This window comes from Achromobacter sp. NPDC008082, assembly GCF_042957345.1.
Lineage (GTDB): Bacteria > Pseudomonadota > Gammaproteobacteria > Burkholderiales > Burkholderiaceae_B > Achromobacter > Achromobacter kerstersii_A.
Genome location: NZ_JBIBIB010000001.1, coordinates 624,438 through 737,510, shown reverse-complemented (window position 1 = coordinate 737,510; position 113,073 = coordinate 624,438). Strand labels below are relative to the sequence as shown.

The window sequence follows — 113,073 nt, the reverse complement described above, 5'->3', positions numbered from 1 at the left end:
TTCCATCAGGCGCTGCTTCACCGCAGGGGCCGCCAGCGCGCCACTCAATGCCGCGTTCAACTTGTTGACCACGTCAGGCGGTGTGCCGGCTGGCGCCACAACGCCGTGCCACGACACAGCCTGAAAGCCGGGCAGCCCGGATTCGGCCATCGTGGGCACATCGGGCATGGCGGGGGAACGTTCAGGTGACGTCACCGCCAGCGCGCGCAAGGCGCCCGCTTTCACATGCGGCAACACGCCGGGAATGGTCGTGAACATGAAGTCGATCTGGCCGCCGATCAAGTCGGTAATGGCAGGGCTGCCGCCTTTGTATGGCACGTGCGTGAATTGCAGCTTGGCCGCGCTCTTGAACATCTCGCCGGCCAGATGGCCCGGCGTGCCGGCGCCCGCCGACCCCATGTTCGTCTTGTCGCCCTGCCCGCGTATGTAGGTGATGAGTTCCTGCACGTTCGCGGCCTTGACGTTGGGGCCGATCACCAACACATTCGGCACCGTCGCCAGCAACGTGACCGGCGTGAAGTCTTTCACGGCGTCATACGAAATGCGCGAGTACAGCGACGGGTTGATGCCGTGCGTGCTGGCCGTGGCCAGCAGCAGCGTGTAGCCGTCCGGCGCGGACGAGGCCACTTGCTTGGCGGCAATGGTGCCGTTGGCGCCGCCCTTGTTGTCGATAACGATGGTCTGGCCCAGCGTCTTGGCGGCTTCCGCCGCCACCGTGCGCGCCAGGATGTCTGACGTGCCGCCCGCTGAGTGCGGCACCACCAAGGTGATGGGCTTGGAAGGAAAGGCTTGCGCGTACGCCGCCGGCACGGCCGGCAGCAGACAGGCGGCCAGCGCAGCGCGCGCGGGCAGTCGGATCAGGAACATGGTTGTCTCCAGGGTTGTGATAAGTGCGGCGTCTTCACAGGACGCCGTCATTGCCGCAACGGGCGGGGCCGTTCAGTCAGACCCCAGTTGCAGCTTGTTGGGCTGGCGCTTTTCAATCGACCACTTGAGCAGCGCCGCCGAGCGGTAAATACCGTGCGCGAACTTGCCGTAAGGCAGCGTCAGGAACAGCGCCATCACGACGCCCAGGTGCACCGCCAGCAACAGCGCCATTGCGCTGCCATCCCGGCCGGCCAGCAAGGCCAGGCCTGTGGCGCTGGTCAAGAACAGCAGCAGGATGAAGCCGCGGTCCATGGGCTTTTGCGCGGCGTCGCCTTGTTGCGGGTGGCGCTTGATGTTCAGCCACAGCAGGCCGGCCGGGCCAATCAACAGCCCGATGCCGCCCGCCGTACCCAGCAGTACCGGCGCGCTGAAGAACGGATACGGCGCCTGCTGGCCCAGCAGATAGTGATACGCCGTGGCCACGCAGGTGGCGGCAAAGCACAGCATGAAGCCGTAGAACGTGAAGTGATGAAAGCGCCGGCGCCACAAGGTGAACGCGTCGTCCGCGTTGTTGCAGCCCTTGCCGTGGCCGCCGTCCAGGTAGCGCAGCCGCAGCGCGTCGTGCGCCGCTTCGGCCACCGCCGCGCCGGAGGCCGCCCCCGGGCTGACGTTGCGCCAGAAGCGCGTAACGCCCACGCCCAAGGCCAGCATCGAAAAACCAAACACCACGCCGAACATCAGCGCCAGCGTGTTGTGCGGAAATACGGCGTAGAAATTGCCAGCCATGGGTGCGTGAAAAAGCCCCCCCGCCATCAGCACCGCCAGCACCAGGAACAGCGCCAGACCGCCCGCGGTGGCCAGCGACAAGGTCAAGCCGTTGCGCTGGTACAGCGTGCCCAGCGCGGCGGGCCAGGCGTAGTCGGTGTAGGTCTGCATGCGGACCTTGGCCATGGCCTGCGGCACGTTCACCGCAAACTCGTGCGGCGGCGCGTACTGGCAGGCGTGCAGACAGGCGCCGCAGTTGTGGCACAGGTTGGCCAGGTAGTTCAGGTCGGCCTTGCCAAATTCCAGGCGGCGCGTCATGGCGGGAAACACCGCACAGAAGCCTTCGCAATAGCGGCACGCGTTGCAGATTTGCATGACGCGCGCCACTTCGGTTTCATCGCCGGTCAACGCGTCCGCTTGCGGCTTGGCGTTCTTGCCCACCCATCGGACGGGTTGCTCGGTCATGGCGGGCTGGCCGCCGGATTGAGGTGGCGTGCGCCCCTGCGCATCGGCTTGGGAAAACGATTGCGCCTCGCGGGCCAGGGCTTCAAGCTGCTTCATGGGGTGCTCTTTGCAAGGGTCTGTTGGCGCGCGGCGGCGGCGGCGCGGGTGCCGGCAATGCGGCCGAACGCCGTGCCGATGGACATGCCCACGCCAGCGGTGTAGCCCTTGCCCAGCACGTTGCCGGCCATCATTTCGCCGGCCACGAACAGGTTGTCGCTAGGCACATCGTTAAAGCGCACGGCCGCGGTGTCGTCCACCTTCAGGCCCAGATAGGTAAAGGTGATGCCGGGGCGCAGCGCGTAACCGTAGAACGGCGCCGTGTCGATGGGGCGCGCCCAGTGCGTCTTGGCGGGCGTGACGCCTTCGGTGTGGCAGTCGTCGAGCGCGGTGTGGTCGAACGTGCCGACGCGACAGGACGCGTTGTAGTCGCGCAAAGTCTTCTCGAACGTGGCGGCGTCCAGGCCCAGCTTTTGCGCCAGCTCGGGCAAGGTGTCGGCCTTCACGCCCGGAAACACCGGCGGCATGAAGCGGCCGACGGCCTTGGCGTCGATGATGGAATAGGCGATCTGGCCGGGCTGCATCGCCGTCAGCCGGCCCCAGATGGCGTAGCGCTTGGGCCAAAAGTCTTCGCCTTCGTCGTAGAAGCGCACCGCGTCGCGGTTGACCACGACGCCCAGCGACACGCAATCAATGCGCGTACAGATGCCGCCGTCGTACAGCGGCGCGCGCGCGTCGATCGCCACACAGTGGGATTGCGACGGGTCGCCGATACGGTCTGCGCCCGCATCCAGCATGAATTTCAACAGCACGCCCATGTTGAAGCGCGTGCCGCGGATCAGGAAATTGTCGGCCGGCCATTCGCCGCGTTCGTTCTGGCCCCAGGCCTCGCGCAGCCATTCGCGGTTGGACTCAAAGCCCCCGGCGGCCAGCACACAGGCGCGCGCTTCGATGCGTTCGTCGCCGATGCGCGCGGCCTTGAAGCGGCCGTCTTCCAGCTCCAGCGAATCAACCGGCGCGTTGTAGCGGATCTGTACGCCCAGCGCCTCGGCGCTGCGGTAGTAGGCGTTGACCAGCGCTTTGCCGCCGCCCATGAAAAACGCATTGGTGCGCGCCACATGCAGCGCGCCCGACAGCGGCGGCTGAAAGTTCACGCCATGGCGGCGCATCCAATCGCGGCACGTTGAGGATTCGCGGATGACCAGGCGCGCCAGATGCTCATTGGTCAGCCCGCCCGTGACCTTCAGCAGATCTTGCCAATATTCTTCTTCGGGATACGCGTCGATCAACACGTCTTGCGGCGCATCGTGCATGCAGCGCAAATTGCGCGTGTGCTGCGAATTGCCGCCACGCCATTCACGCGGCGCGGCCTCCAGCAACATCACGCTGGCTCCCGCTTCGCGCGCCATCAGGGCCGCGCACAGCGCCGCATTGCCCCCTCCCACCACCAAGACGTCCACCATGCCATCGTCCCCAATTCAAGAGGCCGACTGTACCCAGCGGGCGGTGCGCGCGATATCAGGCAGGCGTCAACGGGTGTTCACGATTCGTGAAGGGCGACGACCGCCCATTTGCCCTCGCGCGCCAGCGTGCGCGACACATCGGCCAGCACCAGACGGGCGGCCAGCGCCGCGGGCGAGAGCTCGTCGTCCGACAAACTGGCCAGCAAATTGGGGCGGAACAGATGCGCGTCTTCAATGCGCGCCATGTGCAGCTGGCCGGGCGCGATGCGCGCCGTGGCCGAGCTGGGCTGGATGGTGGCGGCGTTGCCCAGCTGCACCACGTCCATCAGCAATGACAAGCCATCCACTTCAGCCACCACGCGTGGCGTCTGGCCCAGTTGCTGAAACGCGTTATTGACCAGCGCCCGCAGGCCATGGCGGCCGCTGGGCAGGACCAGCGGCAAGTGCGCGATGGCGTCCAGCCGCGTGGTGGTGCCCAATGCGGCGCCCGATGCGCCGCCCGCCGGCAGCCCCGGCATGTCGCGGTGCGCGCAGAGAAACAGGGGTTCGTCCAGCAAAGGCATCACGCTCCAACGGCGCGCGGACTCGGTGTGGAACACGATGGCCAGATCCAGCAGGCGGCCGTTGAGCATGTCGCTTAAATGGCCCGACAACGCCTCGACCAGATGCAGCCGGATGTCGGGATAGCGCGCGTTCATGGCTTGCAGGAACGGCGCTCCCAGAATGGCGGCGGTGGTGGAAGGCAGGCCCACGCTGACGTGGCCGGCCAGCCGCGCCTGTTGCGCGGCCTGCACCGCGTCATCCGCATGGCGCAGAGCCAGCTGCGCCTGGCGAAAGAACGCCAGGCCCGCATCGGTAGGCACCACGCCGCTGGCGCTGCGCTGCAACAGCCGCGTCGACAACTCGCCTTCCAGGCGGCTGATCTGCTGGCTGAGCGCGGACGTGACCATGCCAATGGACATGGCCGCCCGGCCGATGCTGCCCGCCTCAACGACGCGAACGAAGTAACGCAGTTGGCGCAGTTCCATGGCGGGCTCGGTGCTGCCGTTACGGCGCGGGCGGAATGGTCAGGCCGCGCGCGACGGCCGGGCGGGCGACAAAGGCTTCCAGCACGCGAGCCACGTTCTTGAACTGCGAGAATTCGACGAGATCCCCCGCGCCATAGAAGCCGACCAGGTTGCGCACCCACGGCAGGATGGCGATGTCGGCGATGGTGTATTCGTCGCCCATGACCCAGTCGCGGCCTTCCAGGCGCTTGTCCAGCACGCCCAGCAGGCGCTTGGATTCGGCCACGTAGCGGTCGCGCGGGCGCTTGTCTTCGTAGTCCTTGCCGGCGAACTTATGGAAGAAGCCCAGTTGGCCGAACATCGGGCCGATGCCGCCCATCTGGAACATCACCCATTGCAGCGTTTCATAGCGCCCGGCCGTGTCCGCCGGAATGAACTGGCCCCTCTTGCTGGCCAGATAGATCAGGATGGCGCCCGACTCGAACAGCGCAAAGGGCTTGCCATCGGGGCCATTGGGGTCAAGGATGGCCGGAATCTTGTTGTTCGGGCTCAGCGACAGGAACTCGGGCGAAAACTGGTCTTGCGTATCGAAACTGACCCGATGCACCTCGTAAGGCAGCCCCATTTCTTCCAGCAGGATCGACACCTTCACGCCATTGGGCGTGGGCAGCGAGTACAGCTGAAGGCGGTCGGGATGCTGGGCGGGCCACTTCTTGGTGATGTCGAACGAGGCAAGGGAGGTCATGCGGGGTTTCTCCAGGGCAGGCGGGAATTTGTGGCGTCAATCCTAGCGCAAATGCCCCACATTTCGATGAAATTCCGGGTCGGCGGGCAGGGTGAATGGGGGCCACGACGGGGTGGAGGCGCGTATCGGCGAGTTTGTTGGTCCGCGGCCAGGTTCAGCGGGCCGCAGCGGGCCTCAGCGGACAAACACGCGGCGTAATACCCACCGCGCCGCCGTCACGGCCAGGGCAATAGGCAGCACCAGACGCCATTGCGCCAGAAACAATTCGCGCGTGGCCTCGCCGGATGCCCAGGTATTGCCGAACACAACCGGCGCGGGCGGGGCCAGGTACAGGGCGAGCAGCGCCGCCAGGAACGTCAACCCCACCCGCCAGGCCGGGGTCTGGCGGGCGGCGGCGAATCGCTCGGCCACCACCAGCACCAGCAGGCCGGCCAGCCCCGCCAGCGCGGCGTCAGCGTAAAAGTCACGCGCCGTATAGATATAGGGCGCATCGGGAACCACCCAGCCGTACGTGTCCGTGGTCAGCAACGAGGTCAGGCAAGCGCCAAAGAGCGCGGCCGCGCCCGCCAGCAGCAGGAAGTCGCAAACGCGGAGCAGGAGTTTCGGCATGGAACGCATGGGATCAGGACGGGGCAAAAGCGGACGGAGAAAACGCGGACGGGCAAGCCTGCGGGCCGCGCCCGACGCCACAAGGGCCGGAGCATGCCACAGCTTGTGGCGACGCGCTGAAGGTCTGAACGGCAAGGGACGGCGCGCGTAACGATGAGCCGTGTAAAGAGGATTCCCCCGCCGGCGCACCTCGGGCTACAGTGTTCGGCGTTCCCTCGCCCCCTGCACACCATGCGCCCGCCCCGCTTACGCCACTCTCTGTTTGCCCTGGCCTTGGCCATCGCCCTGCCCGCGCTGGCCTCTGCCGCCGCGCTGACGGACCAGCGCTATGGCCCAGACGCGGCGCAGATCGCCGACGTCTATTTGCCCGACGCCCCTCGGGCGCGCCCCGCCCCCATCCTTGTCATCGTGCATGGCGGGTCATGGAAGAACGGCGACAAGGCCGCAGCCGAAGTCGTCGACAACAAGCTTGCCCATTGGCTGCCCCAGGGCTACGCCATCGTGTCGGTCAACACGCGGCTGATGCCCCAGGCGCGCCCCGACGCGCAAGCCGAAGACCTGGGACGCGCCATCGCCTGGATCACGCAACAGGCCCCAAGCTGGCAGGCCGACCCGGCCAACATGATCGTCATGGGCCATTCATCGGGCGGGCATCTGTTGACGCTGCTGGCCGCCGACGACGCCATGCGGCAACGCACTGGCGCGCCGCTCTGGCGGGCCAGCGTCATCCTGGATGGCGCGGGGTTTGATCTGCTGGACGTCATGCCCCGCCCGCACGCCCCGTTCTACGACGAGGCCTTCGGCGCCGACCCCGCGCGCTGGGCCGTGGCCTCGCCTGCGGCGCAACTGCGCGGCGTACAACCGCCCGCGCTTTTCGTATGTTCGACCTTGCGCCCCGACCCTTGCCGTCGCGCGCAACGCTACGCGGATTTGCTGACCGCGCAAGGCGGCCAGGCCGAGCTCGTTGGCGTAGCGCGCAACCACGCGCAGATCAATGCGGACGTGGGTGCGGACAACGACGAGACCCGCGCGATCAGCGCATTCATCAAGGCGCAGCTGGCGCGGTAGCGCGTTCGTGACACAATCGGGCTCGCCGAAAAACCCGGCCCCCTGGCACCGCCTTTCGCAGCTTCCATGACACCTTCGATGCAGCACCGCTTGACTCCGTTGTTCCTGGCCGCCGCCGCGCTGCTGACGCCGCTTGGCGCACACGCGGCCCCCCCCGCCGAACCGGCCGCCGAACCGCCCGCCGGTATGGCGCAATACGGCGCAGGCCCGCACGGCCAGACCCTGACGCTGACGCTGCTGAACAACCGCGACGCCGCGCCCGCCCCCAACACGCCCTACCGCCTGTTCCTGACGGGCAAGCAGGAATCCATCTCCAACACGCCCAGCCAGGACGGCATCTTGCATGGCGTCACCGATGCCGACGGCCGCACCGCCTGGGTCTGGACCGAGAACGCACACGACCCCGACGACTTCACGCTGATCCGCCGCGTAGGCGACGGCGCGTGGGGCCATTTCTTCCAGCTGCACTCCTCCAGCCGCGAGAAGGAACCCGTAGCCGCGTGGCCCTACATCCTGACCATGCATCAGCGCTGGGGCGAGCAATGGGTCGACCTGGGCTACACCACGCGCCAAGGCGCGACCGCATACTTCAGCCACGACGTGCCGGCCGTGCCGATATCGTTGTCCATTGAATCCAACGTCACAGACAACCGGAAGTGCTTCGACGAGCTGGACGCCATCAACCGCAAGTTCAGCCAGAACGATGCGAAAGGTGCGCAGCAATTAATGGACAGCATGCAGTGCGCCGAAACGCCCCAGCGCCAACTGGACGTGGCGCATCTGCTGCTGATGACCGGCCGCACCGATGAGGCGCGCGAGTGGCTGCTGCGCGCGCGAACATGGCGCTTCCCGGAATCGCTCAAACCTGTCGATACCGGCTTGTTGCGCGACCGGCTGGAACTTGAGCAGTTGCTGGGCATGCCGGACCTGGCGCTGGCCGATGCAGAAGCGCTGCAACAGCGCCAGAACAAGCGCGGACGCGCCGCCCAAGCCGACGACAACGACTGGGCCAATAACGTTGCGTACTACTTGGCGGACTTTCCTGACTATCTGCCGCAAGCCGAAGCCCAGGCGCGGCAGTCCATTCAGGTGCAGGGGCCTAACGCGTACAACCAAGGCACGCTGGGCTGGATCTTGAGCTTGCGCGGCAACGCCGACGAAGGCCTGCGGCTGCTGCACACGTCGTACCGCGACTTGTCGCGCAACGAAGAACTTGTGGCCGACTATGGCCTGGCGCTATGGCGTCACGGCCAGCGGTCACAGGCGGTGCGCTTGTGGGACGAAGCCCAGGCGCAATGCGTGTGGGGCCGGCGCCTGCACGACGCGATGCGCGACGTGCAGTACCCGCACCCCTACTTCCAATCGACGGAGTCCGACGCGGTGAAGGCGTATCGGCAGCGCTGCGACAAGCCCCGGACGAAGCGCAAGACCGTGGCGGGTGGCCCGGCGTGACGGCGGTTCAGGGGTCGCGGGTTTGAGATCCCGGCTCTGAGATCGCGGGTCTGAGATCGGGGGTCTGAGATCCCGGCTCTAAGATCGCGGCTCCGGGATGACGGTTCCCGGAGCGCGGGTCCGCCATCGCTTTGCCAAAGCCGTGATTACTTCTCGTCCTTCATCTTCACTTCGCTGGCCGTGTCCGCCTTCAGGCCGCTGGTGTTGATCTTGCCCGGCGGCGGCGCGTCGATCTCGTCCAGGTTGGCGGCGGCCGGCGCGGGCGCCGCCACATCGTCCAGATTTACGGCATCCGCCACGGGAGCGGCGGGCTTGGCCTTGGGCGGCGCTTTGGGACGCGGCTTGGCCGGCGCGCGCGGCTTGGTGACTTCCAGCGGACGCGTGTACAGATTGCCGTCTTGATAAACCAGCATGTAGGGCGTGCCGACGGCGGGCTTCACGGATTGACGCGCGGTCCACTGGCCATTGGCCACGTTGAACGACAGCGGGCCTTCGCAGCTGCGATAGCTGTTTTGCCACTTCGACGATTGCGTGCCGGACACGCGGTACACGTGATAGACGTGGTTGCAGCCCAGCTCCGGCACGTCCAGCGTGATCAGCGTCGCGCCCGGCACTTCGGACACATTGGCCACCATCATGGCCGCACCCTTGACCTCAAGCTCCATGACCTTTTTCTGGCCATACAACTTGATGTCGTAGGAATCGTTGTAGTACTTGCGCAGCGCCGCGCGCTCGCCATTCACGGTGAACACCTGCTGCTCTTTGGCCAGCACTTCACCGAAATCCAGGCCCATCTTGCCCGAGCCGGTGCTGACGCAGCCCGTCAACGCCAACACGGCTGTTACAGAAACTATTGCGCCAAATGAACGGCTGACATCGGACCTGCTTGCCAATTTTGCTGAAACCCATCCGACGAATGCTGAAGCCATTCACTAACCCCTTGATTTAGCGCGATATTTACCCGAATAGGAACATTCCTGACGGACGTATCATTTATTTCCAAATGATTCGCAATGTTATACTGTAAACCAATCCGTACAGGGCGAGGCTCGAAGCATGAAGAAGGTCTGCGTGGCCGCGGCAATCGCCGCCAGTGTTGGCAGCCTGCCAGCGCACGCCGAGGCGTATCGCCTGGCATATTCCAAAGCCGAAAACATCGAAATATTCATCGACCACGCCACGGGCTCGCCCTGGTGCGGTCCGCACCTTGACCTGCGCGCCGTGTACGGCGCCGCCCCCGACGCCGCCGCACTGGGCCGTTTGCTGCCCAAGATCGGCGTGCTGCTCGGCAAGCAATGCCCCCAAGCCGTCGACCTGCGCTGGACCAGCGTCAACAATGCCGGCGCCCGCGTCGCGGACGGCACCAGCACGAAGGCCAATGGCTGGGCGATGCAGGTGGCGGCAGCTGCGGTGGCTCCCGTGGCGGCGGCGCCGGTGGCCCCGGCTCCCGTTGCATCTGCTCCCGTTGCATCTGCTCCCGTTGCACCTGCTCCCGTTGCACCTGCTCCCGCCCCCGCCTCGTCAACCGCCCCCGCGATTGCCGCTCCGGCAGTGACCGCCCCTGAAGCAGCGCCCGCGATTGCCCCCACGGCGATGTCGCCGCAAGCGCCGGCTACCGTCGCTGCTGCGCCTGTGGCCGCACCGCCCGTGCAGGCGGAAGCGCCCGCGCCCATGGCATCCGCCCCCGCCCCCGCTCCCGCCAGCGTCGCGCCGATCGCGCAAGCGCCGGTGGCGCCGGCACCCGCTCCTGAATGGCAAGCTGCCGCAGCGCCTGCTCCGGCGCCTGCCGCGGCGGAACCTGCCGCACCGGCCCCCGCCCTGGCTCCGGCTCCGGCTCCGGCTCCGGCTCCGGCTCCGGCTCAAGCTCAAGCTCAAGCTCAAGCTCAAGCTCCAGTTCCAGTTCCTGCGGCCGCCCCCGCCCCGGCTCCGGCCCCCGCCGTCCAAACCGCCTTCGCGGTCAATGGCTGGACGCCGCCGTCGCCCGCCGCTGCGCTGGCCGGCACTCAGATGCTGAAGACCATGCCGGATCAGAACGGGTGCAAGGTCGTGTCGACCTTCCGCCTGGGTGAAGGCGCGCAATACATCACGCTGAAGTCCGACGGCTTGACCTGCGGCCCCGACGGCTACGCCACGGGCAAGGGCCGTCTGCGGCTGGAACGTTCGGACGGCGCCCGCATCGGGCAGACCAATGACGTGTGGGTCGTGTCCGGCATTCCGTTCACCTCGCCCGTCGCCGCCGCGCGCCTGGCCTATGTCAACGACAACGGCACGTTGTGGTTCCACATGGACAGCGACCCCGCCAGCCGCTCGCACTATCTGATGCGCGGCGACCGCCTGTCGTATGGCACCGGCCTGGACGTATGGCGCGTCAGCCGCATCGACGTCGTCACCGAAAGCGCGGACGTGTTCCGCAACGCCACCGACATCAAGGTCGCCGTGGATAGCGCGCTGCGCGTGCTGGAACGTACCGCCATGCCCGACGCCGGCAACGCGCGCATCGTGTTCTCGGACAACTTCCAGCAGGGCGCCATCGACGACCAGATGGAGCACCTGCTCTACATGATCACCGCCGACCGCCCCACCGACTGGCGCACCGGCAAGCCGCGCGGCGAATGGCGCTACAACCTGCAATACGCACAGAACTACCTGTTCAAGCGCGACGAAATGCTGGCCCGCAAAAAGCGCGAAGAACTGATGCGCCTGGCCAACCAGGAACGCGATCACCTGCGTCAATACCAAAACCTGGTGGAGCAGGCCAAGAGCGATCCCAAGGGCATCCTGGGACGCATGCAGCGCGACGTGCACTACGACTTGCTGACGGGCGGCGACTACCGTTCGCTGATGGCCGGCCGCAGGGCGGCGGTGCGTATGGTCGTCCACGTGGACGATCACAAGGACAACGACGCCATCGCCGACTGGCCCTACGAAATGCGCCTGCCCGGACAGAAGGCCATGAAGGAAGGCTGGTATCTGGTGCCGGGTGACATCACGCTGGACGCCAAGCGCCAGGACGACAAGGGCCTGCCGCTGACCCTGCTGACGCTGGGCCAGGCCGCGCCCGTCGCGTGCCAAAAGGAAGGCTGCGCCGACCTGAACGACCCGCTGGTGGGCGCCCGCATGATGCTGGGCCTGCCGGACTGGACGCCTGAAAAGGCCCAGGCCGTGATCGACCAAGCGACCCAACCCTAACCGCCAGACGAGCAACGCAATGATCAAACAAAAGAATGGCCTGATCGCAGGCGGTGTCGTGGTGGTGCTGGCTGCCGCCTGGTGGGGCATGGGCGCGTATGCGTCCGGCAAGGCGGAAGACGAAATCGTGGCGCTGCTGGACAAGACCGGCCAGCGCGACATGGTGCACTGGCAAAGCATTTCAGCGTCCCCATTTGGGTCCGCCAAACTGAAGCAGGTCACGATCGGCCCGATGGCGTCGCCCATCGCGCTGATCGACACCGTGAAGATCAGCGGCCTGCGCAATACCGCCGACCGCCGCAGCGGCGACGTCACGATCGAAGGCGCCGCGCTGCCCAACGGCTATAGCGTGCTGAGCCAGACCGATCTGGCCCGCCAGGGCGGCAAGCTGGACCTGCCGCCCGCCAACCTGCGCGTGCGCTGGGACTACGACCGCGACGACGACGACGCCGAGATTCATCTGAACCTGGAACAGCCCGAGGCGCTAAGCGCTGAACTGTCGCTGAACCTGGACCGCGTCAACGCCGCGGTCGCCATGGCCGAAGACGGCTCGGCGCTGGCCGCCGCAGGCATGATGGGTTTGATGGGCATGGGCCGCCTTGACCGCACGCTGGCCCCGCTGGCCGAAATGCGCATCAAGACGGGCAGCCTGTCGGTGAAGGACGACGGCCACGTCAAACGCAGCATCGAACTCTACAAGCGCTACAACCTGACGGCCACGCCCGGCGACGGCAACCCCGACAAGCAGCGCGCCAAGCAATTCGACAAGCTCGTCAGCGACAGCAAGAAGCGCTGCTACGACCAAAAGTCGTTCTCCGGCTTCAAAGACAACGACGACGCCTGCAAGGCCGCCGCCAACTTTGCAAGCGGCGACAAGCGTTCGATCACGCTGACACTGAACCCGCGCAATGGCGTGTCGATGGCGGAACTGCTGTCCAACGCGAACAACCAGGCCAAGGCCTTTGCGCTGCTGGCGCCCGCGCTTGAGAACTGAGCCGCGCCTATAATCTCCTGCATACGCTGCGCACGACGCGCCTGCTGAGGGGCAGCCGCAGGAGACCTCCATGACATCCACGTTGAAGCATTTGCTAGCCCTGCTTGCCACCGCTGTGTTGCTCAGCGGCTGCGCGCCCGGTAACGGCGGCCCGCCCCACCCCGGCGCGGTCAATCCTTACAGCAGCGGCGGCTTTCACGACGCCGGCCCAGACTACCCGGATACCGGCCGCTGACCTCACCGCGCCCCGCCTGCCAAGTGCAGCCGGGGCGCGGCACGCATAACAGCTTTGCGCGCCACGCGCATCCCGCCTCGCCTTTGAAATCCTAGACTACCTGTACATCACAGGCGTCAAGGAGAAGGCTTTGCAGCCGCTGTTATCAAACGTGAAAGTGCTGGACCTGAGCCGGATTCTGGCCGGCCCCTGGGCCAGCCAGATCCTGGCCGATCTGGGCGCAGACGTCATCAAGGTCGAGCGGCCAGGCCTGGGCGACGACACCCGGTCATGGGGCCCGCCGTTCCTGAAAGACGAACAGGGCCAGGACACCACCGACGGTGCCTATTTCATCGCCACCAATCGTGGCAAACGTTCCATCACGCTGGACTTGCAGACGCCCGAAGGCCAGGCGCTGGTCAAGGAGCTGTGCCGTGACGCGGACGTCGTGCTTGAGAACTACAAAGTCGGCACGCTGGCCCGCATGGGCCTGGACTACGAATCGCTGTCCAAAATCAACCCGCGCCTGGTGTATTGCTCGGTCACGGGGTTTGGCCAGACCGGCCCGCGCGCAGCGGAACCCGCCTACGACTTTCTGATCCAGGCCATGGGCGGCCTGATGAGCGTCACGGGAGAACGCGACGACAAGCCGGGCGGCGGGCCGCAAAAGGTGGGCGTGCCGATTGTGGACCTGACCACAGGCGTCTACGCCGCGCTGGGTATCGTCGCCGCGCTGCTGCGCCGGTCGCAAACGGGCCAGGGCGAACACATCGATGTGGCCATGCTGGACGTGCAGGTCGGCCTGCTGGCCAACCAGGCGATGAACTTTCTGTTGGGCAATCGCGTGCCGCGCCGCACGGGCACCGCGCATCCCAACATTCAGCCTCAACGCACCTTCGCCTGCGCCGATGGCGACATTGTGATCGTCGTGGGTAACGACGCGCAGTTCGCCACGCTGTGCCGCCTGCTGGGCCAGGATGCGCTGGCGCAAGACCCGCGCTATGTCACCAACAGCCAACGCGTGAAGAACCAGGCCACGCTGGACCCCATCCTGGACGCCATCTTCGCCGCGCAACCCCGCGCGCATTGGCTGGCGGCCTTGAAGCAGGCGGGCGTGCCGGCGGGGTCGATCAATACGGTGCCGGAAGTGTTTGAAGACCCGCAGGTCGTGCACCGCGCCATGCTGCGCCGGCTGCCGCATCCCGCTGCCGGCTCGGTGCCGCAAGTGATGAACCCCTTGCGCTTCGCGACATCGGATTTGCGCGTGGATCGCGCGCCGCCGCTGTTGGGCGAGCACACAGAACAAGTGCTGGAGGAACTGGGCATGAGCGCCAAGCAGATCCAGGATTTCCGCGACCGCAAGATCATATAAATCAAACGGAGACTGCTTCATGACCTACCCGGAAAATCTCGCCGGCCCCTACACCGCGCTTGACGTCTCGATAGACGGCGGCGTCGCCATCATCCTGCTTGCCAACCCGCCGGTGAACGCGTTGAGCACCGAGATGATGAACGAACTGTCGTGGGTGCTGGACCGCATCTCTGAAACCCCCGAGGTCCGCGCTGTGGTGCTGTCCGGGCAAGGCAAAACGTTCTGCGCCGGCGCCGACTTGAAGACCCGTGCCGCCACGATCAAAGGGCCGGGAGATCTTCCGCAGCATTCGCGCCGCACCCGCGAGTGCTTTCACGCCATCCGCGAATGCGCCAAGCCCGTCATCGGCGCCATCAATGGCGCGGCGCTGGGCGCGGGCCTGGCCATCGTGGCGTCGTGCGACATCTTGCTGGCCGCCAATACCGCGGTGGTGGGCCTGCCGGAAATCAATGTCGGCCTGCTGGGCGGCGGCCGCCACGGCATGCGGCTGTTCAGCCATTCGCGCCTGCGCAGAATGATGCTGACCGGCTTGCGGGTTGATGGCGATGAGCTCTACCGGCTGGGCATTGTTGAAGCCTCGGTTCCCGCCGACGCCTTGATGGACCGCGCCATGGAGCTGGCGCGCGAACTGGCGTCCAAGAGCCCGCTGGCAAGCGTGCTGGCCAAGCAGACGCTGAACGCCATCGAAGACATGAGCCTGCGCGACGGCTACCGGTACGAGCAGGACATGACGGCCGCCATCGCCAAAACCGAAGACGCCCAGGAAGCGCGCCGTGCGTTTCTGGAAAAGCGCGCGCCGGTCTTCCAAGGCCGCTAAGGAGACAAGATGACCCGTGCGCTAGAAGGCGTAAAAGTCCTGGACTTGAGCCGCGTGTTCTCCGGCCCCTGGGCCGCGCAAATGTTGGCGGACTTTGGCGCCGACGTGATCAAGGTGGAACGCCCGGGGCGCGGTGACGACGTCCGGCACCAAGGCTATCCGATGCCCGGCCGCAACGGCGAAGCCAGCCCGCAAACCTCGTCGTTCGTGGCGATGAACCGCGGCAAGAAATCATTGACGATCGATATCTCGCGGCCGGAAGGCCAGGCGCTGGTGCGCCGGCTGGCGCAAACCGCCGACATCGTGATCGAGAATTTCAAAGCGGGCGACCTGCGCCGCTATGGGCTGGACTACGCCGCGCTGTCGGCGATAAATCCCCGGCTGGTGTATTGCTCGATCACCGGCTTCGGCCAGACAGGGCCGTACAGCCACCTGCCCGGCTACGACCCGATCTTCCAATCCATGAGCGGCCTAATGAGCGTCACAGGCGTGCCCGATGGCGAGCCGGGCGCGGGGCCGGTGAAGGCGGGCTATTCCGTGTCGGACTTGACCGCGGGCTTCTACGCGGTGGCCGCCATCCTCGCGGCCTTGCATCACAGGAACCAGATTTCGGGGGTGGGCCAGCATATCGATCTGGCGCTGCTGGACGCGCAGATTGCCGCAATTTCGCATATCGGCATGAACTATCTGGCCAGCGGAAAATTGCCTGCGCGCATGGGTTCGGCGTCGCAGATCACCGCCCCTTTTCGCGCGTTCGCTTGCAGCGATGGCCATCTAATGGTGGCGGTGGGCAATGACTCGCAATTCCGCAGCTTCTGCAAGGTTATCGGGCTGCCCGAGCTGGCTGACGATACGCGCTTTTTGACCAACCCCTTGCGCGCCGCGGCGCAAGCCGAGCTGTCACGCCTGATCGAACCGGCGATGCGCCTGCGCACCGCCCAAGCGTGGAACGACGCGCTGGCCGCCGCCAACGTGCCTTGCGGCCCCATCTATACGATGGACCAGGTGTTTGAAGACCCGCAGGTGCGGCATCGCAAGGTGCTGGGCAGCGTTAACCACCCCGAGCTTGGCGCCATGCCGGTTATCAACAACCCCATTCATTTTTCCGAAACGCCCATCACATCCGGCCTGCCCCCGCCGCTGCTGGGCGAACACACCGCGCAGGTGCTGCGCGCGGAACTGGGGTTGTCCGACGACGAGATCGCCCGCCTGCACGCGGAGGGCATCGTATGAACGCCGTTGACCACGACCTCATCGAAGCCATTCGCGACAGCGCACGCGACCTGCTCTCCAGGCGCGATCAGCGCCAAAGAAAGCGGGCCGCGCGCGCCGCAGACCGGGACTACTGGCAAGAGATCGCCGCGGCCGGCTGGGTCGGCATGAGCGTGCCGGAAGCGCTTGGCGGCCTGGGCTTGGGCTGGCACGCGATGGCGGCCGTGATGGAAGAAGCGGGACGCGCGCAATTGCCCGAGCCGCTGGTGGGCGCAGGCGTGCTCACCAGCGCGCTGCTGACGCGCATTGATCCGGCGCCGGGTTCCACGCTGCGCGATCAGCTGCTGCAAGATGTATGCGCCGGCACGCGCATCATCGGTGTGGCATGGCAAGAGACAGAAGGCCAGCTGGAAGCCGGCGAAGCGGCAGGCGCATTTGGAGTCAGCGTCACGGCGCGCGAAGGCGCTTACGTGCTGAACGGAGAAAAGCGCCACGTCATTCCCGGCGAAGGTGTGGACGGCTGGCTGGTGACGGCCGACGGCGAACACGGCACCGCGCTGTTCTATGTGGAAGCCGGCGCCCCCGGCATCACGGCGCACCTGCACACGCGCGCCGACGGCACGCCGGCCTGCCACCTGAGCATTGAGTCCGCGACGGTGTCCGCAGACGCGCTTGTGGCGCGCCATGACGTGATGGACGCCGTTGACCACGCGCTGGACTACGGCCGGTTGATGCAGTCCGCAGAACTGATCGGCGTGGCCCGGCAGGTGCTCGCCGACACCGTCGCCTACCTGAACACGCGCCAGCAATTCGGCAAACCCTTGTCGTCGTTTCAAGCGTTGCAACACCGCGTGGTAGACGCCGCAACGCAAATTGAACTGGCGGCAAGCAGTTTGCAAGACGCGCTGAACGCGTTGGCCGAGACGCCCCAGGCCATCATTGCGCGTCAGGCCGCGGCCAGCCGCGTCAAGGCACGCGCGGCGCGCGCCGGGCTGGAAGCCTCACGCTTGGCCATCCAGCTACACGGGGCCATCGGCTACACGGAAGAATGCGATGTGAGCCTGCACTTCCGCAGCGCCCTGCACCTGTCCGCCTGGCTGGGCAACGCCACCGCCCACCGCCAGCGCTACGGCGCATTGGCGGACGACCCCGCCCCGCTGGCGGATAACGCCGGCGAACCGGACGACACCGCCGCGCCCTTTCCCCAGGATGCCGATTGGAATGGCATGCCTGAGGCCGAATTCCGCGCGCTGCTGCGCCGCTTCTTCCGCGCGCACTATCCGGCGCACCTGCGTCACGTTCCGTGGCGGCTGCATTGGGACGAGATCAAGGCGTGGTACTTCACGCTGTCGCGCCAGGGCTGGATTGCCCCGTCCTGGCCGCGCGAACACGGCGGCATGGCGTTATCGCCCGCCCGCCAGATTGCGTTCATCGAAGAAGCCGAACGCTATGGCGTGGCGCGCGCTCCCGATCAAGGCCTGGTGATGCTGGGCCCGATTCTGATCCGTTACGGCACCGACGAACAGCGCGCCCGCTTTCTGCCGGGCATTCTGTCGGGCGAGGCCGTGTGGGCGCAGGGGTATTCCGAACCCAACGCCGGTTCCGATCTGGCGTCGTTGCGCTGCGAAGCGGTGGCGGACGGCGACGACCTCATCGTGACCGGGCAAAAGACCTGGTCAACGTTGGCGCAAGACGCCACCCACATGTTCATGCTGGTCCGCACCGACAAGAGCGTGAAGAAGCAGGCGGGCATCAGCTTTCTGCTGGTGGATCTGAACCTGCCCGGCATCAGCCGCCGCCCGATTCGAACCTTGTCCGGGCATGAAGAATTCTGCGAAGTCTTCTTTGATCAGGTCCGCGTGCCGCGTGCGAACGTGGTGGGCGAACTGAATGCGGGATGGACCATCGCGAAGGCGCTGCTGGGGTTTGAACGGCTGTTTAGCGGCAGCCCCAAGCATGCCAGCCATGCGTTGCAGCAACTCTTCAGCATTGCGCGGCAACGCGGCCTGCTGGCCGACCCGGCATTCACAGACAGGCTCGCCGAGCTGCGGCTGGATAGCGCCGACCTGACCGCCATGTACCGCGTGTTCGCCGACCTGGCCCGTGCCGGGCGGCCGCTGCCGCCGGAGCTGTCGCTATTGAAAATCTGGGCCACCGAAACCCACGAACGCCTGGGTGCGCTGCTGATCCAGATTGCCGACGAATATGGCGGCGCCGACATGCGGCTGGGCTATGGCAACAGCGGCGTCCAACCGCTGGCGCCGTACATCAACGCACTGGCCGCCACCATCTTCAGCGGCACCAACGAGATTCAACGCAACATCTACGCCAAACAGGTCTTGGGCCTGGACGGCGCATAACAACATGGCGCCGGCACGACCCGGCGCGACCTGGAGAGAGACCATGCACAAAGCACCCGCACTGACGGTGGCGGCAATACTATTGGGCGCCGCCCTGCTGCCCGCGGCGCACGCCGCCCAACCCTGGCCCAGCCAGCCCATCCGCATGATCGTGCCGTATCCGCCCGGCGGCTCGGTGGACAACCTGGCCCGCCTGCTGGCCCCCGCATTGGGCAAACGGCTGGGCCAGACCATCGTGATTGAAAACAAGGCCGGCGCCAGCGGCACCATTGGCGTGGACGCCACCGTGCGCGCCACCCCCGACGGCAACACGTTCGGCTTTGGCGTGCCGGGCGCCATTACTGGTTTGCCGCACGTCATGAAGGTGCCGTACGACGTGGGCAGCATCCAGTATGTGTCGCTGGTTGCCCGCATTCCGCAGGTGATCATGGTCAACCCGGCGCTGCCCGACACGACGCTGGCCGCCTTCGTCAATGACGCCAAGCAGCATCCTGGCAAGATCAACTACGGCTCCGCCGGCAACGTCACCACGCCGCATCTGGGCGGCGAATTGCTGAAGCAGCAAACCGGCATCGACATCATGCATGTGCCGTACAAGGGCGCAGCGCCGGCCGTGACGGCGCTGCTGTCCAACGAGGTGCAGATGTTCCCCGGCGATGCGTCGGCCGCGCTGGGCTTTATCAAAGCGGGCAAGCTGCGCGCCTTGGCCGTGGCCAGCCCCGAACGCTTCGAAGGCCTGCCTGATGTGCCGACCACGCGCGAAGCCGGCTTTCCCGGCGTGATCGTGGAATCGAACTACGGCATCATCGCGCCCACCGGCACGCCCAAAGACATCGTGGACAAAATGGCCGACGCCATCGCCCAATCCCTGGCGGACCCGGCGTTGCGCCAGAAGATGATCGACCAGGGGGCCATCCCCGCGGCCACCACGCCCGACCAGTACCGCACGCTGATGGAAACGGAATCAAAGAAATGGGGCGAGGTCATCCGGCGCGGCAAGCTGGGGCTGGAATGACCCATTGCCGTGCGCTTTGCCGTACGCTTATGCCGTTGCTTGCGCCCCTAACCGTGAACTGCCGAACATGCCTTCTGCCAAAGCCACTGGCCTGAGCCTGGACCTGACCGCCGATCTGCACAAGTGGAGGGCGTTCCTGGCCATTGCGGAACTCGGCAGCATCACACGCGCCGCGCTCTACCTGGACCAGGATCAATCGGTGCTTAGCCGCCGCATCAACGCATTGGAGCGTGAATGCAATGCGCGGCTATTCAACCGGACGGGGCGCGGCGTGCATTTATCCGAAGTGGGAGAGCGCCTGTTTCCGCTGGTGCAGACGCTGCTCAATGACGCCGAGCGGCTGGAGCTGGAGCTCAATGGGCAGGCGCGCGAACCGGCGGGGGAAGTGACGCTGGGGCTGCTGCCGTCGACCGCGCATCCGCTCATCCGCCGCCTGTTTTCGCGGCTGCGCAAAGAATTCCCAAAGGTGCACCTGAAGATTCTGGAGGGTTCCAGCGGCCAGATCGAAGAGTGGCTGACCGACAGCCGCGTGGACATCGCCATCCTGTACCGGTATGGCGACAAATGCCCGCCCGGCGAACAGGCATTGGCCTACGTGGATTCCTACCTGGTGGGCGCGGCGGGCGACGCGCGCACGCAATCCGGCGAGGTCACGTTCGACCAGCTCAATGGCTTGCCCTTCATCTTGCCGGGCGCCCCCAACGGCCTGCGCAATGCGCTGGATGGGCTGGCGCGGGCGCGCAAGATCACCATTGCGCCGCTGATCGAGGCGGACTCGCTGCCGTTGATGAAGTCCATCGTCGAGCACGAAAAGATGTACACCGTGCTGCCCCTGCACGCCGTCTGGCAAGAGGTGCAGGAAGGCCGGCTCAGCATTGCCGCGCTGCGCGATCCCACCATGGGCCGCATTATCTCGATGGCGTTTTCGCGTTCGAAAGGGCCGGGGCGCACCGTTATGGAAGTGGCGGCGCAGATTGAAACGCTGGTGCGTGAGATCGGCGGCGAAGGCGTGTGGCACGCCAGCCCGTGATGGCTGGCGCGGGAAGCCTAGGCAAAACCGTATAGCCGCGCCGGGTTGTCCACCCATACTTTTCTGCGCAAGCTGTCGCTGCCCAGCCATGCATGCGCCACATCCACCAAGGCGTCCGCCGACGGCGCGGATGCGCCCATCCGAACGAACGGCCAATCCGATCCCCACAACACCTGATCCGGGTTCGCAGCGGTGAATGCGTCGTGTATGTAGCGTGCGTTCTCATAGCCGGGCGCAGCGCCCACCCGGCACAAGGTCAGCTTCATCCAGATGCGGCCCTCGGCCAGCAGGCGGTGCAACAGCTGAAAAGCCGGGTCCTGCTCCCCGCGCGCCGGCACCACACTGCCCAGGTGATCAATAACGATGGGCACGTCCAGCGCCGCCAGCGCGGGCAGATGCCGCACATAGGCATCGCAAGGGGCCCATAGCTGCGCGTGCAGGCCAAACTGCTTCATGCGCGGCGCCAGCGCCGCCAGCTGCGCAAAGCCCACGCTGCCGGGAAACAGATTGCCGGCCGGATCGCGCGCTTCCAGAAACCGCAAGCCGCGCACGCCGCCGTCCACCATCGCCTGCAACTGCGCATCCGTCACCGATGGATCGGCCACCGCAATGCCGCGCAGCCGGTCACCGCCCTGCGCCAGCGCATCCAATAGCGCCGACGGGTTCACCCCATACGGGGCCGGCTGCACCAGCACGCCGCGCGCCGCCCCTAGCGTGTCCAGCATGCGCAGGTAACGATCCACCGGCGCGTCCGGCGCGGCGTAAGACGAGGGATGCTGCAAGGGAAACCGGTCATACGGCCCGAACACATGGCAGTGCGTGTCGCAGGCCAGGGCAGGCAAAGCGTGTTGCGGCGCCACCGGCATGCGCGGCATTTCCGCGTTCATCACCGCTTCTTGCGCGCTCATGATGGCTCCTTGCGCGCCAGCGGCGGCATGGCGCTCAATGCCGGCTGACCGTTTTCGCGCGGCGTGTCCAGCGGCGCGGGCGCGTCGTCCGGCATGGGAATCTCGTGCGCGTTCAAGGTCATGGACACCATCGTGTAGTAGCCGATCACGGCCGTCAGTTCAACGACGCCCACCGCCGCCCAGCGCTCAACGGCTTGCGCGTAAAGAACAGGCTCCACCTGCCCCGTCTCTTGCAGCTGGCGCGCAAACTCATACACCACCTCGTCATCGCGCGTATCGAACACGGGCTGCGTGCGCGCCTGAATGGCATTGATCACGGCATCCGAAATACCCGCGGCGCGCGCCGCCTGCGCATGGATATACCATTCGATCTGGCTGTTCCAGCGGCGCGCCGTGACCACGATGGCCAGTTCGCTGACGCGCGGCGGCAGGCTGGTGCCAAAGCGCAGCAACGCGCCCAGCGCCTGCCAGCGCTCGGCCAGCTCTGGGTTGTGCAATGCCGCACGCAAGGGGCCGACCAGGCGGCCACGCGGCCCCGAGACGATCTTCTCGTACACGCGCTTCTGGTCGTCGGTCATGCTGTCAGGAGAAGGCAGCGGGATACGGCTCATCATCGTCCTTGGTTAAGGGGTTTCGTCGGGTTGGCTACGCACGACCGACGGGCGTTCGGAGAAATTCCGATGCCATGCCGCCAGCGCGTCATGCCCATCGCGCCAGGCGATGTCAGGAAAACGATAGTCCATGTACGACAGCGCGCAGCCGATCGCGATCAGGCCCAGATCAAAGGGCGTGGACGCCAACGCAGACGCCTCGGCGTCCAAGGCCGCCAGCACCGAGCGCACCTTCAGCGCGAACGCATCCAGCCAGGCCGCCGTCTGCTTTTCCACAGGCTTGTTGCGCTCTTGCCGATACAGCAGCAAGGCATCCAGAAAGCCATCGCCCAGCGCCTGCCGGCGTTCCGCCACCAACCGCGCGTGCGGCTCGCGGGGCAGCAAGCGTCCGCCCGCCAGACCGTCCAGATAGGCGCAGATCACACGCGAGTCATACACCGGCGTGCCATCGTCCAGCACCAGCGTCGGCAACTTGATCAAGGGGTTGTCCGGAATCAGATCCAGATTGGGCTTGTCCATGGCCACCGGCGTACGCACCGGCGTCACACGGTCTTCCATGCCCGTTTCGTACAACACAATCATCACCTTGCGCACAAAGGGCGACCGTGGCGACCAATGCAGTTTCATCGTTCAGCTCCTGATTCGTTGAGTCTAATCCTGACGGGTTCAATGCCCCTGCGCGGGCCGCACGGCGGGGTCGTTCGCCGCGTCCGGCGCCAGCATCTGGAACAGATCGCTGGTGTGCGCATACCAGCCCGCGCCATGCATGCGGCCCAGCAAGCGCAAGGCGGGCGTGTCCACGTAGAAGCGGTCGCGGTTCAACAGCGCGTCATCGCGCAGGTACATGCCCACCACGCGCGCCAGCACAATCACCCGCTGCGGCGCGGCCTCGATCACTTGCCAGACCTTGCATTCCAGCGCGGCGGGACTTTGCGCGATGCGCGGCGGCGCCACCGTTTGCGACGGCTCGGTCGCAAGACCGGCACGCACCAATTCGTTGACGTCGGCGTGATAGTCCAGGCTGGTGCGGTTCATCTGTTCGGCAAGCTCGGCGGATACCAGGTTGATCACGAACTCACGCGTGTCCACAATGTTGCGCGACGTGTCCTTTAACTGTCCGCCCCGGGGGCCGATGCCCAGCGCCACAATCGGCGGATCGCTGCTGACCACATTGAAGAACGAGAAAGGTGCGGCGTTGATGTCGCCGGTTGCCGACTGGCTGACCACCCACGCGATGGGGCGCGGCACAACCACGCTGGACAGCAGCTTGAACGCATCGGACGAGGCCAGCTGGCTGAAGTCAAAGTTCATCGTGGCATCGCCTTGCGCGCGGGGGCTGGAAAGATCTGCGTCATTTTGCCAGCAGCCCCAAGGAGCCCAGCAACTGCTGCATGTCGGCGCGGTCGCGGCGCACATAGGCGTCGGCATCCGCCGGGGACAGCGCCATCAGCTCGATGGCTTGTTCCTGCATGACGCGGCGGTAGTCGGGGTCGCTGTTCACGGCTTTGACCGCATCGCTCAGGCGCTGCACAACGTCGGGCGGCGTACCTGCCGGGGCCGCCAGGCTGTACCACGTGGCCGCCTGCGCGCCCGGGATGCCGGCTTCTTCCAGCGTAGGCACGTCCGGCAACAAGGCCGAACGCTTGTCGGCCGCATAAGCCAGCGCCTTCAACCGGCCCTGGCGGATGAACGGCAAGCTGGCCGACAGGTTCAGCATGGCCAGATCGATCTGGCCGCCCACCGCATCATTGATGGCGGGCGACGCGCCCGCGTAGGGAATGTGGTTCAGCTGGATGTGCGCCTTTTGCTGGAACAGTTCAGCGCCCAGATGCGTGGCGCCGCCCACCCCGGCCGAACCGTAGCTGAGCTTGCCGGGCTCGGCGCGGGCGCGTTCGACCAGCGCCGCCACGCTGTCGATGCCGCGCGACGGATTCACGACCAACATGATCGGCTGCACCGCCACTACCGAACAAAACGCAAACCCGTCCACGCCGTCATAAGGCGTCTTTTGCATCAAGGGCGTGACGACATGGCCAGCGGAGGTGCCAAGCAACAGCGTGTAGCCATCCGGCTTGGCGCGCGCCACAAAACCCGTGCCGATGGACGCGCCGCCGCCCGGCTTGTTTTCCACCACCACCGGCTGGCCCAGCCGCTTCTCCAGCGCGCGCCCTAAGCTGCGCGCCACCACATCGGCCGGGCCGCCCGCGGCATAGGGGTTGATCAGCGTCAGCGGATGGTCAGGGTAAGCCGCCGCCTGGGCCAGGGGCGTGAACGCGCACGTGGCCAGGGCCGCCACAAGCAGGGATCGGATCATCGAAGTCATTGGATTTCCCGTGGAAGTCGTCGCGCGAAGCGCATGGCAAACGTCGCGCCGGCAGCGCCGCATTCAATCCGCGCGCGCCCCGGACTGCTTGATCACCTGCGCCCACTTCGCCGTGTCGGTCTGGATTTGCGCGGCGAACGCTTCAGGCATGCTGTGTGTGGTCTGGATGCCGTAAGCGGCCATGCGTTCGACCATCTGCGGCGATGTCATGACCGCCTTGATGTCCTGATTCAGCTTGTCGATGACGGCGCGAGGGGTGCCGGCGGGCGCCAGCACGCCTGACCATAAGCTGACTTCGTAGGATTCAAAGCCGGGCGATTCTGAAATCGACGGCACGTCGGGCAACGCCGGCAACCGCTTCCGGCTGGTCACGCCCAGCGCATGCACCTTGCCCTGCTTGACCTGTTCGATAAAGTTGGACGACGTATCGATCATCATCGAGATACGCCCAGCCAGAAAATCATTGATGGCGCCCGACGTGCCCTTGTACGGGATGTGGCGGATATCGACGCCTGCCGTCGACTTGAACATTTCGCCCGCCAGATGGCTGGTGGTGCCATTGCCCGACGAACTGAACGTAAGTTCACCCGGCCGTTGCTTGGCCAGCGCCGCCAATTCCGCCACGGAGTTGACCTTCAATTCCGGGTTCACCACCAGCAGATTCGACGTCAGATTCGTCATCGAAATCGGCGCAAAGCTTTTCTGCGGGTCGTAGCGCAGCTTGGCGTACAGCGACGGGTTGATCGTCAACACGCCCATCGTGGAATACAGCAAGGTGTAGCCATCGGGCGCCGCACTGGCCACGGCCTCGGCGCCGATCGACCCGCCCGCGCCGCCCCGGTTTTCCACGACGACGGCCTGCCCAAGCTTTTCTCCCAAGCCCTGCGCGAGCGCGCGGGCCATCAGGTCGGTGGCGCCCCCTGCGGGGAAGGGCACGATCATCCGGACCGGATGGTCGGGGTAGGTGCCGGCCATGGCCGGCGTCAACGGGGTCAGCCCTAAGCCCAGACCCAAACCCAGGCCAACCCACACCAGCGCACTTGCGATCTTCATGCTGTCTCCGAACATTGTTTCTTGTGTTTGGAGCATGGTAGGCGCGGCGCCTGGGCGGCGCTATGCGCTGAATCGCATATCTGTTTTGTCGGGCGGCGTACGCGGCCAGTTGGCCCCCACCAACGGATGGCGGGTAGCGCCAAACTCTCGCGCAACGGTCAGCGCAGCTCGTGGGGCATCAGCCGTCCGACCACACGCCCGACCTCAACAGCGGTTCCAGAATACCGGCCGTGTACACCCGCGCCACGTTTTGCAGGAACGCGGTGAAGTCGGTCTTTGCGGCATGGTCGGCGCGGTCGGAAATAACGCGCATCACGGCGAAGGGGATGCCGAATTCATAGCAGATCTGCGCCATCGCCGCGCCTTCCATTTCCACGCACAACGCATCGGGCAAGCGCTTGCGCAGCGCCTGCGCATCGTCGTTATGGCTGACGAATACATCGCCGGTGGCGATCAGGCCTTGGTGGACGCGGGGCTTGGCAAGGGTTGCGCCGGGCGGTACGACGGGCATGTCGCGCTGGCTTGCAAAGCGTGCCGCGCTGTCATACAGCTGCTGGCTCAAGGCCGCATCCGCGTCAAACTGCACGCGCCCCAGCAAGGGGATCTCGTGTTGATCGAACAACGGCCGCGCGTCCATGTCATGCTGCATCAAGGTGCTGGCCACCACCACGTCGCCCACGTCCACGTCCGCATGCAAGCCCCCCGCAAGCCCCGTGAAGATCACGCGCGACACCTGGAATTCCCGGATGACGATCGTTGCCGTTGCCGCCGCCGCCACCTTGCCGATGCGGCTGAGCGCGATCACGCAGGGCGTGCCCCACAACGTGCCCACGTGAAAATCGCGCATGGCGATGCGGTGTACGGCCGCGCCCGGGTCCATCGCGGCGAGCAGGTCGGCGATTTCTTCGTGCAAGGCGCCCAGAATGGCAAGACGTTCCATGATGTCCTTCGATGCGGATTGGCGTAGCGGCGCGACGTCGAACCCGCCCGCCGCGCCCAGCGCGCAACATACTCCAAAAGCCGGTGCGCCGCGCGGCGGCCTCGCTACCCCGTGTACCCCAGCGCAGCGCTTGCCGCCGCCGCTTCTTTTTTCACCGCCGCCACCACCTTTCCGCCCGGCGACACGTCGAAGCCGCCGGTCGCGCCCAGCGCCGTCAGCACCGCGCAGGGCCGGCCGGTGTGGTCATACAGGGGCGCGGACACTGCGCTGATCCCGCGCAGATTCGTGTCCTTCACCGTCGCACAACCCGCCGCGCGCACGTCACGCCGCAATACGCCGATGGGATCGTCATGGTCCAGCAACGCGCGCAATTCCTGCGGTGCGTCCGCCAGTTCCGCCAGCGCCATCTGCTGCACCGGCGCTTCGTCCAGCGCACCCAAAAACGCGCGCCCCGTCGCCGACCACAGCATCGACAGCACCGACCCCACGCGCACGTTCACGGTAATCGGCAGGCCCGGTTCCTCGAAGCGAACGATGGTCGGCCCCTTGTTGCCCATCACCGCGATGAAGCACGTGACGGCCAGGCTTTCGCGCAGCCGGATCAGCGCGGGTTCGCTGATTCGTAAGGGATCGGCCTGACGCATGGCGGCCACGCCCACGAACAGCGCTTCCAGGCCCAGGTGGTATTGCTGCGTGGCGACCTCCTGGTCCACCAGCCCCTCGGCGATCAGGCTCATCAGGTAGCGGTGCACCTTGGCGGGGCTTTCGCCAACGTGGGCCGCCAGCGCTGTCAGGCTTGCGCGGCCGCCCATGCGGGCCAGGCCCTTCAATACCACCATGCCGGTCTCGGCGGCCTGGACCCGCTGACGGCGTGCGCGCGGGCTGGCGGCCGATTCCTGATCGGAATCGGTGGCAGACGATTCGGGCGGCGGGACGGCTTGACTCATATCGGGGTGCGGCTCCAGGTAAACAGGTTCGCTGGCAGCGCGGAACACGCTGTCCAAGGACGGAGCCAAGGTTAACCCTTCTTGAAAAATTACGCATTGCGTATATGATTTACGCAAAAGAAGGGATGCCAACAGGCTATCCCAATAAGGAGACAGCCTATGCGCACCTTGAAGCACCCCATCCTGACCGCCCTCTTGGCCTTGCCCCTGCTGGCCTGTACCGGCGCGTCGGCCCAGCAAACCCCGGCCGCCTATCCGTCCAAGCCCGTGCGCTGGATCGTGCCTTACGCTGCGGGCGGTGGTTCTGATTTCCTGGCGCGCAGCATCGGCCAGGGCTTGACGGGCCGCCTGAACCAGCCGGTCGTGATCGAGAACAAGCCGGGCGGCAACACCGCCATCGCCGCCTCCGAAACCGCCCGCGCGCCCGCCGACGGCTACACCATGCTGTCTGCCGACAACGGCACCCTGGTGTTCAACCCGGCGCTGTACAAGAAGCTGTCATACGACCCCGCGAAAGACCTGGCCCCCGTCACGCTGATGGGCCGCTTCCCGATGATTCTTGTCGTCGGACCCGCGATGAAGGTCAACACGGTGCAAGAGTTTCTGGCTGAAGCCAAGTCGCGCAAAGACGGCCTGGACTACGGTTCGGCCGGCGCCGGCAGCCCGCACCACCTGGCGATGGAACTGCTGAAAGTAGAAAGCGGCCTGACCATGACGCACGTGCCGTACCGCGGCGCATCGCCCGCGCTGGCGGACGTGGCCGGCGGCCAGATCCCCGCGATGATGGTGGACCTGGCCGCGGGCGCAGGCTTCATCAACGGCGGCAAGGTCCGCGCCCTGGCCGTGGCCAACCCGACCCGGCTCGCGCAATTGCCCGACGTGCCCACCTTCGCCGAAATCGGCCTGAAGAACGTGGAAGCCGCCGCGCAAGTGGGCGTGGTCGTGCCAGCTGGCACGCCGCAAGCGGTGATCGACACGCTGAACAAGCAGGTCGTCGCCACCATCAATGACCCCGCCACGCGACAACGCCTGGTCGAGTTCGGCATCGAGCCGGTCGGCAACACGCCCGCGCAATATGCGGAACTACTGACGGGCGAACGCGCTCGCTGGCAAAAGCTGATCAGCGACCTGCACATCACGCTGGACTAAGCGTTTTCGGCCTGCCTCGCCCGCGGGGCAGGCCCGCTGCAACACGAATACACGGAAGGATTCCATGAGCCAATCGCCCTCCTCCTCGCGCCCGTCGGGCTGTCCCATCGACCACGCGGCGCTTGCCGCGATGCAAAGCCCCACCGGCTGTCCGGTCAGCGCGCGCGCGGCCGAGTTCGACCCCTTTGGCGACGGCTATCAGCAAGATCCGCCCGAGTACGTGCGCTGGGCGCGCGACCAGGAACCCGTGTTCTACAGCCCCAAGCTGGGCTATTGGGTGGTCACGCGGTACGAAGACATCAAGGCCATCTTTCGCGACAACCTCACCTTCAGCCCGTCCATCGCGCTGGAAAAAATCACCCCCACCGGCCCCGAAGCCAACGCCGTGCTGGCGTCCTATGGCTACGCCATGAACCGCACGTTGGTGAACGAAGACGAACCCGCCCACATGCCGCGCCGCCGTGTGCTGATGGACCCGTTCACCCCCGACGAACTGAAGCATCACGAACCCATGGTGCGTCGCCTGACCCGCGAATACGTCGACCGCTTCATCAACGATGGCCGCGCCGATCTGGTCGACCAGATGCTGTGGGAAGTGCCGCTGACCGTGGCGCTGCATTTCCTCGGCGTGCCGGAAGAAGACATGGACCTGCTGCGCCAATATTCCATCGCGCACACGGTCAACACCTGGGGCCGTCCAAAGCCCGAAGAACAAGTTGCGGTGGCGCACGCCGTCGGCAACTTCTGGCAGTTGGCCGGCAAGATCCTGGACAAGATGCGCCAGGACCCGTCCGGCCCCGGCTGGATGCAATACGGCTTGCGCAAGCAACAGACGCACCCGGATGTCGTCACCGATTCTTATCTGCATTCCATGATGATGGCCGGCATCGTCGCCGCCCACGAAACCACCGCCAACGCGTCGGCCAACGCCATCAAGCTGCTGCTGCAACACCCCGACGCCTGGCGCGAAATCTGCGAAGACCCCGACCTGATCCCCAACGCCGTCGAAGAATGCCTGCGCCACAACGGCTCGGTGGCCGCCTGGCGCCGCCTGGCTACGCGCGACGTCGAGATCGCCGGCGTGCCGATTCCGGCGGGATCAAAACTGCTGATCGTCACGTCATCGGCCAACCACGACGAAGGCCAATTCGCCGACGCCGACCTCTTCGACATCCGCCGCGAAAACGCCAGCGACCAGCTCACCTTTGGCTACGGCTCGCACCAATGCATGGGCAAGAACCTGGCCCGCATGGAAATGCAGATCTTCCTGGAAGAGCTCACGCGCCGGCTGCCGCACATGAAGCTGTCGGAACAAGCCTTTACGTATGTGCCGAACACCTCGTTTCGCGGGCCGGAACATTTGTGGGTGGAATGGGACGCCACGCAAAACCCTGAATTGGCGTCGCCCGAACTGCTGAACGATCAACACCCGGTACGCATCGGCGAGCCCTCATCGCACGCCATCACACGGCCGGTCATCGTGCAAAGCGCGGTCGAAGCCGCTGACGGCATCGTGCGCTTGCGCTTGGTCTCGCCCGACGGAAAGCCCCTGCCCCGCTGGACGCCGGGTTCGCATATTGATGTGGAATGCGGCGATACCGGTTTGTCGCGCCAGTACTCGCTGTGCGGCGACCCTGCGGACGCGGGCGTCTTTGAGATTGCGGTACTGAAGGAAACCGAAGGCCGGGGCGGCTCTGCGTGGATGCACGCCAACGCCGTTGCCGGTGCGCGCCTGCGCATCCGGGGTCCGCGTAATCATTTTCGGATGAACGAAGCGGCGGGCAAGCTGATCCTGATTGCCGGGGGAATTGGCATCACCCCCATCAGCGCCATGGCGCGGCGCGCAAAGGCGCTGGGCTTGGATTATCAACTGCACTACAGCGGCCGGTCGCGCGCGTGCATGGCGATGCTGGACGAGTTAACGGCCCTGCACGGCGACCGCATGCATGCCCACGTGAAAGACGAAGGCACCCGCGCCGACTACGCGGCGCTGCTGTCCCAGCCCGACGCCAGCACGCAAATCTATGCATGCGGGCCGCAAGGCTTGCTGGATGCATTGGCGGGCTGCTGCGCATCGTGGCCAGAGGATGCGTTGCGAGTCGAGCACTTCCATTCCACCCTAGGCACGTTGGACCCGTCGAAGGAACAGGCGTTTGAAGTGGTGCTGAAGGATTCCGGCATCGTTTTGAACGTGTCCGCGGATCAGACATTACTGACGGCGCTGCGCGGCGCAAATATCGATGTGCAAAGCGATTGCGAAGAAGGCCTTTGCGGATCGTGCGAAGTGCGGGTGCTGGAAGGAAAGATTGATCATCGGGACGTCGTGCTGACCCGCGCAGAGCGGGATGCGAATAACAAGATGATGGCGTGCTGTTCGCGTGCGTGCGGGGGTGGGAAAGTGGTGTTGGAGCTTTGATTTTTTCGGTGTCAGACTGCAATTCCGCCCGATCAACATTGCAGTCTGACACCGAATCCCCGCTCAATACCCAGCTTGCAATCAGCCGCCATCCGACCCTTCTGGGATACCATCCATCCAAAATCGGATGGCGACGTTTTATCTAGTTCTACTACCTCACCCACTAGTTATCCCCACGCCCATGGCGCAGCGCCAGCCGCGCTTACACCGCCTTCCGACTAGTACAAAAAGCGGTGTACATCCCTTCAGCAGGGAAACCACTTGGACGGCAAACGCACGAGCACCGTGATAGCGTGCCTCACGCGGGCATCATCCCAGCCAGCAGCAGATGTATCGCAAGACTCGATCTGTGGGGAGCTGAACATGGTGAAGAATCTGGCCATCTTCTTTGATGGCACGTGGAACGAACCCAACGACCGCACGAACGCCTACGAGCTTTACAAAGCCGCGCCCGAAACCAGCACGCAGGAAACCCTATACATCGAAGGCGTCGGCACACAAGGCCACGGCCTGTGGACCGCCGTCGACAAGTTCTTGGGCGGCGCATTCGGCGCAGGGCTATCCGCCAACATCCGCCACGGTTATCAATGGCTGTGCCAACGCCAGGAACCCGGCGACCACATTTTTCTATTCGGTTTCAGCCGCGGCGCGTACTCCGCTCGCAGCCTGGCGGGCATGGTGCGCAAATGCGGCCTGCTCAAAAACCCCACTGAAGACAACGTCGCCGAAGCCTACGCGCTATACCGCGACGACTGCCTGCCCTCATCCATCGACGCCCTCTCGTTTCGCGCGCAATTCTCGCGCGAGACCGACCTGCACTTTGTCGGCGTCTGGGACACCGTGGGCAGCTTAGGCATTCCCGTCGGCGGGATTTCGTTTCCCGGATTCTCGAAGTTCTATAACTTTCACGACACCGAGCTGAGTAATCACGTGCATCACGCCTATCACGCGATTGCTACGAACGAGTATCGCGAACCGTACTTTCCGACGTTGTGGACAAGGCTTGCCACGTCGGAACCGCGCCCGGCGGACAGGCCCGTTGAGCAGCGCTGGTTTATTGGCGCGCATTCGGATATCGGTGGCGGATATCGGGACGGGAGCTTGCAGACATTGCCTGCGGCATGGTTGCAGGAAAAGGCGCGGCAGGTGGGGTTAGAGGCGGGGGTTGTGCAGCGGATATCTACGGACTACGACCAATGCGAACCGCACGATTCGTACAAGGAGTTCACGGAGAAGGTGCTGATTCATGTGAAGAAGCGGCCAAGGGTGTGGGATGGGGAGACGGTGTTGAATTTGACGGTGGATGAACGGATGGTGAAGCGGGCGGAGAACAGCCCGGAATATCTGAAGGAGTTTCCGGATTTCAAGGAAGCGCTAGCGGCGCTGCCGTTGGGACGCTCGTAGCCTAAAACTCACACCTCGCCTACGCCAAAAAAAAACCCGGCGATCGCTCGCCGGGGAGTCCCTGCACACACAAAACCGCTTGCTCAGTTCGCGTACACCTTGATCTGGTCGCTCTTCAGCACATCGGGCGTCAAGCTCTTGTCGATCCACTCCATCGACGTGTCCGCCACGCCCGGGGTGACCAGTTCCGCCGGCACGATGGTGATGTCGGCCAGCACCTTGAACGGGTACTTGTCGCTCTTTTTCGTCACGCCGAACAGTTGCGCTTCCAGGCCTTGGCCGTCGGCGCGGTGCATTTTGACGTCGCGGCCATAGCCTTTGAAGGTCACGTCATGCATGGCGGCGGCCACTTGTTCCGGGGTGGGCCAAGCGCCGTTGTTGTCTTTGATGGCTTTCTCGTAGCCGGCTTTCAGGCCTTGGATGGCTTGCACCATGTGGTAGACGGAATAGATCGGATAGGCGCCCGTCTTGTCGTGGAATTTCTTCACGAACGCCTGGTGCTGCGGATCGTCCTTGGTTTCCGGGTGCAGGAAGTAGTGGTCGCCGCGCGCGCCGACGTAAACGCCTTCGGGTAAGGCATTGCCCAAGCGCTCCAGCGAGCTTTCGGCCAGCGACAGTACGAACGTGGAGTTCTTGAACAGGTTGCGTTGCGAGGCCTGGCGCACGAAGTTGTCCAGGTCGCCGCCCCACGACGTGGATACGATGACGTCCGGGCGCAGCGCTTGCAGGCGGCTGATTTCGGTGGAGAAGTCGGCGGCGCCGAACTTGGGGAACATCTCGGCCACGACCTTGACGTCGGGCTTGAACTTCTTCAGCGCGGCCAGGAAGATGTCGCGCGAATCGCGGCCCCAGGCGTAGTCCTGGTTGACGATGGCAATCGTCTTGAAGTCGGGCTTGACCTTCATCAGGTACAGCACCTGCGCGACCATTTCGGTGGTGGCGTTGGCTTGCGTGCGGACCACGTACTTGTACTTCTTGCCTTCCAGGGCTTTCTCCGTGCCGCAGTCCCACAGCACGTTCAGCACCTTCAGGTCTTCGGCGACGGGGGCCACGATGTTGCAGTGGCCGCTGGAGATCGCCGACAGCATCACGCGCGTGCCGCCTTCGGCCAGGCGGCGGTATTCGGACAGCAGCTTTTCACCGCCGCCGCCTTCGTCGATGTAGCTGGGCACGAGCTTGACGCCATCGATGCCGCCTGCCGCGTTGATGTCTTGAATCAGGATCTCGGCCGCGTCGCGGGCGGGCACGCCGAACACCGAGGCCGAGCCCGACAGGAAGGTCGAGATGCCGATGTTCAGTTCCTTGGGCTTGTCGGCGGCGCTGGCCAGCGCCGTGAAGCCTGACAGCAGGGTGGCGCCTAACAGGGCAGCCAGTCTTGAAGTTTTCATGGTCTTGTCTCCAGTGTTGTAGTCGGGTCTATGCCCTTAGAAAACGATGGCGTCGCGCAGGCTGCCGCCGGTGGCGAGGTGATCGAACCCCTCGTTGATCTGGTCCAGCGAAAACGATTTGCCCATCATCTTGTCCACCGGCAGCTGGCCGGCTTTGTACAGGTCGATGTAGCGGGTGATGTCGATGGCCGGCACGCCCGAGCCCAGGTAGCTGCCGCGGATGTCGCGCTCTTCGCCCACCATTTGCGACAGCGACAACGGGAAGCTCAACTTCGGGTTGGGCAAGCCCGACGTGACGGTGGCGCCGCCGCGGCGGGTGAGTTTGTAGGCGGTCTCAAACGCGGGCACGGCGCCCGCCATGTCAAAGCCGTAGTCCACGCGGCCGCCGGCCAGATCGAAAAGGTCGTCGTCGGATTTGATCTGCTTGGGATTCACGACGTGGGTGGCGCCCAGTTCGCGGGCCAACGCCAGCTTCTCGTCGCTAAGATCCACCGCAACGACGCGGCGCGCGCCGGCCGCCACGGCGGCCAGCAAGGCGGACAAGCCCACGCCGCCCAGCCCGACGATGGCGGCGGTGTCGCCTGCCTTGATGCGCGCGCGGTTCAGCACTGCACCCGCACCGGTCAGCACGGCGCAGCCGAACAATGCGGCTTCACGGTGGCTCAATTCAACATTGACCTTCACGCACGACCGGCGCGACACCACTGCGTATTCCGCGAAGCAGGACACGCCGGTGTGGTGGTTGATGTATTCGTCGCCGATGTGCAGACGGCGGTCGCCGCCCAGCAGCGTGCCTTGCGTGTTGGCGGCGGCGCCTGGCTCGCACAGCGCGGGCCGGCCTTCCATGCAGGGGTTGCAGCAGCCGCAGCTGGGCACGAACACCATCGCCACATGGTCACCGGGTTTCAGGTCGGTGACCCCAGGGCCAGTCTCTACGACTTCGCCTGACGACTCATGCCCCAGCACAATCGGCACGCCGCGCGGGCGGTCGCCGTTGATGACCGACAAGTCCGAATGGCACAAGCCAGCGGCCTTGATCCGCACCAGCACCTCGCCCGTACCGGGCGGGTCGAGTTCGATCTCGGTGATGGTCAATGGCCGGGTCTGGGCGTAGGGGCCTTCCACCCCTACGTTGCGCAACAACGCCGCTTTGATTTTCATGCGCCTGACATCCTGGTAGGTCAAAGACGGCCGGCGCGCGCCGGCCGATCCGAATCAATCAGACGGTACGACCGCCATCCACCGGGAACTCAACGCCGGTGATGAATTCCGCCGCATCGCTCGCCAGGAACAATGCGGCCGCCGCCACGTCCGACGGCTGGCAGAAGCGGCCCAGCGGAATCGTGGAGACGAACTTGGCGCGGTTCTCCGGCGTGTCCGGCAAGCCCATGAACAGCTCGAACATGCCGGTAATGCCCATCACGGGGCAGATGGCGTTCACGCGGATGCCGTCCGGGCCCAGTTCGACGGCCATGGATTTCGACAGCACGTTCACCGCGCCTTTGGACGCGTTGTACCAGCTGAGGCCGGGGCGCGGACGGATGCCGGCGGTGGACCCGATGTTCAGAATCACGCCGTGCTTTTGCTTGCGCATGACCGGCACCACGGCTTGCGCCATGTGATAGATCGACTTCACGTTGATGTCGAACATGCGGTCGAACATGGCTTCATCCACATCCAGCATCGGCTGGTTCTTGTGGGTGATGGCGGCGTTGTTGACGACGATGTCGACCGAGCCGAACGTGTCCTGGCACACGCGCACGACGTTGTCGATATCCGCGCGGCTGGACACGTCGGCCTTCACGGCCACGGCCGCAGCGCCCACTTCGGCCGCCACGCGGTCGGCGGCTTCTTTGTTGATGTCGGCGATGACGACCTTCGCGCCTTCCTTGGCGTACAGCTTGACGATGCCCTCGCCGAAACCGCTGCCCCCGCCCGTGACGATGGCGACCTTACCTTGCAACTGACTCATGACTAGACTCCGAAGATTGCGCGGCGATCACTCGCCATAGAATTGGATCAACGTTTTGGTCGTGCTCATTTCTTCCAGGGCGATGAAGCCCTTCTCGCGCCCGTGGCCGCTTTTCTTCACGCCGCCAAACGGCAGTTCCACGCCACCGCCCGCGCCAAAACCGTTGATGTAGACCTGCCCGCATTTGATGCCGCGCGCAACCCGCTGCTGGCGTCCGCCGTTCTCGGTCCAGACTGCGCCCAGCAGGCCGTAGTCGGTGGCGTTGGCCAGCCGGATGGCGTCGGCTTCGGTATCAAACGGCAGCGCCACCAGCACCGGCCCGAAGATCTCTTCGGTCAGCAAGGTGCTGTCATGCGAAGGCGCGGCAAACAACGTCGGCTTGACGAAGTAACCGCCCGCCGGCACGCCATCGGCAATCGTGCCTTCGGCCGCTACCTTCAGCCCATCGGCCAGGCCCTTGGCGATGTAGCGGTTGACGCGGTCGAACTGCGCCTTGTTGACGACGGGGCCGCAGGTCAGGTCCATGTCCGGCGTGCCCGCGCGCACCTTCGAAAATTCCTCGGCCAGCGCGTTCATGAATTCGGCGTAGATGCCCTTTTGCACCAGCAGGCGGCTGCCCGCGGTGCAGGTCTGGCCGGCGTTGTGCACGATGCCTTTGACGATGGCGGGAATGGCCAGCTTGAACTTGGCATCGTCGAACACGATGTGCGCCGACTTGCCGCCCAGCTCCAGCACGCATTTCACCGCGTTGACGGCGGCCGCTTGCTGGATCAGCACGCCCACTTCGTTCGACCCCGTGAAGGTGATGAAGTTGATATCCGAATGGCGCGACAGGCTGGCGCCCGCCTCTTCGCCCAGGCCCGTCACGATGTTCAATGCCCCGGCGGGAAAGCCCACTTCCAGCGCCAGTTCCGCCACGCGGATGATCGACAGGCACGCGTCTTCGGCGGGCTTGACGACGCTGGCGTTGCCCATGGCCAAAGCCGGGGCCACGCTGCGGCCAAACATCTGCGCCGGGTAGTTCCAGGGAATGATGTGGGCGGTGACGCCCAGCGGTTCGCGTATCAGCTGAACCGAATAGTCTTTCTGGAACGGGATGGTCTGGCCATGCACCTTGTCGGCCGCGCCGCCGTAGAACTCGAAGTAGCGCGCCAGCACGGTGATGTCGGCGCGTGCGGTGGACATCGGCTTGCCGGTGTCGCGCGATTCCAGTTGCGCCAGCTCTTCGTGGTGCGCCAGCACGGATTCGCCCAGACGCAGCAGCAGGCGGCCGCGGTCCAGCGCCGTCATGCGGCCCCAGTCGCCGTCCAACGCGGCGCGCGCCGCTTTGACGGCGGCGTTCACGTCGGCCTCCTGGCCGCGCGGAATGGTGGTGAATACGTCGCCATCGACGGGCGAGACCACGTCGATGCTGCGGCCGTCTTGGGCGTCGACCTTGCGGCCGTCGATAATCATCTGCGTCATGGAATGTCTCTCCGGGAATTCAATTCAAGGTGATCGAGCCGCGCTCAATCGTCCAGATCTGGTCAGGGATGTCGCCCAACAGCTTCACGTTGGATTCGGTGATCACGACACACAGCTCGGGTTGCAGTTCTTTCAGCCGTCCAAGCGCCTCGGTGTAGTCACGCGCCAGCTTGGGGGCCAGGCCCTGAAACGGTTCGTCCAGCATCAGCAGGCGGGTGCCGACCATGATGGCGCGCGCCAGCGCCACCATCTTTCCCTGCCCGCCCGACAGCGCCGAGCCCGACCGGCCCAGCATGGGTTCCAGCTGCGGCACCACCTTCAGCACCGTGGCGATGCGCGCGGCGATGTCGGCCTTGGACTGGCCCTGCACTTCGCAGGGCAGGTTCAGGTTTTCTTCCACGGTCATGGTCGGGAAGATGACGCGGTCTTCCGGCGCGTAGCCCACTTTCAGCGCGGCGCGCTTGTGGCCGGGCATGGCGGTCAGGTCGGCGCCATCAAAGGCGATCTTGCCCGACTTGATCTTGGTCAGGCCCATGATGGTGCGCAACAGCGTGGTCTTGCCCGCGCCGTTGCGGCCGACGATGCCGATGGTTTTGGATGCTTCGAAACTGGCGCTGACGTCGCGCAGGATGCGGTTTCCCGCCAGGTCGACGTTGATGGCCGATAGATTCAACATGGTTCAGGCCCCCAGCACTTCGCTTTTGATCTGCGGGTTATTCAAGACTTCGCTGGGCGAGCCGTCGGCGGCCACCTTGCCCGCTATCCAGGCCGCCACCCGCGTGGCGTAGCGCGACACGATGTCCACATCGTGCTCGACGAACCAGCTGGTCACGCGGCGTTCATCCAGCGCGTGCATCACGGTTTCCATCAGCGCGAATTTGTCTTCGGACGCGACGCCGCTGGTGGGCTCGTCCATGATCAGCAGCTTGGGCCGCAAGGCCAGCGCCATCGCCACATCCAGCAGCTTGCGCTTGCCTTCGGGCAGTTCGATGGATGCTTCATCGGCTTCGGGCAACAGGCCCACCAGGTCCAGCGTGGCGTCCACTTCGCGTTCGTCGATGGTGCTTTCCAGCGAGCGGAACCAGCTCAGTTCCTTGTTGCGGCGCGCGGCGGCAATCTGCACGCATTCGCGCACGGTGTGCTCGGTGAACAACTGCGGCAACTGGAACGAACGGCCCAGCCCCAGGCGCACGATCTTGCGCGGCGCCATGGCCGTGACGTCGCGGCCGTCGAAGTACACCTTGCCTTTGGACGGCGCCAGATAGCCTGTGCAGATGTTGATGAAGGTGGTCTTGCCCGCGCCGTTCTGGCCAATGACGGCCAGCCGTTCGCCTTCGTGCAATTCGAAGTTGATGTTGTCCGCCGCCACCACGCCGCCGAACGCCAGGTACAGGTCAGTCGTTTGAATCAGGGGTTTCATGTTCAGTTCCTTACCGGCACGCGGGTTTGCAGCGTGGCGTTGGCGCGCGCCTGAGCGCGTGCGCGGTCGCGCTTCTGCGTGGCGATGCGTTTCATGATCTGGCCCACAAAGCCAGTGGGGAACATGAAGATCACGAGGATCAGCGTCAGGCCCAACAGGAACTGCCACAGGCCGGGGAAGTACGCCGCCGACACCAGCTTCACCGATTCAAATCCCACTGCGCCCAGGAACGCGCCCGCCGCATGGCCGGCGCCGCCCAGAATGGTGATGAACACGAATTCGCCCGAACGCAGCCACGAGCCGATTTCCGGCGTGACCAGGCCTTGCATCAGGGCCAGGATGGCGCCCGAGAAACCCACCACCACGGCCGACAGCAGGTAACCCTTCCACATGATGAAGTACGCGGAAAAGCCCAGGTATTCGATGCGCGTTTCGTTCGTCTTGATGGCCGACAAGGCTTGCCCGCTGCCCGACCGGAAGTAGCGCTGCACCCACCAGGCCAGCACCATCGACAACACCAGCGTCAGCACCAGCAGCGCGCGTTCAAACGATTCGCGCTCCATCACGATGCCCGCCATGGTCGGGCGCACGATGCGCAGGCCGTCGGAGCCGCCCGTCAAGGTATAGAGCTTGCCCAGCAGTGCGAACAACACCATGCTCAGCGCCAGGTTCAGCATGCCGAAGAAGATGCCGCGATAGCGCACGACGAACAGGCCAATGACGATGGCGGCCAGGAAGCTGGCGGCAACGCCCGCAAGAATCAGCACCAGCGCATCGGCGCCCGGCATGGCGCGCGCCAGGAAGGCGACGGTGTAGGCCGAGATGCAGGAATACATCGCGTGGCCAAACGAGATCTGGCCCGCGCGAGCCATCACCGACACGCCCAGCGCGGCAATCGCGTAGGTCAGGCCGATGACGATAGGTGTGATGGTCCACGACAGGGTGTAGCCAAGAACAAGCGTGGCAACGGCGGCCACAAGGCTGAGTACGGCAACTTTCATCAGATCCTCCGGGCCTGGGCGACGGTGAACAGGCCGTGCGGCCGAATGATCAGCACCAGCACCATGATGATGTACGGCACCGCGACTTCGAGCTCGGGCGCGGCGTACACGGCGATGGCGCGGATGATGCCGATCAGCAGCGCGGCAATCAGCGCGCCCGTGATCTGCCCCAGGCCGGCGGTGGCGACGACGGCGAACGACAGCACCGTCATGTCCGTGCCTGCGCCCGGCACCAGCGACGTGGTGGGCGCAGCCAACGCGCCGCCCAGCGCGCCAAGAATGGTGGCGATCACAAAGGTGACGTAGCCGATCTTCTTGGCGTTGATGCCCAACGACGTCGCGACCTCACGGTTGTGCGTGGTGGCCACCGTCTGCTTGCCCAGCTTGGTATGGCGCAGGAAAAATTCCAGGCACACATAAGCCAGCACCGCCACCACCGGCACCACCACCAGTTGATAGGTGGTGTAGGTGATGTCGCCAATTTCGATATTGCCTAACCGGTTCACGACTTCGCTGGCGCTGTAGGGCTGCGCGCCCCAGAGCAGGCGCTGGATGTCTTCCAGCATCAGGAAGCCGCCGAAGGTGATCAGCAGTTTAAGAATGGGGTCGTAGTTTTGCGCCCGGCGAATCAGCACGAACTCCATGATGCTGCCCAGCGCCAGGCCCACGGCGATGGCGGCCACGAACAAGGCGGCAAACAGCAGGAATGGGGAGTCGGTCTTGGGCGCCAGAAACATGACGAGGCTGGCGGCGGCGTAACCCCCGAAGGCGTAGAACGCGCCATGGGCGACATTCAAAATGCCCATCACGCCAAACACCAGGGTTAACCCCATCGACACCAGGAACAGCAGACTGGCATATGCCACGCCGTCCACCAAGGCGAGAGGCAATAGATCCAAGGTCAAGCGTCTTCTCCCAATACGCTAAGCATCTGCCGCAAACCCGCCGCGTTGCCGCGGCAACGTGGCGCCCTGCGGGGCGATGCGGGCGTGTCGCCCTGGACGCGCATCGCGCGCCCTTGTCTCGTTATGGACCTTGCCGTGCCTGTTCGCGATGCGCTGCGTAACGGGCCGGAAGGCGTTTATGTGGAGGAGTCCGAGGGTTGGCTGCCGCCGCGTTTCGTACTCGTCCGATAGTGGAAACGAAGTATAGGGAGACCCTTTTTCAGCGCCTATTTATCTTTGTGCAAGCCGGGTTTCACAAGCGATAGAGTCGGCGTGAATCACAACCTGCGACTACGGGTTTACCTGAATCACTGCGGCCAAGGGCGCACGCGTCTGGTAGTCAGGGATGATGCGGATCTGCGCTTCGCCGGGCAATTGCACATAACGGCCTAGTCCATCTGGCGCCAAGGCTCCAACCGCCATTCGGGCTAGCGCAACGCCTTGGGCGTCGTCGATGGCGATGCGCAGGGCGGCCGGGTCCAGGCCGTAGGATTCGCCGGGGTGCGGGTTCAGGATGCGGTCGCTGCGCGCTTGGGAAAACAGCGAGACAAAGCCGGCGGCGTCAAAGGCTGTGCGGGTGTGCGCTGGCGTGGCGGCCCATCCGCTGGCCCCGCGCGTCAGCGTCAACGTGGCTGCGGGGGTGGACAAGGTGATGCGCGCAGCCTGGTCCGCGTTCCACGCGTACAGGCGTGCGGGCTTGCCGGTGTCGTCATGCAGATGGGAATGGCCGCCATGCGCGGCGGGCGACTCCGTGGCTTCGCGCCATTGCCACGCCGACAGCGCGATGCCCGCCGCGAGCAGCAGCGGCCAGACGATGCGTGCGGGCATTCGATTGACGCTCACCGCCGCCTCCACCACAGCAGCAGTCCCGTGAACAACGCTAGCAGCGGCAAGGCCACCGTGCTGGTCCAGAACACGGTGCGCATCTGATTATTGGTCAGTTCGACGCGGCGGTTTTCGTAATGACGGGGCCGGATGGTCAGCAAGGCGTCTTCGCCCGCCAGCAGCGTCACCGCGCTGGTGAACAGCGCGCCATTGCCCAGCGTGGCGAAATGGCGGTTGGTGGCGAAGTCGCTATCGCCCGCCACCAAGAGCGTGGGCCGCGCCGATCCGTCACTGCTGGCCGCCTGCGCGTTACGGGTAGCCAGCGCCATCAAGGTGTAGCGCGACGGCGGCTGACCCGGCAGGTGCGCCTGGCTGGATGTCTGCGCCAACGGCGTCACCACCACGCCGGGCGGCAAGCCGTCACCCGCGGGTTCCAAGCCCGCCGCGCCGGGAAAGAAGCTTAGCGGCAAGCCGCGCGTCATCTTGTGGCGCGTGTAATCGCTGACGGCGGGGCTGCCCAGGTCGTTGCGATAGTGGCTGCCCGGGTCTGCCAGCGCCCCCGCCGGACGCGCGATGCCGAAGTCGCCCAACAACGCGTCCAGCCCGTGGCGCGTGTCCGGTTCCAGCAGCAGCAAGGTCTTGCCGCCGGCATTCGTCCACCGGCGCAGCGCCTGCGCATCGTCTTCCCCAAAGGGCGTGCGCGGCCCGGCCGCCACCACCACCGAGCAGGACGGCAAGGCCTGCGTCAAGTTGCCTGCGTTGACGCTGCGCGTGCCGAACCCCAAGGTCTGCAAGGCGTTACGCGCCATCGCCATGCCGTGCTGCTCATGAACCTCTACACGCGTGACCAGGTTTTCGTCGTCGCCATGGTCTTCCAGATCGTCCAGCGACGTCAGGCTGTTGAGCATGGCTTCGCGATGGCCTTGCGTGAAGCAGACCGTCTGCGCGCCGCGTTGGCTGATGCGGATCAGCGCATTAGTGAAGTCGGTTTCGGTGCCGCCGTTGATCGTCATCTTGCGGTCATCGGACGCCAGCACCGCGCTGCCCGCAAACTGGATGCCAGCTTCGCGCGCCTCGGCCGGGCGTAGCGCCGGGTCTACACCGCGCACGCGAATCAGCGGGTTGGCGTGTTCGTACTGGCGCAGCAGCTCCAGCGCGTCGACCATGCTTTTGTTGCGCAGGTCGTAGAACCACGTCACGTTCACGGGCTGCTTGATCTGCCGCGCCACTTCGACACTTTCTGGCGCCAGGCTGTAGAGCCGCTGCGCCGTCAGGTCCACGCGGCCCAGATGGCGGGATGTCCACAGGTTCAGCGCCAGCAGCAGCGCGGCAACCGCCAGCACCGGCAGCCAGAGCAGCAACCGCCTGCCCGCGCGGCGCACGCGTGAAGAGGAATGCGCGCTCATCGCATCCTCCAGCGCTTCAGGTTGACGGCGGCGATCATCAGCGCCAGCACCGCCACGCTGGCCAGCGTGACCGTAGCCGGGCCGGGCAGCACGCCGCGGATGAAGTCCACATGCTGCGCCGACAATGACAGCGCTTGAAAGAACGGCGACAACGCGGGAAACGCATCCAGCGCCGCCGGGTAGTCGATGAACCACAGCAGCACCAGGATGCCCCACGTGGCGCTGGCCGCCACAATCTGATTGGTGCAGGCGCTGGACACGGCAATGCCTATCGCCAGGAACAACGCGCCGTACAGGAATACGCCGATGTAGCCGCCCACGATGGGGCCGTAGTCGGGCTGGCCGTACCACGCCAGCGGCAGCACGGCGGCGGTCGTGCCCGCCAGCATCAGGGCCAGCATCGTCAAGCCGGCCGCATACTTGGCCGCCACCAACGTTGCGTCAGACAGCGGCAAGGTCAGCAACAATTCCAGCGTGCCTTGCCGCGCCTCTTCGGCAAACGCGCGCATGCTGACCAGCGGCATCACCAGGATCAGCAGGATCGTCATGTTGTGAAACGCCGTCACCATCTGGCCGGTGCTGACAAAGAACAGGTTGAAGCTGAACAAGTAGCCGGACAGCGCCCAGAACACGGCCACCACCACCAGCGCCACGGGCGAACCGAAGTCGGTGCGCAGTTCTTTCCGGTACAACGCGGCAAAGCCTTTCATGCCCGCCTCCGTAGCAAGGGATCGTTGGGCGCCAGGGCCGCCAGCAGGCGAGTTTCGACGGCGTCATGTAGCGACAGCACGGCCCGCACTTCGGCATGCGCGAGCACGATGCGCAGCACGGCGTCGCAGGTGGCGTCGCAGGTGGCGTGGCTGGCTGCGGTGTCGGAAGCGGCGCCGGTTGCGGTCGTGGAAGTGGCGCCGGTTGCGCCACGAGACGTCTCCCAACTGATCCGCCACTTGCTTACCCCGCCCTCTCCCTCGATGGCGTCCACGCCACGCACGCCCGGGCAGGCCGACAAGGCCGCCTGCAACGCCGCGTGGCGCGCAAGCGGCAGCGCCAGCTGCAATTGCAGCGCGGCCTGCGCCTGGCCCAGCGCGGCGTCTTCCACCAGCCGGCCTTGGCGCAGGATGGCGATGCGCGTGCACAGCGCTTCCACCTCTTGCATCAGGTGGCTGCTGAACACCACGGCGCGCCCTTCGGCGCATCGCCGGATCATCGCGCGCGCCTCCACAATCTGCACGGGGTCCAGGCCATTGGTGGCCTCGTCCAGCAGCAGCACAGGCGGATCATTCAACACCGCTTGCGCCAGCCCCACGCGCTGGCGCTGGCCTTTGGACAAACGGCCTATTGCAGACCCCACCACGCCTTGCAGGTCAAAGCCGTCGATCGCGCGTTCGATGGCCTGGCGGCGCGCGCGCGCCCCGCCCGCCACCTTCACGCCGGCGCCAAACTCCAGGTACTGCGTCACCGTCAGCGCGTCATACAGCGGCGCGCGTTCCGGCAGATAGCCGATGTCGGCGTTGCCACGGCCGCGAGCCGGCTCGCGCCCCCGGATCGTGATGCGGCCGCTATCGGGCGTGTAGAACCCGGCCATCAGGCGCAGGGTCGTGGTCTTGCCGCTGCCGTTCGGCCCCAGCAGGCCCACAATTTCCCCGGGCCTGACGGACAGGCTCAGGGAATGCAGGACCTGCCGCGGTCCGAACGACTTGCAGACCTCGTGCAAAGCAACAGCCGGCTGCATGGGCGCCTTGGGTCGGGGTTGGCGATGAGGGGGCTTCGGGTCTTCGATGCCGTGCGTCAGTCGAAGACTTTCGTCTTGGCGTTCTGCGCATGCTGCTCCGCATCATGGCTATACCAAAGCTGGCCCTGGCGCGCATCGCGGATCTGCTTGAGCCGGTCAATCGCCAGCATCGACGCCGCCGTATTCCAGGTGATGCCCGGAATCACGCCCGCCTCGTTTTCGCCGGTATAGATGGCGTCGGCCGCCAGCAGCACCGTGCCAGTGTTCTTCAGCTTCACCTGCAACGACTGGTGCCCTTGCGTGTGGCCCTTGGTGTCCAGCAGCACGATGGTGCCGTCGCCAAACAAATCGAAGTCGCCTTCGACCTGGATGAAGTCGTAGTCGCGCGTGGTGTCGAAGTCTTTCATGACATAGGCGGCGCGTTGGAATTTTTCGGGCCACCAGGCGGCGCGCAGCTCGGCCTTTTGCACAACGTGCTTGGCCTTGGGGAACATCTTGATGTTGCCGGCGTGGTCCAGGTGGAAGTGCGAGTACACGACGTACTTCACATCGCTGACGTCAAAGCCCGCGGCCTTCAGCTGGCGGTCGACCACTTCGTCGCGGCCCTGAATGGAGTTGAACGCGCCGCACAGGCCCTGGCCCCAATAATTGGCGCAGTTGCCATCGGCCGTGGCCTGGTTCATGCCCGTATCGAACAGCACCAACCCGCGCGGATGCTGGATCACATATGCCGGCACCGGAATCTTGATCTTCGTGCCCACGTCCACCATGGCGGTCATGAAGCCCTTGTCCAGCTCGATCTTGCCGACCGACAACTGCATCAGCTTGATGTCGGGCGGCGGGTCCGCGGCTTGCGCCCCGGCCGCCATCAACATGGATACGCCCACCGCACCTGCAAACGTCTTCCAGCTCTTGCTCATTGTTGTCTCCTCGGACCAACGGGGGGAGCCGCCGCCAGAAGGCGACGGCCGATAGCAAGCCACCCGGTGTGTCCCGGGCTTCTTTCGATAGGGTGTGCTGTGCGGGGCTGACTATGCGGCCGATGGACTCACCGGCCGAGACGGCATCTGACGGCCGTTTTCTCTGAAGCGCACTCTGACGCAGCGCCCAGCGGCTGCCAATTAAGGTTTCATTAAGCTGGGCTTCGCGGCGCGTGAACGGGTAGGAACCCTTAGGAGCTGGAACCCGTAGAAGCGGGAATGCGCAGGCGCTCGCCCCCTTAGAGACCGGAACGCCTAGGAGCCGGCCCCCTTGGCGGCAAGCGCCCTCACACCAGGTCCGCCCCCTTGCGCCGCGTGAACTGCGCCAGCGACCGCAACGCCAGCGCATGCATGGCGGCCACCGACGGCAGCAGCGTTTCTTCCTTGCGGGTCAGCACGCCGACGATGCGTTCCACCGTGGGTTCGGCCAAGGGCACAAACGCCAGGCCCGACCCGACTGAAGGGCGCGCCAGCACCGGCAGCACCGTCACGCCCAGGCCGCTCACCACGCTGGCCAGCAGCGACGCGCGGTTGGACACGATCATGGCGGGGTCATCGATGCCGCGGCCCAGTTGCCGGTGCTTCAGCGTGTCGAAGGTGGCGTTGCCGATCAGCCGTTCGTCTTCCAGCGCCGACCACGGCACTGGCCCGCGCCGGCGCGCCAGCGCATGCCCCTTGCGGCAGACCAGCCCGAACGCATCGCGCGCCACCGGCGTGAACGCCACCTCGGCCGTGCGCGGCACCTGGCCCGCCACGCCGACTTGCACCTCGCCATTCAACACCAAGCGATGCACATCCTGCGATGACTCATCCACCGCCCGGATTCGGATGTCTGGATGATGGCGGGCGTACCGTTCCAACAGCTTGGGCAGCCACTCATCCGCCAGCGACGGCATCACCGCCAGCGACACCGGGCCCGTGTGGCCCATGCCCAGTTGCCGCGCCGCATCCAGCACACGGTCGTGCGTGGCAAGCAGTTCCCGAAACAGGGGCGCCACGGCTTGCCCCAGCGGCGTCAGCTGCGCGCGCTTGCCGGCTTCAAACAGGGGCGCGCCCAGCTGCTGTTCCAGGTCTTGCATGGCGGCCGACACCGCCGCTTGCGACCGATGCGTGCCTTCGGCCGCAAGCCGGAAACTGCCATGGTCGGCCGCCAGCAAAAACTGGCGCAGGTGTTGGATCTTCAGCGGAGCGGGCATGACGCGGCCAAGGTGGAATTCAGGTTTTCCGAAATTAACTTACGTTAATTTGGATTGTCAAAATTCGGCTGCCGCTTCAACAATGGCTCCATCGTTATCCACATGCACGGGAGCACCGGAATGGCTTTGCAAGTACGCAAGATTGTCAGTTATGTCGAGAAGACCCTGATCGAAGGCGGCAAGGCGGCGGATCGGCCGCTGATCATGATCGTGGCCGCCGCCGTGATTCGTAACCCGTGGGCCGGCCTGCCCTTCCAGGAAGACCTGCGCCCGCAGATTCTGGAAAACGCCCCGCCGCTGGGCGAGCTGCTGGTGGAAGAAATCTTGCGGCAGGCAGGCTCGGCCGATCAGATCGAAGCCTATGGCAAGGCCGCGGTGGTGGGCACGGCGGGCGAAGTCGAACACGCGTCCGCGCTGATTCACACGCTGCGCTTTGGCAATGCGTATCGCAATGCCGTGGGCGGCACCAGCTACCTCAGCTTCACCAACATGCGCGGCGGCCCTGGCTGCGTGATTTCGGTGCCGCTGATGCACAAGCAAGACGAAGGCCTGCGCTCGCACTACCTGACCGTGCAAACCAACATTGCCGACGCGCCGGCTCCGGACGAGATCGTCATCGCGCTGGGCGCCGCGACCTCTGGCCGGCCGCATCACCGCATTGGCAACCGCTATTCCGACTTGCAGGAACTGGCGCAAGAGGCGCAATCGAAATGAGCGCGCCCCGCCGCCGTTCCGGCCGTGGCGCGCCGCTAGTGCTGCTGCATGGCGTGGGGTTGGACCATACGCTCTGGGATGATCTGGTGCCGTACCTGGAAGCCGATTTCGACGTGCTGCGCTACGACCTGCTTGGGCATGGCGCGGCGCCCGGCATCACCGGCGCGGCCGACATCCAGCACTTCATCACGCAGCTGGACGCCGAGCTGGATCAGGCGGGCTGGAAGCACGCCAACGTGTTGGGCTATTCCATGGGCGGCTTGATTGCAGGCGCCTATGCCGCCGCCCGGCCGCAACGCGTGAAGCGGCTGGTGCTCTTGAGCACGGTGTTCCAGCGCACGCCGGAAGAGGTGCAAGCGGTGATGGCGCGCCTGGACGCCGCCGCCACGCAAGACGTGCAAGCCGCCGCCGCAGTCTCGTTGCAACGCTGGTTCACGCCGGCGTTCCAGGCGGCGCGGCCCGAGCGGGTAGCAGCCATCGGCCAACGGCTGGTGCAAAACGACCGCGCCAATTTCCTGGCCGCCTACCGTTTATTCGCCGAAGGCGATCAGCTCCTGGCGCAAGCCGCGCCCGACATTGCCTGCCCCACGCTGGCGATGACGGGCGAGCACGACGTCGGGTCCACCTCGCGCATGACGCGCGGCCTGGCGCGGGCGCTGCCCGACAGCCGCGCCCGCGTCATCGACCGCCAACGGCATATGCTGCCGGTAGAGGACCCCGCCGTCGTCGCCGCAGCGCTGCACGCTTTTTTACTGCCGGCCCAGCAGCCGGCCACCGCTGAATCGTCCGCCTGATAGAGACGATCGGCACACGCCCCGACGGGCGGAGATGGAGACAACCGCATGCATCGCAGAACTGTTTTGAAGCACCTGGCCCTGGCCGCGGCGGCGCCGTTGGCCGTATCGCTAAGCCGCTACGCCGCCGCACGCGACGCGCCGTTGCGCGTGATCGTGCCCTTCCCGCCCGGTGGCGGCACCGATGTGCTGGGCCGCGTCATCGCCGCCACGTTAGAAAGCGCACTGGACCGCTCCGTGGTCGTCGAAAACAAGCCTGGCGCCAGCGGCATGCTGGGCGCCGACTACACCGCCAACGGCGCCAAGGACGGCAGCGTGCTGCTGTTTGCGGGGCTGGTGCCGTCGGTGCGCTACTACGCGCGTCCGCCTGAAGAGGTGTTGAAACAGCTGGCGCCCGTCTGCCCGATTGCGCGTTCGCCCTACATGGTGGCCGTGAACAGCGCACTGCCCGCCAAGACGCTGGCTGAACTTGTCGCCCAGGCCAAGCGCGAGCCCAAGGGGCTGACCTTCGGTTCGCCCGGCAACGCCACGCCGCAGCATCTGGCGACCGAGCTGCTGCAAGCCGCCTGCGGCATCGACATGCTGCATGTGCCGTATCGCGGCACGGGTCCCATGATGACGGACCTGCTGGGCGGCCAGATTCAGCTGGTGGTGGCCACCGTTGCCGCCGTCGAACCGTATCTGAAAAGCGGCCGGCTGCGCGTGCTGGCGGTGACCAGCCGCGAACGCCTGACGAAATACCCCGACATTCCCACCGTCGCCGAAAGCGGTTACGCCGGATTCGATGCGCAGATTCAATTCGGCACGTACTGCGCCGCTGGCACACCGGACACGACGATTGCGGCGCTGAACCAGGGCATCAACCGCGCCCTGCAAACCGACGCCGTCCACGCCAAGCTGGCCGAACAGGGGTTCCAGCCCACCGGCGGCACGCCCCAGCAGTTGCAACAGGCGTTGCTGTCAGAAATCCGCGACGTGGCCGGACTGGTGCAGGCGGGCAAGGTGCGGGTCGACTTGTAGCGATCTGTAGCGGCCCGTAGCGAAAGGGGGGTTACGGCGGCAGGCGGCCTGATTAGAATTCGGTCTTCTTCGTCCCTGCCCGCCCACGATGCCCCGCCCCCTTTCCTGCCTGACCGGCGCCCTGACCTTGTCCGCCCTGTTGACCGGCGTGGCGCAAGCCGCAGGCGGCCCCTGCCCTCAGGCGGCCGACATCGTGCGCACCGTATATCAAAACCACGACCAGCCCGACCACGAAGGCCGCATTCGCCTAAAGCAAGGCCACGCCATCGTGACGATTTCTGACGCGGATGTGGGCGCGCCGTTCGCGGTGGCGTGCAAGGCCTGGCCGGCCAACCCGGACTTGCTGCTGGTGGCGGTGCCGTTGATGCAGGACACGCCCGACCCCGAAAACGGCCACGAAGGCGATCTGGAAGTGCTGGTGCTGGACCGCCAGACGCTGCAAGTGCAGCAGCGCCGCACGCTGGTGGATCTGATGTCGGATGACGCCGTGCGCATCGACGGCCTGTCGTTCGATACGGCGCGCTACGACGTCACCGCAGACCGCCGCGCCTTCGGCATCCGCATCGAACGCCAAGGCGCCTCGCGCGCCAACCCCTTTGATGAAACCAGCTTGCGGCTCTTCACCGTGGAAGACAACGAATTGCGCCTGGTGCTCGACGGCCTGAGCGTCAACCGCTCATCCGGCCAATGGGACACCACCTGCGCGGGCGAATTCAAGGAACGCGCGGTCAGCCTGGCCATGGGCACCGCACAAACGAAGGGTTGGCGCGACGTGGTGCTCACGGACTCGCACTCCGCCAGCCGTGCCGCGGTGCAGCAAGACGGCTGTTCTGAAAAAACCGTCAGCCAGGGCAAGACGCGCCATACGCTGCGCTTTGACGGCAAGCGTTATCCCATTCCCAAGGCGCTGCGTTCGATGGACAGCGAGACCGCTGGATAACCACCATTTACAAGCGGGTCCGTCTCTGGGCATGCTGACTTGTTGATCCGGCGCAGATCGGGCGCAACATGGAGACGACATGCCTAGTCAGGAATCCCTGCATTCCGCCCATATCCGCGAGATCGAACAGGTAGGCCGCGGCCGCCCCACACAGCGCGATGCGCATGTGGTGCGCAGCTGGCTGCGCTGCCTGGATCAATATCAGCTGGACCCCGCCCAGGCGTGCGAAGCCTACATCGTGCCTGACGGCCGGCTGCGCGAACACCGGCAACAATCCGAAGCGCTGATCAACATTGCACGCAGCGGGCTGGACCATCTCTTCAAGCAGGTGGCGGGCCAGAACTATGTGCTGCTGCTGGCCGACCGCCAGGGCGTCACCGTGGAATTCCTGGGCGACCCGTTGCAAACCGACAAGCTGCGCAAGGCCGGCCTGTACCTGGGGTCTGAATGGTCCGAGCCGCGCGCCGGCACCTGCGCCGTGGGCGCTTGCCTGGAAACCGGCGAAGCGCTGACCATCCACCAGACCGATCACTTCGACAACACGCACACGCCGCTGTCCTGCACCGCCGCGCCCATCTACAACGCCGATGGCGAACTGGCCGCCGTGCTGGACATTTCGCTGCTCAGCTCGCCCAGCCTGAAGACCAGCCAGAACCTGGCGCTGCACCTGGTCAACAGCACCACGCGCCGCATCGAACTGGCCAACCTGATGGCGCGCACACGCAATGAATGGGTGCTGCGCTTTGCGCGGTCGCCCGAGTTTCTGGACGTGGACCCGGAAGCGGCCATCTCGCTGGACGGGTCTGGCCGCATTCTGGGCATGACGCATTCCGGCGCCAAGCTGCTGGCGCGCGCCGCCGGGCTGGATTGGCGCAGCCCTGCCGGCCTGATCGGCCAGCCCGTGACCCGCTTCTTTGATGTGCAGCTGGACGACCTGCCGCACTACACGCGCGGCCACGCGCCGCAAGACCGCCTGATCGTTGCCCGCGACGGCAACGCGTTGTTCGCGCACGCCATTGAACCGAACCGCCACCTGCGCGGCGCTACGGTCGCCGTACGCGCCACGCCGTCCGCGCTGCGCGGGCTGGACGGCGGCGACGCCAAGATGGCGGCGCTGCAAGTGCGGGCCGCGAAACTCGCGCGCCAAGGGCTGCCCATTCTGCTGCAAGGCGAAACGGGCGTGGGCAAGGAATACCTGGCCCGCGCCATTCACGACGACAGCCGCCGGCCGGGCAGCTTTGTCGCCGTGAACTGTGCGGCCATTCCCGAATCCCTGATCGAAAGCGAACTGTTCGGTTATCTGCCCGGCGCGTATACCGGCGCCGCGCCCAAAGGCCGCAAGGGCCTGATCGAAGCGTCTGACGGCGGCACCTTGTTCCTGGACGAAATCGGCGACATGCCGCTGGCGCTGCAAAGCCGCTTGCTGCGTGTGTTGGCCGAAGCCGAAGTCACGCCCATCGGCGCCAACGCGCCGCGCGCGGTGCGCCTGTCGCTGGTGTCGGCCTCGCATCGCGACCTGGGCGAACAGGTGCGCCAGGGGCGGTTTCGCGAAGACCTGTATTACCGCATCAACGCCGCTACGCTGACCGTGCCGCCGCTGCGCGAGCGCCAAGACCTGGACTGGCTGATTGCCCGCATGCTGGCGCGCCATCAAGACGAATCCGGCGCACCCGTGCTGTCGCCCGCCGCGCTGCTGGCGCTGAAGGCGCATGCGTGGCCGGGCAATATCCGCGAACTGGCCAACGTCATCGCGGTGGCCGCCGCCTTGTGCGAAGACGGCGTCATCACGCCGCAAGATCTGCCGGAAACGTTTTCGCCGGCAGGCATGGCGGCCAGTGCGGAAGAAGCGGCGCTGCGCGCCACGTTGGCCCGTTGTGGCGGCAACGTGTCGGAAGCAGCGCGGCAGTTGGGCATGGACCGCTCCACCGTCCACCGCCAGATGCGGCGCTATGGTCTGAAGCGTTAGGCGAAAACCAGGCGCAAAGTCAGGCGCAAAGTCAGCGCCGGGCGCCACACCGTGCTGCAACAGGTGAGGCGTGTTGCCACAGTACGCCCCACCGCCGCATCGCGTGCGCCCCGCCGCGCCGGGCGTTCGACAGACCTTCACACCTGGCACGGCATTTGCGTGTGCAGTCTTGACGCCCACCGGCCGGCACAGGCTGCGGCGTCAATGGACGGAGCCATCCGCCATGACCACAACGCCCGCCTCGGGCAAGGAGACAAGACATGCAGACAGACCCCGCCGATGCCGCCCTGGACGCGGTGCTCGCCCGCCTGAACACAGCATTGGGCAACAAGGAGATTGATGCGGTTGCCGGCCTGTTCCAGGACGAATGCTATTGGCGCGACCTGGTACTTTTCAGCTGGAACCTGCGCACACTGGAAGGCCGCGGCCAGATCCGCGACATGCTCGCGCAACAGCTGTCGCAAGTGGAGCCGGTGCGCTTCACCCGCGACGAACGCGAAGCCGTGTCCGACGACGGCGGCCTGCTCCAAGCCTGGCTGCATATCGACACGAATCTTGCGCGCGGCTACGGTCATATCCGCGTGAAAGACGGCAAGATCTGGACGCTGCTGACCACCATGTCCGAACTGAAAGGCCATGAAGAACCCAGCGGCACGCGCCGCCCCAAGGGCGCCGAACACGGCAGCAGCCGCGAACGCCAGACCTGGCTGGAAAAGCGCGAGCAGGAAGCCGCGGAACTGGGCTACAAAACCCAGCCCTATGTGCTGATCATTGGCGGCGGGCAAGGCGGTATTGCGCTGGGCGCGCGGCTGCGCCAGCTGGATGTGCCCACCATCATCATCGAAAAGAACGAACGCGCGGGCGACAGCTGGCGCAAGCGCTACAAGTCGTTGTGCCTGCACGACCCGGTCTGGTACGACCACCTGCCCTACATTCCCTTCCCCGAAAACTGGCCCGTATTCGCGCCCAAGGACAAAGTCGGCGACTGGCTCGAGATGTACACGAAGGTGATGGAGCTGAACTACTGGACGTCCAGCGTCTGCGAGTCGGCACGCTATGACGACGCGAAACAGGAATGGGAAGTCACGGTGCTGCGCGAGGGCAAGCCCGTGGTGTTGCGCCCCAAGCAGCTGGTGCTGGCCACCGGCATGTCGGGCAAGCCGAACATTCCGCGCTTTCCGGGTCAGGACGAGTTCCGGGGCGAACAGCAGCATTCGTCGCAGCACCCCGGTCCCGATGCGTATCGCGGCAAGAACGTCGTGGTGATCGGCGCCAACAATTCGGCGCATGACATCTGCGCCGCGCTGTGGGAAGGCGGCGCCAACGTCACCATGGTGCAGCGTTCATCCACGCATATCGTGCGGTCGGATTCGCTGATGGACATCGGGCTGGGCGGGCTGTATTCCGAACAGGCGCTGGCCAACGGCATGACCACGCGCAAGGCGGACCTGACCTTTGCGTCGCTGCCGTACAAGATCATGGCGCAGTTTCAGATTCCGCTGTACGAACAGATGCGCGAGCGCGACGCGGAGTTCTACGCCAAGCTGGAGAAGGCCGGCTTCATGCTGGACTGGGGGGACGACGGCTCCGGCCTCTTCATGAAGTACCTGCGGCGCGGCTCGGGCTATTACATCGACGTAGGCGCGTGCGACCTGATCATCGACGGCAGCATCAAGCTGCAATCCGGCACCGACGTCAGCCACCTGGCGCGCGAAGCCGTCGTATTGAAGAACGGCGTCACGCTGCCCGCCGACCTGGTCGTCTACGCCACCGGCTATGGCTCGATGAACGGCTGGGCGGCCGACCTGATCAGCCCCGAGGTCGCCGACAAGGTAGGCAAGTGCTGGGGCCTGGGCTCAGACACCACGAAAGACCCCGGCCCCTGGGAAGGTGAACAGCGCAACATGTGGAAGCCCACGCAGCAGGAAGGGCTGTGGTTTCACGGCGGCAACCTGCATCAGTCGCGGCATTACTCGCAATACCTGTCGCTGCAACTGAAGGCGCGGCACGTTGGGTTGCCGGTACAGGTCTACGGCTTGCAGGAGGTGCACCACAAGCGGTAGCGAACCCAGCTGACCCCTCCGGCGCAAGCGGCCTCCCCAGCCGCTTGCGCCGGCGGCGCTTGCACGTTAAATTGTTGACAATCTGGCGTCCAAGAACGCTTTATCCCGATTTTTACCCCTGAAACCGGATAGATTGTTGACACAATGAGCAAAGTGCTGACCCTGCCAGGCACGCCGCCGGGCGATGGTGAAACGCTGTCGGATCACATCTTCAAGAAGATCCAGGCCGCCATCGTCAAAGGCGAGATCGCCCCGGGCAGCAAGATTTCCGAGCCCGAGCTGGCGCGCATCCATGGCGTGAGCCGCGGGCCGCTGCGCGAGGCGCTGCACCGGCTTGAAGGCCAGAAGCTGCTGGTGCGCGTACCGCATGCGGGCGCGCGCGTTGTGTCGCTGTCGCAGCAAGAGCTGTCCGAACTCTACGAAATCCGCGAATCGCTGGAAGGCATGGCGTGCCGGCTGGCTGCCGAACGCATGCCGCCCTCTGAAATCGCTGAACTGCGCGGCGTGCTGGAAGCGCACGAGCGCGACGCGGCCTTTCAAGCCGGGCTGGGCTACTACCAGCAGGAAGGCGATTACGATTTCCACTATCGCATCGTCAAGGGCAGCGGCAACCAGATGCTGTTTCGCATGCTGTGCGACGAGCTCTATCAATTGGCGCGCATGTACCGCATCCAGTACTCGACCACGCCCAACCGGCCGCGCCAGGCCTACGCCGAACACCACCGCATTCTTGACGCCATTGCCGACCGCGATGGCGAGCTGGCTGAAATCCTGATGCGGCGGCACATCCGTGTGTCGCGCATCAACATCGAACAACAGATCGCGCAGAGCAAGCAGCAGCGCACGGAGGCATGATGAATCACTCGTACCGCAAGACCCTGCCCGGCACCCGCCTGGATTATTTCGATGCGCGCGCCGCCGTCGAAGCCATTGCGCCGGGCGCTTACGCCGGCCTGCCCTATACGTCGCGCGTGCTGGCTGAAAACCTGGTGCGCCGCTGCGACCCGGCCATGCTGACCGATGCGTTAAAGCAGCTGATCGAACGCCGCCGCGACCTGGACTTTCCGTGGTTTCCGGCGCGCGTGGTCTGTCATGACATCCTGGGCCAGACCGCGCTGGTGGACCTGGCGGGCCTGCGTGACGCCATCGCCGAAAAAGGTGGCGACCCGGCCAAGGTGAATCCGGTTGTGCCGGTGCAGTTGATCGTGGACCATTCGCTGGCCGTGGAATTCGACGGCACCGACCCCGACGCCTTCGCCCGCAACCGCGCGGTGGAAGACCGCCGCAACGAAGACCGCTTCCACTTCATCGACTGGACCAAGCAGGCGTTTCGCAACATCGAAGTCGTGCCGCCGGGCAACGGCATCATGCACCAGATCAACCTGGAGCGGATGTCGCCCGTCATCTACACGCAAGACGGCGTGGCGTTCCCCGACACGCTCGTCGGCACCGACAGCCACACGCCGCACGTGGATGCGCTGGGCGTCATCGCCATCGGCGTGGGCGGCCTGGAAGCGGAAAACGTGATGCTGGGCCGCGCGTCGTGGATGCGCCTGCCGGACATCATCGGCGTGGAACTCACGGGGCGTGCGCAACCCGGCATCACCGCCACCGACGTGGTGCTGACGCTGACCGAATTCCTGCGTAAAGAAAAGGTCGTGGGCGCGTATCTGGAGTTCTACGGCGAAGGCGCCGCCAGCCTGACGCTAGGCGACCGCGCCACCATCTCGAACATGGCACCCGAATACGGCGCAACCGCCGCGATGTTCTCGATTGATCAGCAGACCATCGACTACCTGCGCCTGACCGGCCGCGAAGACGAACAGATCGCGCTGGTGGAAACCTATGCCAAGACGGCGGGCCTGTGGTCCGACAGCTTGAAGACCGCCGAATACGAACGCGTGCTGCGTTTCGATTTGTCGACCGTCGTGCGCACGCTGGCCGGCCCGTCGAACCCGCATCGCCGCCTGCCCGTGTCGGATCTGGCCGCGCGCGGCATTTCGGGCGTGGTGGAAAACGAACCCGGCCTGATGCCGGATGGCGCGGTCATCATCGCCGCCATCACCAGCTGCACCAACACCAGCAACCCGCGCAACGTGATTGCCGCCGGCCTGCTGGCGCGCAACGCCAAGGCGCGCGGTCTGACGCGCAAGCCTTGGGTGAAGAGTTCGCTTGCGCCCGGTTCCAAGGCCGTGCAGCTGTATCTGGAAGAAGCCGGCCTGCTGCCCGACCTGGAAGCGCTGGGCTTTGGCGTGGTGGCGTTTGCCTGTACCACTTGCAACGGCATGTCGGGCGCGCTGGACCCGAAGATCCAGCAAGAGATCATCGACCGCGACCTCTATTCCACCGCCGTGCTGTCTGGCAACCGCAACTTCGATGGCCGCATCCATCCCTACGCCAAGCAGGCCTTCCTGGCTTCGCCCCCGCTGGTGGTGGCCTACGCCATCGCTGGCACCATCCGCTTTGACATCGAACGCGACGTGCTGGGCCTGGACCAGAACGGCCAGGAAATCCGCCTGAAAGACATCTGGCCCAGCGACGAAGAGATCGACGCCGTGGTCAAGACCGCCGTCAAGCCGGAACAATTCCGCAAGGTGTACGCGCCGATGTTCGGCATTCAGGATGACCGCAAGGCCGGCGTCAGCCCGCTGTACGCCTGGCGCCCGCAAAGCACCTACATCCGCCGTCCGCCCTACTGGGAAGGCGCGCTGGCCGGCGAGCGCACGTTGCGCGGCATGCTGCCGCTGGCGGTGCTGGGCGACAACATCACCACCGACCACCTGTCGCCATCCAACGCCATCCTGCTGGACAGCGCGGCGGGCGAATACCTGGACAAGATGGGCCTGCCCGAAGAAGACTTCAACTCGTACGCGACCCACCGCGGCGACCACCTGACCGCGCAACGCGCCACCTTCGCCAACCCCAAGCTCTTTAACGAGATGGTGACGAACGAGGACGGCAGCGTGAAGCAAGGCTCGCTGGCGCGCGTGGAACCGGAAGGCCAGGTCATGCGCATGTGGGAAGCCATCGAAACCTATATGGACCGCAAGCAGCCGCTGATCATCGTGGCCGGCGCCGACTACGGCCAGGGCTCGTCGCGCGACTGGGCCGCCAAGGGCGTGCGGCTGGCGGGCGTGGAAGCCATCGTTGCCGAGGGCTTTGAACGCATCCATCGCACCAACCTGATCGGCATGGGCGTGCTGCCGCTGGAATTCAAGCCGGGCGTGAACCGCAAGACGCTGGCGCTGGACGGCACCGAAAGCTATGACGTCATCGGCGAACGCAAACCGCGCGCGGACTTGACGCTGGTGATCCACCGCCGCAACGGCGAGACCGTGCAAGTGCCCGTCACCTGCCGTCTGGACACCGCGGAAGAAGTATCGATCTACGACGCGGGCGGCGTGCTGCAACGCTTTGCGCAAGACTTCCTGGAAGCCGAATCCGCAGGCGGCGCGAAGCAAGCCAGCTGAGTTTGACGTTGACGGGCGGGCCTCATCGCGCCCGCCAGTCTTTCACACCGAATCCGCATATCCGCACCGAGACATCAGGACAACCCCATGGCCCATGCTCCCCAGACCAAGATTGCCGCCACCTACATGCGCGGCGGCACCAGCAAAGGCGTGTTCTTCAAGCTGGACGATCTTCCCGAATCCGCCCGCGTACCCGGCGCCGCGCGCGATGCGCTGCTGATGCGCGTGATCGGCAGCCCCGACCCCTATGGCAAGCAGATCGACGGCATGGGTGCGGCAACGTCCAGCACCAGCAAGACCGTCATCGTCGGCAAAAGCACGCAGCCCGATCATGACGTGGACTATCTGTTCGGCCAGGTCTCCATCGACCAGCCGTTCGTGGACTGGAGCGGCAACTGCGGCAACCTGTCGGCCGCCGTCGGCCCGTTTGCGATTACCAACGGCCTGATCGACCCTGCCCGCGTGCCTGCCAACGGCATCGCGGTGGTGCGCATCTGGCAAGCCAACATCAAGAAGACCATCATCGCCCACGTGCCGATGACTGACGGCGCGGTGCAGGAAACCGGCGACTTCGAACTGGATGGCGTGACCTTCCCCGCCGCCGAATTGCAGCTGGAATTCATGGACCCGGCCGAAGACGGCGACGGCGGCTCGATGTTCCCCACCGGCAATCTGGTCGACGACCTGGAGGTGCCGGGCGTAGGCACGTTCAAGGCCACGATGATCAACTCGGGCATTCCCACCATCTTCCTGGATGCGTCGGCGCTGGGTTACACCGGCACGGAATTGCAGGACGATATCAACAGCGACGCGGCGGCGCTCGCCCGCTTTGAAACCATCCGCGCGCACGGTGCGCTGCGCATGGGCCTGATCAAAACCATCGAAGAAGCCGCCGCCCGCCAGCACACGCCCAAGGTAGCGTTCGTGGCGCCGCCCAAGGCGTATGAATCATCCGCTGGCAAGGCCATTGGCGAAGGCGACGTTGACGTGCTGGTGCGCGCGCTGTCCATGGGCAAGCTGCACCACGCCATGATGGGTACGGCGTCCGTCGCCATCGCCACCGCCGCAGCCGTGCCCGGCACGCTGGTGAACCTGGCGGCAGGCGGCGGCGAACGCGATCAGGTGTGCTTCGGCCACCCCTCCGGCACGCTGCGCGTGGGCGCGCAGGCGCAGTTGGTGGACGGCGAATGGAAGGTCACGAAAGCCATCATGAGCCGCAGCGCGCGGGTGCTGATGGAAGGGCGAGTCCACGTGCCGAACGTCGGATTTTGAGTCTGAATTGATCGTCTCCGGTTGCGAGCAATCGCTCGCAACCCCTATTTTTCCCGGGTTTTTCAGGCCTCAAGGGTAGACGCCGCCGTCGTCTGTCCCTATACTCTCGGGCTGTTGTTACTCATCACCGGACCCTGACGATGCGTCGTCATCCCAGGGCACCCGTCACACGGCCGCGCACAGCGGCCCGGCGCCAGCGCCGAAACACCATCACCCAGCCGCCCGGCTTATACCGGCGGCTGCGGAACAAAAACCTGCTTACCCAGCAGGAACATTGCTCACCGCATTGAGCTGCGCCTGCATCCAGGGCTTCGGGCTATGGCGTCGAATCACGCGTTCAAACCACGCGCTCGAACGACGTCTTCGTTTCCAGGATGCGCCGGCCCAATGCCGCAGCAAGACACCATCACGGTGTGTCTTGTGTCTTGTCCACCCCGGGCCGCCATCCGCCGCCCGGGCGGGCAGGCATGTGATCGCGCGCGCGAAACGTGCAACCCCTGCGCCGCGATCATTGGTGTTTCGTGCCTGGCCGTCTACGAGCAAGGACCTACACGATGCAAGAGAGTGTTTTCTTCCAGTTATCGGCCACCACGGCCATCTTGTTGCTGGCCGGCTTCTACGGCGCCACGTTTCTCATGTCGCTATTCATTGGCGAAAAGCACGAGAACGTGGATGGCTTCATGGTGTCGAACAACGCGGTCGGTTTTGGCCTGTCGGCCGCCAGCATGATCGCCACCTGGATCTGGGCGGCGTCCTTCTACGCCAGCGCCACGTCCGGATTCAAGTACGGCTTGTCCGGCCCGCTGCATTACGGCTTCTGGGGCGCGCTGATGATTCTGTTCATCTACCCCTTCGGCAAGCGCTTCAGACAACTGGCGCCCAAGGCGCACACGCTGGCCGAAGTGATCCATGCGCGCCACGGCACGTCCAGCCAGATGATCATGGCGGTGTCCAACATTGTGGGCAGCTGCATCAGCCTGATGGTGAACTTCACCGCGGCAGGCGCGCTGGTGTCGATACTGAGCCCGCTGACGTTCATCCAGGGCGTGCTGATCGCCGGGCTGGGCGTGCTGTCTTACACGCTGTGGTCGGGCTTTCGCACATCGGTCATGACCGACTTCGCGCAACTGGCGGCAATGATCATCGCCGCCGTCATCATCATCCCGCTCATCTTCTTCAACGCCGGCGGGCCAGACTTGCTGCAAGCCAACATGTGGCGCTTGAACAGCGACCAGGCCGACTTCTATTCGACCAAAGCCATCCTGGAACAAGGCGCGCCCTACTTCGTGGCGGTGCTGGCCTACGCCATTGGCAACCAGACCATCGCGCAACGGCTATTCGCCGTGCGTGAAGACTTGATCAAGCCCACCTTCCTGACGGCCACCATCGGGTACGGCGCGGTGGTGATCGGGCTGGGCATGCTGGGCTTGTTGGCCTTGTTCGTTGGGCTTGAACCCGCCAACGGCGACATGAACAACATCATTCCGCAGATGGCGTCCACCTACCTGCCGCCGTTTGGCATCGCGCTGTTCTTTCTGCTGGTCGTGGGCTCGCTGTCGTCCACGGCGGACTCCGATCTGGCTGCGCTGTCGGCCATTGTCATGACGGACGTCTACGCCAAGAACCTGGCGCGCGGCCGCCCGGACCCGCGCCGCATGCTGTGGTGGGGCCGCGCCACCATGATCATCGCCACGATGATTGGCGTGATCTTCGCCAGCCTGCGGCTGGACATCCTCGTCATGCTGGTGTTCGTAGGCGCGTTGTGGGGCGCCATCGTCTTTCCGGTGATCGCCAGCTTCTACTGGGACCGCGTCAACAACCGCGCATTCGTGTGCTCGGTGCTGTCCGCCGTGGCGCTGTTCACCATCGTGCGTTTCGAACTGCTGCCCATGACGGGCGTGATCGCGGCGGGCTTTGAAATCTGCGCGGCCGTGGGCGGCGGCGTGGTGTTGGGGCTGATGACGTTCGGCTTCTTCGGCCGCACGGCCGCGATTGCAGTGGGCACGATGGGCGCCATCGTGATGCTGCCCGCCTTCATCGGCAACCTGCGCGACTACATCGTGCTGCTGGCGTCCCTGACCGCTTACGGCGCCAGCGCCATCGTGTGCGTGGCGCTTAGCTTGCGCAACCGCGAACGCTTTGATTTCACGCTGCTGGCAGACCGGGTGACGTCGTTTCATCACGAGCAGGAAGCCATGATGAAAGCGCCTTCCGGAAAGCTTTCCGCCGACGCCGCGCAGTGAAACCCCGTCCAACGACAACCCATCAACAACAAGGAGATTGATATGTAGCTGACCGCCTATTTTTTGATCTGGCCGGCGATATCCGCAGCCATTCTGGCGATCTTGTGCGTCACGCTATGGAAAGATATCCGCGCGGCAAAGCAAAGCGGCACATCAATGATCTGACGCCGCAGCCAGCACTTTCAACACCGCCGCGCCCGTCGCCACCACGTGGCTGGCCACGCTTAATTCGCCGCGCATGAACACCAGGCTGGCGGTCGTGCGCAGGACCTGGCCGCGCACTTCCAGGAATTGGCCGGCGCGCGCCGGCATCAGAAAGTGCGTGTCCAGTTGCACCGTCACGCATGGGCGGCGGTCCAGCGCTTGCCAGGCGATGGCGCTTAAGCCGTGATCCAGCATGGCGGTCAGCAGGCCGCCATGCACCACGCCCGCGGGATTCAAATGGGCTTCCGTCGCCAGCAATCCAAACGCCCACGCTTGCGCTTCTTTGCGCATCCACAAAGGACCGATCAGCCCCGCGAACCCCGGCAATGTCTTTTGACGCCAGCCATCGGCGGCCAGCGATTCGGCGGTGGGTGGCGCATGCATGGCGTCAACTCCGCGCGGACAACAGTTGCGACAAGGTCTGCGCTTCCGCCTGCAATTCCTTGGCCAGCGCATGGGCGCGCGCGTCGTCCAATTGTTCGGCCAGGCCCGCGGCCACCAAGGAATGCGTCATGCGCTCGTGCTTGTCCAAGACCGGCACCGCAATCACCACAACGCCGTTGATGTAGTGGTTGCGATCCAGGCTATAGCCATCGCGGCGCACGGCGTCCACGTCTGCCTTCCACTCGGCGTATTGCGGCGCCTGATCCCAGCGCAAGGCTTTGAAGCGCCGTTCCAATTCCTTGTCCGACAGCGGCGAAAAGGCGGCCACCAAGCGGCCCGTTGCGCTGATCAACGCGGGGAAACGGCTGCCCACGTCCACATGCAAACGGAACGGCGCGGTCGAACGCGACAGCGCCAGCACCACCATGTGTTCGCTGCCCGCCACTTCCACACCGATTGCCGTGACGTTAGCCGTGCTGGACAGCTTGTCCAGCACGGGCTGCACCAAGGCCGGGAACGGACTGCTTTCGATCACGCTGCGCGCCAGCGTCAGCATGCCCACGCCCAGGCTATAGCGCTTGGTGGCGGCATCCACTTTCACCAGGCCCTCTTCCACCAGCACGCGAAGGATGTGCAGGCAGGTGCTGGTGACCATGTCCAGTTCCTGCGAGATCGCCTTCAAGGTCATCGGCGCGCCGCCCCGGCCCAGCAATCGCAGGATGGCGATTGACCGCGTCACGGCCGGCACGGGCCGCACGCGTGGCCCCGCGGCTGCGGGGGATTCCTGGGAACTGGCTTCGCTCATCTGCATCTCCGATTTTTACTGCGGCAAGCATACCTTGCCGGGCCTGCGGCGTCGCCGTTTTGCGACGCTTATAATTGTCTATATACAATCAATAGACGTCATTGACAATTTAAAAGCCGGCGCGCATAGTCTGCCCAACGGATTGCCGAACCCACACAGGTACGACGACATGACGATGCTGACCCAGACCACTTCTTACGCGGACGCCCAGGCGCTCTGCTCCTCGGACAAGCTCTGGGAGCTGTTCGACGGCAACCGCGAGCAGATGAACATTGCCCACGAATGCATCGACCGGCATGCGGGCAAGGACGACCCCGCCATCATCCTGGTGCGCGCGGCGGGCGGTGATGAGACCTACACGTTTCGCCAGATCGCCCAGCTGTCGTCGCAATTTGCGCACGCACTGGTGGAGCAAGGCATCCGCCCCGGCGACCGCGTGGCGGTGATGCTGGAACCGTCGCTGGCGTTCTACGTGGCGATGTTTGGCGCGATGAAAATGGGCGCCATCGCCGTGCCGCTGTTCACCTTGTTCGGCCCCGACGGCATCCGCCTGCGCGTGCAGGACTGCAAGCCCCGCATGCTGGTGACCAACGCTGAAAAGGCGCCCATGGTTTCGGCAGGGGACGACATGCGCGTCGTCATTGCTGACGACACGTTCCTGGGCAAACTGGCCAGCTACCCCACGCACTACGCCTGCAATACGCGGGCCGACGACCTGGCCATCTTTCAGTACACCTCGGGCACCACGCGGGAATTGCCGGACGCCGTCAAGCACACACACCGCGCACTCGTCACGCTGATGCTGGCCGCGCTGTACGGCACCGGCGTGCGCCCCGGCGACCGCTTCATGTGCCCGTCATCGCCCGCCTGGGGCCATGGCTTGTGGCATGGCACGCTGGCCCCGCTGGCGCTGGGCGTGACCATTGGCGCCTACGCCGGCAAGTTCAACGCCGAACGCTTGCTGCAAGCCTTGCAGGACCACGCGTTCAACAACATCTCGGCCGCCGCCACGCACTACCGGATGATGCGCAATTCCGGCGCGGCAGACCGCTACCGTTATCGCCTGGACAAGGTGTCCTTCACCGGCGAACCCATCGACAGCGAAACGTCCGCGTTCGTCGAAGCCACCTTCGGCCGGCCCGTGTGCAGCATGTACGGCACCACCGAAATCGGCGTGTGCCTGGTGAACTACCCCGGCGCGGCGGACTTCACCGTCAAGCCCGGATCGCTCGGCAAACCCGTGCCGGGCCTGCGCGTTGAAGTGCAAGACGCCAACGGCGCGCCCTGCCCGCCTGGCGTCACCGGCGAATTGAAGCTGTACCGGCGCGATGCCTGGGTCGCCACCAAAGACCTGGGGCGCATCGATGAAGACGGCTATTTCTGGCATGGCGGCCGCGCCGACGACGTCATCATCTCGGCCGGCTGGACCATGAGCGCCGTTGAAATCGAAGATGCCATCCTCAAGCATCGCGACGTGTCCGAAGCCGCCGCCATCGGCGTGCCGGACGCGCTGCGCGGCCAGGTCGTCAAAGCCTTCGTGGTGTCGGCCCGCCCGGGCGACGACGCCTTCGTGGAAGAAATTCAGAACGCCGTGCGCAGCCAGCTGGCGCAGCACGAGTATCCGCGTCAGGTGGTGTTCGTGCCTGAACTGCCCAAGACGCCGGCCGGAAAGATTCATCGCCGGAAACTGCGGGAGCAAGAGCTTGCCACCGCTGATGCATCAACCGTAAACGCCGCGCCCGCCGCGCACGTCTGACCATCCCCCAGGAGACATCATGCTGACCAAGACCAAGATCGAACGTAGCTTTCCGACCATCACCGAGCAAGGCTTGGACGAGCTGCGCGCACGCATCGGCGTGAAGATCGGCGCCACCGCCGAGCCGTGGTGCTACGAGGCCACGCGCGACAACATCCGCCACTACGCCCACGGCATTGGCGACGACAACCCCTTGTGGTCTGACCCGGAGTACGCGGCCAAGACCCAGCACGGCGGCATCATCGCGCTGCCCAGCTTCCTGTTTTCCACGAGCCGCATCGTGTCGGGCTACGTCGGCGGGCTGCCGGGCGTGCATGCAATGTGGTCGGGCGCTGATTGGACCTGGCACAAGACCGTCAAGCGCAACGACACCATCTCCACCGAAGCGCACCTGAAGAACCTGATCGAACACCAGACCCGCTTCGCCGGCCGCGCCATCCAGCAGATTTATCACGTCGACTTCTTCAACCAGGATGGCGACAAGGTGGCCGAGGCCGACAGCTGGTGCTTCCGCACTGAACGCGACCACGCCCGCGAGCAAGGCAGCAAGTACAAGGAAGTGCGCGCCCGCGAACCGCGCCGCTACAGCCCCGAAGAAATCAAGGAAGCCTACAAGCTCTACGCGCAGGAAGAAGTGCGCGGCGCCACGCCCCGTTACTGGGAAGACGTGAAGGAAGGCGAAGAACTGCCCGTGATGTTCAAAGGCCCGATGACGGTGACCGGCTTCATCGCCTATGCGCAGGGCTGGGGCGGCCTGTACATCCGCGCCAACAAATTGGCGTGGCAACTGATTGACGCGCACCCGGGCGTGGGCATCACCAACCGCTTCGGCATTCCCGACGTGCCGGAACGCGTGCACTGGGAAGAAGAATTCGCGCTGGAAGTCGGCGCGCCGGGCGCCTATGACTACGGCCCCGAACGCAATTCCTGGCTCACGCACCATCTGACCAACTGGATGGGCGACGCCGGCTTTCTGCGCAAGTCCACCTGCAAAATCCGCCGCCACAACCCGGAAGGCGACATGCTGTTCTTCAAGGGCCGCGTCACGCGCAAGTACGTTGAAGACGGCCGCCATCTGGTTGAAATCGAACAGGAAGCCCGCAACCAAGACGACGAATTGTCCGTGCTGGGTTCCGGCGTGGTTGAATTGCCCACCCGCGCGTGATGTCAGCGTGATGTGAGTGTGATTCAAGCGTGACGTAATCGGGCCGCCCTGCGCACATTGCGCGCGGAGCGGCTTGTTTTCCCCGACGGCTGACCAGCCGCCGCTGCTTGCCATGATCGCGTGCGTGCGCTGGCCGCCCGCGCGTCGGACATGACCATAACGAGGTCAATGATGTCTGGTTCATCGGAGCATGCTGCACACGCCCCCGACGCCCCCAACGCCCGCGCGCCGGGCGCGTTGGAAGGCTTACGGGTCATCGATCTTTCCCGCGTGCTGGCGGGGCCGCTGTGCACCCAGATGCTGGCGGACCAGGGCGCAAGCGTGATCAAGGTCGAGCCGCCAGGCGGCGACGAAACACGCATGTTGGGCCCGCCCGTCAATGCCGACGGCGATGCCGCCTACTTCACCGCCGTCAACCGCGGCAAGCGCGCAATCGGCCTGGACCTGTCGCGCGCAGAAGGGCGCGACGTGCTGCTGCGCCTGCTGGAAGACGCCGACGTGCTGGTCGAGAACTTCATTCCCGGCACGATGGCCAAGTGGGGGCTGGACTACGAAACGGATCTGAAGCCCCGCTTTCCCCAACTGATTTATTGCGCGATTTCCGGCTTCGGTGAAGATGGCCCCCTGGGCGGCCTGCCGGGCTACGACGCCATCCTGCAAGCGATGTGCGGCTTGATGAGCGTGAACGGCGACGCCGCCAGCGGCCCCACGCGCATCGGCATCCCCATCGTGGACCACCTGACGGGCTACACCGCGCAAGCGGGCATCCTGCTGGCGCTGTACCACCGCGCACGCACCGGCCGCGGCCAGCGGGTGGAAGCCACGCTGTATGACACCGCGCTCAGCCTGCTGGTGCCGCACGCCGCCAACTGGATGCACACGCAGCGCACGCCCGGTCTGCTGGGCAGCGCGCACCCCAACATCGCGCCGTACGACCGCTATGCCTGCCGCGATGGCGACATCTTCCTGGGCATCGTCAACGACCGCCAATTCCGCAAGTTCTGCGACTACATCGGCCTGGCGCCCTTGCTGGAAGACGAACGCTTCGCCACCAACCGCCAGCGCCTGGAACACCGCGATGCGCTGCGCACCGCCATCGACGCCGCGCTTGCCCATCGTGCGCGCGACACCGTCTGCCAGGACCTGATGCAGTTGGGCGTACCCGTGGGCCCCGTCCACACGGTGCCCGAAGCGTTCGAACACGCCCACACGCGCCACCGCGGCATGCGCATTGACCGCGACGGCTACCACGGCATCGGCGCGGCCACGCGCCTGTCGGATGCGCCCGCGCGCCTGCGCCGCCTGCCCCCTGCTTATGCGCAGCACACCGACGAGGTCCTCCGGGAGGCCGGCCTCGACGACACCCACATCGCGGCCCTGCGCGAACTGGGCGTCTTGCCACGCAGGCCTCCTTCGAAGCCGTAGCAACACGACCGACCGCCAATAAAAAAATCCAGGAGACCACCATGAAGACACTACGCTTGATCGCCGCGCTAGCGGCGTCCTTGCTGTTCACGCAGCCTGCGGCCGCGGCCGACAGCTACCCCTCGAAACCCATCCGCATCATCGTTCCCTATCAAGCCGGACAAGGCACTGACGTGGCCGGCCGCTACCTGGGCGAGTACCTGGCCAAAGCGCTCGGCCAAGCCGTCATCGTTGAAAACCGGCCCGGCGCGGGCGGCAACATCGGCGCGTCCGAAGCGGCGCGCGCCGCGCCCGACGGCTACACGCTGTTGATGGGCACGAACGGCACGCATGTGCTGAACCAGTACATGTACGCGTCCACCAACTTCGATCCCGAAAAGGATTTCGAACCCATCATGCTGGTCAGCTCGTTTCCGATGGTGCTGCTGACGACACCTGCGTCGTCCTACACAAGCCTTGCGGACTTGCGCGACGCCGCCAAGGCCAAGACCGACAGCGTCAACGTCGGCATGCCCAGCACCACCGCGCGGCTGGTGTTTGAACTGCTCAAGCAGCAAGGCGTGTCCAGCCTGCGCGGCATTCCCTACAAGGGCTCCGCCACCGCCACTACTGACCTGATGGGCGGCCAGGTGCAGATCGGCATCGACACCGTCAGCGCTGCGCGCTCGTTCATCACGGGCGGCAAGCTGCGCGCGCTGGCGGTGACGTCGTTGAAAGAATCGGCGCTGCTGCCGGGCGTGAAGCCCGTGTCGGCCCAAGGCTTGCCAGACTTTCAGGTGATTGCGTGGAATGGCTTGTACGCGCCCAAAGGCACGCCGCCCGCCGTCGTGCAGAGGCTGAATGCCGAACTGACGAAGATTCTGGCGCGCCCCGAAGTGCAGCAACGGCTGTTGGAGCTGGGGCATGAACCGGGCGGCGGCACGCCGGGCGAACTGGCCGCCTTTGCGCGCAGCGAACGTCTGAAGTGGCAGCCGCTGATTGTGCAGGCGGGGCTGAAAGCGGAATAGCGTCTTCGCATCTGCGATCAGCGATCGACGATCGACAGTCGGCGATCAACGATCAAGCCCAGGCCTCGCGCCTGGGCTTTTTCTTGGAATTCTCCTTTGACGGTTTCGACCCACCGGGTTAACCCCAGCAGAATTAATACCTATAACATCAGAGAATATATTTATTGGAGACACCACCCACCCATCCCAACCACCGGGAGAAGACCATGGCGATGCCCACCCTCAAGCATTTCATCAACGGCCAATACGCGGAGTCCTCGGGCTCCGAGTACTTTGATTTGATCAGCCCCGTCACCGGCAAGCCGATCGCCCGCTCTCCCAACGCCAACGATGCCGACGTTGACGCTGCCTACGCCGCCGCCCGCAACGCGTTCAAGACCTGGGGCCGCAGCACGCCCTCCGCGCGCCAGCAGGCGCTGCTGAAACTGGCCGACGCGGTCGCCGAAAACAGCAGCCGTCTGGTCGACGCCCAAAGCCGCAACACCGGCCAGCTCAAACACCTGATCGCCTCTGAAGAAGTCGCCGTGTGCGTGGACCAGATCCGCTTCTTCGCCGGCGCCGCCCGCTTTCTCGAAGGCAAAGCCACGGGCGAATACATGGAAGGCCTGACCTCCAGCATCCGCCGCGAACCCTTGGGCGTGGTCGGGCAAGTCACGCCGTGGAACTACCCCCTGATGATGGCCGTGTGGAAGATTGCGCCGGCGCTGGCGGCGGGCAACACCGTCGTGCTCAAGCCCAGCGACAGCACGCCCGAAAGCACGCTGCTGCTGGCCGAAATTGCCGCGCCCTTCTTCCCCGCCGGCGCCTTTAACGTGGTGCTGGGCAACGCCGCCACCGGCGCCAAAGTCGTGTCGCACAAGACGCCCGCGCTGGTATCCATCACCGGCTCGGTGCGCGCCGGGCTGCAAGTGGCCGCCTCCGCCGCCGCCAACCTGACCCGCGCCCACCTTGAGCTGGGCGGCAAGGCGCCCGTCGTCATCTTCGAAGACGCCGACCTGGACCGCGCCGCGCAGCACATCGCCATGACCGGCTACTTCAACGCCGGCCAAGACTGCACCGCCGCCACCCGCGTGATCGTGGCCGAATCCGTGCATGACGCGTTCGTCTCGAAGCTCGTCGCCGCCGCGCGCGACACCCGCTTTGGCGACCCGGACGACCAGGACGCGCTCTACGGCCCGCTGAACAACGCCGCGCAACTGGAACGCGTGCAAGGCTTCATCCAGCGCCTGCCCGCCCATGCCCGCATCGAAACCGGTGGCCGCCAAGCCGCGCGCCCCGGCTACTACTTCGAACCCACCGTCATCACCGGCTTGCAACAGCAAGACGAAGCCATCCAGACGGAAGTCTTCGGCCCGGTCATCACCGTACAGAAGTTCAAAGACGAAGAAGACGCCATCCGCAAAGCCAACGACGTGGAATACGGCCTGGCTTCCAGCGTCTGGACGCGCGATCACGGCCGCGCCCAGCGCCTGTCGCGCGAGCTGGACTTCGGCACCGTATGGATCAACACGCACATCCCGCTGGTGGCCGAAGCGCCGCATGGCGGGTTCAAGCGCAGCGGCTACGGCAAGGACTTGTCCGCCTATGGCTTCGAGGAATACACGCGCGTGAAGCACGTGATGAGCGCTCACGACTAAAGGCCCGCCATGACATCCCTCCACACCCAAGCCGACCGCACGCGCGAGCTCGTCACCCGTGCGCACCATGAACTTTTCAACCTGCACAACACGGGTGCGCTGGAACGCCTGTTCTCGCCGGCGTTCATCGAACACTCCGCGCTGGTCAAGGACGGCATCGACGGCTTGTTCAAGCTGCTGCACGACCACCCCGCCATTCAGTACGACGCGCATCGCGTGCTGGTGGATGGCGACCTCGTCGCCTTGCACGGCCGCTACACGGGCTTGGATGCCGAGCCCCTGGTGGGCTTTGACATCTACCGCGTGGCCGATGGCTTGATCGTCGAACACTGGGACGGGCTGGTGCCTGAAGCCCCGCCCAACGCCAGCGGCCGCACGCAGCTGGACGGCCCGACGCAACCCCGTGCCGGGCAAGACACCGACGCCAACCGCGCGCTCGTCACGGCCTTCTTCAAGCGCGCGCTGATTGAAGGCGACTACACCGCATTCAGCGACTACGGCAACGGCGAAGGCTTCCATCAACACAGCCCGGATATCGCCGACGGCACCACGGCTGTCATCGACTTTCTGAACCAACTGCGCAAAGACGGCCAGGAACTGAAGTACAGCCGCATTCACCGCAGCGTGGCCGAAGGCGATTTCGTGCTGACGCATTCGGAAGGCAGCATCGGCGGCGCGCGCCACGCGTACTTCGAACTGTGGCGCGTCCAGGACGGCAAGGTCGCCGAACTCTGGGACGCCATCATGCCGGTGCCGGACGACCGGCAGGCGGCGCACGCTCACGGCATCTTCTGACGGCGCCCATGGCATGATGCACGTTTCTCTTTTCCGCCCCGGAGTCCGCCCATGACCGCCCACGCCATCGTCTATGCCCCCATCGGCCAAGGCACGCGCTCGGATCAGGTTGTTGAACGGCTCAGCAACGCCATCGTTGCGGGGCTGCTTCATGCCGACGAGCAACTGCCCAACGAAAACGAGCTGTCGCGCCTGATGGGGGTGTCGCCCGTGACCGTGCGCGAAGCCTTGAACACGCTGCGCGCGCGCCAACTCATCGACACCCGCCGCGGGCGCAACGGCGGCAGCTTCGTCTGCCCCGTGCCGGCGGAAATGCTGCGTGACCGCCATCCTCTGCGCTTGGCTACGTCGGGCGATCTGGCTGACCTGGGCGAATTGCATTGCGCCCTGATCAGCCACAGCGCCAGGCTGGCCTCGCAGCGGTCCACACCGGATGAGCACCAGCGGCTGGCTCAGCAGATCGACCTGTTCGAAGCGGCCGCCGATCCGCAAGCGCGCGCGCAGGCCGACATGCGCTGCCTGCTGATGCTGGCCAGCCATGCGCAGTCGGCCCGGTTGGCGAACCAGGAACTGGAAGTGCAGGCGGAATGGGCGCCGCTTGCGGCATCGTTGTATCAAGACGCCACGCTGCATGCCGACGCCGTGGCGGCGTACCGGCGCTTGCAAGAGGCGTTGGCCCGCGGCGACGAAGCCGCCAGCGGCGAACGGGCGCAAGACATGATCGGTGCAATGACGGACTGCCTGCTGGAACACAAACTGCGGCTGGATGCGCTGGGCGGGCAACCGAACCCACAGCCGACAGCAAGCCCGCCACGAACCCGCCACAAACCCGCTGACAATAGTGACTGACAACAGTGACTAACAGCAGTGACTGACAACGCCCACTGAAAAAGACGGCTGAACAAAGCGCCCCCCCCCAGGCACAGAGGAGACGGCAGATGAACGAAGACGCAAACATCGATCGCGCCAACGGCATTCTGGAATGCGTCTTGAACGATGCGCAGAACACCGCAAGCGCACTGGCGGACGCCACGGCCCAGATTTTTTCGGGCCAAACGCCGGCCCCGGACAGCGACCTGCGGCTGTCGGCCGAACAGCGGCGCGCGTTGCAGACCCACATCCAGGTGGCGCTGCGCCTGAACCCTTGGTGCAACGGCGCGGGCTTTGCCAGCTATGCCGCGCCTGAAGGCCCCGAAGACGGCTACTGGACGCTGGAGTGGTGGCACCAAGAGGGGCGATCCTTGCAGCAAGCGCAGCTGGAACGCAATCAGGAAACGCGCCGCCGGCTGGACTTCCGCGCGTTCGCCTGGTTCGATGAGCCCGCCCGCCGCCACCGCCCCATCATTGAAGGCCCGTACGTGGACTACATCTGCAACGGCGCCTACACCATCACCGCCGCGCATCCGGTGCTGGTGCGCGACGCGTTCGCGGGTGTGGCGGCCGTGGATGTGCTGGTCTCCACGCTGGACCGCATGCTGCTGCCGGCGTTGCGCAATATCGGCACGCCAGCGCTCGTTCTGAACGCAGACTCCCGCGTGGTGACCTCTACCGCGCCCGGTGTCCGCCCCGGCACGCTGTGGCAAGCCAAAGACGGCGACCGGCTGATTGGCGCGCCCAACGCGCTGCGCCTGGCCGTACTGGCGACGCCGCCGTCGCGCACGCCGCGCGGCCATCCCGCCAGCGCGCATCCGCTGCGCCACCCCGGCTGATCCCCCGGGGCCACGCCCCGCTTCCATTGACTTCGTACGCTGCGCGCCCTGGCTGGCGCGGCCGGCGCACATCTTTTGCAAACTGGAGACCCCCATGAAGTGGTATCTGCACGCCCTGAAACACTACGCCGTGTTCAACGGCCGCGCCTCGCGCAAGGAGTACTGGATCTTCGTGCTGATTCAAATCCTGGCCGTGCTCGCGATTTCCGCCGCCGAACGCGCGGCCGCCGTCGCCAACCCCGAAATTCTGTTCGGCTGGTACACCGCGGGCTTTCTGCTGCTGACCTTGCTGCCGGCACTAGCCGTGACGATCCGCCGCTTGCACGACACCGGCCGCAGCGGCTGGTGGGGTTTGCTGCACGCGCTGCCCGTTGCCGGAACGCTGCTGTTGCAGGCCTTCATGCTGCCCGCCAGTGCACAAGGACGCAACCGCTACGGCCCCGCGCCGGTGATGGCATAAGCCGAAAGCCGAAAGCCGAAAGCCTTTGAATCCAGGACCGTAGCCATGACACTGAACCGACGTGAATTCATCCTTAAAACCGCGGTGGCCACCACCGCGGCAAGCGCCGCAGGTGCGCTGGGCCTATGGCCTAAGCCTTCCGCCGCACTGACCTTGGCGCCCGCTAGCGTTGCGCCCTCGGCCTCGATGCTCCCGCCTTCAGAACTGCTGCAAGACGCGCGCAAGGTGCCCACGCGGCTGGGCATCGACCCCCGCATCTGGAACTGGCGCAGCGACGCCGCCGCATCCGATCCCATGCCCGCCAACTACTACGAAGCCTCGTTGTCCGACTGGCCCGCGTTCGGCGGCTTGCCAGGCGATTTGCATTGCGAAGTCGTCGTCATCGGCGGCGGCCTGCTTGGCGCATCCACGGCGTTGCACCTGGCCGAAGCGGGGGTAGATGTCGTGCTGATCGAAAAGGACCACATCGGCTCGGGCGCGTCGGGCCGCAACGGTGGCCAGATGACGCCGGGGCTGGCGCGTTGGGAAGCCGGCACCATGCTGGACAATCTGTCGCCCGATGAAGCCCAGCGGCTGTGGCGCTTTGCTTCCGTCGAAGCGATGGAAACTGTGGACGGTTTGCGCCACCGCCACGGCTTTGATTGCGACCGCCAATACGGCCACATCACGGCAGCAGTGCACGCGGGCCACATGGGCGCGCTAGTCGACAACGCCGATGCGCGCCGCCGCCTGGGCGATGACAGCGTCAAAATCATTGGCCGCCATCAGTTAAACGAGCAGCACGTAAAGTCCGATATCTACTTCGGCGCGGCCGTCGACAGCGGCGGCGGCCAGGTGCAGCCGCTGGCTTTGCTGCGCGGCCTGATTCACGCCTTCGTCAAGCTGGGCGGCCGGGTGTATGACGGCACGGCCGCACAAGCCATCGAAGAATCACCGGGCAGCACGCTGGTGAAGACGGCGCAGGGCGCGCTCAAGGCCAGCAAGGCCGTGGTGTTGGCCGTGCACAGCGCCACGTTCCAGTTCATGCCGGGCAGCGCCACCACCGTGCCATTCTTCACCTATGTGGCCGTCACGCCGCCGCTGGGCCATACGCTGGACGCGCTGATCCCCTCCGGCCTGCCGGTCTACGACACGCAACTGCAAATCGATTACTACCGCCCCGTGCGTGACAACCGCCTGCTGTTTGGCGGGCAAGGCACGGGCAACTCGTGGTCGCCGCGTGACGTCAACAATTACCTGCTCGACCGCATCAAAACGGTGTTCCCCCAACTGGAAAACCCCGAACTGGAGTATTCCTGGAGCGGCATCAGCGACCTGACCTTGAACGGCGCAACCGACAGCCGCAAAAGCGCGGGCGACGTGCCGGTGTACATGGTGCACGGCTGGAGCGGGCACGGCGTGGCGCAGACGGTGCGCATCGGCCGCGCCATCAGCGACGACCTGACCGGCCGCAACAATGACTACGCCATGCTCACGCGCTTTGATCACGCCGGCATTCCGCTGGGCCGTCATTTGTCGCCCGTTGCGATTCCGTTGATCAAGGGCGCGCTGGGCGTCAGGGGCTTGATCAACCCCGCCGACATGGTGTCGTTCTAAGCCGGCACGCGCGCACGGCGCTGGCCGATGGCGGCTACGGCCACGGCCAGCACCAGCAACACCGCCGCCACCGCATAGGTGCCGCGCATGCCTGCCGCCAACGCGGCGGGCGGCGCAATCCGCACATCGCCCGCGCCGGACGCCCACGCGAACACCGCGCCCATCAACGAGGCGCCGGTAATAAACCCCAGGTTGCGCGACAGGTTCAACAGGCCCGACACCGCACCGCGCTGATCCGCCCCGGCGCTCGCCATGATGGCGCTGCTGTTGGCCGCCTGAAACAGCGCATAGCCGCTGGTGATGACGACCAGCGGCACCACGTAGCCCGCCGCGCCGAACGTCAACGGCGCCAGCGGCAACAACGTTGCGCCCAGCGTCATCGCGGCGAGCCCGGCCAGCATCACGCGTTGCGCGCCGTACCGGTCCACACTGCGGCCCGCCGGCACACCCGCCAGCGCGGCCACGGCGGGTCCGCAAGACATCACCAGCCCCACCCTCGCCGCGTCCAGGCCCAACGCGCCTGCCAGGTAGAACGGGCCAACCACCAACGTCGTCATCATCACGGTGGACACCAGCGCATTCGTCGCCACGCCCGCGCACAAGACCGGTTCGCGAAACAGCGCCAGCCGGATCAACGGGGACGCCGACCTCGCCTGTACGCGTACGAACATGGCGGCGGCGATCGCCGCAACGGCCAGCAGCGCAAAGGGGGTTGCGCCCAAGCCGCCGCCGGACGTCATCGCCAACGCATAGGCGGCAATACCCAGCGCCAGCAGCACCGAGCCCGTGGCGTCAAAGCGCGCCCTGGCTTGAGCGGCATGCGCAGGGTCACGAGGCAGAACCCGCCAAGCCAACCCAAACGCCATGGCGCCCAAGGGCAGATTGATCAGGAAAATCGACGGCCAGCCGAATCCGCTGATGAGCGCGCCGCCCAGCGTCGGGCCAAGCGCCGTGCCGATGGCCGACATCGTGCCCAGCAGCCCCATCACGCTGCCCGTCTTGTTCTTGGGTACGGCCACGCTGGCGAACGCCATCGTCAGCGCCATCATGATGGCGGCCCCCACCCCTTGCACGGCACGCGCGGCGATCAGCCCGCCCAGCCACGGCGACACGCCGCACAACAGCGAGCCCGCCGTGAACAGGACGATGCCCAGCAGCATCAGCCGCCGCCGGCCCATTACATCGCCCAAGCGGCCTGCGCTGACAATCACCGTGGTGATGGCCAGCAGATACGCCAGCACCACCCATTGCACCGAGGCGAAACCCGCATCGAAGGTTTGCGCAAGCGTCGGCAACGCCACGTTCGCAATGCTGGTGCCAAGCGCGGGCAACAGCATCGCCAAGGACAGGCAGGCCAGTAATGGCCGGGAAGCAGGCGTAGCGGGAAGAGAAGATTGCATGATCAGGCCTGGAAGAAGAATGGCTTGCCAACATGGCTCGCTGGAAACCATCCTAGGCTTGCGCGTCATCAGGCGGAAGACGCAGCATTTGCATTGAATACCTGCACGGGACGCCATGTTTCGGCGTGCACATCCACGCGCCGCCATGCTACGTTTGCGCAATGGCTAACCCCGACCTCAATCTGCTGATCACCCTGGACGCGCTGCTGGACGAAGGCAGCGTCGCACGCGCCGCGCGCCGGCTGCGCTTGAGCCCGTCAGCCATGAGCCGCGCACTGGCTCGCTTACGGGAAACCACGGGCGACCCGCTGCTGGTGCGCGCCGGACGCGGCCTTGTCCCTACGCCTCGGGCGCTTAAGCTGCGCGGCCGGGTGCATACGCTGGTGCAAGACGTTGAAGCGGTGTTGCGCCCAGCCGAACAGCTGGATCTGACCCGCCTGGTACGCACCTTCACGTTGCGAACCAGCGACGGCTTTGTGGAAAACGTCGGGCCGATTCTGCTCAACCGCATCGGCCGGGAAGCCCCCGGCGTCAGGCTGCGCTTCATGCAGAAAGCGGACAAAGACAGCGCGCCGCTGCGCGAGGGCGAAGTCGATCTGGATACGGGCGTGGTCAGCGACACCGCCAGCCCCGAACTGCGCACGCGCGCACTCTTCCAAGACAGATTCATCGGCGTCGTGCGCGCCGGCCATCCGCTAAGCGGCGGCAAGGTGACGCTGGCGCGCTACGCGAACGCGCAACACATTCTGATGTCACGGCGCAACCGTGAGACCGGCCCGGTCGACGATGCCCTAGCCGCCGCAGGGCGCAAGCGCACCATCGCCACCACCGTCGGCGGGTTTTCCGCCGCGCTGGCGCTGGCCAGGCACTCGGACCTGATCGCCACGGTGCCAGAGCGGCACACCGGCAACCTGCGCACCGGGATGCACAGCTTCCCGCTGCCCTTCCCGATGCCCATGTTCACCGTATCGATGCTGTGGCATCCCCGCATGGATGGCGACGCCGCGCACCGCTGGCTGCGCGGGTGCGTGCTGGACGCGGTCCAGCAGTTGCCCGCGCGCTAAGGCGGCCGCAGTTCAACTGTTGACGCGGCTCGGCGACTTAATTAATATCCGCCCGGTCGGAAATAAATAGTGCAATCATGGGACGTACTCGAGTCATCGATCAAGACCAATTACTGGACGCCGCCGAAGCGGTCATCGCGCGCGATGGTGCGGCGAAACTGACACTGGAATCCGTAGCCACCGAAGCGGGGGTCAGCAAGGCGAGCGTCATCTACGATCACAAATCCAAGCAGGGCTTGATCGAAGCACTGGTACGGCGCGCGCTTGAGCGCGACAACGCATTCAACCTTGCCGCAGCCGAGCAAGTGAGTGGCGCCGACGCACGCACGGTTCGCGGCCGCATTGCGGCCGCCGCCAACCCTCTTCCTCCGCAACAGCGCGCCGTGGCGTTGAACCTGTGCGCCGCACTGGCCCAAGACGGCGACTTGCGGCAGATCATGCAGGCCAACCAGGCGGCCGTGATCCGGTCGCTTCAGCACGATGCCGCCGAGCCCCGCAGCGCACTGCTCGCTTACCTGGCGCTAGAGGGCTTGAAACTGCTGGAAAGCCTGGATTTCCACACGTTTTCCAAACCGGAACGCGCTCGCCTGTTAAAGGAGATCGCGGCGCTGGTCGATCAACCCGCTGCGGAGCAATCTCGTGCCAAGCGCTGATCGCCTGTTCCTGACCGGCGGCAGCGGCTACGTCGGACGCAACCTGATCCGCCATTTCGTTGCACAGGGCGCGCAAGTGCGTGCGTTGGCGCGTAGCGCGAATGCCGCCCGGCAAGTGCTGGCGCTGGGGGCCGAGCCCGTTGAAGGCGATCTGTTTTCGCCGCATCTTGCCGACGCCATGCAAGGCTGCAACGCGCTGATCCACGCTGCGGCGGATACCCAGCATGGCCTTGCATCCCAGGCGCAGCATCACACGAATGTCGAGGGCACCCGCCACGTCTTCGCGGCCGCCGCACGGGCGCGGGTATCGCGCGCGGTACACCTGAGCACCGAGTCCGTACTGCTGGACGGCTCGCCCCTGGTGGATGCCACCGAACAGCATCCTTACCCGCGCCGACCGGCGGGCGGCTATTCCGCCACCAAGGCGCGAGCCGAACAGGTGGCGCTGGATGCCGTCAAAGCCGGCGTGGCCGTCTCTGTGGTGCGTCCGAGATTTGTGTGGGGCCGCGACGACACCACCGCGTTGCCGCAATTGCTGCAAGCCGTGGACAGCGGAAAGTTCGCGTGGATCGGCGGCGGGCGCTATCTCACGTCAACAACGCACATCGGCAATCTGGTGCACGGCGTAGAACGCGCCCTGCGGCATGGCCAGCCCGGGCAGTGCTACTTCATCACCGATGCCGACATCGTCGAATTCCGAACGTTCATCAGCGCGCTGCTGATTAGCCAGGGAAGGACGGTTCCCGAAAAGGCGGTCCCGCGTTGGCTCGTGACCACCGTCGCCGCCGTCAGCGAGCGCATCTCGGCGATCACGGGCGGTCGATGGCATCCTCCCGTGACGCGCCAGATGCTGGCGCCCTCGGCGGTTGAGGTAACGCTGAATATCGCCAAGGCGCGCCGCGAACTGGGTTACGAACCGCCGATCAGCCGGGCGATGGGCCTGGAAGAACTTCGCTCAGCGGCCTTCATACCGCCGCCCCTTTAACCGCCTCTGCCAACGGAGCAATAGCGGCCAGCTCATCATCCGTCAGCGAGACACTGGCCGCGCCAACGTTCTCGCTTAGCCGCGCTGGGCGTCGCGTGCCGGGAATCGGCACCAGCGCCACATCAAGCTGCCGGGCGCGTGCATAGAGCCAGGCAAGGCCCAACTGCGCGCTGGAAATTCCCTTGCGCAATGCCAGCGCGTCCAGCGTCGCCACGAGTTGCGCATTCGCTTCCTGGTTCTGCCGCTGGAATCGCGGAAAACTCCGGCGGGAATCGTTCGCCGCCAACGTTGCGGAAAATCCCTTTCCGGTCAGCAGCCCACGCCCGAGCGGGGCAAACGGCACAACGGTGATGCCCAGCGAAGAGGCGGCCGGCACCACCTGCTGCTCGATGGTCCGGCTAAACAGTGACCACTCCGATTGAAGCGCCGCAATGGGATGAATGGCATGCGCGCGCCGCAATTCGTCCGCACTGACTTCGCAAAGGCCAAGCGCACGGACTTTTCCCTGCGCCACCAGATCGGCCATCGCACCAACGGATTCCTCCAGCGGCACATCGGGCGTACGTCGGTGCATGTAATACACATCGATCACATCAATCTTCAAACGCGCCAAGGATTGTTCGACCGCCCGCCGGATGTACGCGGGATGATTGCACAGGCTCCAGTCATCGGGGTCCGCAGGCGTACGCGTGTAGCCAAACTTCGTAGCAATCACCACTTGGCTCCGATTGCCTCTCACAAAGTCGCTTAGAAAAGATTCATTTGCGCCCAGGCCGTACATGTCCGCGGTATCAAAGAGCGTAACGCCTAAGTCCAAGGCCTGGTCCAACGTTGCACGGGCCTGGGCAAGGTCGGTGGCCCCGTAGAATTCGCTCATGCCCATGCAGCCTAAGCCTTGAATGCCCACCAGCGGGCCGTCTGCGCCCAGGCGAATCTTGGGTAATGGTGTGGAAAGTAAACGCACGATACCGGCTCCGAGATAAAGAAAAGCCAGTTATAAGTGCGTAGTTAACTACAGGGTCAAGGAATTCCCATGTTGATATCCGAATTCGCAGAACAGACAGGGCTATCGGTCGAGACGGTTCGCTTTTATGTCGGCAAGGGGTTGCTTGCGCCGAAGCGCAGCGCACTGGGAGGCCGCAGCCGCTATCAGATTTTTTCGGATGATGACGTCGCAGCGGCGCGGATGATCCAACTACAAAAATCGCTGGGCTACACGCTTGCGGAGATTGCCGCGCTCACGCGGGAGTACAAGGCCGGTGCAAGATCGGCCACGCGCACGGCAGAGGTATTGCGCAATCAGATTCAACGATTGCAGGCGCAGCGGAGTCAAATCGAGAATGCCGTATCGTTCCTGACCAAAAAGCTGGCATGGGTCGAAGCTGGCAAACCGGGCGACGCACCCCAATTTCCGTGCTAGAAAAAAAGCCTCGTTGACGTCGCCAACGAGGCCTTCCGCGTAAACCGCAACGCATCAAGTGCGTCGCCTTCGCCATGCAGGCATGACGGATCAGCGCTTTTCCTGATTGGCCGCGCTAGCCGCCAGCGCATCGAACTTCTTGTCCAGTTCAGCCAAAGACTGGTTGATGTGGTCGCGGCGGTCTTTGATCCACTTGCCTTGCGAGGCCAGTTGCTCGCGCGCCTCTTTCAGCATGCGGTCCATCTCGGCCGGCTGGGGGCCGCCGCTGGTGGCGCGGTTTTTCACAATGGCCACCGGGTCCAGCGTGGATCGGAACTCGGCCTCGCTCATCGGCAATTCGTTGCCGTACTTGGAATCCTTCATCGCATCGGCGTAGATGCGGCGAGCCTGTTCATACGGGAAGTCCAAGGGCTTGATGTTGTTGGTCTTGGCGTACGTGACCACTTCGGAGGCGAAGTGATGCCCATCGCGGAACGGCAGCTTGTACTTGCGCATCAGCACGTCGGCCAGTTCCTGCGAGGCGGTCCAGTCGCTGTTCAGTTCTTCCAGCGCGCGGTCCGGGCTGATGACCATGGCCTTGAGCACCCGGTCCCAACGCTTGAGCGCCGAGATGCCGCTGTCGACCATGGCGGAATTCTGCTTCACGTCTTTGGGGTCGCTCATGCCCGGCGTGATGTTGTGCGTCTGGATGACGGGGCCCATCGCCAGGGTGATGGCGGTGGACGCATCGCTGCGGGTGTCGTTCAGCAAACCGGGGTTGCGCTTTTGCGGCATGGCGCTGGACACATAGGTATTGCCGCCGCCCTCTTCCAGCAGAATCCACGGGCGCGACTGCGCGTACTGCGTCATGACGTCTTCAACGAAGTTGCCGGTGCGCAGCGCGATGCTGGTCACGATAGACGCCACTTCCACCGGCTGGTCCATCGACGAGATCTGCGAGGCATCGTAGGCGTTATCCACCAACGCGTCAAAGCCCAGGTACTGCGCCATACGCTTGCGGTCCAGCGGCCAGCTGGTGCCGTTCAGCACGGTGGTGCCCATGGGCGAACGGTCGATGCGCACATAGGCTTCGCGGATGCGCTGCGCGTCGCGCGCCAAGCCCGCCGCCTGGCCCAGCAGATAGTGGCCGTAGCTGTTGGGCTGCGCGGCCACGCCATTGGTGTAGTTCGGCACGACGGTGCCGGCGTGCTTGGCGGCCAGCTCCACCAGCGTGGCGGACGTCTTGTTCAACTGGTCAGCCAGTTCCAGCAGCTTGTCGCGCAGGATGGCGCTGCGGTAGGTGGCGTGCATGTCCTGGCTGGAGCGGCCCGCATGCAGCAGGGTCACGTCTTCGCCGGCCGCCTTGATCAGCAAGGGTTCAAAGGTGATGACGCTGGCCGGGCGCTTGGCGCCGGGCTGGTTGCCGTCGTTGATAACCTTGGCCACGCCTGCGGCCAGGCGCGGCGCCATGGACTTGTCCAACAGCCCTTCATCGGTGTTGATGACGGCGGTGGCCTTGTTGATTTCTCCCAGCCAGAAGAAGGGGTCGCGCGGCACGGCGGTGGCGGCCGGTGCGGCTGCGGTGGGCGCGTTGGCGGGCGCTGTCGCGGGCGCCGCTTGGGCCAGCGCGGCGTGCGCGCCCAGCGACAAGACCAGTGCGGCGCCCAAGGTGGGAAGAAACTGTCTCATGGTGTTCTCGTTATGGGGAATCGTTATTGGGGGATCGTCATAGCGGTCGACATGCAGGTGCAGGCCGACTCCGGGGTGGATCGGTAGTTTATGGAAAAGCCCTTCGCCCGAAAACCGGGTATTACACGGATAGCCCAGCAATGCGTAACAAGCGGCTTCCTGGCTGAATCGTTGCTGACACGATGACGCAGCGCAAAAACTCAGTCTTGAAAACACGCCCGGCGCGACAGGCAAACACCTGAGAGATGCGGCTCATAGCGGTATGGCGGAATGCGCAAAAGTGGCCCGGTACGTCAGGCCGCTTTGCTTCTAGAATTCCAGCACGCACTGCGCGCGCCCGCGCGCGGGCGGGATTCATTCAGCAGCACCGGGAGACTCATCTTGACCCAACCGACCCAGGCCTTGGCGCACGCGGATTACCCGCCCGCCCAAACGGTCGAAGACTTCACGGCGAACCTTGCCGCCGTGCAACGCCGCATCGCACAAGCCTGCGAACGCGCCGGCCGCGACGCCGGCAGCGTGCGGCTATTGCCCGTCAGCAAGACCGTGGACGCGGCACGCGTGCGGCTCTCTTACGAAGCAGGCATCCGCTATCTGGGCGAAAACAAGGTGCAGGAAGCGTATTCCAAATGGGAAGCCTTGAGCGACCTGCCCGACCTGCGTTGGTCTGTCATCGGCCATCTGCAAACCAACAAGGCAAAGCTGGTTGCGCGCTTTGCGTCGGAATTCCAGGCGCTGGACAGCCTGCGCGTGGCCGAAGAGCTGGACCGCCGCTTGCAGGCCGAAGGGCGCGCGCTGGACGTGTTTGTGCAGATCAATACGTCGGGCGAAGCCAGCAAGTACGGGCTGGCGCCGGAAGACGCCGCCGCCTTCGTGCAGGCGTTGCCGGCGTTTCAATCGCTGCGCGTGAAAGGGCTGATGACGCTGGCGCTATTTGCAAGCGACGCCGCGCGCGTACGGCCGTGCTTCGTGCGCCTGCGCGAGTTGCGCGACACGCTGCGCCAAACCGCACCGGCGGGCATTGACCTGGCCGAGTTGTCGATGGGCATGTCGGGTGACTTCGAACTGGCCATTGAAGAAGGCGCAACGGTGGTGCGCGTGGGCCAGGCGATCTACGGATCGCGGGCGCTGCCAGACAGCCACTACTGGCCTGCGACGGGTAAGCCCGAAAACTGACGGGAACGTGATGGGGTTCGGAGTTAGGGGTTCGGAGTTAAGGGTTCGGGGTCAGGGGTTCGGGGTCAGGGGTTAGGGGTAGATAGCCGGACTATGCGCGGCCGGCGAGAAACCCACAGGGGCGCAGAAAGTGGTCTGTTAATTTCACATAAAGTGGCATGAATAAACAGTCCGCCTGAATCCTACACTTTGCGTCGAATAGCGCTGCGCTCATTGCAGCCGCTACGCAATGTGGAGTCATTCATGCATTCAACGCCGGCACGCCTGCAACCCGCCGACTTCTTCGCCCCAACCGTCGCCGCCCTGATTTCCGTACTGGTGAACTACGGCGGCACCTTCGTCCTGGTTTTCCAAGCTGCCGAACTGGCGCAGCTGACACCCGCTCAGACCACGTCCTGGGTGTGGGCCGTATCCATCGGGGTCGGCGTGACCGGAGCGTTCCTCAGCTTCCGGTACAAAGCCCCCATCATCACCGCCTGGTCCACGCCGGGCGTGGCGTTTCTGGCCACCGTGATGCCCTTCACGCCCTATGGCGAAGTGATCGGCGCCTACATGCTGTCGGCGCTGGGCTTCATCGTTCTGGGCCTTTCCGGCGCGTTTGAAAAGCTTGTCCGCATGATCCCTGGCGGGATCGCCGCTGGCCTCTTGGCGGGCATTCTGCTGCAATTCGGCGTCAACGCATTTGGCGGCGCCAGCGCCGACCCCTTGCTGGTGATCGTGCTGGTGATTTGCTATGCATTGCTCAAGCGGTATACCTCACGCTTTGCGGTGGTGGGCATCTTGGTGATTGGCGTCGCGATGCTGCTGGCGCAACACCGGATCGACGTCTCGGCCATCCACCTCAGCCTTGCCACGCCCGTATTCGAAACGCCGCGCTTCTCGCTGCATGCGCTGCTGGGCGTTGCGCTGCCGCTGTTCATCATCACGCTGACCGGGCAATACATGCCGGGCATGCTGGTGCTGCGCAATGACGGATACAAGACCAGCGCCAGCCCGATTCTGACCGTCACCGGCTTGGGCTCGTTGCTGATGGCGCCCTTTGGCGCGCACGCGTTCAACGTTGCGGCCATCACGGCAGCCATCTGCACCGGCCCCGACGCCCACCCTGACCCGCGCAAGCGCTACATCGCGGGGCTGGCCTGCGGCGCCTTCTACATGCTGGTAGGCACCTTCGGCGTCACCCTGGCGACGCTTTTCATGGTGCTGCCCAAGACCTTCATCACCACCCTTGCCGGGCTGGCGCTGCTGGGCGCCATCGGCGGCAGCCTGGCCAATGCCATGGCTGATGCGCGCACCCGCGAGACCGCGCTCATCACCTTTCTGGCGACGGCGGCCAACGTGACGTTGTTGGGCGTGGGTGGCGCATTCTGGGGGCTGGCCGCCGGGCTGACGACGCACCTGCTGATACACGGCGGCAGCCGCGCGCTGCTGGGCAGCCCGGCCAAGCCATAGCAATACAAGGGGTGGGGTTGGGCTTTGTGGGGCAGCTACTTCTTTCGTAGCGCCTGTGACAAGCGCTTGACGGACGTTTCGATCTCATGCGCCGTCAACGAGGAGTAGCCCAATATCCACCCTTGCCGCTTTTCCGCTCCGGCATACAGGCGGCTCAAGCCCGGCAGTTGCAAGCCAGCAGCCGCCGCCAGACGGATGGTCTTGGCCTCGGACCACCCGCGCGCAAGCAGACACGGAATCTGCAAGCCGCCCTCGGGACGCAAGGCGGTGGCGATATCCGCCAGATGCGTGTTCAGCGCTTGCAGCATGGCGTCGCGGCGCGACGCATACAGCTTGCGCATGGCGCGCACGTGGGCCGCGTAATGCCCGTCTTCCATGAAGCGCGCCAGCGTCAATTGCAGAATCTGTGGCGTATGCCCGTCCATGATGCTGCGCGCGCGCGTGAAGGCGCCAACCAGCGCGTGCGGCAACGCCATATAGCCCATACGCAAGCCCGGGTAGAGCGTCTTGCTGAAGGTGCCCACATAAAGGGTGCGCTGATGTTTGTCCACGCCCTGCACGCACGCGGTTGGCAGACCGTCGTAATGGAACTCGCTGTCGTAGTCGTCTTCGATGATCCACTTGCCCTGCTCGGCCGCCCAACGCGTCAGCTCCAGGCGGCGCGCCAACGACAACGTTGCACCGGTGGGGTACTGATGCGACGGCGTCACGTACACGCAGTTTGCACCGCTGCGATCCGCACGCAGCAGATCCATGCGGATGCCTTCCCCGTCCACATCGATCGGCACGATTTTCGCCTCGGCCGCTTCAAACGCCTTCTTGGCGCCGAAGTATCCAGGGTTCTCAAGCAGGATGGGCTTGCCCGCGTCCACCAGCAATTGCGCGCACAGAAACAGCGCCTGCCGCGTGCTGCTCAGCACCAGGATCTGATCCGCGGACACCTTGGCGCCACGCTCCAGATTCAGATAGGCGGCAATGGCCTTGCGTAGCGGCGCGGCCCCTTGCGGGTCGCCATGCAGCAGCACGTTGGCCCGATAGTCTTTCAGCGCCTGCCGCTGCAAGCGTTCCCATACATCGGTGGGAAACGTGCGCGTCTCGGGCAGCCCGGTGGCAAACGCCTTGACCGCTTGCTGGTCGGTCACGCCGCCGCTATCGAAGATCATCCGGCCCCGGCGGCTCAGCCCGGCCCCCGGCTCCGGCACGCCGCGCTTGTCGTCCTGAAGCTTGACGCGCCGGCTCGCCGCGCCCCGCAGCGGCGCGCCCACCGTGTCGGACACATAGCTGCCAGACCCTTCGCGCCGCACGATGTAGCCGTCGCGGTGCAGCTGCACGTACGCGTTTTCAACGGTATCGCGCGCCACCCCCAGCGACGTGGCCAGCGTGCGGGTGGCGGGCAGCTTCACGCCCGCATCCAGCGCGCCATCCAGGATCAGCGCGCGCAGCGCCCGTTGAATGCGTTGGTGCAGATCCAACGGCTGAAGATCGGCGTCGTTCAGCCGGATCTTCAGCGTGTCCAGTTCAAAAGCCTTGGCCATGCGGTCTGCCTGATGGATAAGATTGAATCAATCAAAGCAGGCCATTCTATCCGCACCAAAACGCTTAGCCCAGGTACTCCACGTTGCCGCAGACCGAGATGCTTTGCCCGCTGATGACCGCGCCTTCGTCGGAGCACAGAAAGGCCACTTGATTCGCCACATCTTCAGGGCGGGTCATGCGGCGCAGCGAAACCTTCTCCACCAGCTGTTCACGCATCGCATCGTTGCTGACGCCGCCGGCTTCCGCGCGGGCGGCAATAACGCGCTCAACACGGTCGCCCGACACCACGCCCGGCAGCACCGAATTGACGCGAATATTGGACGGCCCCAATTCCATGGCCCACGTCTGCGTCAGGCCCGCCAAGCCGAACTTGCTGGCGCTGTAGGGGCTGCGCAGCGAAAAACCCAAGCGGCCCGCCACCGAAGAAATATTGATGATGGCGCCGCCGCCCGCCGCCCGCAGCAATGGCACCGCGCTGCGCGCGCACAGGAACGTGCCGGTCAGGTTGACGTCCAGCGTGTGCTGCCAGGCGTCCAGCGTGGTGTCTTCCAGCCGGCTGGTGGGGCCGGAGACGCCCGCGTTGTTGATCAGCGCGTCCAGCTTGCCCCATCTGGCGGCCAAGCCGCTGAACAACTCCGCAACCTGCGCTTCGCTGGACACATCGGTCACGCTGACGCTTAGCCGCGGGTTCGCCGTGCGCGCGGCATCGCAGGCGGCGGCGTCGACATCGCACACATGCACGTCGGCGCCGGAGGCCAGGAATTTCTGGGCGATTGCCAAGCCGATGCCTTGCGCGCCCGCGGTGATCAGGACGCGCTTGCCATTCAAGGATTCAATCATGATGTCTCGTCAAAAGTTGTTTGCGTCAGAGCGCGAACTCGGGGCGGATACCGCTTTTCAACGGCAAGCCCATGATTTCGCGCGCTTCGGCAGGCGTGGCCGGCTCCATGTCCATTTCTCGGATGATGCGCACGATGCGCTCGGTCAGCTGAACATTGGTGGCCAGTTCGCCATGCCGGTAGTACAGGTTGTCTTCCAGGCCCACGCGCGCATGGCCGCCTAAGAGCAAGGCGCTGATGTTGGCCTCGAGCTGCGACGGCCCGATGCCGCTGACGCAGAAGATGCTGTCCTTAGGCAGCAGGTCCACCATCATCTGCAAATGCCGCGGCGAAAACGGCATCGCATTCTGAAAATTGCGGTGCACGTTCATCACCAGATTGATGAAGTGCGGCCCCTCATCCAGCCCTTCTTCGATCAGCGTGGTGGCGTCTTGCAGGATATGCGTGGGGCTGAAGACTTCCCACTCGGGCTTGATGCCGCGCGCCTTCATGCCGGCGGCAAGCTCGCGCGCTTTGGTCAGCGGCGTGTTCATCAGATATTCGCGGTCGCCAAACGCCAGGTTCAGCGTCGTCGCGTCCAGCGTGCACATCTCGGCGCCGGCATCCATGCCTTTCAGCCGCTCTTCCCACAGGATTTCCCACGTGCCAGGTGACGTTTCCTTCACCATGTCGCCATGCACGCCGCCGCCGGTGGAGTTATTCAGGATGATGTCGCAGCGCTCGCGGATGCGCTGGTTCATGTCGCGGTAGATCGCCGCGTTGCACGTGGCCTGGTCGTCAGGGCGGCGCGCATGCAGCGCCACCACGCTGGCGCCCGCGTTGTAGCAGCGGTAAACGTCGTCTGCGATTTCAGCCGGCTGGGTCGGCAGATGCGGGTTCTGGGTTTTGAATGCCATGCCCCCGGTCGGGGCGATGGTCACAATGACTTTGCGTTTTGCCATGTTGGTCTCCCGTTCACTTCCACAGCGCGCAGCGCGTTTCGGCTTGCTTGGTAAACGCCTCGTTGCCGTCAATCGTTTGCAGCACCTTGAAGTAGTCCCACGGTTCTTTGGATTCTTCCGGCGTCTTCACCTGCAGCAGGTACATGTCGTGCACGACACGGCCGTCCGGCCGCACGACGCCATCCTTGATGTACATGTCATTCAGCTTGTTTTCGCGCAGATACGCCAGCACGCGGTCGGCATCATCGGTGCCCGTGGCCTTGACCGCGCGCAGGTATTGCAACGCCGCGGAATAGTCGGCCGCCTGCAACGACGACGGCATGGCCTTGCGGCGTTCGTAGAACTTCTGGCTCCAGGCGCGCGTCGGTTCCGAGGCGTTCCAGTACCAACTGTCGGTCAGGTACATGCCCTGCGTGGCGGGCAGGCCCATTGCGTGGATGTCGTTGATGAACATGATCATGCCCGCCAGCCGCATCGTCTTGGTGACGCCGAATTCGTTGGCGGCCTTGATGGCGTTCGTGGCGTCGGCGCCGGCATTGGCCAACGCAAGAATCTCGGCCTTGCTGCTTTGCGCCTGCAACAGGAACGATGAAAAATCGTTCGCCGACAAAGGATGCTTGACTGACCCCACCACCTTGCCGCCGCCCGCCTCAACCACCTTCGTCGTATCCGCTTGCAGCGCATGGCCGAACGCGTAATCGGCCGTCAGGAAATACCAGCTTTTACCGCCCGCCTTGACCACCGCCGCGCCCGTGCCGCGCGCCAGCGCAACCGTGTCGTAGGCGTAGTTCAAGGTGTAAGGCGTGCATTGTTCGTTGGTCAGCGCCGGTGCGCCCGCGCCCACCACGATGATGGGCTTCTTCTTGTCGGCCGCCACCTTCGACATGGCCAGCGCGGTGCTGGAGTTGGTGCCGCCAATCAGCATGTCCAGGCCGCGCTGGTCGAACCATTCGCGCGCCTTGGCCGACGCGATGTCGGCCTTGTTCTGGTGGTCTGCCGTCAAGAGTTCGATCTTCTTGCCGTTGATCTCGCCGCCCATTTCCTCGATGGCCATCTTGATGGCTTCCGCCCCGCCCGGGCCATCGGGGCCCGAGTACACGCCAGACAGGTCGGTGATGAATCCGATTCGAATGACATCGTCCGAAATCTGCGCGTGCGCGGCCGTGGCGTTCAACATCGTAGCGGCGACGCCAAAGGCGAGCGCGGCGCCGGACTTGATGCGTGGCATTGACAACATACCTGTCTCCTCTTATGTTTTTTGGCTCTTGTGCGTCTTGAGTGGATCTGGACGCTTTGGGCCTCAACTATTCTGGGACTCGCCCCTGGCGCGAACAGTCATCATGGTGACAAAGCGCCCTAGGGTTTACCTGAGCGCCGTCACCCCTGCTGAACGGAGAAAACATGCGTGGACCGCCCGACAGCGTAGGCAGCCAGACAACCGGCGCAAAGCGCAAGCCTGCCCTATGCCCGGTAGACAAAATGTTGAGCGTCGTGCCTTGGTACAACGGCCTGCCCGAGCTTGAGCGCAACCTGGTCCGCTCCGAACTGCGCACGGTGTCGCTCGCCACGGGCGAATACCTGTTTCGCGCGGGTTCGAAATCGCTGGGCTGGTATGGCGTGGTCGAAGGCCTGGTGAAATGGACGTCGCCGGGCGCGGATGGCAAGTCCCTGTCGCTGGCCGGCTTCAGCATCGGCAGCTGGTTTGGCGAAGCCACCATGCTGCGCCGCGAACGCTTTGAATACGAGGTAATTGCGCTGCGCCCGAGCCGCATCGTCATCCTGCCGCGTGACACCTGCGAACGGCTGTGGAACCACAACATCGAATTCACGAAGGCGTTGACGATGCATCTGGCGCAGCGGGTCAACTGGCTGATGGCCAGCTACACCGGCAACGTGCTGCTGGATGTGGACACCACCGTCGCCCGCGCCGTAGCGGCGCAATTCGACGCCGAACGCCATGCGGATACGCAGGGCCGGTTGAAGATATCCCAGGAAGAAATCGCCAGCTTGTGCGGCGTGTCACGCCAACGCTGCAACGCGGCGCTGACAAGGCTGGCGCGCGCGGGCGTGCTACAGACGCACTACGGCGGAATGACGATTCTGGATAAGGATGCGCTGTACAGGCTGGCGCTGATCAATGATGATGCTGGCGATTCGCCGTCGATCTCGCGGCGCTGATGCACTGACTTGAGATGACGCTATGAAATCGTTGATACACGCTGGCGCGGTGGTGTTGATGCCGACGATGGGTCTGCCAGAAGCCCGGCCGAATTCGTCGCGCATGCGATGAAGGGTTTTGAACAGTGAGCCGCGATATTGCCCATGGGCGCCGGACTTGGCTGCCCCTTGCTTGCTTGTCCCTGGTACTGCTCTTGTTGGCTGGCGCGGGCTGGAAGATCCTGAAGTCGCCCTACGAACCCCAGGGCGCCACGTCGGCGGCGTCGGCGTTTATCCGCGACATCTATGCAGAAGACTGGCACCGCGCTTATGACCTGACCTTCAAGAACGGCTACACCGGCCGCACAACCGACGAACTTCGCGCCGTTGCGGCTCGCCAATTCTGCGGACGCGTGTCCGTGCTGAAGTACTGGAGCCCGCCACAAACCCATGGCAACCGGCTGCGCCGTTGGTTAAACGGTGTGCCGCTGGATCAAGACCAGGTATGGGTGGAATTTCATGACCCGGAATCGGGATGCATGATGTCGTTCGAACTTCGGCGCACCCAGGACGATCAGTGGAAAGTGTTCAACTTTCAAAGCCATGCGGGGTGATCGGCGGCGAAGCGTTCTAGAAGGGGGGGGCTGGAGCGGGTGAAGGGAATCGAACCCTCGTATGAAGCTTGGGAAGCTGCCGTTCTACCATTGAACTACACCCGCTCGGGTGTCGTGCCACGGCGCAGGGCCGGGGCAGAGCCGAGGATTATAGCGCGGGATTTTTGGAATCTTCGGATGATTTTTGCTTCCCCTTGCGCATCCTCCGCCAGCGGTCCTCATCCCCGGAATTAAATGCGTCCCTAATTTAGTCCATCCGGCCGACTCCGCCCCGGCGCAGCTACCACTACAATTCGGGGCTATGAATACGCCTAACTCCGCGAACCACCCCGCGAACTCCTCCGCGGACACGCCCGCGACGCCTTCCGTGAACACCTCTGACACTACCGCCGGCTCTTCGGCATCGGCGCCTGCCGCCGCTCCCGTTTCCCCTGAGACGCAGGCCGCGCTGGCCAGCACCGCCCACGCGCCGAACAGCCCGGGCGCGACGCACATCCGCAGCTTCGTGCATCGCCGCGGCCACATCACCCAGGGCCAGTTGGCCGCGCTGGAACGCTTGATGGGCGAATGGTCCATTCCGTACGCCGCCCGCCGCCTGGACCCCGCCGCCGCGTTTGGCCGCCAGGCGCCGACGGTGCTGGAGATTGGCTTCGGGATGGGCGAGACCACCGAGAAGATCGCGCTGGCCCGTCCGGACGACAACTTCCTGGGTGTGGAAGTGTTCAACGCCGGTGTCGGCTCGCTCTTGCGCCGCATTGAAGATTCCAAGATTCAGAACCTGCGCATCATTCAGCACGACGCGGTTGAGGTCGTGCGCGACATGATCGCGCCGGATTCGCTGGCTGGCGTGCATGTGTACTTCCCGGACCCGTGGCCGAAGAAGCGCCATCACAAGCGCCGCCTATTGCAGCCCGCGTTCGTGTCGCTCTTGGCCAGCCGCATTGCGCCGGGCGGCTACATCCATTGCGCCACCGACTGGGAAGACTACGCGGTGCAGATGCTGGAAGTGCTTAGCGGCGAACCGCTGTTGGCCAATACGGCGGACGGCTACGCGCCCCGCCCCGATTACCGCCCCCTGACCAAATTCGAGACACGCGGCCTGCGCCTGGGCCACGGCGTCTGGGACCTGATCTTCAAGCGAGTCGCCTGATGCTCTATCCGCCGATCGAACCCTACCGCCACGGCATGCTGGATACCGGCGACGGTCACCAGATCTATTGGGAAATGTCGGGCAATCCGAACGGCAAGCCCGCCGTGTTTCTGCATGGCGGCCCGGGCAGCGGTTGTTCGCCGGTGCATCGCCAGCTGTTTGATCCGCAGCGCTACAACGTGCTGCTGTTCGATCAGCGCGGATGCGGGCGGTCGACGCCGCACGCCAGCCTGGACAACAACACGACCTGGCATCTGGTGTCGGACATCGAACGGCTGCGCACCGAGATCATGGGTGCGGACAAGTGGCTGGTTTTCGGCGGCTCGTGGGGGTCGACGTTGGCGCTGGCCTATGCCGAAACGCACGCGTCGCACGTTAGCGAGATGGTCGTGCGCGGCATCTTCGGGCTGCGCCGCGCAGAGATCCAATGGTTCTATCAGGAAGGCGCGTCGTGGCTGTTCCCCGACCGCTGGGAAGAATATCTGGCGCCCATTCCCGAAGCGGAACGCGGTGATCTGGTGGCGGCCTATCACAAGCGCCTGACGGGCAATGACGCCGCCGAGCAATTGCGCGCGGCCAAGGCCTGGAGCAAGTGGGAAGACAGCACCATCACGCTGCTGCCCAGCCCGCGCCATCAGCAAAGCCATGCGGCGGATCGCGCCGCGCTGGCGTTTGCGCGCATCGAGAACCACTACTTTGTGAATGCCGGCTTCATGGAAGAAGGCCAGTTGATCCGCGACGCGCACAAGCTGCGCGGCATTCCCGGCACCATCGTCCAGGGCCGCTACGACGTCTGCACACCCGCGCGCACCGCGTGGGACCTGCACCGCGCGTGGCCCGAAGCCGAGTTCCATCTGGTGCCTGACGCGGGCCATGCCTTTGATGAACCCGGCACCCTGGCGCGCCTGATTGCCGCCACCGACGCCTACGCAAAACAGTGAGGAGACCTGATATGCACATTACGTTGAACGGCGACGCGCGCGAATTTCCGTTGGACACCACGGTGATCGAACTGCTGCAAACGCTGGGGTATGCGGGCAAGCGCGTGGCCGTGGAACGCAACGGCGAGATCGTGCCAAAAAGCCAGCACGAGCAGACCACGCTGACGGATGGCGACCAGATAGAAATCGTCGTGGCGGTGGGCGGAGGCTGATTGCACTGACGATTGCGCGGCGAGTGTGCGCCGCAAATACGCCGCAAATACCCGCTGCAAACACGAAGGGCCGCTGATTCAGCGGCCCTTTGCTTATGCATTTTCAGCAGCGTTCATGACGCACGGCACCATGTGCACGATGGGGATTGCGGCGCGCGCCCGACGCGCCCTGCAAAGTGACGAGCAATGTTGCGTAGTCTGGCAAGCGACTAGCAACCTGTTACACGTTAACCCCTCGTCTCGCGGCGTTTACGCGAGTAATAATCGTTGCTGCTGGCGTCGTACGTTGTCGTGTTGTTGTTCTAACGTTGCACATCGCCCCACGGGGCAAGGAGGCATCATGAACACCGCGGTCATCATCAACCTTCTCATCCAGCTTGTCGCAGGCGCAGCCGCCGGCAACGGATTGGGAAAAATGCTCCAGCAGTTCAACCTGGGTCCGTTGGGCAACACCATCGCCGGCGCGATTGGTGGCTTGGCGGGCGGCTCATGGCTGGCGCCCATGATCACGGCCGGCGCGGGGGCCGCGGCAACGGCAGGCAATGCAGGATTGGATCTTTCAGCGATTGCGGGGGACGTGGTGGGTGGCGGCATCGGTGGCGCCGTGCTGACCTTGATCGTCGGGATCGTACGCAAGATGTTCGTGGGCCGCGCGCCCTGAAGACAATCGTTTTCTCACCGCTACATCGATAAAGGAAACACTATGGGTCTGCTCAATTTCATCAAGGACGTAGGGGAAAAACTCTTCGGCGCCAGCGAGGCCAAGGCCGCGACCGCAGACGAGTTGAAGAAAGAGCTGGATAAGCACGGCCTGAACGCGGATGGCCTGCAAATTACGGTGGACGGCGACAAGGTAACGGTGGCCGGCGAGGCGCTAAGCACCGAAGCCGCCGAGAAGATTTCCCTGGCGCTTGGCAACACCGTCGGCGTTGCCGCGGTGGATAACCAGTTGAAGGTGAAGCAGGCCACGCCCGAAGCCAAGATGTACACGGTGCAAAAGGGCGACAACCTGTGGAAGATCGCCGAAGCGCAATACGGCAAAGGCCAGGGCGCGAAGAACACGCTGATCTTTGAAGCCAACAAGCCGATGCTGACCAGCCCCGACAAGATCTACCCGGGCCAGGTCCTGCGCATTCCGCCGCTGTCGTAAGCGGCAACCAAACCCAAACAACCCGGAGAACACCCATGCGTTTTCCGGATTGTGTCGCGGCGCGGCGCCCCCTGCCTGCCGCGATTGCTTGGCCAGACGCAATGTCTGGCCATTTTTTTGGCAGGAAGCGCACAGAGTGCGCGCGCCGTGGGGGCCCTATTACTTCATGCCGAAGCGGCCCAATCCCTTCATGCCGCCCATGGCGCGCATCATCTTTGCCATGCCGCCCTTCTTCATCTGCTTCATCATGCCTTGCATCTGCTCGAACTGAGCCAGCAGGCGGTTGACCTCTTGCACCGGCACGCCGGAGCCCGTTGCAATGCGGCGCTTGCGCGAGGCCTTGATGAGTTCGGGCTTGGCGCGTTCGGCGGCCGTCATGGAATTCAGGATGCCTTCCGTGCGGCGCAACTGCTTTTCCGCCTGGCCGCCTTGCAGCTGGCCCGCAGCCTGCTGGAACTGAGCCGGCAGCTTTTCAAGCAGCGAACCCATGTCGCCCAGCTTCTTCACCTGGCCGAGCTGGTCGCGGAAATCGTTCAGGTCGAACTTGTTGCCCGACTTGATCTTCGCCGCCAGCTTCTGCGCTTCGGCGATGTCGATATTCTTTTGCGCCTGTTCAACAAGCGAAACGATATCGCCCATGCCCAGCACGCGCTGCGCCATGCGGTCGGGGTAGAAGGGCTCAAGGCCGTCCAGCTTTTCCGACACGCCGACAAACTTCAGCGGTTTGCCAGTGACGTGGCGCACGGACAGGGCCGCGCCGCCGCGGGCGTCGCCGTCCAGCTTGGTCAGTACAACGCCCGTCAGCGGCAGCGCGTCCGCGAAGGCGCGCGCGGTGTTGACCGCATCCTGGCCCTGCATGGCGTCCACGACAAACAGCGTTTCTACCGGCTTGACCAGATCATGCAGCGCGCGGATTTCGCGCATCATGGCCTCGTCAATGCCCAAGCGGCCGGCCGTATCCAGGATCAGCACGTCGTAGTGATGACGGCGGGCATGGTCCACCGCGCCGCGCGCGATGTCTTCGGGCTTCTGGCTGGGGTCTGACGGCAGGAAGTCGACGCCGACCTGTGCGGCCACGCTCTTCAATTGGTCAATAGCGGCCGGGCGATACACGTCGGCGGACACCACCAGCACTTTCTTCTTGCCGGTCTTGCGGCCGTGCTGTGTGTGCTGGCCTTCGGACAGCCAGCGGGCGAGCTTACCGGTGGTGGTGGTTTTACCGGCGCCTTGCAGGCCGGCCATCAGGATGACCGCTGGCGGTTGCACCGCCAGCGACAATTCGTTGGAATCGGCGCCGAGATCGCCGCCCATCAGGGCAGTCAGTTCCTTGTGGACGACGCCGACCAGGGCTTGGCCCGGGCTAAGGCTGGCGGCCACTTCTTCGCCCAGCGCCTTTTCCTTTACGCGGGCGACGAATTCACGCACGACGGGCAGCGCCACGTCGGCTTCCAGCAGCGCCATGCGCACTTCGCGCAGCATCTCCTGGGTGTTGGCCTCGGTCAGGCGGGCTTCACCGCGCAGCGTCTTGACGACGCGCGAAAGGCGTTGAGTTAGGTTATCGAGCATGAGAGGCGTTTCCGCTTAAACTAGTTGATTGAACGGTGGCCGCAGGCGCGGATTCTGCGCTTTCGGGTGACATGCACCCCAAGGCCCCATCCAGACAACGGTTTCTATGTCACTAGGCATTGTATTTCACACAGCGGCTGCCTTGGCGTACGCAGTGCTCGGGGGGTCACTTTGGGTCCGCCTGGCCGGCGCCGGGGAAGTGGAGCAGACGGGCAAAATCGCCCGTCTGTGCCTGCTGGGAGCCCTGGTTCTCCATGGAATCGGGCTGCAACAATCGATGCTGGGCGCCCAGCATCTGTTCATTGGGTGGGCACTTGCCCTGTCCGCTGCCATCTGGCTGGGCATGGTGGTGTTCTGGCTGGAGAGCCTGCTGGTGCGCATTGACGGCCTGCAATTGCTGCTGTTGCCTGCCGCCGCCATCGCCAGCGCGCTGGCCGCCGTGTTTCCACAGGGGCAATTCGTGCCCCACGCCAATGACGCCTGGCTGCGCGTGCACCTGCTGATCGCCCTTGCCGCCTATGGCCTCATCACCATCGCCGCCCTGCACGCCATGATGATGGCGCTACTTGACCGCCACCTGCACCGGCCGCTGGACGCCCCCGCCCAGCGCAGCATCATCGGCCGCGTGCTGGACTCTCAGCCGCCGCTGCTGGTGCAAGAGCAACTGCTGTTCCGTATTATCTGGATCGGTTTCATCGTGCTGACATTGGCGGTGGGCTCGGGGTCGGTTGCGTCGATGAAGCTGACGGGCAAGATCCTGCCGTTTGACCACAAAACCGTTTTCACCCTGCTGTCGTGGCTGACGTTCGGCGTGCTGCTGGTGGGCCGCCACATCCGGGGATGGCGTGGCCGCGTGGCGCTGCGCTGGACGCTGACGGGTTTTGGTTTTCTGATTCTGGCCTATACCGGCAGCCGGTTCGTGCTGGAAATGATTCTGCATCGAGGCTGACGTGGGCAAGTTGTTGTTCTGGGTGGTTCTGATCATCGCGGTGCTGTTCGTCGCCCGCATTGCCGCCCGCATGGCGGCGGCTCGGCAAGCAGGCGAGCCACCCAAGGCCCGCCGTAGCGCGCCTGCCCCGGCCGCGCCCGAGTCCATGGTGCGATGCGCCCACTGCGGCATCCACCTGCCGCGCTCCGAAGCGGTGCTGCAAAACGGGCTGACCTGGTGCAGCACCGAGCACGCGGCCTTGGGCAAAAAGTAAGTCCCCACTCCAGATTTGGGAGGCAGCGGGGACCACGGCATAATGCCTGCTGGATTCACCACGCATGTTCTCCCCCATGGCTCTGCTTCTGGATCGACATGGCTGGCTGGCGCCCGCCCCCGGCGTTACCCTTATGCCCTCGCCCAACCGCGACGCGCGTCCTGCTGGCGCGCAAGTGTCGCTCTTGGTGCTGCACAACATCAGCCTGCCCCCCGGGCAGTTTGGCGGCCCCGAAGTGGCCGGGCTGTTTCTGAACACGCTGGACTATTCCTCGGACCCCTGGCTGGAACGGCTGCGCGGCTTGCGCGTGTCGGCGCACTTCTTTATCCGCCGCGATGGGCGCATCATCCAGTTCGTATCCACCGACCAGCGCGCCTGGCATGCTGGCGTGTCGCGCTTTGGCGGCCGCGAACGCTGCAATGATTTTTCCATCGGCATCGAACTCGAAGGCACGGATACCCTGGCCTATGCCGACGAACAGTACGTGGCGCTGCGCAAGCTGACGCCGGTGCTGCGCGCACGTTATCCCCTGGCTGCGGCCTGGGGGCACGAACACATTGCCCCGGGCCGCAAGACCGACCCCGGGCCCGCTTTCAACTGGACGCGTTTTTCGCGCGACAGTGGCTTTGCGCGGCGGCAATTGCCGCCCGCCTGACATGACTCAAGGACTGGATATGTTGAAGATCTGGGGACGCCTGACTTCCGTCAACGTGCAGAAAGTGATGCTGGCCGTGCGCGAATTGGCCCTGCCGCACACCTTTACGCCGGCTGGCGGGCCGTTCGGCGTGGTCGACACGCCGGAATTCGCCAAGCTCAATCCCAACCGCACCGTGCCCGTCATCGACGATGGCGGCTTTGTGCTGTGGGAATCCAACGCCATCGTGCGTTACCTGGCCGCGCGCTACGGCGCGGGCACGCTGTGGCCGGAAGATGCGTGCATGCGCGCGGATGCCGACCGCTGGATGGATTGGCAGGCAACCGAATGGCAAGGCGCCATGGGGCCCGCGTTTCTGGGGCTGATCCGCACGCCGCAAGACAAGCGCGATCATGCCGCGATTGAAAATTCGATCAAGCGTTCGAACGCCCGCGCTCTGATCCTGGATCAGGCGCTGCAAGGCCGCGAGTTCATTGCTGGCCGCCATCTGACGATGGGCGACATTGCGCTGGTTTGCTCCGCCCACCGCTGGCTGGCCCTGCCGATGGAACGCCCCGACACGCCGGCGCTGTCCGCCTGGTATCGCCGCGTGATGATGCGCCCCGCCCCGCAGGGCGTGCTGACCTTGCCGCTGGAATAACTCAGCCGCGGTCGACCTTCCAGCCCATCTCCGCCGAAATGCCCGCCGCCGCGCCCTGCACGACGGCGACCATTTCGCGCATCCGCTCCAGCGACATATACGGCACGGTGCTGGACACGCTGATCGCCGCCACGATACCGCTGGACGCATCGCGCACCGGCGCGGCTACGCAGCGGATCGACGGCTCGTTGTCTTCCAGATCAAACGCATAGCCTTGCGCCGCGTACTCGCGCATGCGGTCGCGGAACGCTTCCCAGGTCTGCTGCCCGCCCGGCGCACGCGACGACACCGGCGCGCCTATCCGATGCAGCGCCTTCCATTGCGGCTCTTCGGTATCCAGCAATAGCGCCTTGCCCACGCCGGTGGCGGCCAGCGGCATGCGGTGGCCCACGCGCGAACGCATCTCCAGGCCCTTCTTGCCGGGGATCTTCTCCAGATACAACACTTCGTCGTTGTCGCGCACAGCCAGGTGAATGGTGTCGCCCGTCAGTTCCGCCAGGCTGTCCAGATAGGGGCGCGCCAAGGTCGCCATCGGAAAGGCTTCACGCGCCTGAAAACCCAGCTCGATCAGCTTCGGCCCCAACACATAACCCACGCCGGGCAAGGCGCGCAGATAGCGCTCTTGCACCAGGCAGCTGGCCAAGCGGTGGGTGGTGCTGCGCGCCACGCCAATGCGCGCGCAGATTTCCTTCAAGTCGCGCGCCCCGTCGGCCACGGCTTGCACCACGGCCAGCCCGCGCATCAACGTTTGCGTGCCAGCGGGCGCGGCGGCATCGGGGTCTAGAGACGGGGGGCTGGCGGCAGGGAGGATGGCGGTCATGAAACAAGGCTATGCAGCAAAAACGAAGGAGGACAACGAAGAACAACAACGAAGGACAACAACGAAGGCAAGCATAGCCGGGCGCCGGGATGCCGGGCGCCAGGGGCAACTTCCGAGTGGCATAAGCCCGGCCTTTCTTCCCTATATGTGGGATTAAATTCTATATTTTGAGATTTTTCAAGCGCTGATCTAGAATTTTTCGCAACGCGCGCCCGACGCATTTCTTGCGCCCGGCGCGCCTCAGACAACAAGGCCTGCCATGCCCTCCCGCCCACACCTGCCCTCAGGCGCTTAGGGAAACGGGCATTGCAGCCAGAGACGAGACAGATCAGATGACTACCGGATCGCCTGCCCGCGCGGCGCTTATCGCGCTGGATTGGGGCACCTCATCGTTGCGCGCGTACCGCTTGGACGCCACCGGCCGCACGCTGGACACCCGCCACTTGCCCTGGGGCATCATGCGCCTGCCGCAGCCCTTGCAAGATGGCGCGGCGAGCACGGCGTCGTCGGGCGCGTCATCGGGCTTTGAATTGGCCTTCGAACAAGCCTGCGGCGATTGGCTGCGCGCCGAACCCGCCCTGCCCGTTATCGCCTGCGGCATGGTCGGCAGCGCGCAGGGCTGGAAGGAAGCGGCCTACCTGGACGTGCCGGTCGACCTGGAACGCATTGGCACCTTGCTGACCGTGGTCGAACGCGCGGGCGCCGGCCCCAACGCCACCCCGCTGCACATCGTGCCCGGCCTGATCCAGCGCCACGGCCTGCCCAACGTGATGCGCGGCGAAGAAACCCAAGTGTTCGGCGTGATGTTCGACCAGCCTGGCGCAGCCCACACCCACCCCGCCGACAGCGTGCTGATCGGCCTGCCCGGCACGCATTCCAAATGGGTCAACGCGCGCCGCGGCCGCGTCACGCACTTCGACACCTTCATGACCGGCGAGGTCTACGCCGCCTTGCGCGGCCACACCATCCTGGGCCGCACGATGCGCGACGCGCCCGCCGCCGACATGGCGGCTTTTGAGCGCGGCGTAAAAGTGGCCGGCGCCCCGGCCGGCCGCGCCGGTGTGCTGTCCACTATCTTCAGCACGCGCGCGCTTGGCCTGACGGGCGAACTGGCCGGGGAATCCCAAGCGGATTATTTGTCGGGCCTGCTGATTGGCCACGAAATCGCGGCGCTTGCCGACATGCTGCGCCAGCAGGGCGAACTGCCCCGCATCGTGCTTTGCGGCGAACCGGCGCTGTGCCAGCGCTACATCCTGGCGATGCAGCACTACGGCCTGGGCACGCCCGAGCAAGCACAGAACGCCACCGAGCGCGGCCTATGGCACCTGGCCGTCTGCGCCGGGCTGATCACGCCAGATACCCACGTGCCGGCATCGGCTTCTGAATCGCGGGCTGAATCGCCTTCTGGATCGCCTTCTGAATCGCCTTCCGCTTCGGCTTCGGCTTCGACATCCTCTTCCGCATCCGTCTAGGAACCTCACATGAACCATACCGGTCTGCAAACCGCCATGGCCCAATGCGGCCTGATCGCCATCCTGCGCGGCATCAAGCCCACGGAAGCCGAGGCCATCGGCCACGCGCTCTACGAAGCAGGCTTTCGCCTGATTGAAGTGCCGCTGAATTCGCCGGACCCCTTGGACAGCATCCGCGCCATGCGCGCCGCACTGCCCATCGACTGCCTGATCGGCGCCGGCACCGTGCTGAACCCCGATGACTGCGCCCGCATCCAGGACGCGGGCGGTGAACTGATTGTGATGCCGCACAGCGACCCCGCCGTGATCCGCGCCGCAAAAGCGCTGGGCATGGCGTCCTGCCCCGGCGTCGCCACGCCCACCGAAGCCTTCGCCGCGCTTGCCGCCGGCGCCGACGTGCTGAAGATGTTCCCCGCCGAACAACTAGGCCCCGTCGTGTTGAAGGCCTGGCGCGCCGTGATGCGCCCGCCGATTGCGCTGGTGCCCGTGGGCGGCATCACGCCCGACAACATTTCCGTTTACGCCCAAGCGGGCGCCAGCGGCTTCGGCCTGGGCTCCGCTTTGTACAAACCCGGCCTGTCGGCCATCGAAGTCGGCCAGAACGCGCGCGCATTCGTCGCGGCCTGGCAACGCGCCTATTCCGTCCAGGAGACTCAAGCATGAAGATCACCAAGCTCACTACCTACATCGTGCCGCCCCGGTGGTGCTTCCTGAAAATCGAAACGGACGAAGGTATCGTCGGCTGGGGTGAACCCGTCGTCGAAGGCCGCGCCCACTCGGTCGCCGCCGCCGTTGAGGAACTGTCTGACTACCTGATCGGCAAAGACCCGCGCAACATCGAAGACCACTGGACGGTGCTGTACCGCGGCGGCTTCTATCGTGGCGGCGCCATCCACATGAGCGCGCTGGCCGGCATCGACCAGGCGCTGTGGGATATCAAGGGCAAGCATCTGGGCGTGCCGGTGTCGCAGCTGTTGGGCGGCAACGTGCGCGACCGCATCCGCGTGTATTCGTGGATTGGCGGCGACCGCCCGGCCGACACCGCGGCCGCCGCCAAGAGCGCCGTCGACCGTGGCTTTACCGCCGTGAAGATGAACGGCACCGAAGAGCTGCAATACATCGATTCCTTCGACAAGGTCGAGAAGTGCCTGGAGAACGTGGCTGCGGTTCGCGACGCCGTCGGCCCCAACGTGGGCATCGGCGTGGACTTCCACGGCCGCGTCCACAAGCCCATGGCCAAGGTGCTGATGAAAGAGCTGGACCCGTTCAAGCTGATGTTCATCGAAGAGCCCGTACTAAGCGAACACTACGAAGCGTTGAAGGAACTGGCGCCGCTGACGTCCACGCCCATCGCGCTGGGCGAACGCCTGTTCTCGCGCTGGGACTTCAAGCGCGTGCTGTCCGAAGGCTACGTCGACATCATCCAGCCCGACCCCTCACACGCGGGCGGCATCACCGAAACCCGCAAGATCGCGGCGATGGCCGAAGCGTATGACGTGGCGCTGGCGCTGCATTGCCCGCTGGGCCCGATTGCGCTGGCCACCTGCTTGCAGATCGACGCCGGCTGCTACAACGCGTTCATCCAGGAACAAAGCCTGGGCATCCATTACAACGCCGCCAACGACCTGCTGGACTACGTCAGCAACCGCGAAGTCTTCAAGTACGAAGACGGCATGGTCGCGATTCCCCAAGGCCCCGGCCTGGGCATCGAGGTCAACGAGGAATACGTCAAGGAACGCGCCGCCGTGGGGCACCGCTGGCGCAACCCGATCTGGCGTCACGCCGACGGCAGCTTCGCCGAGTGGTAAGCCGATAAAAGAGAGAGGAGACCCCCTTGTCCACCGCCACCCACCCGGGCCTGCAAGCCGCCCAGCGGCCCACGCGCAGCCGCTACATCATCATGGTGATGTTGTTCATCACCGTCGTCATCAACTACCTGGACCGCAGCAACCTGTCCATCGCCGCACCCGCCTTAAAGGACGAGTTCGGCCTGGACACCTGGCATGAAGGTTTGATTTTGTCGGCCTTCGGCTGGACCTACGCCGCGATGCAAATCCCCGGCGGCTGGCTGGTCGACCGCGTGTCGCCCCGCGTGCTGTACGCCGCCGCGCTGATCCTGTGGTCAGCGGCCACGTTCTTCATGGGCTTTGCCGGCAGCTTCGTGATTCTGTTCGTGCTGCGCCTGGCCGTCGGCGCGCTGGAAGCGCCCGCCTACCCGATCAACAACCGCGTCGTCACGACCTGGTTCCCGGAAAAGGAACGCGCCACCGCCATCGGCTTCTACACGTCGGGCCAGTTCGTCGGCCTGGCGTTTCTGACGCCGGTGCTGGCCTGGCTGCAACACCACTACGGCTGGCACATGGTGTTTGTCAGCACCGGCTTGCTGGGCATCGTGTGGGGCGTGCTGTGGTACCTGATCTACCGTGAACCGCGCCAGTTCAAAGGCGCAAACGCGGCGGAGATTGAACTGATCCAGCAAGGCGGTGGCGTCGTCGATCTGGACCGCAGCGTCAAAGCGAAAAAAGCGCCTTTCAACTGGAATGATCTGGGGCTGGTGATGTCCAAGCGCAAGCTGTGGGGCGTGTACCTGGGCCAATTCTGCCTGACGTCCACGCTGTGGTTCTTCCTGACCTGGTTCCCGACCTACCTGGTGAAGTACCGCGGCATGGACTTCATCAAGTCCGGCTTCCTGGCCTCGGTGCCGTTCCTGGCGGCGTTTATCGGCGTGCTGTGCTCGGGCGTGCTGTCCGACTTCCTGATCCGCCGCGGCGCTTCCATCGGCCTGGCGCGCAAGCTGCCCATCATCCTGGGCCTCTTGATTTCCACATCGATGATCGGCGCCAACTTCACCGATTCCACGCCATGGGTCATCTTCTTCCTGGCCGTCGCGTTCTTTGGCAATGGCCTGGCGTCGATCACATGGTCGCTGGTGTCCACGCTTGCGCCCGTGCGCCTCTTGGGCCTGACGGGCGGCGTGTTCAACTTCGTCGGCAACCTGTCATCGATCTGCACCCCGATCGTGATCGGCCTGCTGGTATCCAAAGACAGCTTCGCCCCCGCGATCGTGTACGTGTCGTCCCTGGCCTTGCTGGGCGCGCTGTCGTACATCCTGCTGGTGGGCAAGGTGGAGCGGATCGAGGCTTGATGCCGGGCAAGTGAAACCCCCGCCACAACAAAAAGGCCGCGCTACCTAGCGCGGCCTTTTTCTACTACTACCCCAATCAGCACCCCTGCACGGCCAGCTTCCGGCGGCGCACATTGCCTGCCCGTTGCACCAGCACCAGCGCCAACCCCGCCGTAGCAATCACGGCGCCGGCAATTGGCACGGCCGCGTAACCCATGCCCGCCGAGATCACCGCGCCACCCGCTGCGGCGCCTACGGCGTTGCCCAGGTTGAACGCCCCCACGTTCACCGACGACGCCAGCCCCGGCGCATCGGTCGCAGCCCGCATCACGCCCATTTGCAGGGGCGGCACCACCGCAAAGGTCGCGACACCGAAGATCAGCAGCGAGATTGCCGCGCCGATTTGCGTGGATGCGATCCACGGGAACGCCAGCAGGTCGATGATGACGATCACCAGGAACGTGATCAGCGTGCCGTCCAGCGAGCGGTCAGCCATGCGGCCCCCCACGCCGTTGCCCAGCGTGAAACCCAGCCCGATCAGCACCAGCATGCCGGTAATGAAGGCGGGCGATGCGCCGGTGATGTCCGCCAGCGTCGGCGCAATGTAGGTGTACAGCGTGAACATGGCGCCCGCGCCCAGCACCGTCGTCAACAATGCCAACAGCACGACGGGGCTTTTCAGCACGGCCAGCTCATGGCGCACATTGGGACGGCGCCCGGCTTCACCCGCCGGCAGCGCGAACCACAAGGACAGCATCGCAATCAGGCCCAGCACCGCCGTCGCGGCAAACGACATGCGCCAGCCGATCACCTGCCCCAGCCACGTGGCGGCCGGCACGCCGCCCACGTTGGCGATGGTCAGGCCCATGAACATCGTCGCCACCGCGCTTGCCTGTTTGTGGCGCGGCACCACGCTGGCCGCCACGAGCGACCCCAAGCCGAAGAACGCGCCGTGGTTCAAGCTTGTGACCAGACGCGCCAGCAGCAGCGTCGTGTAGTTGGGCGACAGCGCGGACAGCACGTTGCCGATGGTGAAAATCGCCATCAGCAGAATCAGCGCCTTGCGCCGCGACCAGCGCGAGAACGCCAGCGTCATCAGCGGCGCGCCCACCATCACACCTATCGCGTACGCGCTGATCAGCATGCCGGCGCTGGGAATGGACACGTCCACGCCCTCGGCAATGACGGGTAACAGGCCCATGGGAGAAAACTCGGTCACGCCGATGCCAAACGCACCGACGGCGAGCGCCAACAACGGCAGGCCGGCTTTCACCGGTTGAGTATCTTGCGGATTCATGCAGGTTCCTTGGGTTCGACGGCGCCGGCAGGATGTTCCTGGGGCGTTGCCGGCCAGAATGGCGGGCGCATCGGGGAGACAGGGTTGCAGTATGACGGCAGCACCTTTGCGGAAAAAGCCGTCTGACAGCCAAACACTTTTGACTTGGAGTCACGAATCAGCGGCATGGCGCATCCGTCCCCAACACCAGTCCCACCCGCGCATCCCAACCCCCGCAACCCAACCCGCACCTCCCCTGCGACGGCCGCCCTGCCGGCCCCGTATGACAGGCGGCTACGTCAGCCCCAGCAAGCGCTCCGTCTCGCGCGCCAAGCCCACCAGCCGCGGCCCCAGATCGGCCGCGCGCGCACGGTACGGGCCGTCACCCGACGGCACGCCGCAGTTGAACACGTACAACAGCGATTGATACGGCCGGCACAAGGGCGCTGCAAAACCGTACGCATCCGGACGCCACTGCACGTTGTTGCCGCAGTACCCCTTCTGCGCCAGATCGCGGCTGGCCGGCTCCAGGCTAGGGAAATGTTCCGCGTAGTGACGGGGATCGGCCACGCGCAGCTGATTCAAGACGGCCGCCCGCTCGGCCTCTGGCGCGCGGCACAGCCAGGCCTTGCCGGCCGCGCTGGATAACAGCGGCAACGCCGCGCCGATGTCGGGGCGGGTCTGCAAGGCGTCGTTGGACCGTGCCGTTTCCACGTAGACCATTTGCAGCCGGTCGCGCACCACCAGCGACACCGCACCGCACGCATGATCCGCCAGCTGCTTCATCAGCGGCCGCGCCAGTTGGCGGATCTGCATGCTGGCAAGCAAGGGGTAGCTCAGCGCCAGCACCGAAGCGCCCAGCCGGTAGCGCGCGGGCGGCCCCGAACGCAGCAGAAAGCCCAGTTCGACCAGCGTATGCGTCAAGCGCGCTACGGCGCTTTTGGACAAGCCCGTTTGCTCGGCAAAATCTTTATTGGCGAGTTCGGGCCGGTCTGCCCGGAAGCAGGCCAGGATATCGATGCCATGCGCCAGCGTGGTGGCGAAATCGCGCTCGCCGGACGGGGCGCGGGGCGGCGAAGATTCAAGCGGCATCCTGGCGCTCCAGCATTCTCTCCACGCGCGCAACCAGGGTGAGCAGCCGCGGCGCAATTCGATGACGCAGCTCGCCCGTGCGCAACCGCCGCACCGGCACGCCGCAGTTGAACACGAACACCTGGCCATCGACGCGCCGGCGCATCGGCACGGCCACCGCATGCACGTCGGCGTGCCATTCGCCTTCGGCGACGCAGTAGCCATGCTCGGCATAGTCGCGGCGCGCCTGTTCCCAGCCGGCCGCATGGCGCTGCCACGCCGCCGGGTCCGCCGCGCGCAACGATGCGATCAGCGCGTCCACCTCGGCGGGGCCGGCCTGCGCCAGCCACGCCCGGCCCATGGCGCTGGCCAGCAGCGGCAACATGGCGCCGATGTCTGGCCGAAACGCCACGGCGTCATGGCCCCGGCACGTTTCCACATACACCATGTGCGCGCCGTGATGCATGCCCAGCGACGCTGAACCGCCCGCCGCATTCGCCAGCCGCGTCATCAACGGGCGCGCCAGCTGCCGCAGCTTGATGCTGGCCAGCAAGGGGTAACTCAATGACAGCAGCGCGGTGCCCAGCCGGTAGCGGCGCAGGCTGGCGTCGTAGCGCAGCAGGCCACGCTGCACCAGCGTGTCGGTCAGCCGCGAGATCGTGGCTTTGGACAGGCCCGTGCGCTCGGCCAGTTCGCGATTGCTGAGCGCGGGCTCGCCGTGCCGGAAGGTCTGCAATACCGACAGGCCGTGCGCCAGCGTCGTGGCGAAAGCAGGATCAGGATGGCGGCTGCCTGGTGGCGTGGTCATGGCGACGATCATAGAGCAACGCCGCCTGCCCACCGCATTTATCCGTTCAAGATATCGAAACACTTGTCTCGCATTCGGCGCCGCTTTGCTAGCCTGGATTCCCAGTCGATGCGGGTCGGATTTGCCTTCCCCGGCGGCTATGACATCTAGAAAAAATGGAGACACCTCATGATCCGGGACCCCGACGGCTACCCCGCCTTTCTCGATTCGCTGCGCCGCTTCGTCCGCGAACAGCTGGTCCCGCGCGAAGCCGAAGTGGCGCGTCTGGACGCGGTGCCGGATGACTTGGTGCGCGCCATGGCCGGGCAAGGCATGTTCGGCTATTCCATCCCCGAGGCCTACGGCGGCGCAGGCATGAGCACGGAAGAATTGATCCGCGCAGCGATCGAACTTTCACAATGCTCGGTGGCGTTTCGCGCACGGGTGGGCACCAACACGGGCATCGGCTCCGAAGCGCTGGTGGCCGATGGCACCGAATCGCAAAAGGAACGCTATCTGCCCCGCCTGGCCTCGGGCGAACTGACCGGCTGCTTCGCCTTGACCGAACCGAAAGCGGGTTCAGATGCCACCGCCTTGCGCACGACCGCGGTGCGCGACGGCGACAGCTATGTCTTGAATGGTGAAAAGTGCTTCATCACCAACGCTCCGCTTGCGGGCCTGTTCACCGTCATGGCCCGCACCGACCCCGACGCGCCCGGCGCCAAGGGCATTTCCGCCTTCATCGTTGAACGCGGCACGCCGGGCCTGTCCACCGGCAAGCCCTACGACAAGATGGGCCAGGCGGGCTCACCCGTGTCGTCCGTGCATTTCGACAACTGCCGCGTGCCGGCCGCCAACCTGATCGGCGGCCAGGAAGGCATGGGCTTCAAGACCGCCATGAAGGTGCTGAACAAGCAACGCATCCACTTGGCCGCGTTGTGCATCGGCCCCGCCATTCGCATGCTGGACGACACCATGCGCTTCGTCGCAGAGCGTGAACAGTTCGGCAAACCCTTGATGGACTTCCAGTTGATTCAGGCAATGCTGGCCGACTGCCAGACAGAAATTCAAGCCGCGTTGGCGCTGGTCTTGCAAACGGCGCGCGAACGCGATGCCGGCCAGGACGTGACGCTAAACGCGTCGATCTGCAAATACTTCGCGTCGGAAATGTGCGGCCGGGTGGCAGACCGCTGCGTGCAGATGCATGGCGGCTATGGCTACATCGCCGAGCAAGGCATCGAACGCTTCTATCGCGACGTGCGCCTGTTCCGCCTGTATGAAGGCACCAGCCAGATTCATCAATTGACCATCGCCCGCCACACGCTGGCGCAGGCAGGCTACACGCCCAGCCGTTAGGCCTGGACGACACCCCGGGGACCGCAGCCACAAGAAGCCGGCGGCCCTTCAACCAAAGGAGACTGACATGCTGCACAAGCACCTGCCGAAGTGGATTGGCGCCCTGGCCGCCGCGTTTGCCTGCGCCGCGCTGCCGCCCCAGGCCGCGGCCGCCTACCCCGACAAGCCGATCCGGCTGATCATTCCGTTTGCCCCGGGCGGGTCCACCGACATCCTGGGCCGCTTGCTGGCCGAGGCCTTGCACCCCATCTTGGGGCAGCCCGTCATCGTGGAAAACAAGCCGGGCGCGGGCGGCAACATCGGCGGTGACTTCGTTGCGCGCGCCGCGCCCGACGGCTACACGCTGCTGCTGGCGGCAGCCGGGCCGACGGTCATCAACCCCAGCCTGTACGCCAACATGCCGTTCAACCCGGCCAAGGACTTGACCGCCATCACCTGCATCGAACGCGAACACAACCTGATGGTCGTGACGAAATCGATGCCCGTGAAAACGCTACAGGAATTTCTGGCCTACGCACGCAGCCACCCGGGCAAGCTGTCTTTCGGTTCGCCCGGCAATGGCTCGCCTGCACAACTGGCCGGCGAATTGCTCAAGCAAAAGGCCGGCCTGCAAGCCGAGCACGTGCCGTACAAAGGCACCGGCCCCGCCATTACGGACCTGGTCGCGGGCCATATTGATTTCATGATCGACAACATGCCGGCGCTGTTGCCGCAAGTCAAAGCAGGCAGCCTGCGCGCGCTGGCGGTGCCTAGCGATGCGCGCGCCACGGCTTCGCCGGACATTCCCACGTTCAGCGAAGCGGGTATGCCCGGCTTCGAAGTGATGGCTTGGAAAGGGCTGATGTCGCCCGCCAACACGCCGCCTGCCGTGGTCGACCGGCTGCATGCCGCCGTCGTCAAAGCATTGCAAGACCCGCAGCTGCGCGCACGTTTCCAGGAACTGGGCGCCGAACCCTTGGGCAGCTCGCCCGCGGAATTCGCCAAACAGATCGCGGATGAAACCGTGTGGTGGGGCAAGCTGGTGCAATCCACCGGCACCCGCGTCCAGTAATGCGCGCATCGTCAAACAAGGCTCACATGACTGCCCATCATCCCGACGACGACGCCATTGCGGACCTGTGCGAACGCGTGCGCCGCTTCGTCGATGACGTCGCCATTCCCGCCGAGTCCCCAGCCATCGCCCGCGACGTCAACGCGCTGGACGCCTGCGTGGCGCGCTTGCGTATCCAAGCGCGCGAAGCCGGCTTGTATGCGCCGCAGTTGCCCGTGGAATGGGGCGGGCTGGGGTTGGGCTGGCGCGCGTTGGCTCAGGTGCTGGAAGCCGCCGGGCGCGGCTTTCTGGGGCCGGCCGCACTGAACTGCGCCGCGCCCGATCAGCCCAACATGCTGACGTTGCTGCGCTTAGGCACGCCCGCCCAGCAAGAAAGATATCTGCGGCCCCTGGTGCGCGCCGAACAACGCGCCTGCTTCGCGATGACCGAACCCGCGCCCGGGGCCGGTTCCGACCCGTCCATGCTGCGCACCCGCGCCACGCAACACGGCCAGCGTTGGGTGCTGAATGGTCACAAGCAATTCATCAGCGGCGGCGTGGGCGCGGACTTTGCGCTGGTGCTGGCGCAGACCGGCGTCGGCGCCACGCTGTTCATCGTGCCTGCCGACACCCCTGGCTACCGCGTCGTGCGCGACATCGGCATGGTCACCGGGTATCAAATCGGCGGCCACGCCGAGATTGAACTGGATGGCTGCGAAGTCGGCCTCGACGCCGTGCTGGGCGAACCCGGGCGCGGCCTGGAATACGCGCAGCTGCGGTTGGAGCCCGCGCGGCTATCGCACTGCATGCGCTACATCGGCCGCGCCCGCCGCGCCTTGGAAACCGCACAAGCGTATGTGGCCCAGCGCGAATCCTTCGGCGCGCGGCTGGCTGACCTGCAACAAATTCAGGCGATGGTGGCCGATTCGCACATTGATCTGCATGCCAGCCGGCTGATGACGCTGGATTGCGCAAGCCGCATGGATGCGGGCTTATCGGTCAAGCAGCACAGCGCGATGACCAAAGTGTTCGTGTCCGAAGCCGTGAACCGCGTGGCCGATCGCGCGGTGCAGATGATGGGCGCGGTGGGGCTGTCGGACGACACGCCCGTCGCCATGATCTGGCAGGAAATGCGCCCGTTCCGCATCTACGACGGCGCCAACGAACTGCATCGCGCCACGCTGGCGCGGCGGTTTCTTAAGCACGCCTGACCTCTTTGGAGCGGTGATGTCTGATCTTCAATTCAAAGCCTATCGCCTGCATGGCGGCGCCGATGGCGCGCCTCCGCAAGGCCGTTTCGACACCTTGTCCATCGACGAATTATCCGCAGGCGACACCGTGATCAAAGTCGCGTACGCCGGCCTGAACTACAAAGACGCGCTGGCCCAAGCGGGGCGCGGCAACATCGTCCGTGCGTACCCCCGCATCGGCGGCATCGACTTAAGCGGCACCGTGCTGCGCTCCGCCGCCCCCGCGCTTGCGCCCGGGCAGCATGTGGTGGTGCACGGCTTTGGCATCGGCGTGGATGCCGATGGCGGCTATGCGGAATACGCGCGCGTGCCGCATGAGTGGGTGCTGCCCTTGCCTGCCGGCATCAGCCTGCGCGACGCCGCCGTGCTGGGCGCTGCGGGCTACACGGCCGCGCTGTCCTTGCATTGGATGGAGCACTGCGGGCTGGCCCCTGATCAGGGCGACGTGCTGGTCACGGGCGCGACGGGCGGCGTGGCGGGCATCGCCATCGACATCCTGACCCAACGCGGCTACCGCGTCTGCGCCATGTCCGGCAAGCCCGGCGCCGAAGATTATCTGCGCTCGTTGGGCGCGGCCGAGGTCATCGCCCCGCCCGATTTTTCTGCTCCGAATTTGTCTGCTCCGACGTTGTCTGCTCCGCTCAAGCCGCTGATGCGCGCGCGCTGGGCCGGTGTCATCGACTCCGTGGGCGGCAGCCTGCTTGCCCATGCGCTGGCCAGCCTGCGTCCGGATGGCGTGGCCGCCGCCTTCGGCAATGCGGGCGGCGCGGAACTGCCCACCACGGTCATTCCCTTCATTCTGCGCGGGGTGAAGCTGTTGGGCATCAACGCCAACAGCCCGATGCCGCTGCGCCGCGCGCTATGGCAAAAACTCGCGGGCGATTACCGACCGTCGCGGCTGGACCTTATTGCCCGTGTCATCGAACCGCAGGATCTGCCGCAAGCGCTAAGCGCCCTGCTTGAACGCGGCAGCACCGGCCGCAGCGTCGTGAGGTTTTCCTGATTCACTTGCGCTGACGCACTGCTGCCGCTTCGCTTTTGCTAAACCTTTTCCGCCCAGACCATGACCACGCCTTCTGACGCCTCTTTGTCCCGCCTGTTCAACCCCGGCAGCATCGCCGTGGTGGGCGCTTCCGCCACGCCAGGCAAGATCGGCGCAATGCCCGTCAGCCTGCTGCGCCAGCACGGCTATGACGGCCGCATCCTGCCCATCAACCCACGCGCCGATGTCATCCAAGGCTTGCCTGCCGCGCCCGACCTGGCCGCGCTGGACGGCGACGTCGATCTGGTCATCCTGGCCGTGCCTGCGGCGCACGCCGCCCAGGCGCTGGAACGCGCGCGGCCCGGACAAGTGGGCGGCGCAGTCGTCTTCACATCGGGCTTCTCGGAAACAGGCGCGTCCGGCGTGCACATGCAGGAACAGTTGTGCGCCATCGCGCGCGAACGCGGCATCCGCTTGCTCGGCCCCAACTGCCTGGGCTTCATGAATGTGCGGCGCAACGTCTACGCCACGTTTTCCCCCGCCCCCGCCAATGGCGCCGTGGCCGCGGGCGGCATCGGCATGGTGTCGCAAAGCGGCGCGTTCGGCGCCTACGCCTATTGCATGGCGCGCGACCGCGGCCTGGGCCTGTCGCATTGGATCAGCACCGGCAACGAGGCCGACATCGACGTGGCCGATTGCATCGAATGGCTGGCGCGCGACGCCGACACCCGCGTCATCATGGCGTACATGGAAGGCTGCCGCGACGGCGCCAAGCTGCGCCGCGCACTGGCCGCCGCGCGCGACGCCGGCAAACCCGTCGTCGTGACGAAGATCGGCCGTACGCAGGCCGGCGCGCAAGCGGCCGCTTCGCACACCGCAGCACTCGCTGGCGACGACGCCGTCTACGACGCGCTCTTTCGCCAATACGGCGCGCTGCGCGCCCGAACCATCGAGGAATTTTTCAACCTGGGATATGCGTTGGATACCTGGAAGCAGCGTCCACAGGGCAAGCGCCTGGGTATTTTCACGATCTCGGGCGGCGTCGGCGCGCTGATGGCGGACGACGCCGAAGACGCCGGCTTGTCGCTGCCCGAACCCGACGCCTTGGCGCAAGCGCGGCTGCTGGAGCGCGTGCCGTTCGCCGGGCCGCGAAACCCTATCGATGTCACTGGCCAGGTGGTATCCGAACCCGGCCTGCTGCTGGCCACCGCCGACGACATGCTGGCCGATGGCCGCTACGACGCGCTGGCCGTGTTCCTGGCAGCGGCGGGGTCATCAGACGCCTTGTGGCCCACGTTCGAAACCTTCGCCCGCGAAATGCGCAGCCGCCATCCCGACGTGCCGCTCGCCATCTGCGCCCTGTTCCCGCCCGACCGCCGCCGCGAACTCGAACGCCTGGGCACGCTGGTGTTCGTCGACCCCAGCGCCGCAATACGGACCATCGGCGCGGTGGCGAATCTGGCCGACACGCGCGTAGCGGGCCACACGGTCGCAGCCCCTTCGGACGCCGCCCTTGCCGCCCCATCCCCCACAACAATCTTCGACACCTACAACGAAGTAGAAGCGATGGAGGTCCTGCGCCTGGCGGGCATTCCCGTGCCAGACTGCACGCTTGCCGCCGACGCCGACACCGCCGTCGCCGCCGCGGCGCGCGCATCAGGCCCCGTGGTTTTGAAAGTGGTCTCGCCAGACATCCTGCACAAAAGCGATGTCGGCGGCGTGAAGCTGAACCTGTCCGGTGAAGACGCGGTGCGGCGCGGCCACGCGGCCATCCTGGACAGCGTGCATTCCCACCGCCCCGATGCCCGCATCGACGGCGTGCTGGTCGCCCCCATGGCGCCCAAGGGCGTGGAGTGCATCGTGGGCGTGCATGGCGACCCGGTCTTCGGCCCCGTCGTCATGTTCGGCCTGGGCGGCGTGTTCGTCGAAGTATTGAAAGACGTCAGCTTCCGCCTGGCCCCCTTTGACCGCACCCAAGCCATGGCGATGATCCGCGAAATCAAGGGCTATGCGCTGCTGCAAGGCGCACGCGGTACGCCCCCTTGCGACATCGGCGCGCTTGCCGATGCGCTGGCCGCGCTATCGCAATTCGCGCACGCGCATCGCGATGATTTCAGTTCGATAGAAATCAACCCGCTGCTGGCGCTGCCCGACGGCCAGGGCGCGCTGGCGTTAGACGCCGTGCTTATTCCCAACGCTGCGCGTGCTTGCGGGCGTTCGTCCTGATCCAGTTGCCCAGCCGTTCGATCAGCGATCGTTCGGTGCCGGCGGCGGCCTGCGCCAGCAGTGCCGCCTGCACT

At 65.2% G+C, this 113,073-nt stretch carries 105 protein-coding genes and 1 tRNA gene (2 of these 106 running past the window's edge); 61 read left to right on the top strand and 45 right to left on the bottom strand.

Translation table 11 applies throughout. The annotated features are described in order from the left end of the window. The 6 genes from ACFZAI_RS03395 to ACFZAI_RS03370 form a co-directional block, all read right to left on the bottom strand. Nucleotides 1–867: the 5' portion of a Bug family tripartite tricarboxylate transporter substrate binding protein gene (locus ACFZAI_RS03395; protein WP_391565583.1), read on the bottom strand. The gene continues 111 nt to the left of window position 1, outside the view; 867 of the gene's 978 nt are visible here — the first part of the coding sequence; it begins with the start codon at nt 865–867; its stop codon lies off the left edge, out of view. A gap of 72 nt (nt 868–939) precedes the next feature. Further along, complete coding sequence (gene tcuB, locus ACFZAI_RS03390) at nt 940–2,193, bottom strand: tricarballylate utilization 4Fe-4S protein TcuB (protein WP_391565582.1); 1,254 nt, start codon at nt 2,191–2,193, stop codon at nt 940–942. Then, a complete protein-coding gene (gene tcuA, locus ACFZAI_RS03385; RefSeq protein WP_391565581.1) occupies nt 2,190–3,596 on the bottom strand; it encodes an FAD-dependent tricarballylate dehydrogenase TcuA in 1,407 nt (468 codons plus the stop codon). The genes tcuB and tcuA overlap by 4 nt, the downstream gene beginning before the upstream one ends. Before the next feature lie 77 nt (nt 3,597–3,673). Continuing rightward, nucleotides 3,674–4,624 carry a LysR family transcriptional regulator gene (locus ACFZAI_RS03380; RefSeq protein ID WP_391565579.1) on the bottom strand — a complete coding sequence of 317 codons (951 nt, stop codon included), beginning with the start codon at nt 4,622–4,624 and terminating at the stop codon, nt 3,674–3,676. Between the two features lie 19 nt (nt 4,625–4,643). After that, complete coding sequence (locus ACFZAI_RS03375; protein WP_391565578.1) at nt 4,644–5,348, bottom strand: glutathione S-transferase N-terminal domain-containing protein; 705 nt, start codon at nt 5,346–5,348, stop codon at nt 4,644–4,646. A gap of 174 nt (nt 5,349–5,522) precedes the next feature. Then, nucleotides 5,523–5,957 carry a hypothetical protein gene (locus ACFZAI_RS03370; protein WP_391565577.1) on the bottom strand — a complete coding sequence of 145 codons (435 nt, stop codon included), beginning with the start codon at nt 5,955–5,957 and terminating at the stop codon, nt 5,523–5,525. A gap of 231 nt (nt 5,958–6,188) precedes the next feature. Here ACFZAI_RS03370 and ACFZAI_RS03365 point away from each other — a divergent pair, with 231 nt between their 5' ends. Beyond that, nucleotides 6,189–7,025: an alpha/beta hydrolase gene (locus ACFZAI_RS03365; RefSeq protein ID WP_391565576.1), complete on the top strand. Its 837-nt coding sequence runs from the start codon at nt 6,189–6,191 to the stop codon at nt 7,023–7,025. 66 nt (nt 7,026–7,091) lie between these two features. Next, nucleotides 7,092–8,477 carry a tetratricopeptide repeat protein gene (locus tag ACFZAI_RS03360; protein WP_391565575.1) on the top strand — a complete coding sequence of 462 codons (1,386 nt, stop codon included), beginning with the start codon at nt 7,092–7,094 and terminating at the stop codon, nt 8,475–8,477. Nucleotides 8,478–8,623: 146 nt separating this feature from the next. On the opposite strand, the gene ACFZAI_RS03355 is transcribed toward ACFZAI_RS03360, so the two are convergent. Then, a complete protein-coding gene (locus ACFZAI_RS03355; RefSeq protein ID WP_391565574.1) occupies nt 8,624–9,313 on the bottom strand; it encodes a hypothetical protein in 690 nt (229 codons plus the stop codon). Nucleotides 9,314–9,533: 220 nt separating this feature from the next. Between ACFZAI_RS03355 and ACFZAI_RS03350 the strand changes: the two genes are divergently transcribed. From ACFZAI_RS03350 to ACFZAI_RS03310, 9 genes are all read left to right on the top strand, one after another. Next, nucleotides 9,534–11,666, top strand: coding sequence for a hypothetical protein (locus ACFZAI_RS03350; RefSeq protein ID WP_391565573.1), 2,133 nt, complete (start codon nt 9,534–9,536; stop codon nt 11,664–11,666). 19 nt (nt 11,667–11,685) lie between these two features. Further along, entirely contained in the window at nt 11,686–12,660 is a 975-nt protein-coding gene (locus ACFZAI_RS03345; RefSeq protein ID WP_391565572.1) for a hypothetical protein, read from the top strand. 70 nt (nt 12,661–12,730) lie between these two features. After that, nucleotides 12,731–12,895, top strand: coding sequence for a hypothetical protein (locus tag ACFZAI_RS03340; protein ID WP_391565571.1), 165 nt, complete (start codon nt 12,731–12,733; stop codon nt 12,893–12,895). Between the two features lie 130 nt (nt 12,896–13,025). Beyond that, nucleotides 13,026–14,246 carry a CaiB/BaiF CoA transferase family protein gene (locus ACFZAI_RS03335; protein WP_391565570.1) on the top strand — a complete coding sequence of 407 codons (1,221 nt, stop codon included), beginning with the start codon at nt 13,026–13,028 and terminating at the stop codon, nt 14,244–14,246. Nucleotides 14,247–14,265: 19 nt separating this feature from the next. Next, the gene (locus ACFZAI_RS03330) at nt 14,266–15,063 is read left to right on the top strand and encodes an enoyl-CoA hydratase/isomerase family protein (RefSeq protein ID WP_391565569.1); all 798 of its coding nucleotides are present in this window, start codon (nt 14,266–14,268) and stop codon (nt 15,061–15,063) included. A 9-nt stretch (nt 15,064–15,072) separates the two neighbouring features. Further along, entirely contained in the window at nt 15,073–16,296 is a 1,224-nt protein-coding gene (locus ACFZAI_RS03325) for a CaiB/BaiF CoA transferase family protein (protein ID WP_391565568.1), read from the top strand. Then, nucleotides 16,293–18,635, top strand: coding sequence for an acyl-CoA dehydrogenase (locus ACFZAI_RS03320; protein WP_391565567.1), 2,343 nt, complete (start codon nt 16,293–16,295; stop codon nt 18,633–18,635). The genes ACFZAI_RS03325 and ACFZAI_RS03320 overlap by 4 nt, the downstream gene beginning before the upstream one ends. A gap of 43 nt (nt 18,636–18,678) precedes the next feature. After that, a complete protein-coding gene (locus tag ACFZAI_RS03315) occupies nt 18,679–19,650 on the top strand; it encodes a Bug family tripartite tricarboxylate transporter substrate binding protein (protein WP_391565566.1) in 972 nt (323 codons plus the stop codon). A gap of 67 nt (nt 19,651–19,717) precedes the next feature. Then, nucleotides 19,718–20,680 carry a LysR family transcriptional regulator gene (locus ACFZAI_RS03310; RefSeq protein WP_391565565.1) on the top strand — a complete coding sequence of 321 codons (963 nt, stop codon included), beginning with the start codon at nt 19,718–19,720 and terminating at the stop codon, nt 20,678–20,680. A 17-nt stretch (nt 20,681–20,697) separates the two neighbouring features. Here ACFZAI_RS03310 and ACFZAI_RS03305 read toward each other — a convergent pair whose 3' ends face one another. The 8 genes from ACFZAI_RS03305 to ACFZAI_RS03270 form a co-directional block, all read right to left on the bottom strand. Next, the gene (locus ACFZAI_RS03305) at nt 20,698–21,588 is read right to left on the bottom strand and encodes an amidohydrolase family protein (RefSeq protein WP_391565564.1); all 891 of its coding nucleotides are present in this window, start codon (nt 21,586–21,588) and stop codon (nt 20,698–20,700) included. Beyond that, the gene (locus ACFZAI_RS03300) at nt 21,585–22,199 is read right to left on the bottom strand and encodes a carboxymuconolactone decarboxylase family protein (RefSeq protein WP_391566257.1); all 615 of its coding nucleotides are present in this window, start codon (nt 22,197–22,199) and stop codon (nt 21,585–21,587) included. Before ACFZAI_RS03300 ends, ACFZAI_RS03305 begins: the two co-directional genes overlap by 4 nt. A gap of 12 nt (nt 22,200–22,211) precedes the next feature. Continuing rightward, the gene (locus ACFZAI_RS03295) at nt 22,212–22,826 is read right to left on the bottom strand and encodes a glutathione S-transferase family protein (RefSeq protein ID WP_391565563.1); all 615 of its coding nucleotides are present in this window, start codon (nt 22,824–22,826) and stop codon (nt 22,212–22,214) included. Nucleotides 22,827–22,865: 39 nt separating this feature from the next. Next, nucleotides 22,866–23,510: a flavin reductase family protein gene (locus tag ACFZAI_RS03290; protein WP_391565562.1), complete on the bottom strand. Its 645-nt coding sequence runs from the start codon at nt 23,508–23,510 to the stop codon at nt 22,866–22,868. Between the two features lie 40 nt (nt 23,511–23,550). After that, on the bottom strand, nt 23,551–24,522 hold the full coding sequence (locus ACFZAI_RS03285) for a Bug family tripartite tricarboxylate transporter substrate binding protein (protein ID WP_391565561.1): 972 nt from the start codon (nt 24,520–24,522) through the stop codon (nt 23,551–23,553). 63 nt (nt 24,523–24,585) lie between these two features. Next, a complete protein-coding gene (locus ACFZAI_RS03280) occupies nt 24,586–25,575 on the bottom strand; it encodes a Bug family tripartite tricarboxylate transporter substrate binding protein (protein WP_391565560.1) in 990 nt (329 codons plus the stop codon). A 178-nt stretch (nt 25,576–25,753) separates the two neighbouring features. Further along, the gene (locus ACFZAI_RS03275) at nt 25,754–26,515 is read right to left on the bottom strand and encodes a 5'-methylthioadenosine/adenosylhomocysteine nucleosidase (RefSeq protein ID WP_391565559.1); all 762 of its coding nucleotides are present in this window, start codon (nt 26,513–26,515) and stop codon (nt 25,754–25,756) included. A 104-nt stretch (nt 26,516–26,619) separates the two neighbouring features. Further along, nucleotides 26,620–27,462 (bottom strand): IclR family transcriptional regulator, encoded by an 843-nt coding sequence (locus ACFZAI_RS03270; protein WP_391565558.1) that lies wholly within the window; start codon nt 27,460–27,462, stop codon nt 26,620–26,622. 159 nt (nt 27,463–27,621) lie between these two features. Here ACFZAI_RS03270 and ACFZAI_RS03265 point away from each other — a divergent pair, with 159 nt between their 5' ends. From ACFZAI_RS03265 to ACFZAI_RS03255, 3 genes are all read left to right on the top strand, one after another. Further along, nucleotides 27,622–28,611 (top strand): Bug family tripartite tricarboxylate transporter substrate binding protein, encoded by a 990-nt coding sequence (locus ACFZAI_RS03265; RefSeq protein WP_391565557.1) that lies wholly within the window; start codon nt 27,622–27,624, stop codon nt 28,609–28,611. A gap of 64 nt (nt 28,612–28,675) precedes the next feature. After that, nucleotides 28,676–31,027, top strand: coding sequence for a cytochrome P450/oxidoreductase (locus ACFZAI_RS03260; RefSeq protein WP_391565556.1), 2,352 nt, complete (start codon nt 28,676–28,678; stop codon nt 31,025–31,027). A gap of 261 nt (nt 31,028–31,288) precedes the next feature. Next, the gene (locus tag ACFZAI_RS03255) at nt 31,289–32,431 is read left to right on the top strand and encodes a DUF2235 domain-containing protein (protein ID WP_391565555.1); all 1,143 of its coding nucleotides are present in this window, start codon (nt 31,289–31,291) and stop codon (nt 32,429–32,431) included. A gap of 83 nt (nt 32,432–32,514) precedes the next feature. Here the strand turns inward: ACFZAI_RS03255 and ACFZAI_RS03250 are convergent, their stop codons facing one another. The 14 genes from ACFZAI_RS03250 to ACFZAI_RS03185 all read right to left on the bottom strand — a co-directional run bounded on the left by ACFZAI_RS03250 (nt 32,515) and on the right by ACFZAI_RS03185 (nt 46,759). Beyond that, nucleotides 32,515–33,819, bottom strand: coding sequence for an ABC transporter substrate-binding protein (locus tag ACFZAI_RS03250; protein WP_391565554.1), 1,305 nt, complete (start codon nt 33,817–33,819; stop codon nt 32,515–32,517). 36 nt (nt 33,820–33,855) lie between these two features. Beyond that, a complete protein-coding gene (locus tag ACFZAI_RS03245) occupies nt 33,856–34,980 on the bottom strand; it encodes a zinc-dependent alcohol dehydrogenase family protein (RefSeq protein ID WP_391565553.1) in 1,125 nt (374 codons plus the stop codon). A gap of 58 nt (nt 34,981–35,038) precedes the next feature. Beyond that, complete coding sequence (locus tag ACFZAI_RS03240; protein WP_391565552.1) at nt 35,039–35,791, bottom strand: glucose 1-dehydrogenase; 753 nt, start codon at nt 35,789–35,791, stop codon at nt 35,039–35,041. A 27-nt stretch (nt 35,792–35,818) separates the two neighbouring features. Continuing rightward, the gene (locus ACFZAI_RS03235; protein ID WP_391565551.1) at nt 35,819–37,255 is read right to left on the bottom strand and encodes an aldehyde dehydrogenase family protein; all 1,437 of its coding nucleotides are present in this window, start codon (nt 37,253–37,255) and stop codon (nt 35,819–35,821) included. A gap of 19 nt (nt 37,256–37,274) precedes the next feature. Then, on the bottom strand, nt 37,275–37,931 hold the full coding sequence (locus ACFZAI_RS03230; protein WP_391565550.1) for an ABC transporter ATP-binding protein: 657 nt from the start codon (nt 37,929–37,931) through the stop codon (nt 37,275–37,277). A gap of 3 nt (nt 37,932–37,934) precedes the next feature. Further along, entirely contained in the window at nt 37,935–38,675 is a 741-nt protein-coding gene (locus tag ACFZAI_RS03225) for an ABC transporter ATP-binding protein (RefSeq protein WP_054427590.1), read from the bottom strand. A gap of 2 nt (nt 38,676–38,677) precedes the next feature. After that, complete coding sequence (locus ACFZAI_RS03220; RefSeq protein ID WP_391565549.1) at nt 38,678–39,676, bottom strand: branched-chain amino acid ABC transporter permease; 999 nt, start codon at nt 39,674–39,676, stop codon at nt 38,678–38,680. After that, a complete protein-coding gene (locus ACFZAI_RS03215) occupies nt 39,676–40,581 on the bottom strand; it encodes a branched-chain amino acid ABC transporter permease (RefSeq protein WP_054427588.1) in 906 nt (301 codons plus the stop codon). Before ACFZAI_RS03215 ends, ACFZAI_RS03220 begins: the two co-directional genes overlap by 1 nt. A 330-nt stretch (nt 40,582–40,911) precedes the next feature. Then, on the bottom strand, nt 40,912–41,463 hold the full coding sequence (locus ACFZAI_RS03210) for an electron transporter SenC (RefSeq protein ID WP_391565548.1): 552 nt from the start codon (nt 41,461–41,463) through the stop codon (nt 40,912–40,914). Then, on the bottom strand, nt 41,460–42,851 hold the full coding sequence (locus tag ACFZAI_RS03205) for a GldG family protein (RefSeq protein WP_391565547.1): 1,392 nt from the start codon (nt 42,849–42,851) through the stop codon (nt 41,460–41,462). The genes ACFZAI_RS03210 and ACFZAI_RS03205 overlap by 4 nt, the downstream gene beginning before the upstream one ends. Then, on the bottom strand, nt 42,848–43,561 hold the full coding sequence (locus ACFZAI_RS03200; RefSeq protein ID WP_391565546.1) for an ABC transporter permease: 714 nt from the start codon (nt 43,559–43,561) through the stop codon (nt 42,848–42,850). Before ACFZAI_RS03200 ends, ACFZAI_RS03205 begins: the two co-directional genes overlap by 4 nt. Next, nucleotides 43,558–44,583 carry an ABC transporter ATP-binding protein gene (locus ACFZAI_RS03195; protein ID WP_391565545.1) on the bottom strand — a complete coding sequence of 342 codons (1,026 nt, stop codon included), beginning with the start codon at nt 44,581–44,583 and terminating at the stop codon, nt 43,558–43,560. The genes ACFZAI_RS03200 and ACFZAI_RS03195 overlap by 4 nt, the downstream gene beginning before the upstream one ends. Before the next feature lie 56 nt (nt 44,584–44,639). After that, nucleotides 44,640–45,503 carry an N-acyl homoserine lactonase family protein gene (locus ACFZAI_RS03190; protein ID WP_391565544.1) on the bottom strand — a complete coding sequence of 288 codons (864 nt, stop codon included), beginning with the start codon at nt 45,501–45,503 and terminating at the stop codon, nt 44,640–44,642. Nucleotides 45,504–45,850: 347 nt separating this feature from the next. After that, on the bottom strand, nt 45,851–46,759 hold the full coding sequence (locus ACFZAI_RS03185; protein ID WP_391565543.1) for a LysR family transcriptional regulator: 909 nt from the start codon (nt 46,757–46,759) through the stop codon (nt 45,851–45,853). A gap of 120 nt (nt 46,760–46,879) precedes the next feature. On the opposite strand from ACFZAI_RS03185, the gene ACFZAI_RS03180 reads away from it, so the two are divergent. The 11 genes from ACFZAI_RS03180 (at nt 46,880) to ACFZAI_RS03130 (ending at nt 61,406) form a co-directional block, all read left to right on the top strand. After that, entirely contained in the window at nt 46,880–47,473 is a 594-nt protein-coding gene (locus ACFZAI_RS03180; RefSeq protein WP_391565542.1) for an amino acid synthesis family protein, read from the top strand. Further along, a complete protein-coding gene (locus ACFZAI_RS03175) occupies nt 47,470–48,267 on the top strand; it encodes an alpha/beta fold hydrolase (protein WP_391565541.1) in 798 nt (265 codons plus the stop codon). The genes ACFZAI_RS03180 and ACFZAI_RS03175 overlap by 4 nt, the downstream gene beginning before the upstream one ends. A 48-nt stretch (nt 48,268–48,315) precedes the next feature. Further along, entirely contained in the window at nt 48,316–49,287 is a 972-nt protein-coding gene (locus ACFZAI_RS03170; RefSeq protein ID WP_391565540.1) for a Bug family tripartite tricarboxylate transporter substrate binding protein, read from the top strand. Nucleotides 49,288–49,375: 88 nt separating this feature from the next. Continuing rightward, on the top strand, nt 49,376–50,227 hold the full coding sequence (locus tag ACFZAI_RS03165; protein ID WP_391565539.1) for a hypothetical protein: 852 nt from the start codon (nt 49,376–49,378) through the stop codon (nt 50,225–50,227). A 79-nt stretch (nt 50,228–50,306) separates the two neighbouring features. Beyond that, complete coding sequence (locus tag ACFZAI_RS03160; protein ID WP_391565538.1) at nt 50,307–52,193, top strand: sigma-54-dependent Fis family transcriptional regulator; 1,887 nt, start codon at nt 50,307–50,309, stop codon at nt 52,191–52,193. A 260-nt stretch (nt 52,194–52,453) separates the two neighbouring features. Next, nucleotides 52,454–54,256 carry an NAD(P)/FAD-dependent oxidoreductase gene (locus ACFZAI_RS03155; RefSeq protein WP_391565537.1) on the top strand — a complete coding sequence of 601 codons (1,803 nt, stop codon included), beginning with the start codon at nt 52,454–52,456 and terminating at the stop codon, nt 54,254–54,256. Nucleotides 54,257–54,400: 144 nt separating this feature from the next. Next, on the top strand, nt 54,401–55,111 hold the full coding sequence (locus tag ACFZAI_RS03150) for a GntR family transcriptional regulator (RefSeq protein WP_391565536.1): 711 nt from the start codon (nt 54,401–54,403) through the stop codon (nt 55,109–55,111). Next, entirely contained in the window at nt 55,111–57,726 is a 2,616-nt protein-coding gene (acnD, locus tag ACFZAI_RS03145; RefSeq protein WP_391566256.1) for a Fe/S-dependent 2-methylisocitrate dehydratase AcnD, read from the top strand. The genes ACFZAI_RS03150 and acnD overlap by 1 nt, the downstream gene beginning before the upstream one ends. 87 nt (nt 57,727–57,813) lie before the next feature. After that, nucleotides 57,814–58,998: a 2-methylaconitate cis-trans isomerase PrpF gene (prpF, locus tag ACFZAI_RS03140; protein WP_391565535.1), complete on the top strand. Its 1,185-nt coding sequence runs from the start codon at nt 57,814–57,816 to the stop codon at nt 58,996–58,998. A 554-nt stretch (nt 58,999–59,552) separates the two neighbouring features. After that, nucleotides 59,553–61,241, top strand: coding sequence for a sodium:solute symporter family protein (locus ACFZAI_RS03135; RefSeq protein ID WP_391565534.1), 1,689 nt, complete (start codon nt 59,553–59,555; stop codon nt 61,239–61,241). Nucleotides 61,242–61,304: 63 nt separating this feature from the next. After that, nucleotides 61,305–61,406, top strand: a complete 102-nt coding sequence (locus ACFZAI_RS03130) for a putative transporter small subunit (protein ID WP_391565533.1) — start codon at nt 61,305–61,307, stop codon at nt 61,404–61,406. Here ACFZAI_RS03130 and ACFZAI_RS03125 read toward each other — a convergent pair. Continuing rightward, entirely contained in the window at nt 61,395–61,829 is a 435-nt protein-coding gene (locus tag ACFZAI_RS03125; protein ID WP_391565532.1) for a PaaI family thioesterase, read from the bottom strand. The genes ACFZAI_RS03130 and ACFZAI_RS03125 overlap by 12 nt on opposite strands. 4 nt (nt 61,830–61,833) lie before the next feature. After that, nucleotides 61,834–62,634, bottom strand: coding sequence for an IclR family transcriptional regulator (locus tag ACFZAI_RS03120; RefSeq protein WP_391565531.1), 801 nt, complete (start codon nt 62,632–62,634; stop codon nt 61,834–61,836). A 169-nt stretch (nt 62,635–62,803) separates the two neighbouring features. Between ACFZAI_RS03120 and ACFZAI_RS03115 the strand changes: the two genes are divergently transcribed. From ACFZAI_RS03115 to ACFZAI_RS03070, 10 genes are all read left to right on the top strand, one after another. Continuing rightward, on the top strand, nt 62,804–64,390 hold the full coding sequence (locus ACFZAI_RS03115; RefSeq protein WP_391565530.1) for an acyl-CoA synthetase: 1,587 nt from the start codon (nt 62,804–62,806) through the stop codon (nt 64,388–64,390). Between the two features lie 19 nt (nt 64,391–64,409). Continuing rightward, nucleotides 64,410–65,555, top strand: coding sequence for a MaoC family dehydratase N-terminal domain-containing protein (locus tag ACFZAI_RS03110; RefSeq protein WP_391565529.1), 1,146 nt, complete (start codon nt 64,410–64,412; stop codon nt 65,553–65,555). A 168-nt stretch (nt 65,556–65,723) separates the two neighbouring features. Next, nucleotides 65,724–66,980 carry a CaiB/BaiF CoA transferase family protein gene (locus ACFZAI_RS03105; RefSeq protein WP_391565528.1) on the top strand — a complete coding sequence of 419 codons (1,257 nt, stop codon included), beginning with the start codon at nt 65,724–65,726 and terminating at the stop codon, nt 66,978–66,980. A 41-nt stretch (nt 66,981–67,021) separates the two neighbouring features. Next, entirely contained in the window at nt 67,022–67,987 is a 966-nt protein-coding gene (locus tag ACFZAI_RS03100; protein ID WP_391565527.1) for a Bug family tripartite tricarboxylate transporter substrate binding protein, read from the top strand. A 206-nt stretch (nt 67,988–68,193) separates the two neighbouring features. Next, nucleotides 68,194–69,624: a gamma-aminobutyraldehyde dehydrogenase gene (locus ACFZAI_RS03095; RefSeq protein ID WP_391565526.1), complete on the top strand. Its 1,431-nt coding sequence runs from the start codon at nt 68,194–68,196 to the stop codon at nt 69,622–69,624. Nucleotides 69,625–69,633: 9 nt separating this feature from the next. Further along, entirely contained in the window at nt 69,634–70,419 is a 786-nt protein-coding gene (locus ACFZAI_RS03090; protein WP_391565525.1) for a nuclear transport factor 2 family protein, read from the top strand. A 51-nt stretch (nt 70,420–70,470) separates the two neighbouring features. After that, nucleotides 70,471–71,268, top strand: coding sequence for a FadR/GntR family transcriptional regulator (locus ACFZAI_RS03085; RefSeq protein WP_391565524.1), 798 nt, complete (start codon nt 70,471–70,473; stop codon nt 71,266–71,268). Nucleotides 71,269–71,357: 89 nt separating this feature from the next. After that, nucleotides 71,358–72,128, top strand: a complete 771-nt coding sequence (locus tag ACFZAI_RS03080; protein ID WP_391565523.1) for a cache domain-containing protein — start codon at nt 71,358–71,360, stop codon at nt 72,126–72,128. Nucleotides 72,129–72,222: 94 nt separating this feature from the next. Beyond that, nucleotides 72,223–72,588, top strand: a complete 366-nt coding sequence (locus ACFZAI_RS03075; protein WP_391565522.1) for a DUF805 domain-containing protein — start codon at nt 72,223–72,225, stop codon at nt 72,586–72,588. Nucleotides 72,589–72,774: 186 nt separating this feature from the next. Next, nucleotides 72,775–74,184: an NAD(P)/FAD-dependent oxidoreductase gene (locus ACFZAI_RS03070; protein ID WP_391566255.1), complete on the top strand. Its 1,410-nt coding sequence runs from the start codon at nt 72,775–72,777 to the stop codon at nt 74,182–74,184. Here ACFZAI_RS03070 and ACFZAI_RS03065 read toward each other — a convergent pair. After that, on the bottom strand, nt 74,181–75,584 hold the full coding sequence (locus ACFZAI_RS03065) for an MFS transporter (RefSeq protein ID WP_391565521.1): 1,404 nt from the start codon (nt 75,582–75,584) through the stop codon (nt 74,181–74,183). The two genes, ACFZAI_RS03070 and ACFZAI_RS03065, sit on opposite strands and share 4 nt — an antisense overlap. A 161-nt stretch (nt 75,585–75,745) precedes the next feature. On the opposite strand from ACFZAI_RS03065, the gene ACFZAI_RS03060 reads away from it, so the two are divergent. From ACFZAI_RS03060 to ACFZAI_RS03050, 3 genes are all read left to right on the top strand, one after another. Next, nucleotides 75,746–76,648 (top strand): LysR family transcriptional regulator, encoded by a 903-nt coding sequence (locus ACFZAI_RS03060; protein ID WP_391565520.1) that lies wholly within the window; start codon nt 75,746–75,748, stop codon nt 76,646–76,648. Nucleotides 76,649–76,725: 77 nt separating this feature from the next. Continuing rightward, nucleotides 76,726–77,301, top strand: a complete 576-nt coding sequence (locus ACFZAI_RS03055; protein WP_391565519.1) for a TetR/AcrR family transcriptional regulator — start codon at nt 76,726–76,728, stop codon at nt 77,299–77,301. Next, a complete protein-coding gene (locus ACFZAI_RS03050; RefSeq protein WP_391565518.1) occupies nt 77,288–78,286 on the top strand; it encodes an NAD-dependent epimerase/dehydratase family protein in 999 nt (332 codons plus the stop codon). The genes ACFZAI_RS03055 and ACFZAI_RS03050 overlap by 14 nt, the downstream gene beginning before the upstream one ends. On the opposite strand, the gene ACFZAI_RS03045 is transcribed toward ACFZAI_RS03050, so the two are convergent. Beyond that, on the bottom strand, nt 78,267–79,250 hold the full coding sequence (locus ACFZAI_RS03045) for an aldo/keto reductase (protein WP_391565517.1): 984 nt from the start codon (nt 79,248–79,250) through the stop codon (nt 78,267–78,269). The genes ACFZAI_RS03050 and ACFZAI_RS03045 overlap by 20 nt on opposite strands. A 69-nt stretch (nt 79,251–79,319) precedes the next feature. Here ACFZAI_RS03045 and ACFZAI_RS03040 point away from each other — a divergent pair, with 69 nt between their 5' ends. Continuing rightward, the gene (locus tag ACFZAI_RS03040; protein ID WP_391565516.1) at nt 79,320–79,706 is read left to right on the top strand and encodes a MerR family transcriptional regulator; all 387 of its coding nucleotides are present in this window, start codon (nt 79,320–79,322) and stop codon (nt 79,704–79,706) included. 90 nt (nt 79,707–79,796) lie between these two features. Here the strand turns inward: ACFZAI_RS03040 and ACFZAI_RS03035 are convergent, their stop codons facing one another. Beyond that, a complete protein-coding gene (locus ACFZAI_RS03035) occupies nt 79,797–81,374 on the bottom strand; it encodes an argininosuccinate lyase (RefSeq protein WP_391565515.1) in 1,578 nt (525 codons plus the stop codon). 381 nt (nt 81,375–81,755) lie between these two features. Between ACFZAI_RS03035 and ACFZAI_RS03030 the strand changes: the two genes are divergently transcribed. Together ACFZAI_RS03030 and ACFZAI_RS03025 are read left to right on the top strand one after the other, a co-directional pair. Beyond that, nucleotides 81,756–82,550: a YggS family pyridoxal phosphate-dependent enzyme gene (locus tag ACFZAI_RS03030; protein WP_391565514.1), complete on the top strand. Its 795-nt coding sequence runs from the start codon at nt 81,756–81,758 to the stop codon at nt 82,548–82,550. Nucleotides 82,551–82,793: 243 nt separating this feature from the next. Then, the gene (locus ACFZAI_RS03025) at nt 82,794–84,002 is read left to right on the top strand and encodes a benzoate/H(+) symporter BenE family transporter (RefSeq protein WP_391565513.1); all 1,209 of its coding nucleotides are present in this window, start codon (nt 82,794–82,796) and stop codon (nt 84,000–84,002) included. Nucleotides 84,003–84,037: 35 nt separating this feature from the next. On the opposite strand, the gene ACFZAI_RS03020 is transcribed toward ACFZAI_RS03025, so the two are convergent. The 4 genes from ACFZAI_RS03020 to ACFZAI_RS03005 all read right to left on the bottom strand — a co-directional run bounded on the left by ACFZAI_RS03020 (nt 84,038) and on the right by ACFZAI_RS03005 (nt 88,546). Beyond that, entirely contained in the window at nt 84,038–85,537 is a 1,500-nt protein-coding gene (locus ACFZAI_RS03020; RefSeq protein WP_391565512.1) for a PLP-dependent aminotransferase family protein, read from the bottom strand. Between the two features lie 64 nt (nt 85,538–85,601). Then, nucleotides 85,602–86,378, bottom strand: a complete 777-nt coding sequence (locus tag ACFZAI_RS03015; protein ID WP_391565511.1) for an SDR family oxidoreductase — start codon at nt 86,376–86,378, stop codon at nt 85,602–85,604. A gap of 25 nt (nt 86,379–86,403) precedes the next feature. Continuing rightward, nucleotides 86,404–87,318, bottom strand: a complete 915-nt coding sequence (locus ACFZAI_RS03010) for a 3-keto-5-aminohexanoate cleavage protein (protein WP_391565510.1) — start codon at nt 87,316–87,318, stop codon at nt 86,404–86,406. 13 nt (nt 87,319–87,331) lie between these two features. Beyond that, on the bottom strand, nt 87,332–88,546 hold the full coding sequence (locus tag ACFZAI_RS03005) for an ABC transporter substrate-binding protein (protein WP_391566254.1): 1,215 nt from the start codon (nt 88,544–88,546) through the stop codon (nt 87,332–87,334). 173 nt (nt 88,547–88,719) lie between these two features. Here ACFZAI_RS03005 and ACFZAI_RS03000 point away from each other — a divergent pair, with 173 nt between their 5' ends. Together ACFZAI_RS03000 and ACFZAI_RS02995 are read left to right on the top strand one after the other, a co-directional pair. Continuing rightward, nucleotides 88,720–89,496: a Crp/Fnr family transcriptional regulator gene (locus tag ACFZAI_RS03000; RefSeq protein ID WP_391565509.1), complete on the top strand. Its 777-nt coding sequence runs from the start codon at nt 88,720–88,722 to the stop codon at nt 89,494–89,496. A 176-nt stretch (nt 89,497–89,672) separates the two neighbouring features. Then, nucleotides 89,673–90,089: a hypothetical protein gene (locus ACFZAI_RS02995; RefSeq protein WP_391565508.1), complete on the top strand. Its 417-nt coding sequence runs from the start codon at nt 89,673–89,675 to the stop codon at nt 90,087–90,089. A 31-nt stretch (nt 90,090–90,120) separates the two neighbouring features. Here the strand turns inward: ACFZAI_RS02995 and ACFZAI_RS02990 are convergent. Next, nucleotides 90,121–90,194: transfer RNA gene (locus tag ACFZAI_RS02990), tRNA-Gly, on the bottom strand. A 196-nt stretch (nt 90,195–90,390) separates the two neighbouring features. On the opposite strand from ACFZAI_RS02990, the gene trmB reads away from it, so the two are divergent. The 5 genes from trmB (at nt 90,391) to lysM (ending at nt 93,542) form a co-directional block, all read left to right on the top strand. Continuing rightward, nucleotides 90,391–91,239, top strand: a complete 849-nt coding sequence (gene trmB / locus ACFZAI_RS02985; RefSeq protein WP_391565507.1) for a tRNA (guanosine(46)-N7)-methyltransferase TrmB — start codon at nt 90,391–90,393, stop codon at nt 91,237–91,239. Next, a complete protein-coding gene (pip, locus tag ACFZAI_RS02980) occupies nt 91,239–92,180 on the top strand; it encodes a prolyl aminopeptidase (protein ID WP_391565506.1) in 942 nt (313 codons plus the stop codon). The genes trmB and pip overlap by 1 nt, the downstream gene beginning before the upstream one ends. Before the next feature lie 11 nt (nt 92,181–92,191). After that, the gene (gene thiS, locus ACFZAI_RS02975; RefSeq protein ID WP_006222389.1) at nt 92,192–92,392 is read left to right on the top strand and encodes a sulfur carrier protein ThiS; all 201 of its coding nucleotides are present in this window, start codon (nt 92,192–92,194) and stop codon (nt 92,390–92,392) included. A 340-nt stretch (nt 92,393–92,732) separates the two neighbouring features. Then, nucleotides 92,733–93,053 (top strand): hypothetical protein, encoded by a 321-nt coding sequence (locus ACFZAI_RS02970; protein WP_391565505.1) that lies wholly within the window; start codon nt 92,733–92,735, stop codon nt 93,051–93,053. A 42-nt stretch (nt 93,054–93,095) separates the two neighbouring features. Further along, a complete protein-coding gene (gene lysM / locus ACFZAI_RS02965; protein ID WP_054427545.1) occupies nt 93,096–93,542 on the top strand; it encodes a peptidoglycan-binding protein LysM in 447 nt (148 codons plus the stop codon). Between the two features lie 159 nt (nt 93,543–93,701). Here the strand turns inward: lysM and ffh are convergent, their stop codons facing one another. After that, the gene (gene ffh / locus ACFZAI_RS02960; protein WP_054427544.1) at nt 93,702–95,108 is read right to left on the bottom strand and encodes a signal recognition particle protein; all 1,407 of its coding nucleotides are present in this window, start codon (nt 95,106–95,108) and stop codon (nt 93,702–93,704) included. Between the two features lie 106 nt (nt 95,109–95,214). Here ffh and ACFZAI_RS02955 point away from each other — a divergent pair, with 106 nt between their 5' ends. From ACFZAI_RS02955 to ACFZAI_RS02940, 4 genes are all read left to right on the top strand, one after another. Next, entirely contained in the window at nt 95,215–96,057 is an 843-nt protein-coding gene (locus ACFZAI_RS02955; RefSeq protein ID WP_391565504.1) for an inner membrane protein YpjD, read from the top strand. A gap of 1 nt (nt 96,058) precedes the next feature. Continuing rightward, nucleotides 96,059–96,310 carry a PP0621 family protein gene (locus ACFZAI_RS02950; RefSeq protein ID WP_391565503.1) on the top strand — a complete coding sequence of 84 codons (252 nt, stop codon included), beginning with the start codon at nt 96,059–96,061 and terminating at the stop codon, nt 96,308–96,310. A gap of 76 nt (nt 96,311–96,386) precedes the next feature. Continuing rightward, entirely contained in the window at nt 96,387–96,965 is a 579-nt protein-coding gene (gene ampD / locus ACFZAI_RS02945) for a 1,6-anhydro-N-acetylmuramyl-L-alanine amidase AmpD (protein WP_391566253.1), read from the top strand. 19 nt (nt 96,966–96,984) lie between these two features. After that, entirely contained in the window at nt 96,985–97,605 is a 621-nt protein-coding gene (locus ACFZAI_RS02940) for a glutathione S-transferase family protein (RefSeq protein ID WP_391565502.1), read from the top strand. A gap of 1 nt (nt 97,606) precedes the next feature. Here ACFZAI_RS02940 and ACFZAI_RS02935 read toward each other — a convergent pair whose 3' ends face one another. Continuing rightward, nucleotides 97,607–98,425, bottom strand: coding sequence for an IclR family transcriptional regulator (locus ACFZAI_RS02935; RefSeq protein ID WP_391565501.1), 819 nt, complete (start codon nt 98,423–98,425; stop codon nt 97,607–97,609). Between the two features lie 332 nt (nt 98,426–98,757). Here ACFZAI_RS02935 and ACFZAI_RS02930 point away from each other — a divergent pair, with 332 nt between their 5' ends. From ACFZAI_RS02930 to ACFZAI_RS02915, 4 genes are read left to right on the top strand one after another with little or no spacing between them, the layout of a single operon-like run. Then, nucleotides 98,758–99,897 (top strand): 2-dehydro-3-deoxygalactonokinase, encoded by a 1,140-nt coding sequence (locus ACFZAI_RS02930; protein ID WP_391565500.1) that lies wholly within the window; start codon nt 98,758–98,760, stop codon nt 99,895–99,897. 9 nt (nt 99,898–99,906) lie between these two features. Beyond that, nucleotides 99,907–100,560 (top strand): 2-dehydro-3-deoxy-6-phosphogalactonate aldolase, encoded by a 654-nt coding sequence (locus tag ACFZAI_RS02925; RefSeq protein ID WP_391565499.1) that lies wholly within the window; start codon nt 99,907–99,909, stop codon nt 100,558–100,560. Further along, nucleotides 100,557–101,705, top strand: coding sequence for a galactonate dehydratase (gene dgoD, locus ACFZAI_RS02920; protein WP_054427537.1), 1,149 nt, complete (start codon nt 100,557–100,559; stop codon nt 101,703–101,705). Before ACFZAI_RS02925 ends, dgoD begins: the two co-directional genes overlap by 4 nt. Before the next feature lie 26 nt (nt 101,706–101,731). After that, nucleotides 101,732–103,042 carry an MFS transporter gene (locus ACFZAI_RS02915; RefSeq protein ID WP_391565498.1) on the top strand — a complete coding sequence of 437 codons (1,311 nt, stop codon included), beginning with the start codon at nt 101,732–101,734 and terminating at the stop codon, nt 103,040–103,042. A gap of 76 nt (nt 103,043–103,118) precedes the next feature. Here the strand turns inward: ACFZAI_RS02915 and ACFZAI_RS02910 are convergent, their stop codons facing one another. The 3 genes from ACFZAI_RS02910 to ACFZAI_RS02900 form a co-directional block, all read right to left on the bottom strand. Further along, entirely contained in the window at nt 103,119–104,318 is a 1,200-nt protein-coding gene (locus tag ACFZAI_RS02910) for an MFS transporter (RefSeq protein WP_391565497.1), read from the bottom strand. A 273-nt stretch (nt 104,319–104,591) separates the two neighbouring features. Beyond that, the gene (locus ACFZAI_RS02905; protein ID WP_391565496.1) at nt 104,592–105,389 is read right to left on the bottom strand and encodes an IclR family transcriptional regulator; all 798 of its coding nucleotides are present in this window, start codon (nt 105,387–105,389) and stop codon (nt 104,592–104,594) included. Continuing rightward, nucleotides 105,379–106,176 (bottom strand): IclR family transcriptional regulator, encoded by a 798-nt coding sequence (locus tag ACFZAI_RS02900; protein ID WP_391565495.1) that lies wholly within the window; start codon nt 106,174–106,176, stop codon nt 105,379–105,381. The genes ACFZAI_RS02905 and ACFZAI_RS02900 overlap by 11 nt, the downstream gene beginning before the upstream one ends. 168 nt (nt 106,177–106,344) lie before the next feature. Between ACFZAI_RS02900 and ACFZAI_RS02895 the strand changes: the two genes are divergently transcribed. The 5 genes from ACFZAI_RS02895 to ACFZAI_RS02875 all read left to right on the top strand — a co-directional run bounded on the left by ACFZAI_RS02895 (nt 106,345) and on the right by ACFZAI_RS02875 (nt 112,999). Beyond that, complete coding sequence (locus ACFZAI_RS02895; protein WP_391565494.1) at nt 106,345–107,511, top strand: acyl-CoA dehydrogenase family protein; 1,167 nt, start codon at nt 106,345–106,347, stop codon at nt 107,509–107,511. Nucleotides 107,512–107,578: 67 nt separating this feature from the next. Then, nucleotides 107,579–108,562 carry a Bug family tripartite tricarboxylate transporter substrate binding protein gene (locus tag ACFZAI_RS02890; protein WP_391565493.1) on the top strand — a complete coding sequence of 328 codons (984 nt, stop codon included), beginning with the start codon at nt 107,579–107,581 and terminating at the stop codon, nt 108,560–108,562. A 26-nt stretch (nt 108,563–108,588) separates the two neighbouring features. Next, a complete protein-coding gene (locus ACFZAI_RS02885; RefSeq protein ID WP_391565492.1) occupies nt 108,589–109,752 on the top strand; it encodes an acyl-CoA dehydrogenase family protein in 1,164 nt (387 codons plus the stop codon). A gap of 16 nt (nt 109,753–109,768) precedes the next feature. Beyond that, nucleotides 109,769–110,794 carry an acryloyl-CoA reductase gene (locus ACFZAI_RS02880; RefSeq protein WP_391565491.1) on the top strand — a complete coding sequence of 342 codons (1,026 nt, stop codon included), beginning with the start codon at nt 109,769–109,771 and terminating at the stop codon, nt 110,792–110,794. Between the two features lie 60 nt (nt 110,795–110,854). Continuing rightward, the gene (locus tag ACFZAI_RS02875) at nt 110,855–112,999 is read left to right on the top strand and encodes an acetate--CoA ligase family protein (protein ID WP_391565490.1); all 2,145 of its coding nucleotides are present in this window, start codon (nt 110,855–110,857) and stop codon (nt 112,997–112,999) included. On the opposite strand, the gene ACFZAI_RS02870 is transcribed toward ACFZAI_RS02875, so the two are convergent. Beyond that, nucleotides 112,959–113,073, bottom strand: the final stretch of a protein-coding gene (locus ACFZAI_RS02870; protein ID WP_391565489.1) for a type II toxin-antitoxin system HipA family toxin. It continues 1,139 nt past the right edge of the window; 115 of the gene's 1,254 nt are visible here — the last part of the coding sequence; the start codon falls outside the window, past its right edge; its stop codon occupies nt 112,959–112,961. The two genes, ACFZAI_RS02875 and ACFZAI_RS02870, sit on opposite strands and share 41 nt — an antisense overlap.

Bases quoted from the DNA above. Each gene is read 5' to 3' on its own strand.
- tcuB (WP_391565582.1), bottom strand. From the start codon at position 2,193: ATGAAGCAGCTTGAAGCCCTGGCCCGCGAGGCGCAATCGTTTTCCCAA.
- tcuA (WP_391565581.1), bottom strand. From the start codon at position 3,596: ATGGTGGACGTCTTGGTGGTGGGAGGGGGCAATGCGGCGCTGTGCGCG.
- ACFZAI_RS03380 (WP_391565579.1), bottom strand. From the start codon at position 4,624: ATGGAACTGCGCCAACTGCGTTACTTCGTTCGCGTCGTTGAGGCGGGC.
- ACFZAI_RS03375 (WP_391565578.1), bottom strand. From the start codon at position 5,348: ATGACCTCCCTTGCCTCGTTCGACATCACCAAGAAGTGGCCCGCCCAG.
- ACFZAI_RS03370 (WP_391565577.1), bottom strand. From the start codon at position 5,957: ATGCCGAAACTCCTGCTCCGCGTTTGCGACTTCCTGCTGCTGGCGGGC.
- ACFZAI_RS03365 (WP_391565576.1), top strand. From the start codon at position 6,189: ATGCGCCCGCCCCGCTTACGCCACTCTCTGTTTGCCCTGGCCTTGGCC.
- ACFZAI_RS03360 (WP_391565575.1), top strand. From the start codon at position 7,092: ATGACACCTTCGATGCAGCACCGCTTGACTCCGTTGTTCCTGGCCGCC.
- ACFZAI_RS03350 (WP_391565573.1), top strand. From the start codon at position 9,534: ATGAAGAAGGTCTGCGTGGCCGCGGCAATCGCCGCCAGTGTTGGCAGC.
- ACFZAI_RS03345 (WP_391565572.1), top strand. From the start codon at position 11,686: ATGATCAAACAAAAGAATGGCCTGATCGCAGGCGGTGTCGTGGTGGTG.
- ACFZAI_RS03340 (WP_391565571.1), top strand. From the start codon at position 12,731: ATGACATCCACGTTGAAGCATTTGCTAGCCCTGCTTGCCACCGCTGTG.
- ACFZAI_RS03330 (WP_391565569.1), top strand. From the start codon at position 14,266: ATGACCTACCCGGAAAATCTCGCCGGCCCCTACACCGCGCTTGACGTC.
- ACFZAI_RS03325 (WP_391565568.1), top strand. From the start codon at position 15,073: ATGACCCGTGCGCTAGAAGGCGTAAAAGTCCTGGACTTGAGCCGCGTG.
- ACFZAI_RS03320 (WP_391565567.1), top strand. From the start codon at position 16,293: ATGAACGCCGTTGACCACGACCTCATCGAAGCCATTCGCGACAGCGCA.
- ACFZAI_RS03315 (WP_391565566.1), top strand. From the start codon at position 18,679: ATGCACAAAGCACCCGCACTGACGGTGGCGGCAATACTATTGGGCGCC.
- ACFZAI_RS03310 (WP_391565565.1), top strand. From the start codon at position 19,718: ATGCCTTCTGCCAAAGCCACTGGCCTGAGCCTGGACCTGACCGCCGAT.
- ACFZAI_RS03305 (WP_391565564.1), bottom strand. From the start codon at position 21,588: ATGAGCGCGCAAGAAGCGGTGATGAACGCGGAAATGCCGCGCATGCCG.
- ACFZAI_RS03300 (WP_391566257.1), bottom strand. From the start codon at position 22,199: ATGAGCCGTATCCCGCTGCCTTCTCCTGACAGCATGACCGACGACCAG.
- ACFZAI_RS03295 (WP_391565563.1), bottom strand. From the start codon at position 22,826: ATGAAACTGCATTGGTCGCCACGGTCGCCCTTTGTGCGCAAGGTGATG.
- ACFZAI_RS03290 (WP_391565562.1), bottom strand. From the start codon at position 23,510: ATGAACTTTGACTTCAGCCAGCTGGCCTCGTCCGATGCGTTCAAGCTG.
- ACFZAI_RS03285 (WP_391565561.1), bottom strand. From the start codon at position 24,522: ATGACTTCGATGATCCGATCCCTGCTTGTGGCGGCCCTGGCCACGTGC.
- ACFZAI_RS03280 (WP_391565560.1), bottom strand. From the start codon at position 25,575: ATGAAGATCGCAAGTGCGCTGGTGTGGGTTGGCCTGGGTTTGGGTCTG.
- ACFZAI_RS03275 (WP_391565559.1), bottom strand. From the start codon at position 26,515: ATGGAACGTCTTGCCATTCTGGGCGCCTTGCACGAAGAAATCGCCGAC.
- ACFZAI_RS03270 (WP_391565558.1), bottom strand. From the start codon at position 27,462: ATGAGTCAAGCCGTCCCGCCGCCCGAATCGTCTGCCACCGATTCCGAT.
- ACFZAI_RS03265 (WP_391565557.1), top strand. From the start codon at position 27,622: ATGCGCACCTTGAAGCACCCCATCCTGACCGCCCTCTTGGCCTTGCCC.
- ACFZAI_RS03260 (WP_391565556.1), top strand. From the start codon at position 28,676: ATGAGCCAATCGCCCTCCTCCTCGCGCCCGTCGGGCTGTCCCATCGAC.
- ACFZAI_RS03250 (WP_391565554.1), bottom strand. From the start codon at position 33,819: ATGAAAACTTCAAGACTGGCTGCCCTGTTAGGCGCCACCCTGCTGTCA.
- ACFZAI_RS03245 (WP_391565553.1), bottom strand. From the start codon at position 34,980: ATGAAAATCAAAGCGGCGTTGTTGCGCAACGTAGGGGTGGAAGGCCCC.
- ACFZAI_RS03240 (WP_391565552.1), bottom strand. From the start codon at position 35,791: ATGAGTCAGTTGCAAGGTAAGGTCGCCATCGTCACGGGCGGGGGCAGC.
- ACFZAI_RS03235 (WP_391565551.1), bottom strand. From the start codon at position 37,255: ATGACGCAGATGATTATCGACGGCCGCAAGGTCGACGCCCAAGACGGC.
- ACFZAI_RS03230 (WP_391565550.1), bottom strand. From the start codon at position 37,931: ATGTTGAATCTATCGGCCATCAACGTCGACCTGGCGGGAAACCGCATC.
- ACFZAI_RS03225 (WP_054427590.1), bottom strand. From the start codon at position 38,675: ATGAAACCCCTGATTCAAACGACTGACCTGTACCTGGCGTTCGGCGGC.
- ACFZAI_RS03220 (WP_391565549.1), bottom strand. From the start codon at position 39,676: ATGAAAGTTGCCGTACTCAGCCTTGTGGCCGCCGTTGCCACGCTTGTT.
- ACFZAI_RS03205 (WP_391565547.1), bottom strand. From the start codon at position 42,851: ATGAGCGCGCATTCCTCTTCACGCGTGCGCCGCGCGGGCAGGCGGTTG.
- ACFZAI_RS03200 (WP_391565546.1), bottom strand. From the start codon at position 43,561: ATGAAAGGCTTTGCCGCGTTGTACCGGAAAGAACTGCGCACCGACTTC.
- ACFZAI_RS03195 (WP_391565545.1), bottom strand. From the start codon at position 44,583: ATGCAGCCGGCTGTTGCTTTGCACGAGGTCTGCAAGTCGTTCGGACCG.
- ACFZAI_RS03190 (WP_391565544.1), bottom strand. From the start codon at position 45,503: ATGAGCAAGAGCTGGAAGACGTTTGCAGGTGCGGTGGGCGTATCCATG.
- ACFZAI_RS03185 (WP_391565543.1), bottom strand. From the start codon at position 46,759: ATGCCCGCTCCGCTGAAGATCCAACACCTGCGCCAGTTTTTGCTGGCG.
- ACFZAI_RS03180 (WP_391565542.1), top strand. From the start codon at position 46,880: ATGGCTTTGCAAGTACGCAAGATTGTCAGTTATGTCGAGAAGACCCTG.
- ACFZAI_RS03175 (WP_391565541.1), top strand. From the start codon at position 47,470: ATGAGCGCGCCCCGCCGCCGTTCCGGCCGTGGCGCGCCGCTAGTGCTG.
- ACFZAI_RS03170 (WP_391565540.1), top strand. From the start codon at position 48,316: ATGCATCGCAGAACTGTTTTGAAGCACCTGGCCCTGGCCGCGGCGGCG.
- ACFZAI_RS03165 (WP_391565539.1), top strand. From the start codon at position 49,376: ATGCCCCGCCCCCTTTCCTGCCTGACCGGCGCCCTGACCTTGTCCGCC.
- ACFZAI_RS03160 (WP_391565538.1), top strand. From the start codon at position 50,307: ATGCCTAGTCAGGAATCCCTGCATTCCGCCCATATCCGCGAGATCGAA.
- ACFZAI_RS03155 (WP_391565537.1), top strand. From the start codon at position 52,454: ATGCAGACAGACCCCGCCGATGCCGCCCTGGACGCGGTGCTCGCCCGC.
- ACFZAI_RS03150 (WP_391565536.1), top strand. From the start codon at position 54,401: ATGAGCAAAGTGCTGACCCTGCCAGGCACGCCGCCGGGCGATGGTGAA.
- acnD (WP_391566256.1), top strand. From the start codon at position 55,111: ATGAATCACTCGTACCGCAAGACCCTGCCCGGCACCCGCCTGGATTAT.
- prpF (WP_391565535.1), top strand. From the start codon at position 57,814: ATGGCCCATGCTCCCCAGACCAAGATTGCCGCCACCTACATGCGCGGC.
- ACFZAI_RS03135 (WP_391565534.1), top strand. From the start codon at position 59,553: ATGCAAGAGAGTGTTTTCTTCCAGTTATCGGCCACCACGGCCATCTTG.
- ACFZAI_RS03125 (WP_391565532.1), bottom strand. From the start codon at position 61,829: ATGCATGCGCCACCCACCGCCGAATCGCTGGCCGCCGATGGCTGGCGT.
- ACFZAI_RS03120 (WP_391565531.1), bottom strand. From the start codon at position 62,634: ATGAGCGAAGCCAGTTCCCAGGAATCCCCCGCAGCCGCGGGGCCACGC.
- ACFZAI_RS03115 (WP_391565530.1), top strand. From the start codon at position 62,804: ATGACGATGCTGACCCAGACCACTTCTTACGCGGACGCCCAGGCGCTC.
- ACFZAI_RS03110 (WP_391565529.1), top strand. From the start codon at position 64,410: ATGCTGACCAAGACCAAGATCGAACGTAGCTTTCCGACCATCACCGAG.
- ACFZAI_RS03105 (WP_391565528.1), top strand. From the start codon at position 65,724: ATGATGTCTGGTTCATCGGAGCATGCTGCACACGCCCCCGACGCCCCC.
- ACFZAI_RS03100 (WP_391565527.1), top strand. From the start codon at position 67,022: ATGAAGACACTACGCTTGATCGCCGCGCTAGCGGCGTCCTTGCTGTTC.
- ACFZAI_RS03095 (WP_391565526.1), top strand. From the start codon at position 68,194: ATGGCGATGCCCACCCTCAAGCATTTCATCAACGGCCAATACGCGGAG.
- ACFZAI_RS03090 (WP_391565525.1), top strand. From the start codon at position 69,634: ATGACATCCCTCCACACCCAAGCCGACCGCACGCGCGAGCTCGTCACC.
- ACFZAI_RS03085 (WP_391565524.1), top strand. From the start codon at position 70,471: ATGACCGCCCACGCCATCGTCTATGCCCCCATCGGCCAAGGCACGCGC.
- ACFZAI_RS03080 (WP_391565523.1), top strand. From the start codon at position 71,358: ATGAACGAAGACGCAAACATCGATCGCGCCAACGGCATTCTGGAATGC.
- ACFZAI_RS03075 (WP_391565522.1), top strand. From the start codon at position 72,223: ATGAAGTGGTATCTGCACGCCCTGAAACACTACGCCGTGTTCAACGGC.
- ACFZAI_RS03070 (WP_391566255.1), top strand. From the start codon at position 72,775: ATGCTCCCGCCTTCAGAACTGCTGCAAGACGCGCGCAAGGTGCCCACG.
- ACFZAI_RS03065 (WP_391565521.1), bottom strand. From the start codon at position 75,584: ATGCAATCTTCTCTTCCCGCTACGCCTGCTTCCCGGCCATTACTGGCC.
- ACFZAI_RS03060 (WP_391565520.1), top strand. From the start codon at position 75,746: ATGGCTAACCCCGACCTCAATCTGCTGATCACCCTGGACGCGCTGCTG.
- ACFZAI_RS03055 (WP_391565519.1), top strand. From the start codon at position 76,726: ATGGGACGTACTCGAGTCATCGATCAAGACCAATTACTGGACGCCGCC.
- ACFZAI_RS03040 (WP_391565516.1), top strand. From the start codon at position 79,320: ATGTTGATATCCGAATTCGCAGAACAGACAGGGCTATCGGTCGAGACG.
- ACFZAI_RS03035 (WP_391565515.1), bottom strand. From the start codon at position 81,374: ATGAGACAGTTTCTTCCCACCTTGGGCGCCGCACTGGTCTTGTCGCTG.
- ACFZAI_RS03025 (WP_391565513.1), top strand. From the start codon at position 82,794: ATGCATTCAACGCCGGCACGCCTGCAACCCGCCGACTTCTTCGCCCCA.
- ACFZAI_RS03020 (WP_391565512.1), bottom strand. From the start codon at position 85,537: ATGGCCAAGGCTTTTGAACTGGACACGCTGAAGATCCGGCTGAACGAC.
- ACFZAI_RS03015 (WP_391565511.1), bottom strand. From the start codon at position 86,378: ATGATTGAATCCTTGAATGGCAAGCGCGTCCTGATCACCGCGGGCGCG.
- ACFZAI_RS03010 (WP_391565510.1), bottom strand. From the start codon at position 87,318: ATGGCAAAACGCAAAGTCATTGTGACCATCGCCCCGACCGGGGGCATG.
- ACFZAI_RS03005 (WP_391566254.1), bottom strand. From the start codon at position 88,546: ATGCCACGCATCAAGTCCGGCGCCGCGCTCGCCTTTGGCGTCGCCGCT.
- ACFZAI_RS03000 (WP_391565509.1), top strand. From the start codon at position 88,720: ATGCGTGGACCGCCCGACAGCGTAGGCAGCCAGACAACCGGCGCAAAG.
- trmB (WP_391565507.1), top strand. From the start codon at position 90,391: ATGAATACGCCTAACTCCGCGAACCACCCCGCGAACTCCTCCGCGGAC.
- pip (WP_391565506.1), top strand. From the start codon at position 91,239: ATGCTCTATCCGCCGATCGAACCCTACCGCCACGGCATGCTGGATACC.
- thiS (WP_006222389.1), top strand. From the start codon at position 92,192: ATGCACATTACGTTGAACGGCGACGCGCGCGAATTTCCGTTGGACACC.
- ACFZAI_RS02970 (WP_391565505.1), top strand. From the start codon at position 92,733: ATGAACACCGCGGTCATCATCAACCTTCTCATCCAGCTTGTCGCAGGC.
- lysM (WP_054427545.1), top strand. From the start codon at position 93,096: ATGGGTCTGCTCAATTTCATCAAGGACGTAGGGGAAAAACTCTTCGGC.
- ffh (WP_054427544.1), bottom strand. From the start codon at position 95,108: ATGCTCGATAACCTAACTCAACGCCTTTCGCGCGTCGTCAAGACGCTG.
- ACFZAI_RS02955 (WP_391565504.1), top strand. From the start codon at position 95,215: ATGTCACTAGGCATTGTATTTCACACAGCGGCTGCCTTGGCGTACGCA.
- ampD (WP_391566253.1), top strand. From the start codon at position 96,387: ATGGCTCTGCTTCTGGATCGACATGGCTGGCTGGCGCCCGCCCCCGGC.
- ACFZAI_RS02940 (WP_391565502.1), top strand. From the start codon at position 96,985: ATGTTGAAGATCTGGGGACGCCTGACTTCCGTCAACGTGCAGAAAGTG.
- ACFZAI_RS02935 (WP_391565501.1), bottom strand. From the start codon at position 98,425: ATGACCGCCATCCTCCCTGCCGCCAGCCCCCCGTCTCTAGACCCCGAT.
- ACFZAI_RS02930 (WP_391565500.1), top strand. From the start codon at position 98,758: ATGACTACCGGATCGCCTGCCCGCGCGGCGCTTATCGCGCTGGATTGG.
- ACFZAI_RS02925 (WP_391565499.1), top strand. From the start codon at position 99,907: ATGAACCATACCGGTCTGCAAACCGCCATGGCCCAATGCGGCCTGATC.
- dgoD (WP_054427537.1), top strand. From the start codon at position 100,557: ATGAAGATCACCAAGCTCACTACCTACATCGTGCCGCCCCGGTGGTGC.
- ACFZAI_RS02910 (WP_391565497.1), bottom strand. From the start codon at position 104,318: ATGAATCCGCAAGATACTCAACCGGTGAAAGCCGGCCTGCCGTTGTTG.
- ACFZAI_RS02905 (WP_391565496.1), bottom strand. From the start codon at position 105,389: ATGCCGCTTGAATCTTCGCCGCCCCGCGCCCCGTCCGGCGAGCGCGAT.
- ACFZAI_RS02900 (WP_391565495.1), bottom strand. From the start codon at position 106,176: ATGACCACGCCACCAGGCAGCCGCCATCCTGATCCTGCTTTCGCCACG.
- ACFZAI_RS02895 (WP_391565494.1), top strand. From the start codon at position 106,345: ATGATCCGGGACCCCGACGGCTACCCCGCCTTTCTCGATTCGCTGCGC.
- ACFZAI_RS02890 (WP_391565493.1), top strand. From the start codon at position 107,579: ATGCTGCACAAGCACCTGCCGAAGTGGATTGGCGCCCTGGCCGCCGCG.
- ACFZAI_RS02885 (WP_391565492.1), top strand. From the start codon at position 108,589: ATGACTGCCCATCATCCCGACGACGACGCCATTGCGGACCTGTGCGAA.
- ACFZAI_RS02880 (WP_391565491.1), top strand. From the start codon at position 109,769: ATGTCTGATCTTCAATTCAAAGCCTATCGCCTGCATGGCGGCGCCGAT.
- ACFZAI_RS02875 (WP_391565490.1), top strand. From the start codon at position 110,855: ATGACCACGCCTTCTGACGCCTCTTTGTCCCGCCTGTTCAACCCCGGC.